This window comes from Microbispora sp. H10670 (assembly GCF_014161385.1).
In the GTDB taxonomy this organism is placed as follows: Bacteria; Actinomycetota; Actinomycetes; order Streptosporangiales; family Streptosporangiaceae; genus Microbispora; species Microbispora triticiradicis.
In genome coordinates this window covers 228,433-342,414 of sequence record NZ_JABBWW010000007.1, presented here as the reverse complement: position 1 = coordinate 342,414, position 113,982 = coordinate 228,433, and the positions used below count along the sequence as shown (strand labels likewise).

The 113,982-nt window shown below is 72.4% G+C and carries 99 protein-coding genes and 2 pseudogenes (2 of these 101 cut by a window edge); 55 read left to right on the top strand and 46 right to left on the bottom strand.

Features of this window, described 5'->3' with window-relative positions; translation table 11 throughout:
- On the bottom strand, positions 1-385 hold the 5' portion of the coding sequence (locus tag HHX33_RS13665) for an Lrp/AsnC family transcriptional regulator (RefSeq protein ID WP_111699293.1). The gene continues 89 nt to the left of window position 1, outside the view; only the first 385 of its 474 coding nucleotides appear in the window; its start codon is at positions 383-385; its stop codon lies off the left edge, out of view.
- 161 nt (positions 386-546) lie between these two features.
- On the opposite strand from HHX33_RS13665, the gene HHX33_RS13660 reads away from it, so the two are divergent.
- Entirely contained in the window at positions 547-1,407 is an 861-nt protein-coding gene (locus tag HHX33_RS13660; RefSeq protein ID WP_310741361.1) for a phenylalanine 4-monooxygenase, read from the top strand.
- Positions 1,408-1,422: 15 nt separating this feature from the next.
- Here HHX33_RS13660 and HHX33_RS13655 read toward each other — a convergent pair whose 3' ends face one another.
- The 4 genes from HHX33_RS13655 to HHX33_RS13640 form a co-directional block, all read right to left on the bottom strand.
- Positions 1,423-2,892, bottom strand: a complete 1,470-nt coding sequence (locus tag HHX33_RS13655; protein WP_182874895.1) for a phosphodiester glycosidase family protein — start codon at positions 2,890-2,892, stop codon at positions 1,423-1,425.
- A 174-nt stretch (positions 2,893-3,066) separates the two neighbouring features.
- Positions 3,067-3,282 (bottom strand): hypothetical protein, encoded by a 216-nt coding sequence (locus HHX33_RS13650; RefSeq protein WP_182874894.1) that lies wholly within the window; start codon positions 3,280-3,282, stop codon positions 3,067-3,069.
- Positions 3,283-3,441: 159 nt separating this feature from the next.
- Positions 3,442-5,112 (bottom strand): PucR family transcriptional regulator, encoded by a 1,671-nt coding sequence (locus tag HHX33_RS13645; protein WP_182874893.1) that lies wholly within the window; start codon positions 5,110-5,112, stop codon positions 3,442-3,444.
- A gap of 67 nt (positions 5,113-5,179) precedes the next feature.
- Positions 5,180-5,899, bottom strand: a complete 720-nt coding sequence (locus HHX33_RS13640; RefSeq protein WP_310741360.1) for a TetR/AcrR family transcriptional regulator C-terminal domain-containing protein — start codon at positions 5,897-5,899, stop codon at positions 5,180-5,182.
- Positions 5,900-5,982: 83 nt separating this feature from the next.
- Here HHX33_RS13640 and HHX33_RS13635 point away from each other — a divergent pair, with 83 nt between their 5' ends.
- From HHX33_RS13635 to HHX33_RS13615, 5 genes are all read left to right on the top strand, one after another.
- Positions 5,983-7,452, top strand: a complete 1,470-nt coding sequence (locus tag HHX33_RS13635) for an MFS transporter (protein WP_182874891.1) — start codon at positions 5,983-5,985, stop codon at positions 7,450-7,452.
- Positions 7,453-7,519: 67 nt separating this feature from the next.
- A complete protein-coding gene (locus tag HHX33_RS13630; RefSeq protein ID WP_182874890.1) occupies positions 7,520-8,815 on the top strand; it encodes an aspartate aminotransferase family protein in 1,296 nt (431 codons plus the stop codon).
- The gene (locus tag HHX33_RS13625; protein ID WP_182874889.1) at positions 8,802-10,295 is read left to right on the top strand and encodes a CoA-acylating methylmalonate-semialdehyde dehydrogenase; all 1,494 of its coding nucleotides are present in this window, start codon (positions 8,802-8,804) and stop codon (positions 10,293-10,295) included. Before HHX33_RS13630 ends, HHX33_RS13625 begins: the two co-directional genes overlap by 14 nt.
- 95 nt (positions 10,296-10,390) lie before the next feature.
- On the top strand, positions 10,391-11,569 hold the full coding sequence (locus HHX33_RS13620) for an extracellular solute-binding protein (protein WP_182874888.1): 1,179 nt from the start codon (positions 10,391-10,393) through the stop codon (positions 11,567-11,569).
- Between the two features lie 152 nt (positions 11,570-11,721).
- On the top strand, positions 11,722-13,050 hold the full coding sequence (locus HHX33_RS13615; RefSeq protein WP_182874887.1) for an FAD-binding oxidoreductase: 1,329 nt from the start codon (positions 11,722-11,724) through the stop codon (positions 13,048-13,050).
- 12 nt (positions 13,051-13,062) lie between these two features.
- On the opposite strand, the gene HHX33_RS13610 is transcribed toward HHX33_RS13615, so the two are convergent.
- Both HHX33_RS13610 and gabT read right to left on the bottom strand, forming a co-directional pair.
- Entirely contained in the window at positions 13,063-13,311 is a 249-nt protein-coding gene (locus HHX33_RS13610) for a hypothetical protein (protein WP_182874886.1), read from the bottom strand.
- A gap of 169 nt (positions 13,312-13,480) precedes the next feature.
- Positions 13,481-14,830 carry a 4-aminobutyrate--2-oxoglutarate transaminase gene (gene gabT / locus HHX33_RS13605; protein ID WP_111699307.1) on the bottom strand — a complete coding sequence of 450 codons (1,350 nt, stop codon included), beginning with the start codon at positions 14,828-14,830 and terminating at the stop codon, positions 13,481-13,483.
- Between the two features lie 105 nt (positions 14,831-14,935).
- On the opposite strand from gabT, the gene HHX33_RS13600 reads away from it, so the two are divergent.
- Positions 14,936-16,570 (top strand): PucR family transcriptional regulator, encoded by a 1,635-nt coding sequence (locus tag HHX33_RS13600; RefSeq protein WP_310741359.1) that lies wholly within the window; start codon positions 14,936-14,938, stop codon positions 16,568-16,570.
- A gap of 24 nt (positions 16,571-16,594) precedes the next feature.
- On the opposite strand, the gene HHX33_RS13595 is transcribed toward HHX33_RS13600, so the two are convergent.
- Positions 16,595-17,155: a TetR/AcrR family transcriptional regulator gene (locus tag HHX33_RS13595; RefSeq protein ID WP_259402408.1), complete on the bottom strand. Its 561-nt coding sequence runs from the start codon at positions 17,153-17,155 to the stop codon at positions 16,595-16,597.
- A 288-nt stretch (positions 17,156-17,443) separates the two neighbouring features.
- Between HHX33_RS13595 and HHX33_RS13590 the strand changes: the two genes are divergently transcribed.
- A complete protein-coding gene (locus HHX33_RS13590; protein ID WP_182874884.1) occupies positions 17,444-18,889 on the top strand; it encodes an aldehyde dehydrogenase family protein in 1,446 nt (481 codons plus the stop codon).
- Positions 18,890-18,958: 69 nt separating this feature from the next.
- Here the strand turns inward: HHX33_RS13590 and HHX33_RS13585 are convergent, their stop codons facing one another.
- On the bottom strand, positions 18,959-20,287 hold the full coding sequence (locus HHX33_RS13585; RefSeq protein WP_182874883.1) for a S41 family peptidase: 1,329 nt from the start codon (positions 20,285-20,287) through the stop codon (positions 18,959-18,961).
- Here HHX33_RS13585 and HHX33_RS37690 point away from each other — a divergent pair.
- Both HHX33_RS37690 and HHX33_RS34965 read left to right on the top strand, forming a co-directional pair.
- A pseudogene (locus HHX33_RS37690) lies at positions 20,190-20,783 on the top strand (winged helix-turn-helix domain-containing protein); the annotation flags it as partial. The gene HHX33_RS13585 and the pseudogene HHX33_RS37690 overlap by 98 nt on opposite strands.
- A 207-nt stretch (positions 20,784-20,990) precedes the next feature.
- Positions 20,991-22,007: a sensor histidine kinase gene (locus tag HHX33_RS34965; RefSeq protein ID WP_220501801.1), complete on the top strand. Its 1,017-nt coding sequence runs from the start codon at positions 20,991-20,993 to the stop codon at positions 22,005-22,007.
- Here the strand turns inward: HHX33_RS34965 and HHX33_RS13575 are convergent.
- Positions 22,004-22,570 (bottom strand): TetR/AcrR family transcriptional regulator, encoded by a 567-nt coding sequence (locus HHX33_RS13575; RefSeq protein WP_182874881.1) that lies wholly within the window; start codon positions 22,568-22,570, stop codon positions 22,004-22,006. The genes HHX33_RS34965 and HHX33_RS13575 overlap by 4 nt on opposite strands.
- 116 nt (positions 22,571-22,686) lie before the next feature.
- On the opposite strand from HHX33_RS13575, the gene HHX33_RS13570 reads away from it, so the two are divergent.
- From HHX33_RS13570 to ppk2, 4 genes are all read left to right on the top strand, one after another.
- Positions 22,687-23,730 (top strand): aldo/keto reductase, encoded by a 1,044-nt coding sequence (locus tag HHX33_RS13570; RefSeq protein ID WP_182874880.1) that lies wholly within the window; start codon positions 22,687-22,689, stop codon positions 23,728-23,730.
- A gap of 61 nt (positions 23,731-23,791) precedes the next feature.
- Positions 23,792-24,949, top strand: a complete 1,158-nt coding sequence (locus HHX33_RS13565) for an inorganic phosphate transporter (RefSeq protein ID WP_182874879.1) — start codon at positions 23,792-23,794, stop codon at positions 24,947-24,949.
- On the top strand, positions 24,946-25,194 hold the full coding sequence (locus tag HHX33_RS13560) for a hypothetical protein (protein ID WP_182874878.1): 249 nt from the start codon (positions 24,946-24,948) through the stop codon (positions 25,192-25,194). Before HHX33_RS13565 ends, HHX33_RS13560 begins: the two co-directional genes overlap by 4 nt.
- A gap of 12 nt (positions 25,195-25,206) precedes the next feature.
- Entirely contained in the window at positions 25,207-26,145 is a 939-nt protein-coding gene (gene ppk2 / locus HHX33_RS13555; protein ID WP_111701458.1) for a polyphosphate kinase 2, read from the top strand.
- 24 nt (positions 26,146-26,169) lie between these two features.
- On the opposite strand, the gene HHX33_RS13550 is transcribed toward ppk2, so the two are convergent.
- Together HHX33_RS13550 and HHX33_RS13545 are read right to left on the bottom strand one after the other, a co-directional pair.
- Positions 26,170-27,135 (bottom strand): hypothetical protein, encoded by a 966-nt coding sequence (locus HHX33_RS13550; RefSeq protein WP_310741358.1) that lies wholly within the window; start codon positions 27,133-27,135, stop codon positions 26,170-26,172.
- Positions 27,136-27,279: 144 nt separating this feature from the next.
- On the bottom strand, positions 27,280-28,389 hold the full coding sequence (locus HHX33_RS13545; protein ID WP_259402407.1) for a trypsin-like serine peptidase: 1,110 nt from the start codon (positions 28,387-28,389) through the stop codon (positions 27,280-27,282).
- A gap of 199 nt (positions 28,390-28,588) precedes the next feature.
- Between HHX33_RS13545 and dxr the strand changes: the two genes are divergently transcribed.
- Positions 28,589-29,776 (top strand): 1-deoxy-D-xylulose-5-phosphate reductoisomerase, encoded by a 1,188-nt coding sequence (gene dxr / locus HHX33_RS13540; protein ID WP_138463368.1) that lies wholly within the window; start codon positions 28,589-28,591, stop codon positions 29,774-29,776.
- Between the two features lie 60 nt (positions 29,777-29,836).
- Here the strand turns inward: dxr and HHX33_RS13535 are convergent, their stop codons facing one another.
- Complete coding sequence (locus HHX33_RS13535; protein ID WP_310741357.1) at positions 29,837-30,955, bottom strand: lytic polysaccharide monooxygenase auxiliary activity family 9 protein; 1,119 nt, start codon at positions 30,953-30,955, stop codon at positions 29,837-29,839.
- 371 nt (positions 30,956-31,326) lie between these two features.
- Here HHX33_RS13535 and ispG point away from each other — a divergent pair, with 371 nt between their 5' ends.
- The 3 genes from ispG (at position 31,327) to HHX33_RS13520 (ending at position 35,282) form a co-directional block, all read left to right on the top strand.
- The gene (gene ispG, locus HHX33_RS13530) at positions 31,327-32,493 is read left to right on the top strand and encodes a flavodoxin-dependent (E)-4-hydroxy-3-methylbut-2-enyl-diphosphate synthase (RefSeq protein ID WP_182874877.1); all 1,167 of its coding nucleotides are present in this window, start codon (positions 31,327-31,329) and stop codon (positions 32,491-32,493) included.
- Between the two features lie 131 nt (positions 32,494-32,624).
- Positions 32,625-34,382 carry an alpha/beta hydrolase gene (locus tag HHX33_RS13525; RefSeq protein WP_310741356.1) on the top strand — a complete coding sequence of 586 codons (1,758 nt, stop codon included), beginning with the start codon at positions 32,625-32,627 and terminating at the stop codon, positions 34,380-34,382.
- Positions 34,383-34,439: 57 nt separating this feature from the next.
- Positions 34,440-35,282, top strand: coding sequence for a GNAT family N-acetyltransferase (locus HHX33_RS13520; protein ID WP_117409836.1), 843 nt, complete (start codon positions 34,440-34,442; stop codon positions 35,280-35,282).
- Here the strand turns inward: HHX33_RS13520 and HHX33_RS13515 are convergent.
- From HHX33_RS13515 to HHX33_RS13500, 4 genes are all read right to left on the bottom strand, one after another.
- Complete coding sequence (locus tag HHX33_RS13515; protein WP_117409831.1) at positions 35,263-35,670, bottom strand: DUF3037 domain-containing protein; 408 nt, start codon at positions 35,668-35,670, stop codon at positions 35,263-35,265. The two genes, HHX33_RS13520 and HHX33_RS13515, sit on opposite strands and share 20 nt — an antisense overlap.
- Positions 35,667-36,491: a HipA family kinase gene (locus tag HHX33_RS13510; protein WP_182874876.1), complete on the bottom strand. Its 825-nt coding sequence runs from the start codon at positions 36,489-36,491 to the stop codon at positions 35,667-35,669. Before HHX33_RS13510 ends, HHX33_RS13515 begins: the two co-directional genes overlap by 4 nt.
- A gap of 87 nt (positions 36,492-36,578) precedes the next feature.
- Entirely contained in the window at positions 36,579-37,898 is a 1,320-nt protein-coding gene (locus HHX33_RS13505; RefSeq protein ID WP_117409829.1) for an alkyl sulfatase dimerization domain-containing protein, read from the bottom strand.
- 48 nt (positions 37,899-37,946) lie between these two features.
- Complete coding sequence (locus HHX33_RS13500) at positions 37,947-38,810, bottom strand: helix-turn-helix transcriptional regulator (RefSeq protein WP_182874875.1); 864 nt, start codon at positions 38,808-38,810, stop codon at positions 37,947-37,949.
- 182 nt (positions 38,811-38,992) lie between these two features.
- On the opposite strand from HHX33_RS13500, the gene HHX33_RS13495 reads away from it, so the two are divergent.
- A complete protein-coding gene (locus HHX33_RS13495) occupies positions 38,993-39,853 on the top strand; it encodes an SDR family NAD(P)-dependent oxidoreductase (RefSeq protein ID WP_117409827.1) in 861 nt (286 codons plus the stop codon).
- 72 nt (positions 39,854-39,925) lie between these two features.
- On the opposite strand, the gene HHX33_RS13490 is transcribed toward HHX33_RS13495, so the two are convergent.
- On the bottom strand, positions 39,926-42,532 hold the full coding sequence (locus HHX33_RS13490) for a helix-turn-helix transcriptional regulator (protein ID WP_182874874.1): 2,607 nt from the start codon (positions 42,530-42,532) through the stop codon (positions 39,926-39,928).
- A 485-nt stretch (positions 42,533-43,017) separates the two neighbouring features.
- Between HHX33_RS13490 and HHX33_RS13485 the strand changes: the two genes are divergently transcribed.
- Positions 43,018-45,273, top strand: coding sequence for an MMPL family transporter (locus HHX33_RS13485; RefSeq protein WP_182874873.1), 2,256 nt, complete (start codon positions 43,018-43,020; stop codon positions 45,271-45,273).
- Positions 45,274-45,318: 45 nt separating this feature from the next.
- Here the strand turns inward: HHX33_RS13485 and HHX33_RS13480 are convergent, their stop codons facing one another.
- The 4 genes from HHX33_RS13480 to HHX33_RS13465 all read right to left on the bottom strand — a co-directional run bounded on the left by HHX33_RS13480 (position 45,319) and on the right by HHX33_RS13465 (position 50,510).
- On the bottom strand, positions 45,319-46,656 hold the full coding sequence (locus HHX33_RS13480) for a cellulose binding domain-containing protein (RefSeq protein WP_182874872.1): 1,338 nt from the start codon (positions 46,654-46,656) through the stop codon (positions 45,319-45,321).
- Positions 46,657-46,981: 325 nt separating this feature from the next.
- The gene (locus HHX33_RS13475) at positions 46,982-49,003 is read right to left on the bottom strand and encodes a serine/threonine-protein kinase (protein ID WP_182874871.1); all 2,022 of its coding nucleotides are present in this window, start codon (positions 49,001-49,003) and stop codon (positions 46,982-46,984) included.
- 149 nt (positions 49,004-49,152) lie between these two features.
- Complete coding sequence (locus tag HHX33_RS13470) at positions 49,153-49,833, bottom strand: DNA alkylation repair protein (protein ID WP_182874870.1); 681 nt, start codon at positions 49,831-49,833, stop codon at positions 49,153-49,155.
- Positions 49,830-50,510 carry a TetR/AcrR family transcriptional regulator gene (locus HHX33_RS13465; RefSeq protein ID WP_182874869.1) on the bottom strand — a complete coding sequence of 227 codons (681 nt, stop codon included), beginning with the start codon at positions 50,508-50,510 and terminating at the stop codon, positions 49,830-49,832. The genes HHX33_RS13470 and HHX33_RS13465 overlap by 4 nt, the downstream gene beginning before the upstream one ends.
- An 87-nt stretch (positions 50,511-50,597) precedes the next feature.
- Here HHX33_RS13465 and HHX33_RS13460 point away from each other — a divergent pair, with 87 nt between their 5' ends.
- From HHX33_RS13460 to HHX33_RS13450, 3 genes are all read left to right on the top strand, one after another.
- A complete protein-coding gene (locus HHX33_RS13460) occupies positions 50,598-51,974 on the top strand; it encodes an alkaline phosphatase D family protein (protein ID WP_182874868.1) in 1,377 nt (458 codons plus the stop codon).
- 86 nt (positions 51,975-52,060) lie between these two features.
- Positions 52,061-53,596, top strand: a complete 1,536-nt coding sequence (locus HHX33_RS13455; RefSeq protein WP_182874867.1) for a glycoside hydrolase family 3 protein — start codon at positions 52,061-52,063, stop codon at positions 53,594-53,596.
- Positions 53,597-53,692: 96 nt separating this feature from the next.
- Positions 53,693-54,520 carry an ATP-grasp domain-containing protein gene (locus HHX33_RS13450; RefSeq protein WP_182874866.1) on the top strand — a complete coding sequence of 276 codons (828 nt, stop codon included), beginning with the start codon at positions 53,693-53,695 and terminating at the stop codon, positions 54,518-54,520.
- 43 nt (positions 54,521-54,563) lie between these two features.
- Here the strand turns inward: HHX33_RS13450 and HHX33_RS13445 are convergent, their stop codons facing one another.
- Positions 54,564-55,325 (bottom strand): SDR family oxidoreductase, encoded by a 762-nt coding sequence (locus HHX33_RS13445; protein WP_182874865.1) that lies wholly within the window; start codon positions 55,323-55,325, stop codon positions 54,564-54,566.
- Positions 55,326-55,524: 199 nt separating this feature from the next.
- Entirely contained in the window at positions 55,525-55,845 is a 321-nt protein-coding gene (locus tag HHX33_RS13440; protein ID WP_117410487.1) for a hypothetical protein, read from the bottom strand.
- Positions 55,846-55,981: 136 nt separating this feature from the next.
- Here HHX33_RS13440 and HHX33_RS13435 point away from each other — a divergent pair, with 136 nt between their 5' ends.
- From HHX33_RS13435 to HHX33_RS13425, 3 genes are all read left to right on the top strand, one after another.
- Positions 55,982-56,734 (top strand): GntR family transcriptional regulator, encoded by a 753-nt coding sequence (locus tag HHX33_RS13435; RefSeq protein WP_182874864.1) that lies wholly within the window; start codon positions 55,982-55,984, stop codon positions 56,732-56,734.
- A gap of 296 nt (positions 56,735-57,030) precedes the next feature.
- Entirely contained in the window at positions 57,031-57,756 is a 726-nt protein-coding gene (locus HHX33_RS13430) for a GNAT family N-acetyltransferase (RefSeq protein WP_182874863.1), read from the top strand.
- A gap of 51 nt (positions 57,757-57,807) precedes the next feature.
- Positions 57,808-58,488 (top strand): copper homeostasis protein CutC, encoded by a 681-nt coding sequence (locus tag HHX33_RS13425; protein ID WP_117410490.1) that lies wholly within the window; start codon positions 57,808-57,810, stop codon positions 58,486-58,488.
- A gap of 12 nt (positions 58,489-58,500) precedes the next feature.
- On the opposite strand, the gene HHX33_RS13420 is transcribed toward HHX33_RS13425, so the two are convergent.
- Both HHX33_RS13420 and HHX33_RS13415 read right to left on the bottom strand, forming a co-directional pair.
- The gene (locus tag HHX33_RS13420; RefSeq protein ID WP_182874862.1) at positions 58,501-60,087 is read right to left on the bottom strand and encodes an SAM-dependent methyltransferase; all 1,587 of its coding nucleotides are present in this window, start codon (positions 60,085-60,087) and stop codon (positions 58,501-58,503) included.
- Positions 60,088-60,179: 92 nt separating this feature from the next.
- Positions 60,180-61,361: a DUF6986 family protein gene (locus tag HHX33_RS13415; RefSeq protein WP_182874861.1), complete on the bottom strand. Its 1,182-nt coding sequence runs from the start codon at positions 61,359-61,361 to the stop codon at positions 60,180-60,182.
- A 390-nt stretch (positions 61,362-61,751) separates the two neighbouring features.
- Here HHX33_RS13415 and HHX33_RS13410 point away from each other — a divergent pair, with 390 nt between their 5' ends.
- Positions 61,752-62,000: a hypothetical protein gene (locus HHX33_RS13410; protein ID WP_182874860.1), complete on the top strand. Its 249-nt coding sequence runs from the start codon at positions 61,752-61,754 to the stop codon at positions 61,998-62,000.
- 31 nt (positions 62,001-62,031) lie between these two features.
- On the opposite strand, the gene HHX33_RS13405 is transcribed toward HHX33_RS13410, so the two are convergent.
- Positions 62,032-63,354, bottom strand: a complete 1,323-nt coding sequence (locus HHX33_RS13405; protein ID WP_182874859.1) for an FAD-dependent oxidoreductase — start codon at positions 63,352-63,354, stop codon at positions 62,032-62,034.
- 224 nt (positions 63,355-63,578) lie between these two features.
- Here HHX33_RS13405 and HHX33_RS13400 point away from each other — a divergent pair, with 224 nt between their 5' ends.
- Complete coding sequence (locus tag HHX33_RS13400; protein ID WP_259402406.1) at positions 63,579-64,064, top strand: hypothetical protein; 486 nt, start codon at positions 63,579-63,581, stop codon at positions 64,062-64,064.
- 175 nt (positions 64,065-64,239) lie between these two features.
- Positions 64,240-65,994 (top strand): proline--tRNA ligase, encoded by a 1,755-nt coding sequence (locus HHX33_RS13395; protein WP_182874858.1) that lies wholly within the window; start codon positions 64,240-64,242, stop codon positions 65,992-65,994.
- Positions 65,995-66,038: 44 nt separating this feature from the next.
- Here HHX33_RS13395 and HHX33_RS13390 read toward each other — a convergent pair whose 3' ends face one another.
- Positions 66,039-66,644, bottom strand: coding sequence for a ferritin-like domain-containing protein (locus HHX33_RS13390; protein WP_310741355.1), 606 nt, complete (start codon positions 66,642-66,644; stop codon positions 66,039-66,041).
- Entirely contained in the window at positions 66,637-67,167 is a 531-nt protein-coding gene (locus HHX33_RS13385) for a hypothetical protein (protein WP_182874856.1), read from the bottom strand. Before HHX33_RS13385 ends, HHX33_RS13390 begins: the two co-directional genes overlap by 8 nt.
- A gap of 160 nt (positions 67,168-67,327) precedes the next feature.
- Between HHX33_RS13385 and rimP the strand changes: the two genes are divergently transcribed.
- The 13 genes from rimP (at position 67,328) to dapB (ending at position 81,700) form a co-directional block, all read left to right on the top strand.
- Positions 67,328-67,888 carry a ribosome maturation factor RimP gene (gene rimP, locus HHX33_RS13380; RefSeq protein ID WP_182874855.1) on the top strand — a complete coding sequence of 187 codons (561 nt, stop codon included), beginning with the start codon at positions 67,328-67,330 and terminating at the stop codon, positions 67,886-67,888.
- 23 nt (positions 67,889-67,911) lie between these two features.
- Positions 67,912-68,901, top strand: coding sequence for a transcription termination factor NusA (gene nusA, locus HHX33_RS13375; protein WP_204287092.1), 990 nt, complete (start codon positions 67,912-67,914; stop codon positions 68,899-68,901).
- Positions 68,885-69,187 carry a YlxR family protein gene (locus HHX33_RS13370; RefSeq protein ID WP_117410499.1) on the top strand — a complete coding sequence of 101 codons (303 nt, stop codon included), beginning with the start codon at positions 68,885-68,887 and terminating at the stop codon, positions 69,185-69,187. The genes nusA and HHX33_RS13370 overlap by 17 nt, the downstream gene beginning before the upstream one ends.
- A gap of 187 nt (positions 69,188-69,374) precedes the next feature.
- Positions 69,375-72,497, top strand: coding sequence for a translation initiation factor IF-2 (infB, locus tag HHX33_RS13365; RefSeq protein ID WP_182874854.1), 3,123 nt, complete (start codon positions 69,375-69,377; stop codon positions 72,495-72,497).
- Positions 72,498-72,567: 70 nt separating this feature from the next.
- Positions 72,568-72,867 (top strand): DUF503 domain-containing protein, encoded by a 300-nt coding sequence (locus HHX33_RS13360; protein WP_182874853.1) that lies wholly within the window; start codon positions 72,568-72,570, stop codon positions 72,865-72,867.
- Positions 72,868-72,914: 47 nt separating this feature from the next.
- On the top strand, positions 72,915-73,409 hold the full coding sequence (rbfA, locus tag HHX33_RS13355) for a 30S ribosome-binding factor RbfA (protein ID WP_182874852.1): 495 nt from the start codon (positions 72,915-72,917) through the stop codon (positions 73,407-73,409).
- On the top strand, positions 73,406-74,419 hold the full coding sequence (locus HHX33_RS13350; RefSeq protein WP_182874851.1) for a DHH family phosphoesterase: 1,014 nt from the start codon (positions 73,406-73,408) through the stop codon (positions 74,417-74,419). Before rbfA ends, HHX33_RS13350 begins: the two co-directional genes overlap by 4 nt.
- A 9-nt stretch (positions 74,420-74,428) precedes the next feature.
- On the top strand, positions 74,429-75,316 hold the full coding sequence (gene truB, locus HHX33_RS13345; protein WP_182874850.1) for a tRNA pseudouridine(55) synthase TruB: 888 nt from the start codon (positions 74,429-74,431) through the stop codon (positions 75,314-75,316).
- A gap of 127 nt (positions 75,317-75,443) precedes the next feature.
- On the top strand, positions 75,444-76,388 hold the full coding sequence (locus tag HHX33_RS13340; RefSeq protein WP_182874918.1) for a bifunctional riboflavin kinase/FAD synthetase: 945 nt from the start codon (positions 75,444-75,446) through the stop codon (positions 76,386-76,388).
- 161 nt (positions 76,389-76,549) lie between these two features.
- A complete protein-coding gene (gene rpsO / locus HHX33_RS13335) occupies positions 76,550-76,819 on the top strand; it encodes a 30S ribosomal protein S15 (protein WP_111699759.1) in 270 nt (89 codons plus the stop codon).
- A 283-nt stretch (positions 76,820-77,102) separates the two neighbouring features.
- Positions 77,103-79,448, top strand: a complete 2,346-nt coding sequence (locus tag HHX33_RS13330) for a polyribonucleotide nucleotidyltransferase (protein ID WP_138461448.1) — start codon at positions 77,103-77,105, stop codon at positions 79,446-79,448.
- Positions 79,445-80,755: a M16 family metallopeptidase gene (locus tag HHX33_RS13325; protein ID WP_182874849.1), complete on the top strand. Its 1,311-nt coding sequence runs from the start codon at positions 79,445-79,447 to the stop codon at positions 80,753-80,755. The genes HHX33_RS13330 and HHX33_RS13325 overlap by 4 nt, the downstream gene beginning before the upstream one ends.
- A 207-nt stretch (positions 80,756-80,962) precedes the next feature.
- A complete protein-coding gene (dapB, locus tag HHX33_RS13320; protein ID WP_182874848.1) occupies positions 80,963-81,700 on the top strand; it encodes a 4-hydroxy-tetrahydrodipicolinate reductase in 738 nt (245 codons plus the stop codon).
- A gap of 48 nt (positions 81,701-81,748) precedes the next feature.
- Here dapB and HHX33_RS13315 read toward each other — a convergent pair whose 3' ends face one another.
- From HHX33_RS13315 to HHX33_RS13300, 4 genes are all read right to left on the bottom strand, one after another.
- On the bottom strand, positions 81,749-82,621 hold the full coding sequence (locus HHX33_RS13315; RefSeq protein WP_182874847.1) for a 1,4-dihydroxy-2-naphthoate polyprenyltransferase: 873 nt from the start codon (positions 82,619-82,621) through the stop codon (positions 81,749-81,751).
- A gap of 134 nt (positions 82,622-82,755) precedes the next feature.
- Entirely contained in the window at positions 82,756-83,358 is a 603-nt protein-coding gene (locus HHX33_RS13310) for a GNAT family N-acetyltransferase (protein ID WP_111699755.1), read from the bottom strand.
- Positions 83,359-83,396: 38 nt separating this feature from the next.
- Entirely contained in the window at positions 83,397-83,942 is a 546-nt protein-coding gene (locus HHX33_RS13305) for a CGNR zinc finger domain-containing protein (RefSeq protein WP_182874846.1), read from the bottom strand.
- Between the two features lie 245 nt (positions 83,943-84,187).
- Entirely contained in the window at positions 84,188-85,582 is a 1,395-nt protein-coding gene (locus HHX33_RS13300) for a PLP-dependent aminotransferase family protein (RefSeq protein WP_182874845.1), read from the bottom strand.
- Between HHX33_RS13300 and HHX33_RS13295 the strand changes: the two genes are divergently transcribed.
- Complete coding sequence (locus HHX33_RS13295) at positions 85,581-86,504, top strand: DMT family transporter (protein ID WP_182874844.1); 924 nt, start codon at positions 85,581-85,583, stop codon at positions 86,502-86,504. The two genes, HHX33_RS13300 and HHX33_RS13295, sit on opposite strands and share 2 nt — an antisense overlap.
- A 46-nt stretch (positions 86,505-86,550) precedes the next feature.
- On the opposite strand, the gene HHX33_RS13290 is transcribed toward HHX33_RS13295, so the two are convergent.
- Complete coding sequence (locus HHX33_RS13290; protein ID WP_182874843.1) at positions 86,551-87,516, bottom strand: quinone oxidoreductase family protein; 966 nt, start codon at positions 87,514-87,516, stop codon at positions 86,551-86,553.
- An 84-nt stretch (positions 87,517-87,600) separates the two neighbouring features.
- Between HHX33_RS13290 and HHX33_RS13285 the strand changes: the two genes are divergently transcribed.
- The 4 genes from HHX33_RS13285 to HHX33_RS37685 all read left to right on the top strand — a co-directional run bounded on the left by HHX33_RS13285 (position 87,601) and on the right by HHX33_RS37685 (position 90,758).
- Positions 87,601-88,188 carry a TetR/AcrR family transcriptional regulator gene (locus HHX33_RS13285; protein ID WP_182874842.1) on the top strand — a complete coding sequence of 196 codons (588 nt, stop codon included), beginning with the start codon at positions 87,601-87,603 and terminating at the stop codon, positions 88,186-88,188.
- 61 nt (positions 88,189-88,249) lie between these two features.
- Positions 88,250-88,735, top strand: coding sequence for a MarR family winged helix-turn-helix transcriptional regulator (locus HHX33_RS13280; RefSeq protein WP_111699749.1), 486 nt, complete (start codon positions 88,250-88,252; stop codon positions 88,733-88,735).
- A 77-nt stretch (positions 88,736-88,812) separates the two neighbouring features.
- The gene (locus HHX33_RS13275; RefSeq protein ID WP_182874841.1) at positions 88,813-90,243 is read left to right on the top strand and encodes an MFS transporter; all 1,431 of its coding nucleotides are present in this window, start codon (positions 88,813-88,815) and stop codon (positions 90,241-90,243) included.
- Between the two features lie 110 nt (positions 90,244-90,353).
- Positions 90,354-90,758, top strand: a complete 405-nt coding sequence (locus tag HHX33_RS37685; RefSeq protein ID WP_182874840.1) for a ClpX C4-type zinc finger protein — start codon at positions 90,354-90,356, stop codon at positions 90,756-90,758.
- Positions 90,759-90,993: 235 nt separating this feature from the next.
- Here HHX33_RS37685 and HHX33_RS13265 read toward each other — a convergent pair whose 3' ends face one another.
- Entirely contained in the window at positions 90,994-91,839 is an 846-nt protein-coding gene (locus HHX33_RS13265; protein WP_182874839.1) for an SDR family NAD(P)-dependent oxidoreductase, read from the bottom strand.
- A 125-nt stretch (positions 91,840-91,964) separates the two neighbouring features.
- Between HHX33_RS13265 and HHX33_RS13260 the strand changes: the two genes are divergently transcribed.
- Positions 91,965-92,900 carry an RNA polymerase sigma-70 factor gene (locus tag HHX33_RS13260; RefSeq protein ID WP_220501763.1) on the top strand — a complete coding sequence of 312 codons (936 nt, stop codon included), beginning with the start codon at positions 91,965-91,967 and terminating at the stop codon, positions 92,898-92,900.
- A gap of 81 nt (positions 92,901-92,981) precedes the next feature.
- Here the strand turns inward: HHX33_RS13260 and HHX33_RS13255 are convergent.
- A pseudogene (locus tag HHX33_RS13255) lies at positions 92,982-93,421 on the bottom strand (transposase family protein).
- An 867-nt stretch (positions 93,422-94,288) separates the two neighbouring features.
- On the opposite strand from HHX33_RS13255, the gene HHX33_RS13250 reads away from it, so the two are divergent.
- A complete protein-coding gene (locus tag HHX33_RS13250; protein ID WP_182874837.1) occupies positions 94,289-95,899 on the top strand; it encodes an HNH endonuclease signature motif containing protein in 1,611 nt (536 codons plus the stop codon).
- Positions 95,900-96,037: 138 nt separating this feature from the next.
- Positions 96,038-99,679: a WD40 repeat domain-containing serine/threonine protein kinase gene (locus HHX33_RS37185; protein WP_182874836.1), complete on the top strand. Its 3,642-nt coding sequence runs from the start codon at positions 96,038-96,040 to the stop codon at positions 99,677-99,679.
- On the opposite strand, the gene HHX33_RS13240 is transcribed toward HHX33_RS37185, so the two are convergent.
- The 8 genes from HHX33_RS13240 to HHX33_RS13205 all read right to left on the bottom strand — a co-directional run bounded on the left by HHX33_RS13240 (position 99,653) and on the right by HHX33_RS13205 (position 107,559).
- Complete coding sequence (locus tag HHX33_RS13240; protein WP_182874835.1) at positions 99,653-100,606, bottom strand: PDR/VanB family oxidoreductase; 954 nt, start codon at positions 100,604-100,606, stop codon at positions 99,653-99,655. The two genes, HHX33_RS37185 and HHX33_RS13240, sit on opposite strands and share 27 nt — an antisense overlap.
- 177 nt (positions 100,607-100,783) lie before the next feature.
- Positions 100,784-101,023, bottom strand: a complete 240-nt coding sequence (locus HHX33_RS13235; protein ID WP_182874834.1) for a hypothetical protein — start codon at positions 101,021-101,023, stop codon at positions 100,784-100,786.
- Positions 101,020-102,081: an aromatic ring-hydroxylating dioxygenase subunit alpha gene (locus HHX33_RS37180; protein ID WP_220501762.1), complete on the bottom strand. Its 1,062-nt coding sequence runs from the start codon at positions 102,079-102,081 to the stop codon at positions 101,020-101,022. Before HHX33_RS37180 ends, HHX33_RS13235 begins: the two co-directional genes overlap by 4 nt.
- Before the next feature lie 3 nt (positions 102,082-102,084).
- Positions 102,085-103,632 (bottom strand): acyl-CoA synthetase, encoded by a 1,548-nt coding sequence (locus tag HHX33_RS13225; RefSeq protein WP_182874833.1) that lies wholly within the window; start codon positions 103,630-103,632, stop codon positions 102,085-102,087.
- 45 nt (positions 103,633-103,677) lie between these two features.
- The gene (locus HHX33_RS13220) at positions 103,678-105,075 is read right to left on the bottom strand and encodes an MFS transporter (RefSeq protein ID WP_182874832.1); all 1,398 of its coding nucleotides are present in this window, start codon (positions 105,073-105,075) and stop codon (positions 103,678-103,680) included.
- Between the two features lie 212 nt (positions 105,076-105,287).
- Complete coding sequence (locus HHX33_RS13215; protein ID WP_182874831.1) at positions 105,288-105,746, bottom strand: MaoC family dehydratase; 459 nt, start codon at positions 105,744-105,746, stop codon at positions 105,288-105,290.
- The gene (locus HHX33_RS13210) at positions 105,743-106,627 is read right to left on the bottom strand and encodes an amidohydrolase family protein (RefSeq protein WP_111699739.1); all 885 of its coding nucleotides are present in this window, start codon (positions 106,625-106,627) and stop codon (positions 105,743-105,745) included. Before HHX33_RS13210 ends, HHX33_RS13215 begins: the two co-directional genes overlap by 4 nt.
- Positions 106,624-107,559: an SDR family oxidoreductase gene (locus tag HHX33_RS13205; RefSeq protein ID WP_182874830.1), complete on the bottom strand. Its 936-nt coding sequence runs from the start codon at positions 107,557-107,559 to the stop codon at positions 106,624-106,626. Before HHX33_RS13205 ends, HHX33_RS13210 begins: the two co-directional genes overlap by 4 nt.
- Positions 107,560-107,669: 110 nt before the next feature.
- On the opposite strand from HHX33_RS13205, the gene HHX33_RS13200 reads away from it, so the two are divergent.
- Positions 107,670-108,530 (top strand): PaaX family transcriptional regulator C-terminal domain-containing protein, encoded by an 861-nt coding sequence (locus HHX33_RS13200; RefSeq protein WP_310737932.1) that lies wholly within the window; start codon positions 107,670-107,672, stop codon positions 108,528-108,530.
- An 85-nt stretch (positions 108,531-108,615) separates the two neighbouring features.
- Here the strand turns inward: HHX33_RS13200 and HHX33_RS37175 are convergent, their stop codons facing one another.
- The gene (locus HHX33_RS37175) at positions 108,616-109,998 is read right to left on the bottom strand and encodes a PHB depolymerase family esterase (protein WP_182874829.1); all 1,383 of its coding nucleotides are present in this window, start codon (positions 109,996-109,998) and stop codon (positions 108,616-108,618) included.
- 258 nt (positions 109,999-110,256) lie between these two features.
- On the opposite strand from HHX33_RS37175, the gene HHX33_RS13190 reads away from it, so the two are divergent.
- The 4 genes from HHX33_RS13190 (at position 110,257) to HHX33_RS13180 (ending at position 112,470) form a co-directional block, all read left to right on the top strand.
- Positions 110,257-110,748, top strand: a complete 492-nt coding sequence (locus tag HHX33_RS13190; protein WP_310741354.1) for a MarR family winged helix-turn-helix transcriptional regulator — start codon at positions 110,257-110,259, stop codon at positions 110,746-110,748.
- 142 nt (positions 110,749-110,890) lie between these two features.
- The gene (locus HHX33_RS35910; protein WP_310741353.1) at positions 110,891-111,454 is read left to right on the top strand and encodes an AraC family transcriptional regulator; all 564 of its coding nucleotides are present in this window, start codon (positions 110,891-110,893) and stop codon (positions 111,452-111,454) included.
- Between the two features lie 39 nt (positions 111,455-111,493).
- Entirely contained in the window at positions 111,494-111,853 is a 360-nt protein-coding gene (locus tag HHX33_RS35905) for a helix-turn-helix domain-containing protein (protein ID WP_259402402.1), read from the top strand.
- A complete protein-coding gene (locus HHX33_RS13180; RefSeq protein ID WP_182874828.1) occupies positions 111,850-112,470 on the top strand; it encodes a DJ-1/PfpI family protein in 621 nt (206 codons plus the stop codon). The genes HHX33_RS35905 and HHX33_RS13180 overlap by 4 nt, the downstream gene beginning before the upstream one ends.
- Here HHX33_RS13180 and HHX33_RS13175 read toward each other — a convergent pair.
- Positions 112,463-113,982 carry the 3' portion of an LLM class flavin-dependent oxidoreductase gene (locus HHX33_RS13175; protein WP_182874827.1) on the bottom strand. The gene runs 757 nt beyond the window's last position, so the window shows 1,520 of its 2,277 coding nt (coding positions 758-2,277); its start codon lies off the right edge, out of view; the stop codon is at positions 112,463-112,465. The genes HHX33_RS13180 and HHX33_RS13175 overlap by 8 nt on opposite strands.

The window sequence follows — 113,982 nt, the reverse complement described above, 5'->3', positions numbered from 1 at the left end:
GCCGGACGGCCGGGGAGGCCAGGATCCGGGCGATGATCTCCTGTAGGTGCGGTGTGCTGTGGGCGACCACCCGGCACAGCAGATCGGCCTGCCCGCTCGTGCCGTACACCTCCAGGATCTCCGGGATCTCGGCGAGCGTGTGCACCGCCTCCGTCAGCCGGCCCTGTGCGATCTGCAGGGAGGCGAAGGCGAGGATGGGATAACCGATCTCCTCGGTCGCGATGGCTGGGCCGAAGTCCGTGATCACTCCACGCGCGGTCAGCTTCTCCACGCGCGCCTGCACGGTGCCCCGGGCCACGCCGAGCAGGCGGGCCAGTTCGGTGAGCCCGATGCGGGGATGAGCCCGCATGGTGGTCAGCAGCCGGCTGTCGAGCGCGTCGAGCATGCGCCGAGGGTACGCCCGGAGTGGGCGATTCGACCAGTGCGGCGGCGCGGGAACGATCATTTTTGGGCGATTCGCCCACTACAACTGGTCACTCTTGCCACTGCAAGGGTGACTTGCTGTCATATAGAAGTATGTTCGAGGAAGCGCAGTATTTCGCTCCGGTGGCGACGAAGGATGACGGTTCCGTCGTCGTCGAGCTGGCCACCAGCCACCCGGGGTTCGCGGACCAGGTTTACCGGGAGCGGCGCAACGCGATCGCGGCGCTGGCGCTCGGCCACACTCCCGGCGACCCGATTCCCGTCGCCGAGTACACCGACGAGGAGCACCACGTATGGGCGCTCGTCACCAAGGAACTGGCGGTCAAGCACCACAAGTACGCGGTGCGCGAGTTCCTCCGCGCGGCGGAGCGGCTCGGGCTGCCCGAGCACCGGATTCCGCAGCTTCAGGAGGTCAGCGACCTCCTCCATCCGCTCACCGGATTCCGCTACCTGCCTGCCGCCGGGCTGGTGCCGCTCCGTGAGTTCTACGGCGTGCTGGCCGACGGCCTGTTCCACTCCACGCAGTACATCCGGCACCACTCGGTGCCCTTCTACACGCCGGAACCGGACGTCATCCACGAGGTGATCGGCCACGGCAACACCCTCGCCTCGCCCCGGTTCGCGGAGCTGTACCGGGCCGCCGGGCGGGCGGCGCGGCGGATGGAGACCACCGAGGCGCTGGAGTTCGTCTCCAAGGTGTTCTGGTTCACGCTGGAGTTCGGCGTCATGCGGGAGGACGGCGAGCTCAGGGCGTACGGCGCGGGGCTGCTGAGCTCGTACGGCGAGATCGAGGAGTTCCGCGGGATGGACATCCGGCCGCTCGACCTCGCCGCGATGGGTACCACAAAGTACGACATCACCAAGTATCAGGAGGTGCTCTTCGAGGCGGCCTCGTTCGACCACCTCGAAGACACCGTCGGGGCGTTCTGGGACACCTGCGACGACGACGCCGTCACCCGCCTCCTGTCCGGGCGCCGGCCGTAAGGGCTCGTCCCACGCTCAGGGCGCGCCGACGATCAGCAGGGCGTCGCCGACCCCCCGCTCCACGCCGTCGGACGGGTGGTTGACGACCTTCTTGCCGATGACCATGGCGCTCGACCCGCCGCCGTCCAGGTTGATCGCGTCGCGCGCCCCGAGCCAGCGCATGAGCTCGGCCGCCTCGAAGAACGACGCGCCGATCGTGCCGCCGGGATCGCGGCCGTCCACGACCGCGATGACGAGCTTGCCGTTGCGGGTCACGCCGGCGAGCGTCCGGGGGTGACGGCGCAGGATCATGTTGGTGTTGGCCATGCCGTCCCGGCCTGGGGTGATCGTCGTCCTGCCCCCGCGGACCAGGCCCACCGCGCCGCCGATGATGTTCGTCTCCGGCGTCAGCGGGACGGCCTTCTTCGTCCGCAGGTCGGTGACCCGGGTCGAGACCTTGATCGTGGTCTCCTCGGTCACGTGCTCCGACAGCCAGTCGGCGCCCGCTCCGACGCCGTGCAGGACCCGCATGCCACGGGTGACCTTGCCGCCGGCGTCACGGATGGCCAGCACCTTGCCCGTCGCGTCGAGGACCGCCTCGATCCCGTCGTCCTTCGGGGTCTCCCGCCCGAGTTCCTCGGTGTAGAGGACGACCTCGTCCGGCTGCGGAACCCGGTTGAGGCCGGCCACCTGGACGGTCGCCCCATCGGCCGCGCGGGCGACCACGGAGGAGGACAACTCGGTGACCCGGGCCGTACGGCCCTTCAGGACCAGGCCGACGCGGCCGGGGACCGCCTCGCTGAGCAGTTTCCCGCCCACGACCGAGATGCCGGTGGGGTCGCCGCGGAAGGCGGGGAGCGTGTGGATGTCGAAGAATCCGCCGTTCACCGCCGCCACGGCCTTGGCGGCGGTGGCCATCGCCGAGACCTTCTCCCGTTTCGCGACGCTCGTGCCCACCGAGGACCGGTAGGAGCCGCGGAAGGTGCGGGGATCGACCACGATGACCCGCACGCTCCAGGGGCCGGTCGTGACGAACCCGTCGTCGCCCTGGAAGTCCACCTTCGTGTTCACGCCGGCGTCCTTGAGCTGCTTGACGACCTTGGCGGCCTCGGCTTTCTGGCTGAGCGGCCAGCCGCCGACGCGGACCATGTAGTAGTCGCCGGCGGGGAAGTCGGCCACCGCGGGCCGGGTGAACTTCACCACCGTGGGGGTGAACCCGGCGGCCTGCACGGCCTCGGCCTGGGCCTGCGCGTTGGACTCGGACATGAAGTCCTTGCCCGCCACGACGACGCTGACCGTGTACCCGTCCTTCGTGCTGCCGTGCCGGAGCGTGAAGTAGCTGATGCCGGGCCCGAGGCTCTTCGCCGCCGACTTCGGTATCCCGGGCGCGCCGAGGGGGAAGCTCGTCGTCGGCAGACCGGCGACGGGTTCGGCGGCTGCCGGGGCCGGAGGGATGGTCGTCGTCAGGGCCAGTACTGCGGCCCCGGCGATCAGGCGGCGTCTCATGCGGTTTACTCCCCATTGGTGATCCTTACGGGACCATCGTGGCGAGGCTGACGCCCGATGTGGAGGCGAACGCGCCAAAGGGCATCAAATTGCGACGTGAAGCCGCCGGAACCCTCCGAGAAAATCGGACTAAAGGAACATTAGGCCCGAAATCCGCGAATGCATCCGCCTGTGTCACGCGGGACCTCGGGAGGCGCGGGTGTCCATCTCCCGGGCCCGCTGGACGAACTCCTGCGCGGAGCGGGCCTCGATGTGGACGAGCAGCCCGTCGGGCCGCCGGAACATGCCCCAGTAGTGCGTGGTGGCCTGGCCCCACCAGATGGTCCAGCCGGGGAAACGCGCGGACAGGGCCCGTACCACCACGGCCGGGCTGATTCGGGGTTCGTTCATCGTGGGCACGCTTCGAGATAAGCACGATTCGCTGCGTGATCGCGAGTGCGCGAACAGTAGCGGATGCGAAGTCTTACACGCGGGACGACATACCTACGCTTCGGTTGTGGCATCTCCACGGGCAGTTGTCCACCGCGGGCCGGTGCGGCCGGATCGCGCTCAGCCGCCTTCGCGGCGGAAGGTCTCCAGGGCCAGCAGCGCGACGTGCAGCGACAGGCACGACTCGACGTCGTCGAGGTCGGTGTCGAGGACGCGCTCCAGCCGCCGCAGCCGGTCGTAGAAGGCGGGCCGGGACAGGTGGGCCCGCTGCGCGGCCACCGCCTTGTTGCGGCCCGAGTCGAGGTAGACGCGCAGGATCCTGGTCAGGTCGCCGTGCCGCTGCGCGTCGTGGGCGAGCAGGGCGCCGAGTTCGCGTTCGGCGAAGGTCTGGAGCCGCGCGTCGTCCCGCAGCAGGTGCAGCAGTCCGCGCAGCCGCAGATCGGGCAGGCGGTAGAACGGCCGCCCGTCGGGCTGGCGCACCGCGACCTCGGCGACCTGCTCGGCCTCCAGGAAGCTGCGCCGGACGTCCTTGATCGATTCCACGACGGAGCCGGCCGCGAGCACGAACGGGGTGACGAACCCGGCCCGCAGGCGCTCGGCCAGCGCGCCGAGCGCCGTCTCGGCGGGCGTACGGGGCGGCAGCGGCAGCAGCACCCCCACGCTGCTCTGGTCGAGCGCCCCCACCAGCGCGGGCAGCCTGGCCTCGCGGCAGGCGGCGGCGCCGGCCTCGGCCAGTTCGCCGAGCCTCGCCTGCTCACCCAGCGCGGTGCCGGCCGGGACCGTGCCGACCGGGACCGTGCTGACCGGGACTGTGCTGACCGGGGCCGGGCCGGCCGGGGAGGCCAGGCGGATGACGGCGCTCACCAGCCGGCGGCCGGTGAGCGGGACGCCGACGGCCCGGGCCCGCGCGGCGGCCTCGTCGGGGTCGGCGTAGGCGTGGGTGAGGATGCCGGTGAGTATCGTGCCGTGCGCCTGCCGCTCCAGGGATTCCTGGTGCCGCTCCAGCAGGCGGCTGAGCGCGAGGGTGGTCGCGGCGCGTTCGGCGAGCACGATGTCGCGGGGGCTGGGCGGGCCGTCGCACAGCAGGATGAGCCGTCCCCAGTCCTGGCCCCGGGCCCCGACCATCGTCACCAGCCATCCGGCGGCGGCGTCGTAGGCGGTCCGCTCGGACGGCATGACCGCGCGCGACCTGGCCTCCCAGTTGGCCAGTACGGTGCCGGTGTCGCCTCCGGCGGCGTCGCAGGCCAGCACCTGGTGGGCGAGGTTCTCCAACAACGCCGGGCGGCCGGAGAACCGGACGACCTGGTTCAGCACCTCCCCCGGGGATGCGCCCTCGACCGACAGCTCGGTGAAGACCTCGTGCAGCTGCTCCGAGGCCCGCAGCTCCTGGAGCTGGTCGTCGATGATCCGCGCGTGGACCGACTCGGTGATCTGCACGAAGGGCGTCTCGCGGGCCAGCGTGACGAGCGGCAGCCCGTGCTCCTCCGCGGCCCTGACCACCGCCCCCGGCAGCTCGCGGACGAACCGGCGGCCGAGTTCCACGATCAGGCCGGAGGCGCCCACCTCGGCCAGTTCGCCGACGTAGTCGGCCAGACTGCCGGGTTCTTCCGGCAGCGCCACCCCGGTCGTGAGGACGAGTTCGCCGCCGCGCAGCAGATGCGCGATGTCGTGGACCTCGCCGACGTGCACCCAGCGGACCCGGGTGTCGAGCCGGTCGCCGCCCGCCACCACCCGGGGTTTGCCGCGCCGCACCGTGTCCAGGGCGAGCACGTCGGCGACCGTGGGGAGCATGGTCCGAGGCTACCTGATCATTATGTAAGGATGACCCGCCCGAACATGACAGTATGCGGGCCCGGTGTCAGGAGCCGCCCGTCCTGTGCCTGTCCAGCCCGTCGAGCAGAGCGGTCAGCCCGAACTCGAAGGCGAGCCGGCGGGCGACGAGGGGGTCGTAGTCCATGTTGCTGTAGGCGCTGAAGCGCTCCAGCAGGTTGGGCCGGTCGGCCACGGCCTTCATCAGGACCGGCTCGACCGCGGCCTGGAGGTTCGCGACGCTCTGACCGGAGTTCTCCAGCGTGCCGAGGAAGGCGACCTCGGGAATCGTGGCGCCGAGCGTGTACGACACGACGGCCGTGCAGGCGTAGTCGACGTCGACGCCCTGGAAGCCCGCGCGGACGAACGCGCCCATCAGCCGGTCGGCGGCGGTGAGCGCGTTCGGCCCGAGCGCGGGAACCACCCCGATCAGGCCGGCGCTCCAGGGGTGGGCGAAGACCGCCCCCCGCATGCCGTACGCGAAGACTCTCGTGGTCTCCCGCCAGTCCGCGTCCTCCGGCAGCACCACGGCGGCGTAGACCTCGTCCATGACCAACTCGATCAGTTCGTCCTTGTTCGCCACGTGCCAGTAGAGGCTGGTCGCCCCCGCGCCCAGGCGGGCGCCCAGTTTGCGCATGCTGAGCGCGTCGAGGCCCTCGGCGTCGAGCAGCTCCACGGCCGCGCGGACGATCTGGTCGCGGCTGAGGCCCTGCTCGCGCGTTCCCCTGCGCTCGCGGGTCCAGACGGAGGAGAACGGCTTCGGTGACACGGCCCCACGATATTCCCTCGCACAGTGTTCGACGCCGTCGTACAGTGTGCGAAACAACTCGCACACTGTACGAGGAGACATACATGTCCCACCCCCGCCGATGGTGGATCCTCGGGGTCCTGTGCCTGAGCCTGCTGACTCTGGTCGTGGACAACACCGTGCTCAACCTCGCGATCCCGTCGCTCATGCGCGATCTCGGCGCCTCCCCGCAGGACGTGCAGTGGATCATCGACGCGTACGTACTGGTCTTCGCCGGGCTGCTGCTCACCGCGGGCAGCCTGTCCGACCGGTACGGCAGGCGGCGGATGCTCGTGATCGGCCTGGCGTTCTTCGGCGGAGCCTCGCTGGCCGCCACCCTGGCCACCGAGCCCTGGCAGCTCGTCGGGGCCCGCGCCCTCATGGGCGTCGGCGGCTCCTGCGTCATGCCGTCCACCCTGTCGATCCTGATCACCGTCTTCGACGAGAGCGAGCGGCGCAAGGCCATCGCGGTGTGGAGTTCTGTCGCCATGGTGGGCGTCGTCGCCGGTCCCACGCTCGGCGGGTTCCTGCTCCGGCACTACTACTGGGGATCGGTCTTCCTGCTCAACGTGCCGATCGCGATCCTGGCGATCGTCGCCGCCGTCACGCTCATGCCCGAGACGTACGGCGTCGCGCGGCGGGCGGACCCGCTCGGCGTGATCCTGTCCGTCGCGGGGATGGGCGGCCTGGTCTGGGCCGTCATCTCGGCGCCGGGAGGCCGACTCAACCCGGTGGTCGTCGTGGTCTCGGCGCTCGCCCTGGCGGCGTTCGTGCTGTGGGAGCGCCGCAACCCGCACCCGATGCTGCCGCTCGGCCTGTTCCGTGACCGCTCGTTCAGCGGCGCGTGCTTCTCCGTCGTGCTGCTGTCGTTCGGGGCGGGGGCGCTGATGCTGGCCCTCACGCAGTATCTGCAGTTCGTCCTCGGCTACGACCCGCTGACCGCCGGGTTCGCGCTGCTGCCGTACGTCGTGGCCGCGGCGCTCTTCAACGGCCTGGGCGCGGCGCTCGGCAAGAAGGTGAGCAACCGGACGCTGATCGTCGCGGGCCTTGTCGTGATGGCCGCCGGGTTCGCGCTGCTGTCCACGCTCACCGGCGGGTACGGCACGATGATCGCCGGTCTGCTGGTCATGGGGGCCGGCGGAGGACTGGCCGGCCCGGCGGCGTACGCCACGCTGATGGGCGCGGTGCCCCCCGACCACGCCGGGGTGGGCTCGGCGCTCAACGACACGGTGCAGCAGGTCGGCATGGCGCTGAGCGTGGCGGTGCTCGGCAGCGTGCTCGCCGCGGCCTACACCTCGGCCATGCCGGCATCGGCTCCGGCGGCGGCGCGCGAGTCGATCGGCGCCGCGGTGACCCTGGGCGATCCGTCGGTGGCCGCCGCCGGACGTGCGGCGTTCGTGTCGGCGATGTCCGCGGGATCGTGGGTCGGGGCGGGCTGCTCGCTCACGGCGGCCCTGGTCGCGCTGCTGGTCCTGCGCCGGAAGACCGCCGCTCCCGCCGCCGGCACGGAACCGGTGACGATTGGCACTGTGTAAGCGGATTCTGGTGTGTCCCGACAGGCTGACGGGTGAGTCTCCGCCCGTCAGCCGGGATACTCAGTACATGTCGGACCTTCTCGCGCGCCATCGCGCGGTCATGCCCAACTGGATGGCCCTCTACTACAACGAGCCCATCGAGATCGTCAGCGGCAAGGGGAACCGGGTCGTCGACGCGGACGGGAAGAGCTACCTCGACTTCTTCGCCGGGATCCTCACCAACATGATCGGGTACGACGTGCCCGAGGTGCGGGAGGCCGTCGAGCGACAGCTCGCCACCGGAGTCGTCCACACCTCGACGCTGTACCTCCTCCGGACCCAGGTCGAACTGGCTGAGAAGATCGCCCGCCTGTCGGGCATCCCGGACGCCAAGGTCTTCTTCACCAACTCCGGCACCGAGGCCAACGAGACGGCCCTGCTGCTGGCCACCTACGCCCGCGGCTCCGACCAGGTGCTCGCGATGCGGCAGAGCTACCACGGCCGGTCGTTCGGCGCGATCAGCGTCACCTCCAACCGCGCCTGGAAGAACAACTCGCTGTCGCCGCTCAACGTGCACTTCCTGCACGGCGCCGACCGCCACCTCACGCAGTTCCGCGGCATGTCGGACGCCGACTACATCGCCGCCTGCGTGGACGACCTGCGCCACGTGCTCGCCACCGCCGTCGCCGGGAACGTCGCCGCGCTGATCGCCGAGCCCGTCCAGGGCGTCGGCGGCTTCACCGCGGCCCCCGACGGGCTGTTCGCCGCGTACAAGGAGGTGCTCGACGAGGAGGGCATCCTGTTCGTCAGCGACGAGGTGCAGACCGGTTGGGGCCGTACGGGCTCGGCGTTCTTCGGCATCCAGAACCACGGCATGACGCCGGACATGATGACCTTCGCCAAGGGGCTCGGCAACGGCTTCGCGGTCGGCGGGGTCGTCGCGCGCGGCGACCTCATGGACGGCCTGCCCGCCATCGGGGTGTCGACCTTCGGCGGCAACCCGATCTCGATGGCGGCGGCCAACGCGACGCTCGACTACGTGCTCGACCACGATCTGCAGGCCAACGCGGCGCGCACCGGCGACATCCTGATCTCCGGGCTGCGCGAGGCGGCCGGGCGGCTGGCCGTCGTGGGCGACATCCGGGGCCGCGGCCTGATGTTCGCCGTCGACCTGGTCGACCCCGCCACCGGAGCGCCGGCCCCCGCGCTGGCCGCCCGCTTCATGGAGGAGACCAAGAAGCTCGGCCTGCTCGCCGGCAAGGGCGGCCTGTACGGGAGCACGCTGCGCATGGCCCCGCCGCTCACCCTCACCGAGGATGAGGCCCGCGAGGGCCTGGGCATCCTCGTCACCGCTCTGGAGACCGTCGACGATGAAGCACGTTGACCACTGGATCGGGGGCATCCTCACCGGCGAGGGCGCTCGTACGGCCCAGCTGTTCGACCCGGCGACGGGTGAGGTGAGCGGCCGGGTGGCGCTCGCCTCGGCCGAGGAGGTCGACGCGGCCGTGGACGCGGCCGCGCGGGCCTTCCCGGCCTGGCGGGACGCCTCGCTGGTCAAGCGCACGCAGGTGCTGTTCCGGTTCCGCGAGCTGATGGACGCGCACCGCGACGCACTGGCCGCGCTGATCACCGCCGAGCACGGCAAGGTCCACTCCGACGCGCTGGGCGAGGTGGCCCGCGGCCTGGAGGTCGTGGAGTTCGCCTGCGGCATTCCCCACCTGCTCAAGGGCGGCTACTCGGAGAACGTCTCGACCCGCGTCGACTCCTACTCGATCCGCCAGCCGCTAGGGGTGGTCGCCGGCATCACTCCGTTCAACTTCCCGGCGATGGTGCCGATGTGGATGTTCCCGGTGGCCATCGCCTGCGGGAACACGTTCGTGCTCAAGCCCTCGGAGCGCGACCCCTCGGCGTCGCTGCTCATCGCCGACCTCTGGCGGCGGGTGGGGCTGCCCGACGGCGTGTTCAACGTCGTCCAGGGCGACAAGGTCGCGGTCGACCGGCTGCTGGAGCACCCGGCCGTACGGGCGGTGTCGTTCGTCGGCTCCACACCGATCGCCAGGTACGTGTACGAGACCGGGACGGCCCACGGCAAGCGGGTGCAGGCCCTCGGGGGCGCCAAGAACCACATGCTCGTGCTGCCCGACGCCGATCTCGACCTGGTCGCCGACTCGGCCGTCTCGGCGGGCTTCGGCTCGGCGGGGGAGCGGTGCATGGCGATCTCCGTGGTGCTCGCCGTCGACCCGGTCGGCGACGCCCTGGTCGAGAAGATCGTGTCGCGGGTGCGCGACCTGACCGTCGGCCCGGGCACCGACCCCGAGTCGCAGATGGGCCCGCTGGTCACCGCGGCGCACCGCGACAAGGTGGAGTCGTACCTCGACCTCGGCGTCGAGGAGGGGGCCAAACTCGTGGTCGACGGCCGGGAGACCCCGGTGCGCGGGGACCGGGGGAACGGCTTCTGGCTCGGCCCCACCGTGCTCGACCACGTGCCGCCGAACTCCCGCGTGCACCGCGAGGAGATCTTCGGTCCGGTGCTGTCGATCGTGCGGGTCCGCTCGTACGAGGAGGGCCTGGAGCTGATCAACACCGGCGAGTACGGCAACGGCACGGCGATCTTCACCAACGACGGCGGCGCGGCCCGGCGCTTCCAGAACGAGGTGGAGGTCGGCATGGTCGGCATCAACGTGCCGATCCCGGTGCCGATGGCGTTCTACAGCTTCGGCGGCTGGAAGGCCTCGCTGTTCGGCGACACGCACGTGCACGGCACCGAGGGGGTCCACTTCTACACCCGGGGCAAGGTCGTCACCTCCCGGTGGCTCGACCCCTCCCACGGCGGGGTGAACCTCGGATTCCCCACCAACGCCTGAGATCCGCACGGTAGCGGCCACGCGGGGTGAGCGGGCCGTCCCGGGGGGCCGGGCCAGTAGGCTCGGGACGTCCGTCTCTTCCCTGGGGGTCGTGCGTGCGCCGTACACACGTGGCCGTGGCGGTGGTGTCCGCCGGGCTGCTCACCGCCTGCGGCAGCCGTTCCGCGCCGGGGACGGAGACGGTCACGCCGGGGGCCTCCGCGGCGGCCGCGTCGGCGACGGCCTCCAGCGGCCCCGGCCCGTCCGCCTCGGCCGCCACGCCCACACCCGCGGCCTCGCTCGGGCCGGGCGAGGGAACGGTCAGCGTGGTCGCGCTCGACGGGTACGCCGAGTGGGGCGGCGTCGATCCCAAGGTGAAGTGGATCGGCACGTTCGAGAAGGAGACGGGCTGCAAGGTCAGCCTCCGGATCTACGACCCCCGCCAGGAGGAGAAGCCGGGCGACTTCGCGCCGGCGTCCTTCGACGTGGTCTCCGCGACGCCAGAGGTGGGCGGCAGGCTGATGGCGGAGGGTAAGGCCGCTCCGCTCAACACCGCCCTGCTCGCGGGCTACGACAAGATCCCCAAGCGGCTGCGCACGCTGCCCTCGGTGACCCGTGGCGAGCAGGTGTACGGCGTGCCGTACGTCTGGGCGACCAACGAGGTCCTCTACGACTCCGGCAAGGTCCGCTCGGCCGGACCGGAGTCGTTGTTCGAGGACAAGGGGCCGGTGATGTTCCGCGACCGCCCGCTGTCGCTGGCGGACGCCGCGCTGGTGCTCAAGGAGCGCGGCGCCGACATCGAGGACCCGTTCGACCTCACCGACGAGCAGCTCGACGCCGCCGCCGCGCTGTTCCGCTCGGGCGACGAGGGCGGCCGTCTCTTCTGGCACGACCCCATCGAGGTCGTCCAGGCCTTCGCGACCGGGTCCGTGCGGCTCGCGCAGGCCACGCCGTACCACGCGGACGTGCTCAGCCACGGGCGCAAGCCCGTCAAGGTGGCGGGGGACCGGCCGGTGACCGGCTGGGCCGACGCCTGGATGCTGTCGGCGGACGCTCCCCACCCGTCCTGCGCGTACAAGTGGCTCGACTTCACCGCCTCGGCCGACGTGCAGCGGAAGGTGTCGGCCTGGATGGGCCTCGCCCCGGCCAACCCCGAGGCGTGCACCGGCGCGGCCCGCCGGATCTGCGCCGACTACGAGGTCGGAGAGCCCCGGGCGTTCAAGGACGTCTACTTCGCCGTGCGCCCGGAGGCGTACGACAAGTGGGTGGAGCGCTGGTCACGCATCGCGCCGTGACCCCCCGCGTACGCGGAGGGCTCTGAGGGCCCCGATTTTGTCGGTGGCGGCGGAAAGAATCGGCGTGTGGATGTCGGGGGCGCGAGCTCCGCTCCGGCTCCTCAGTGAGTGCCGCCCATGGCGGTCCCACCGAGACGAAGAAGGACACGACGATGACGCTCGCATATGCTCCCTCCCTCACCGGCGAGATCGTGCTGCCCGGTGACGAGGCGTACGAGACCCTGCGCCGGACCTCCGGCGGCACCGGCAGCCCCGCGTACATCGTGCGCTGCCGCGACGCGGAGGAGGTCGCGCAGGCCGTGCGGTTCGCGACGGAGGAGGGCCTGACGCTGTCGGTGCGCAGCGGCGGGCACCACGGCGCGGGGTTCGGCACCAACGACGGCGGGCTGGTCATCGACCTTGGGCTCATCGACGGTGTCGAGGTGTTCGGCGGCCTGGACGACATCGTGCGGATCGGCGCCGGTGCGCGCTGGGGCGAGGTGGCCCGCGCGCTCGCGCCGTACGGCCTGGCCGTCTCCTCGGGAGACACCGCGGCGGTGGGTGTCGGCGGGCTGATGCTCGGCGGCGGCATCGGCTGGATGGTGCGCAAGCACGGCCTGGCCCTGGACCATCTCGTCGCCGCGGAAGTGGTGACCGCCGACGGCCGGATCGTCCGGGCGAGCGTGACGGAGCACCCCGACCTGTTCTGGGCGATCCGCGGCGGCGGCGGCAACTTCGGCGTGGTGACCACGTTCGAGGTCGCCGCCACGCGGGAGCGGGAGGTGACCTTCGCCCGGATCGTCTATCCGGCGAGCCAGGCGGCCCGGGTGCTCAGGGGCTGGCGCGACGTCATGCGGTCGGCGGGCGACGAGCTCACGTCCACCGCGCAGCTGTCTCCCGCGTCCGGCGACGACGCCCCGCCCACGGTGGTGATCACCGCCTGCCAGGCCGGCGGCGACCACGACGCCGTGGAGCCTCTCACCCGGCTCGGCGACGCCCTCAGCGTGGAGGTCGCGGTCCAGCCGTACGCGGACCTGCTGGTGGAGACCCCGCCGGGACCGCGGCCGGCCTGGCACGCGCAGTTGCGCAACCGGTTCGCCCGGTCCTGCACCGACGAGCTGATCGACACGCTCGTGTCGCGCGTGGGCGGCATCCCGATGACGGTGGTGGAGTTGCGGGCCCTCGGCGGGGCGATGGGCCGCGTGCCGGCCGGGGCCACCGCCTTCGCCCACCGGGACGCCGAGGTCCTGCTGACCACGGTCGTGCTGGGCGGTCAGGCGGAGCACGCGCCGGTCCGGGAGAACCTCGAAGCCCTGTGGCGCGGGCTGGCCCCCCACACCGGCGGGGCGTACGGCAACTTCCTGAGCGAGCCGTCGAAGGACGACGTGGCCGCCGTCTACCCGGCCCGCACCCGCGAGCGGCTCGCGGCCGTCAAGCGCCTCTACGACCCCGCGAACCTGTTCGACCAGAACATCAACGTCGATCCGGAAGGGAGCCGCTGACACGTGTGATGGTCAGGACATGGCCGCCCGGGAGCGGCGGGGCAGCGGCACCTTGCCCTCGGGCGCGGGCAGCAGGGCCTCGGCGCAGTCGTCGCAGGCGTGTACGGGGGCGTTGTCGGGCAGCATCCCGACCTTGATCCGGGGGCGGGGCCACTTCTTGTGGCAGACGACACAGGCGTCGCCGTCGCGCTGCGTGGTGGTCAGACCGGCAGGGTCGAACGTCAGCATGAGCCGCTCGGCGCCGTTCGGGTTCCAGCTCATCAAAGTCCCCCCTCGATCGCCTATCGGAACCGTTATAACGCGGTTACCCTTCGTGATCGGCGCGAGTCGGGCCAAGTGATGGTTAAATCCAGGCATAACGCAAGCCGTACGACAACAAAAGGGACACCCTGGAGGATAACGGGTGCCCCTTTTGATCCGTTTGAAACGGCTAGTCGATGTTGAGCGCCTTCTCCAGGATGGAGAGGCCCTCCTCCAGCAGGTGGTCGGGGATGACCAGCGGCGGCAGGAAGCGCAGCACGTTGCCGTAGGTCCCGGCGGTGAGCGCGAGAAGTCCCTGCTCATGACACTTGCGCGCGATCTCGCCGGCCGGGTAGGGCTCCTTGGTCCCGGGGACCACGAGTTCGATCGCGATCATCGCGCCGCGCCCGCGCACGTCGCCGATGACGGGGTTGCGCTCCTGGATGGCCCGGAGACGGGGAAGCATGACCTCGCCGATGTGCCGGGCCCGCTCGACGAGCTTCTCCTCCTCGATGGTCTCCAGCACGCCCAGGGCCGCCTCACAGGCGAGGGGGTTGCCGCCGTACGTGCCGCCGAGCCCGCCGGTGTGGACGTGGTCGAGCAGGTCGGCCCTGCCGGTCACGGCCGCCAGCGGGAGGCCGCCGGCGATGCCCTTGGCGGTGCAGATGATGTCCGGGACGATGCCCTCGTCCTCGCAGGCGAACAGGTGGCCGGTCCGGGCGAAGCCCGTCTGGACCTCGTCGGCGATGAAGACGATGCCGTTGGCCCGGCAGTACTCCACGATCTTCGGCAGGAACCCGCGGGCCGGCTCGATGAACCCGCCCTCACCCGCGATCGGCTCGATGAGCACCGCCGCGACGTTCTCCGCGCCGACCTGCTTGTTGATCATGTCGATCGCCTGCGCCGCGGCCTCCTCGGCGCAGTTCTCCGGGCCGGTGGGCCAGCGGAACGGGTAGGCGAGCGGCACCCGGTACACCTCAGGCGCGAACGGGCCGAATCCGTGCTTGTACGGCATGCTCTTGGCCGTCAGCGACATCGTGAGCAGCGTGCGGCCGTGGTAGCCGTGGTCGAACACGACGACCGCCTGCCTGCCGGTGGCGTGCCGGGCGACCTTGACCGCGTTCTCGACGGCCTCCGCGCCGCTGTTCACCAGGAACGTGCGCTTGTCGTGGTCACCGGGGGTCAGGTCGTTGAGCTTCTCGCAGACCGCCACGTACGACTCGTACGGCGCGACCATGAAGCAGGTGTGGGTGAAGTCGGCGACCTGCTTGCGCACCCGCTCGACCACGCGCGGCGCGGCGTTGCCGACGTTGGTCACGGCGATGCCCGAGCCGAAGTCGATCAGGGAGTTGCCGTCCGCGTCGACGATCACACCGCCGCCCGCGTGGGTCACGAAGACGGGCAGGGTGGTGCCGATGCCCGGAGGCACGGCCGACTGCTTGCGTGCGAACAGTTCGCGGGACCGCGGGCCGGGGATCTCGGTGACGAGGCGGCGCTCCTGGGGGAGCTGCGGGCCGCCGTGCGTGGTCGCAGTGCTCATATCCGAGACGCTACGGCTACCGCCACCACCCGCCGATATGCCGCTATGTCAGAATGTAGGCGCGCTTTTAGCCGGTGCGCACAAGCCGCCGGGGGAGAGGGGGCCGTGGCACCCACGCTGCGCCGGATCACGGCGATCGTACCGCTCCACCTGGAGGTTCTGGCCGGGAGGAACGGGCTCGACCGTCCCGTGCGATGGGTCGCCGTGAGCGAACTGGAGGACCCCACCCCGTTCCTCGAAGGCGGGGAACTCGTGCTCACCACCGGCATGCGCCTGTCCGGCGCCGACGCGGGCCCGTACGTCTCCCGGCTCGTGGCCCGGGGCGTCACGGGGCTGGGGTTCGGCGTGGGGCTGAGTCACGACGTCGTCCCGCCGGGGTTCGCCGAGGCGGCCGAGTCCGCCGGGCTGCCGCTGGTCGAGGTGCCGAGGGACACCCCCTTCATCGCGATCGGCAAGGCCGTCAGCGACCTGCTGGCGGGGGAGCAGTACGAGGAGATCAGCCGCGCCTTCGCCGCGCAGGGCCGGCTGACCCGGGCCGCCCTGCGGCGCCGGGGGCCGGTGGCGGTGGTGGACCGGCTGGCCAGGGAGATCGGCGGCTGGGCGCTGCTGTTCGACCCCTCCGGCGCCGTACGGCACGCCGCCGACGCGACCGGCCGCGCAGGACCTGGCGGACAGGGACCCGGCGGACAGGGACCGGGTGGCGGGGGGCCCGGTGGACACGGGCCGGGTCAGGACGGCCCGGTGGAGGACTGGGCGCGGGAGACGGCCCGGTCGCTGGAGCCCGAGATCGCCCGGTTGCGGAGCGCGCCGTCCCCGGCGAGCCTCGCGCTGGCCACCCCGGACGAGCACGTCGTCGTCCAGCCGCTGGGCCGCCGGGGATTCTTCGCGGTGGGTTCCCCGCGGCCGTTCTCGCCCATCGCGCACACGGTCGTCAACGCGGCCGGGTCCCTGCTGACGCTCGCCCTGGAACAGGGCAGGGAGCAGCGGGCCGCCGCCGCGCAGGTGCGCGCCGCGGTGCTGCGGCTGCTGCTGGCCGGTGAGACCGGCGCCGCGGCGCGGACGCTGGCGGCCCTCGGCATGCGGCTGCCCGCCGAGCCGGTCACGGTCCTGGTCTGCCAGACCTCGGATCCGGACGCGCTGACCGAGGCGCTGAGCGGCGCGGCGCCCGCCTGTTTCACCGCTCCCTGGGAGGGCCTGCTCGTCGTCCCGGCTCCGGACGCGTACGCGGAGGAGGTCATCGCGCTGGCCGCACGCTACGGCCGGGTCGGCGCCGGCGCGCCCGGCGTGGACCTGTCATCGGGACAAGGCGTGCGGATCGGCCCGGGCGGCGCGGAGGCGGAGGCCGTGGGCGGCGCCGCACCCGCGGCCGGAGGCGGGCCCCGGCTGGATCTCGCCGTCGGGCTGGACCAGGCCCGCCGGGCGCTCGCCTCGGCCTCGCCGGTGGCACGGTTCACCGAACTCGCCGGTCAGGGGCTGCTGTCGCTGCTGGATCCGGACGCCGCGGCGTCGTTCGCCGCCGCGATCCTCGCGCCGCTGCGCGAGTACGGCTCCCGCGCCGACCTCGTCGAGTCGCTGCGTGCCTATCTGGCGAGCAACGGGCACTGGGACGCCGCCGCGCAGCGTCTCGGCGTGCACCGGCACACGCTGCGATACCGCATGAAGCGGGTGAGCGAGTTGCTCGGGCGCGACCTCGACGACCCCGCCGTACGCGCCGAACTCTGGATCGCGCTGAGCCTGTGACGGCGCGTGTCCGACCGTGGCGGGTCAGGCCTGGGGGCGGGCGATGAACGCGCGGATGGCCGCGGTCGTCACGATCTCGTAGGTCTTGCCGTCCGGCAGGTGCCCGGCACGTTCCAGACTGAGCGCGCCCTGCGCCGCCGCCCACAGCGTGTCGGCGACCTTCCGGGGCTGGGTCGGCACGAGGCGGCCGGCGGAGATGCAGTCGGCGATCACCCGGTCGACGATGTTGAGCGCGGCCCTCGCCAGGGTGCGGGCGCGCTCACTCGGCACGAACCCGGGGATGGCCCGCTCGAACATCAGGCTGTAGTAGCCGGGCTCGGACAGCGCGGCCTCGCGGTAGGCGGGACCCAGCAGGCTGAGGTGCTCCATCGGGTCGGCGCGGTGCGGCACGGCCTCCAGCCTGCGGCGGAACCGCTCGAAGCCCTCCAGGTAGAGCGCCTCGGCCAGGCCTTCCTTGCTGCCGAACATCGTGTAGATCAGCTGGGTGGAGCAGCCGGCCTCGGACGCGATCCTGCGTACGGTGAGGCTCTCCGGGCCCGCGGAGGCGAGCAGGTCGTTGGCGACATCGAGAAGGCGCGTGCGCAACTCGTCGTAATTGCTCCGATGGCCGCGTGCGTAGGCACCCTGAAGACCGAGCGGCGCCGGCGTACCCATCAGCGACGAGCCCTTCTGATTGTGGGGGTCCCGCGACAGACCCGGAAGATGACTTAACCATGCCGCTCGGCTTTCAAACCGCCGAGAAACAGAAAACATCATGAAATCGCCGCTCATCTGTGACATCTCGCCGGAGTTGTCCACGATGGCGCGCCGGAGAACGGCGATTGGCCTGTCCGGAGTAGAGCCGGGTCCCGTCAGCGGTCATAGCGTGAAGACATGGACGTGAGCCGCACTTCCGATCCCCGCCCCTTCTGGCTCGCCGGTCGTCCCGCCACGGGAGACGCCGAGCAGACCGTGACCAACCCGCACGACGGAAGGGTCGTCGGCGTCCATTCGGTCCCGACGCCCGACCAGGTCGAGCAGGCCGTCGCGGCCGCGCACGCGGTGCGCGGACAGGCCGCCGCGCTGCCCATCCACGTACGCGCCGAGGCGCTGGCCCACGTGGCCCGGCGGCTGAGCGAGCGCGCCGAGGAGATCGCCCAGCTGATCAGCGCCGAGAACGGCAAGCCGATCTTCTGGGCTCGGGGCGAGGTCGGCCGGGCCGTCTCCACCTTCCGCTTCGGCGCCGAGGAGGCCCGCCGGTTCAGCGGCGACGTGCAGCGGCTCGACACCGAGCCCGCGGCGCAGGGACGGCTCGCCTACGTCTCCCGGGTGCCGTACGGACCGGTGCTGGCGATCACGCCCTTCAACTTCCCGCTCAACCTGGTGGCGCACAAGGTCGCCCCCGCCATCGCCGTGGGCGCGCCGATCGTGGTCAAGCCCGCCCCCGCGACCCCGCTGTCGGCGCTCGTGCTCGGTGAGATCCTCGCCGAGACCGACCTGCCGGAGGGCGTGTTCTCCGTGCTGCCGGTCTCCAACGACCGGGCCGCCTCGCTGGTGGAGGACCCCCGCTTGCCGGTCGTCTCCTTCACCGGCTCGGGGCCGGTCGGCTACTCCATCCTGGACAGCGTGCCGCGCAAGCACGTCACGCTCGAACTCGGCGGCAACGCCGCCGCGGTCGTGCTCGCCGACGCCGACCTCGACTGGGCGGCGAGCCGGGTGGCGCTCTTCTCCAACTACCAGGCGGGCCAGAGCTGTATCGCGGTGCAGCGCGTGATCGTGGAGGACTCGGTCGCCGACGCCTTCACCGAGAAGCTGGTCGGCGCCGTCGGCGGCCTCGTGACCGGCGACCCGGCCGACGAGAAGACGCAGGTCGGTCCCCTCGTCAGCGAGGACGCCGCGATCCGCGTCGAGAAGTGGGTCGACGAGGCCGTGGCGGCCGGGGCACGCCTGCTGGCGGGCGGCACCCGCGACGGCGCGACCATCGCCCCCACCGTGCTGGCCGACGTCCCCGCCGGCGCGAAGGTCACCTGTGAGGAGGTCTTCGGGCCGGTCATGACCGTGCAGCGGGTGGCCTCCGTCGACGAGGCGTTCGCCCTGGTGAACGACTCCCGGTACGGCCTGCAGGCGGGGGTCTTCACCCGCAGCCTCGACGTCGCCTTCCGGGCCAACCGGGAGCTCGAGGTCGGCGGTGTCGTCATCGGCGACGTGCCGTCGTACCGGGCCGACCAGATGCCGTACGGCGGGGTGAAGGAGTCGGGCGTGGGCCGAGAGGGGCTGCGCTCGGCCATGGAGGACCTCACCTACGAGAAGGTCATGGTGCTCACCGGCCTCACGCTGTAGAACCACGCGTCCGAGGGGCCCGGGAGACCACCGTCTCCCGGGCCCTTCGTCATGGGAGACCCGGCGGCCTCAGAGGAGGCTCAGCGCCTTGGCGAGCCCGGGGTCGCGGCCTTTGGCCAGGTCGAGGGCCGTCATGGGCGCGTAGTGGTCGACGGGGACACCGACGGTGTCGATGATCTCCCGGGCCGGACCGAGGTGCCGGACCTTGGGCAGCAGCAGCACACTGCCGTCGTCGAGCAGGTACGGCTCGGACGGGCCGGAGACGACCCCCGCGGTGCGGGTCCCGACGAGGGCGCCCAGGCCGTTGTCCTTCACGGCCCCGCTGAAGTCCTCGCAGGCCGAGGCGCACGCGCGGTCGGTGAGCACGACCAGGCGCAGCCCGAGCAGCGGGACGGAGCCGTCGGTGCGGTTGGCCGTGCAGTCACCCTTCAGCGGGCAGAAGTAACTGGTCACCCTGCCGTGGGCGAACGCGCCGAGCAGCCGCGTCACCTCGCGCGGCGACCCGCCGCCGTTGCCGCGGAGGTCGAGGACCGCCGCCTTCGGCGTGCTCTTCAACGCGGCGACGACCTGGTCGGCCGCGCCCTGGAAGAACCCGGGCACCTTGACGTAGGTGACGCCGCCGGGGAGCGTCTTCGACGTCACCGCCCGCTTCTGCTCCTCGACGGGGCCCTCCATGAGCTTCACGGTCCGGACGCGTCCCGTCGTGGGCCGCTTCAGCGTGAGCCGCACGGTGCCGGAGGCGAACGTGTCGACGAGGCTCTGGTTCACCCTGTCCCCGATGAACGCCGGTATGCCGTCGACCTTCTCGATGATGTCGCCGGGCCGGATGCCGGCCCTCTCCGCCGGGCTGCCGGGCAGGACGCGGGTGACGAACAGCGGCGGCCGGGCGGCCGGGTCCAGCCGCCCGCCCTGCGCGGCCGACAGGCCGGCGATGCCCGTCCCCACCGGTCCGTCCTCCGACGGGGGAGTGATCCTGTCCACCCGGGCGTGGTTGTCGTGCGGTCCGGCGACCATGCCGGTGATCGCGGCCGCCAGGGCTCGTGTGTCCCCGGTGCCGAGCACCTCCGCGACGGCGGCCCAGTCGGCGTCACGGTCCCCGGTCAGGGCGGGCAGGCGGAGGCCCGGCGCGTCCGCCCCCCGCCGGACCAGGTCCTGGGTGTACGCGGCGAGGGCGTCCCGCAGCAGGATCTTCGAGTCCAGCACGGGCCCGCTGTAGTAGTTGTCCAGCACGCACTCGTACGCCTGCCGGAGCGTGTTCACCGTCGTCGGCGACGAGGACGCGGGCGGGGGTCCGGACGGCGTGGCGCAGCGTCCGCCGTCGGCGGCGGTCGCGGGGGACGACCCCGGAGCCAGGGCACAGGCCGTCAGCAGGACGGCGGAGCAGAACGTTCTGATCATGTCGTCAGCGTGGCCGGGAGTGGGTTTCAGGACCGTGAACGAGATCGTTGACGCCGCTGTTACCCCTCCTGCGGTACGAAGACCCCATGCGGGTTCTGGTGGCGGAGGACGAACGCGACCTCCGGGCCTCGGCATGGGCGCCGACGACTACCTGCCCAAGCCGTTCGACTTCGCCGAGCTGGTCGCGCGGGTGCGGGCGCTGGGGCGGCGCAGCAGGTCGCAGGTGCCGCCGGTGCTGACGCGGCACGGGATCACACTCGACACGCACCGCATCCAGGCGTCCCGGGACGGGCGGCACCTGCATCTGTCGCTCAAGGAGTTCGCCGTCCTGGAGACCCTGCTGCGGGCGGAGGGCGCGGTGGTGAGCGCCGAACGGCTGCTGGAGGAGGCGTGGGACGAGAACGTCGATCCGTTCACGACGGTGGTCAGGGTCGTGGTCAGCCGTCTGCGGGCGAAGCTGGGCGACCCGCCCTGCATCCAGACCATCCCCGGCGCCGACGTGTTTCCCGCTTCACCGTCGGGGCGCTCACACCCGCCGTCTTCCCTCGTCGCTCGTCCCTCGCTCCTCAGTCCAGACCGGCGGCGCGCCCCTCCGGCTCGCTCGCTACGTCTTGTGACGACGGTCCGGGTACGGCTCACGCTGATCTATTCCGGGCTGTTCCTGTTCACCTCCGTCGTGCTGCTGATCATCGTCAACACGCTGATGCGGCAGGCGCTGGACACGCGGATCGCGCGGTTCCCGCTGCCGCCCGAGCGGCCGCGTCCGGCTCCGGCCCCGCGCCTGGGCGAGCCGGAACCGCCGCCGCCGCTGTCCGAGCTGGTGCGGGACGTCATCCACTACCAGTGGGACGTGAGCGCGCTGACGATCGGGGTCCTGACCCTGGTGTCCGTGGTGGTGGGATGGGTGGTCGCGGGGCGCGTCCTGCGGCCGCTCCACCGGATCACCGCCACCGCGCAGCGGCTGTCGCTGTCCACCCTCCACGAGCGGATCGCCCTCACCGGGCCGAAGGACGAGCTGAAGGAACTGGCCGACACGTTCGACGCCATGCTCGACCGGCTGGAGCGCTCCGTCGAGGGGCAGCGCCGGTTCATCGCGAACGCGTCCCACGAACTGCGCACCCCGCTGGCCGTGCAGCGGACGGCGATCGAGGTCGGCCTGCCCGAGGACGTCGGGGAGATCCGCGCCAAGCTGCTGCTCCACAACCATCGCATGGAGCACCTCATCGACGCCCTCCTCGCCCTCGCGCAGGCCGGGCACGGCCTGCGCGAGCGGAGCCCGGTGGCGCTCGGCGAGATCGTCCGGTTCGCCCTGGCCGACGCGGGCGAGAACGGGCGGGGGCCGGCGGGCGTGACGGTGACCTCGCGGATCGCCCCCTTCGTCCTGTGGGGGGATCCGGTCCTGCTGAACCGGCTGGTGACCAACCTCGTCGACAACGCGCTGCGCTACAACCATTCCGGCGGGGCCGTGGACGTGACCCTCGCCGACGGCGTGCTGACGGTCCGCAACACGGGCCCGGAGGTGCCGAAGGAGCGGTTCCACGATCTCTTCGAGCCGTTCCGCCGGCTGCACACCACCCGGGAGCAGGGCGCGGGGCTGGGGCTGTCGATCGTCGCGTCCATCGCCCGCGCGCACGGAGCCGCCGTACGGGCGCGACCGGGGCCCGCAGGCGGCCTGGAGGTCACGGTGGCGTTCGCGCGGGACCCCCACGCGGGGACCTAGCCGCGGGGGCGGAGGCCGTCGAAGAGGAGGGCGAGCGCCCGGCCGAGCAGGTCGTCGCTCCACTGGTCGCGCTCGGCCGCCAGGCACGCCGCGGACAGCAGGGCCAGGAGCTCGGGCATGCGGAGGTCGGGCCGGACCGCGCCCGACTCCTGCGCGGCCAGCAGCAGTCGCTCGATCACGTTCCGCATGCCGCGGGCGGCCTCCGCCGTCCCCGCCTTGGGATCGGCCCCGGCCGCGGTCAGCAGGTCGGCCGGGGTCCTCCTCCGCCGCGCGCCGGCGACGACGCGCCCGAGGAACCCGAAGAAGGCCTCGCCCGCGTCGGCCGGCAGCGTCTCCGCCTCCGCCAGGAGCCGCAGCACGCCCTCGACGATCACCGCGTGGTAGAGGGCCTCCTGGTCGGGGAAGTGCCGGTAGATCGTCCCGAGCCCCACCCGCGCCTCATGGGCGACCGCGCGCATGGACGCGGACGTCCCGTCGCGGGCCAGGACGGTCTCGGCCGCCTCCAGGATCCGGGCCCGGTTGCGCCGCGCGTCGGCGCGCAGCGGTCTGGCGTCGCCGGTCATCGTCCTCCTCGCCTGTGCGGCCCGATGCCGCGTTGACAACCGGAACATTAGTTCCGTATGTTGCCGCGACATAATCGGAACGCCGGTTCCGGTTCTCGGGAACAAGGGGGAGCGCAGTGCGGCACACACAACTCGGTCGTTCGGGGCTCAAGGTCTCCACGGCGTGCCTCGGCACCATGAACTTCGGCATGAACGTCGGCACGCGACCCGGCATGAACCCCGGCTCGTCCGGCGGCTGCGACGAGACGGAGGCCGCCCGGATCGTCGACGCCTTCCTGGAGGCGGGCGGGAACGTCATCGACACCGCCGACGCCTACAACGGCGGCGAGTCCGAGCGCGTCGTCGGACGGGCCGTCCGGGGCAGGCGCGACTCCGTCGTGCTGGCCACCAAGGCGTTCCTGCCGCAAGGACCCGGGCCCAACGACCGCGGGCTGTCCCGGGCCCACCTGACCCGGGCGCTGGAGGGCAGCCTGCGCCGCCTCGGCACCGACCACGTGGACCTCTACCAGTGCCACCAGTGGGACGACTCCACTCCGATCGAGGAGACCATGGCGACCCTGGACGGGTTCGTGCGTTCGGGCAAGGTGCGTTACATCGGCTGCTCCAACTTCACGGCGGCGCAGATCGTGGAGTCGCAGTGGGCCGCGGAGCGGGCGGGCGGCACGCCGTTCGTGTCCCTCCAGCCGCAGTACTCCCTGCTGGCCCGGAGCATCGAGGCGGAGATCCTGCCCGTCTGCCGGCGGCACGGCCTCGGCACGCTGGTCTGGTCGCCTCTCGGCGGCGGCGTGCTGGCGGGCCGCTACCGGCGGGGCGAGGCCCCCGGACCCGGCACCCGGATGGCCCGGCTCAGGGCGTCGCCGATGCCCATGGCCCGCGCCTGGGCGGACGGCCTGCTCAACGAGCCCAACCTCGTGGTCGCCGAGCACGTCGCCGAGGCGGCCGCCGGACTGGGCGCCACACCGGCGGCGGTGGCGCTGGCCTGGGTGCGCCGGCGGCCGGGGGTCACCTCGGTCGTCGTCGGGCCCCGCACCCTGGACCAGCTGCGCGACAACCTCGCCGGGCTCGACCTCGACCTGCCGCCGGAGGTCGCCGCCCGCCTCGACGAGGTCTCCCGGCCCGCCCGCACCGCACCCGTCGACGGGACGCGGGCCGGGGAGTGAACGTCGCGAAAACATCGGCGGCGAAGGGATTGGCGCGCCTCCACGGGTGCAGTAGAGGGCCATGGACGCCAACACAGCGCTTCTCGCCGTCGTCGTCGTCACGGCGCTCGCGTTCGACTTCACGAACGGCTTCCACGACACCGCCAACGCGATGGCGACGTCCATCGCCACCGGTGCGCTGCCGCCGCGCGCGGCCGTCGCACTGTCCGCCGTGCTCAACTTCGCCGGCGCGTTCCTGTCGCTCAAGGTGGCCGCCACGATCGCGACCGGCATCGTCGACAGCGGCGCGATCACGCTGACCGTCGTCTTCGCCGGTCTCGTGGGCGGCCTGGCCTGGAACCTCGTGACCTGGTACTTCGGCATCCCCTCCAGTTCGTCGCACGCGCTGATCGGCGGCGTGGCGGGGGCGACGCTCATCGCCGTGGGCGCCTCCGCCGTCAAGGGCGCCGCGATCGTGTCGAAGGTGCTGATCCCCGCCGTCCTCGCACCGGTCTTCGCTGCCCTCGTGGCGACGGCCGGCGCCTTCCTCGTCCATCGGATCACCCGGGGGACGCCCGGGGGCGTGCGGGAGCGCGGCTTCCGCGTCGGCCAGCTCTGCTCGGCGTCCCTGGTGTCGCTCGCCCACGGCACCAACGACGCCCAGAAGACGATGGGAGTCATCACGCTGGCCCTCGTCGCCGACCACGCGATCGCCCCGGACGCGGGCACGCCGTTCTGGGTCATCCTCGCGTGCGCGGTGACGATCGCCCTGGGCACCTACACCGGCGGCTGGAGAGTGATCCGTACGCTGGGCAAGGGCCTCACCGAGATCGGGCCGCCGCAGGGATTCGCGGCGGAGGGCTCCTCGGCGGCGATCATCTTCGCCGCGACCCACTTCGGGCTTCCGCTCTCGACGACCCACGTGACCGGCGGCTCGGTGGTCGGCGCGGGGCTCGGCAGGCGGCTCGCCGGGGAGCGCGGCGAGGTGCGGTGGGGCCTCGCCGGCCGCATGGTCGTGGCCTGGCTGGTCACGCTCCCGGCCGCCGCGCTCGTGGGCGCGGCGGCGTGGCTGGGCGCCGACGCCATCGGCGGAGCCGGCGGCGCGGCCGTCGTGTTCGCCGTGATGCTGCTGCTGGCCGGCGGTCTCTACCTCGCCGCCCGGCGCGAGCCGGTGACCCACGCCAACGTCAACGCCGAGTGGACCGGGCGTCTCGTCCCAGTGAAGGAGCCGGTCGGATGAGCCAGTACATCGACTTCGCCGTGCTGTGGAAGGTGCTGCTCGCCGGGCTGCTGGGCGGCGCCGGGCTGGTCGCCGTCTACGCCCTCGGTCTCGCGGCTCTCGCCGCCGGTCGGGTGTACGACGCCCCCGATCGGGGCAGCGGGACGTCCGCGGCGCGGGCGGCCGGAACGGTCGTCGCCGTCGCCTGCTTCGGCCTCGTCCTGGCCGGGGCGTTGCTCGGCCTATACGTAATGCTGACCAAGTGAGCGGGGTCGGAGATGCCGGAAGCGTCGCAGGTCGCGAAGGATCACCCGGACGGCGTCGAGTTGCTGCGGCGCACGCCGGGACTGAAGGTGCTGGACGACGATGACGACGATCCCGTCCTCGTCCGCGCCGACGGCGGGCCGGTGGACACCTGGCGCGAGCACTACCCGTACGACCACCGCATCTCCCGGCAGGACTACGACCGGCAGAAGCGGCTGCTGCAGATCGAGCTGCTGAAGCTGCAGTACTGGCTGAAGGACACCGGCGGGCGCCTGGTCATCCTCTTCGAGGGACGGGACGCCGCCGGCAAGGGCGGCACGATCAAGCGGTTCATGGAGCACCTCAACCCCAGGGGCGCGACCGTGGTGGCGCTGGAGAAGCCCAGCGAGCGCGAGCGCGGCCAGTGGTACTTCCAGCGGTACGTCTCCCACCTGCCGGCCGCGGGGGAGATGGTGCTGTTCGACCGGTCCTGGTACAACCGGGCCGGGGTCGAGCGGGTCATGGGCTTCTGCTCCCCCGAGGAGTACATGGAGTTCATGTACCAGACGCCGCTGTTCGAGCGGATGCTCGTGCGCGACGGAATCCGCCTGGTCAAGCTGTGGTTCTCCGTCTCCAGGGCCGAGCAGCGCACCCGGTTCATCATCCGCCAGGTCGACCCCGTACGGCAGTGGAAGCTGTCGCCGATGGACATCGCCTCGCTGGACCTGTGGGACGAGTACACCCGGGCCAAGGAGGACATGTTCCTCAACACCGACACCGAGGACGCCCCCTGGACGATCATCAAGAGCAACGACAAGAAGCGCGGACGCCTGGAGGCGATGCGCTACGTCCTGTCCCTCTACGACTACGACGACAAGGACGTCTCGGTGGTGGGCGAGCCCGACCCCCTGATCGTCCGGTCCGCCGCCGACATCGTGGACGAGGACAACGCCGAGCCCCTGTCGCCCTTCTGACCGGTCCTCACGCGTCCCGCACGGTCAGGCCCGTTCGGCGCCGCGGAACAGGTCGCGTACGGCCGAGCCGAAGTAGGGGCCGTACATCGTGCGCTGGTCGTTGCTGTACTTGAAGCTGCTCACCGACGTCAGCGTGCCGCGGCCGGAACCGGGGTCGAAGCCGCTCAGCCAGGGCCCGCCGCTGGCCCCCGCCGTGAGGTCGCACCGCAGGCCCTGGTCGCGGGTCTGCCCCTGCGGGTCGCCGTGCGGCACCCCGGCGCAGTAGAGCAGGCGCTCCCCGTCGTACGGGGGGTCGGCGGGAAAACCGAACCCGTAGGTCCGCCGCCCCTGCGGCGCGTCGAAGCCCAGGGGCTGGCCGCCCACCACGTCGGTGAGGTGCCGGCCGTCCTGGTCGTCCACGGCGACCATCCCCACGTCGTAGTCGTCGTTTCCCGCGCGTGACCAGGGCCCCGCGACGAACATGCGCCGGGCCGGGAACGCGCCGTACGGCTGACGTCCCTGGTCGTATCCGGGGACGAAGGTCCAGTTCTCGGCCCAGGCTCCGGCGCCGTCCTTGACGCAGTGCCCGGCCGTGACGACCACGTCCCTGTTCGCGCTGCGCACGGCACTGGCCGAGCAGACGAAGTCCACGCCGTTCATGGTCAGGAAGACCCTTCCGGTGGTCCTCGTCACCGAACCGCCCGCCGCCCAGTGCGTGCCGCTCGTGGTCACCGGGGGCATCGCCGCCGCCTGCCGCGTCCTGGTCGTCCCGCCCGTCCCGCCGGTCGCCGGCACGCCGGTCCGCGGCGCCGGCCCGGGCGCGAGGACCGGCCCGGCCGGCGGCAGGGCGGTGATCTTCTGCAGGCCCGCCAGCAGCCCGATCGGGGCCGCCCGCGCCATCCGCTGCGGCGTCCAGTACGGCTCGGCGGCGTGGTCCGCCACGTGTTCCACGACGTCCGTCACGGGGTCCGGCACGGGGTCCGGCACAGGGTGGTTCACGGGGCGGTTCACGGAGTCGTCCGCGGGCGGGACCGCCGGTCCGGGGCCGCGGACGAGTCCTGCGGCGAGGAGGGGGACGGCAAGCAAGGGGAGGCTCGGAGTCATGGCTCCAGAGTGTGGACCACCATCGGTGCCCGCGTGGCTACTTTCCGTGAATCAGGACAGCCCCGTGTTCTGGGCGGTGTTGTAGACCGCCTCGGCCTCGGCGCCGAAGTACGGCCCGAACATCCAGGAGGGCGCGAAGTTGTACTTGAAGCTGTTCACCGAGTTGACCATGCCGCCGCCGGTGCTCTGGTTGAAGTTGACCAGCCACGGGCCGCCGCTGGAGCCTCCGGTCATGCCGCAGCTCAGCCCCTGGTCCTCCGAGGACAGGTAGTCGTCGAACGTGCGCCCGCTGCAGTAGACCAGCCTCGACCCGTCGTACGGCGCGCCGGCCGGGTACCCGAAGGCGTACGTCTGGCGTCCGCGCGGCTGGTTGAACGCGACGCCCTGGCCGCCGACGACCTCGGTGAGGCTCCTGCCGCCCTGGGGCGCCACGACGGCGGCGGCGATGTCGAAGTTCATGTTCTCGCCGGAGTTCCACTGGGAGGTGGTGAGCAGGGTGGTCGCGGGCCAGGTGCCGTCGGGCCGGTCGCCCTGGTCGTAGCCCGGCACGAACACCCAGTTGGCGTGGAACGCGCCGTTCAGCTTCACGCAGTGCCCCGCCGTGATCACGACGCTCTTGTTGGCGCTGGTGACGGCGGTGCCGGTGCAGGAGGCGTTCCGGCCGGCGTCCGATCCGGTCGTCACCGTGAAGAACACCCGGCCCGTGGTCCTCGCGATCGTCCCGCCCGCCGTCCAGGACGACCCGGAGGTCCGGGACGAGACGTACGCCGAGGACCCCGCCGCGGCGGCCTGCGTGGACGCGCTCGCGGCGGCGCTCGTGGGGGCGCTCGTGGGGGCGACGGCGGCGGGGCTCGCCCCGGACGCGTCGAGAAGGGCGGAGGCCGCGGCGGCGAAGTGCCGCGAGCCCGTGCCGGGTGCCTCCAGCGGCTCGGCGGCCTCCATCCGGGCGGTGGTCCAGAACTTCCGGACCGTCCGCTGCTCCGCCGCCGTGTCGGCCGCGTCGTGCACGGCGGGCCGCGGACCGGCGGCCGCCGTGGCGGTCCGCGCGGCTGTCGCCGCGGCGCCGGGCACGGCGGTTAAGGCGGCGAGGACCATGGCCCCCGCGATGGCCCCCGCAGCCGTGACAGTGGGGGCCGCGAGACGTCGTGCCGAGGGGTGCATGCCTACCTCCGTGTCGGGATGTCCTGACGCGGGAAGGTAGCGACGCCTCCGGCCGGATTTCTCACGATCCGCCTATACGGTTATGGGCAGATTCCGGCATAGATGTACTGGTTTCTCCGCCGCATCGGGTGTTCCGTACGGCGGAAGGGAAGGGCGACGCGGATGCCGTCGCGGTTGTCGTCTCGGCGACAATGAGGGAATGAGCTCCCAATCCTCGCCGCAGCCCCGGTCAGTCGTCGTACTGGGCTCTACCGGGTCCATCGGCACCCAGGCTCTCGACGTCGTCGCCCACGCGTCCGGACGGTTCCGGGTGACCGCGCTCGCGGCGGGCGGCGGGCGGGCCGACCTGCTCGCGCGGCAGGCGGCCGAGACGGGGGCGGAGACGGTGGCCGTCGCCGACCCGGCGGCCGTGCCCGCGCTGCGGGAGGCGCTCGCCGCCGCCGGGGCGCGCCCCCGCGTGCTGGCGGGCCCGGAGGGGGTCGCGGAGGTCGCCGCGTCGCCCTGCGACGTCGTGCTGAACGGCATCACCGGGGCGCTGGGGCTCACCTCCACCCTCGCGGCGCTGGAGGCGGGCCGGGTGCTCGCGCTGGCCAACAAGGAGTCGCTGATCGTGGGCGGCCCGCTGGTCAAGCGGCTGGCCGGGCCGGGGCGGCTGATCCCGGTCGACTCCGAGCACTCCGCGCTCGCCCAGTGCCTGTGGGCGGCCGGTCCCGGCGGAGCCGCTCCGGCGGCCGTACGGCGGCTGGTCGTGACGGCGAGCGGCGGCCCGTTCCGGGGCAGGAAGCGGGCCGAACTGACGGACGTGACGCCCGAGATGGCGCTCAACCACCCGACGTGGTCCATGGGCCCGGTCATCACCGTGAACTCCGCGACCCTGGTCAACAAGGGCCTGGAGGTGATCGAGGCCCACCTGCTGTTCGACATCGGGTTCGACCGGATCGAGGTGGTGGTCCATCCGCAGTCGATCATCCACTCGATGGTGGAGTTCGTGGACGGCTCGACGGTCGCGCAGGCGAGCCCGCCCGACATGCGGCTGCCGATCTCGCTCGCGCTGGCCTATCCCGAGCGGGTGCCCGGAGCGGCCCGGCCGGTCGACTGGTCCACCGCCTGCACCTGGACCTTCGAGCCACTCGACGACGAGGCGTTCCCCGCCGTCGCGCTGGCCCGGCACGTCGGCACGCTGGGCGGCACGGCCCCGGCGGTCTACAACGCCGCGAACGAGGTGTGCGTGGAGGCGTTCCTGAAGGGCGCCCTGCCGTTCCCCGGCATCGTGGACACCGTGGAACGCGTGGTGGCCGCCCACGACCCCGGCCCCGCGTCGTCCGTCGAGGAGGTCCTCGACGCCGACGCCTGGGCCAGGGCGCGGGCGGCCGAGCTCACGCGCTGAGCCCGTCCCTGGGACCGTGGCGCGACCCGGGTCAGGCGGGCCGCGCCGCGGTCGGGCGGGTCAGGCCGCCGAGCAGGTCAGCGACGGGGTGCCGCTGCTCGATCCGTTGGCCAGGAAGCCGAAGGTGGTCGAGGCGCCGGCGCCGAGGCTGCCGTTGTAGTTCACGTTCTGCACGCTGACGTTGCCGCCGGACTGGCTCAGCGTGCCGTTCCAGACCTGGGTGATCGTGCCACCGCTCGGCTGGGTCCATCTGACGGTCCAGCCGCCGATGGAGGAGGAGCCGGCCTTCACCGTCACCTCACCCTGGAAGCCGCCGCCCCACGAGCTGACGACCTTGTACGTCGCCGAGCAGCCGCCGGGGCCGCCGCTCGACGGGGACGTGGACGGGGACGCGGACGGGCTCACCGGCGGGGTCGGCGAGTTCTTGGGCGTGATGCTGGGCGAGGCCGACGGGGAGACGGGCGGGGTGGGGCTGCTGGTGCCGGTCTGGCCGACGCCGGTCACCTCGCCGTTGCCGCCGTCGAAGACGACGTCGGAGCAGCTGTAGAACGTCTCGTTGCTGTCCGAGCGCTGCCACACGGTGTAGATGATGTGGCGGCCGCTCTTACCCGAGGGCAGACGGGCGTCCCAGTAGTAGTGGCCGTCCTCGGTGCCCACCGAGCCGACGCTCGGCGGGTTGGTGACGCTGTCGAAGGGCGTCGACTCCAGGTCGCTCCACGCCAGCGCGCGGGTCGGGCTCCAGGAGTCCTTGGTGATGTACGACCGGAACGTGCCGGGGTGCGCCGCCCACTTGTTGTACTTGAACTGGATGGTCGCACCGGACGTCAGGTGGGTGACCGGCCAGTCGTTGCGGGCGAGGTCGAAACCGCTGAAGTCGTAGACGATCGCGCCGCCGCTGCACAGCTGCCCGTCCGGGATGAAGCCGGACATCCGGCCCGCGCCGTCCGAGCGCAGCACGGCGAACCAGTTGTACAGCGCGTTGGTCCCGCCCTTGGCGACCGCCGCCGCGCAGGCCGGGTTCTTCGGCTGGATGGCACCGCTCGAGGTGGTGCCGTCCTTCCAGCACAGGTAGGTGCGGCTGCCGGGGGTCATCGGGGCGCCGTGCGCGTTCGCGGGCGAGCTGAGGACGACGGCGGAGACGAGGGCGGACAGCGCGGCGACGATCACGCCGATCGTCACCTTCGATGGTGTTCTTCGTGGTCTTCCCACGGGCTACCCTTTCGCGTGGTCATGGCTGCCGCACTCGTGGTGCAGCACGGCACCGCCGACGGCGCGAGCACGTCGGCCCCGGGGGACAGCCTCTGACTAACCGACCTGATTGGTGGTGGTGCGAGAGCACTCGCGCTGTTCGGACTGTAGGTCGGCCTTGTGTCACCGCCCACCCCGGTCGGCGCGGCGTCGATCGTCCGTGCAGGTGGGACCGTTTTCATCGGCCGCCGGTCATGAAACCTTCATTCGTCGTGAAAAGGTTTCGGGCCACCCGACCTCGCGGCACTCCTTAGACTGGGAGGGCCCCCCATCGGGCATCGCCTATCAAACAAGGTGCAGAAATGTCTGTTGATCTCGGGATTCCCGCCGTACGGACCCGGCCGATCGCGAAGCGGCGGGTGTCGCGTCAGATCATGGTCGGGCCGGTCCCCGTCGGCGGGGACGCGCCGGTCTCGGTGCAGTCCATGACCACCACGCTGACCGCCGACGTCAACGCCACACTCCAGCAGATCGCCGAGCTCACCGCGGCCGGCTGCCAGATCGTCCGCGTCGCGGTGCCGTCCCAGGACGACGCGGACGCGCTGCCGGCGATCGCCAGGAAGTCGCAGATCCCGGTCATCGCCGACATCCACTTCCAGCCGAAGTACGTCTTCGCCGCCATCGAGGCCGGCTGCGCGGCGGTGCGGGTCAACCCGGGCAACATCAAGAAGTTCGACGACAAGGTCGGCGAGATCGCCCGCGCCGCCTCCGACGCCGGCGTGCCGATCAGGATCGGCGTCAACGCCGGGTCCCTCGACCCGCGCCTGCTGGCGAAGTACGGCAAGGCCACCCCCGAGGCGCTGGTGGAGTCGGCGCTGTGGGAGTGCTCGCTGTTCGAGGAGCACGGCTTCCGCGACATCAAGATCTCCGTCAAGCACAACGACCCCGTCGTGATGATCCAGGCCTACCGGCTGCTGGCCGAGCAGTGCGACTACCCGCTGCACCTGGGCGTGACCGAGGCGGGGCCGGCCTTCCAGGGCACGATCAAGTCGGCGGTGGCCTTCGGCGCGCTGCTGGCCGAGGGCATCGGCGACACCATCCGGGTGTCGCTGTCGGCGCCTCCGGTGGAGGAGGTCAAGGTCGGCGCCCAGATCCTGGAGTCGCTGGGCCTGCGCGAGCGCGGCCTGGAGATCGTCTCCTGTCCGTCCTGCGGACGCGCCCAGGTCGACGTCTACACCCTCGCCGAACAGGTCCAGGCCGGGCTGACCGGGCTCAAGGTGCCGCTGCGCGTGGCCGTGATGGGCTGCGTGGTGAACGGACCCGGCGAGGCCCGCGAGGCCGACCTCGGCGTCGCCTCGGGCAACGGCAAGGGCCAGATCTTCGTCAGGGGCGAGGTCATCAAGACCGTGCCCGAGTCGCAGATCGTCGAGACCCTGATCGAGGAGGCCCTGCGCCTGGCCGAGGAGATGGGCATCGATGTGGACCTCGACGACGACGAGGCCGGCGGCCCCGAGGTCGTCGTCCGCTGACCAATAGGCGGGTCGTTACAACAAGCAATACTCTGACTACACAATGGCAATGACCGGGTAGTACCGGGCGTAGCGCCGCGATCACACCGCGAGGCTTGCCTCTGCCGTACAGGAGCAGAGGAGCGTTGCCGGTGAAGCGGGTCGTTGGTGTGGTCGCGGGAGTGGCGGCTCTGGTCGCCGGGCTCGCCGTACCGGGAGGGACGGCGGCCCACGGCGCGACGCCGCGAGAGCGGCCGTGGGGGGATTACGGAGCCGGGCAGGGGGGCGAGCCCCGGCCCGACCACAGAGCCGACCACTGGGCCGGCCGCTGGGGGCCGCCGCAGCGGCCCCTGGAGTGGCGGCCCTGCCCCTCCCAGGACGCCCTCGGCGAGACGTCCTCCGGCGGCCTGCTGGACTCCGCCGCCTCCCGGACGTCGCGCGACGCGTCACGAGGGGGCGCGCGGCGGGAGCCCGCGCAGGAGTGCGCCACGCTCGACGTCCCGCTCGACTACTCCGAGCCGTACGGCCAGCGGATCTCGCTGGCGCTCAACCGCATCCGGGGCACGGTCTCCCGCGACGGCAACCACCTCGGCGTGCTGCTGGTCAACCCGGGCGGGCCGGGCGGCGAGGGCCTGAGCCTGGCCGGGTACGTGGCGGCCCGGCTGCCCGCGGACGTCGCCGCGCGGTTCGACGTCGTCGGCTTCGCCCCGCGCGGGGTGGCCCCCAGCAGGCCCGCGCTGTCGTGCGTCGACCCGGCGCGCTTCTTCGCCGCGCCCCGCCCCGACAACGTGCCGCGCGACGACGCCGACGAGCAGGTGCTGGCGGGCCGGGCCCGGCAGTACGCCGAGGGCTGCGGCAACCGCTGGGCCTGGTTCCTGCCCTACCTGACCACCGAGAACAACGCGCGGGACATGGACGCGATCCGGGCGGCCCTCGGCGAGGACAGGATCAGTTACCTGGGCTACTCGTACGGCACCTATCTGGGCGCCGTCTACGCCACCCTGTTCCCCCGCCGGGTGCGACGGCTCGTGCTGGACAGCGTCGTCGACCCCGATGTCGACTGGTACGACGCCAACATCGCCCAGGACCGCAGCTTCGACCGGCGCCACCGCGACTTCCTCGCGTGGCTGGCCGGGCACGACGACGTCTACCGGCTGGGCGCGAGCCAGGCCGCGGTCTCCTACGCCTGGTACGCCCTGCGCGCCCGTCTGCGGGACCGCCCGGCGGGCGGCGTCGTCGGCCCGAGCGAGCTCGACGACGTGTTCTCCAACGGCGCCTACACCGACCGGCTCTGGCCGTACCTCGCCGCCGCCTTCTCGGCCTACGTCCACCGGGGCGACCCCTCGATCCTGGTGCGGCTCTTCCACAGCGAGGCCGAGATCGACGCGGAGAAGGAGAACGCCTACGCCGTCTACCTCGGGGTGGAATGCCGCGACACGCCCTGGCCCCGGTCCTGGGCCCGCTGGCACGACGACACCCGGCGGCTGCACGCGGAGGCGCCGTTCATGGCCTGGCCCAACGCCGTCTACAACGCGCCGTGCGCCTTCTGGCCGGAGAAGGGCGGCACGCCGGTCAAGGTGGGCACCGCGCAGCTGCCGCCGATCCTGCTGATCCAGGCCCAGCGGGACGCCGCCACGCCCTACGAAGGGGCGCTGCGGATGCGCCGCCGGTTCCCGACCGCGCGGCTGGTCACCTCGGGCGGCGGCAACCACGGCGTGTCCCTCGCCGGGAACGCCTGTGTCGACCGGTACCTCGCCGCCTACCTGCGGGACGCGACGGCGCCGCCGCAGCGCAGGGGCGCGCGGGGAACCGGCGCGAGCTGCCCGGCCGACCCGTCGCCGAGGGCGGCGTCCGTGGACATGGCGACGGCGCCCGGCGCGGCCGCTCACGAATCCGCCGTACGGCGGTGAGGCCCGGGCGGGCCGATACATCCCAAACGTGAACCCTTCGCGTAGGCTGGGCCCGTGATGCTGCGCACATCGGCGTCGCGCGTGCTCGACGACGGTGATCGGGACGAGGTGCTGACGCTCCTCGACACCGATCCGGTCGCCAACGTGTTCGTAGCGGCCAGGGTCAGGGCCGTCGGCCTCAGCCCCTCGCGGCTGGGCGGCCAGATGTGGGGATACGGTCCGCGCGGCGGGCTGGTGTCCCTGTGCTACGCGGGGGCCAACCTGGTGCCCGTCAACGCCACCCGTGAGGCCGTGCACGCCTTCGCCGAACGGGCGCGCAGGCAGGGCCGCCGCTGCTCGTCCATCGTCGGCCCGGCCGCCGCCGTCGGACAACTCTGGGAGCGGCTCGAACCCCACTGGGGCGTCGCCCGCGCGATCCGGTCGGCCCAGCCGGTCATGGCCACGGGTTCCGCGCCCGCCGTCGAGCCGGACCCGCTCGTACGGCGGGTCCGCCCCGAGGAGTTCGGCATCCTGCTGCCCGCGTGCGTCGCGATGTTCACCGAGGAGGTGGGCGTCTCGCCGGACAACGGCGACGGCGGCGCGCTCTACCGGTCGAGGGTCGCCGAACTGATCCGCATCGGGCGTTCGTACGCCCGGATCGACGACGGCCAGGTGGTCTTCAAGGCGGAGATCGGCGCGGTCACGCCGCACGCCTGCCAGATCCAGGGCGTGTGGGTCCACCCGGACCTGCGCGGCCGGGGCCACGCCGTGGCGGGCATGGCCGCGGTGGTGGAGCAGGCGCTGAAGTACTTCGCCCCGGTCGTCACCCTCTACGTGAACGACTTCAACCTCCCGGCCAGGGCCGTCTACCGCAAGGTGGGCTTCCAGGAGGTCGACTCGTTCATGTCCGTGCTGTTCTGATCGCGGCCGGCGGCCTGACCAGCCGGGTCAGCAGGTGCTCCAGTTCGGCGGCCGGGTCGCCGGTCAGCCCGGCGTGCACCGGCCCGGTCTGCACGACCGTGCTGCGCGGCGCGGTGAGCCAGCGGAACCGGGCGCCGAGCGGCTCCCCGCACAACGGCCCCGCCTCCTCGCCGCAGGCCCGCTCGTACGCCGCCAGGGCCAGCCGCACGCCGGGGAGGTCCACCGGGGCGCCCAGCGCGAGCAGCCGGGACTCGTCCAGCTCGGCCCGCGCGCACAGATAGCCGCGTGGCTGGCAGTAGAGGATGACGCCCGCGTTGACCAGTTCGCCCCGCTCGACGCTCGGCACCACGCGGATCACCGCGTACTCGTAGACGTCCCGCCCGCTCATCGTCCGGCCTCCCGCGCGGCCCGCCAGAAGCCGCCGATCGTCGCGCCCCGCTCGCCGCGCGGGGCGGGGGCCTCGCCCGGGTCCGGCAGCCAGTCGCGCGGCCCGGCGACCCGGGCGAGCAGGTGCTCGGTGTAGGCCCGCCGTACGGCCTCCGCGTCAGCGAAGCCCGGCTCGTCCTCCAGCCACTCGTCCGGCACCAGCGCGGTCACCTCGTCGAGCAGCTCTCGGGTGACGCGCCCGGCGAGGTCGGCGTCGGCCTCGCCGAGCCGGGTCGCGAACGGCGCGAGCACGTGGTCGCGGCCGTCGAACCGGCGGCGGGGGTCGGCCGTCGGCCAGTTGTGGTGGAACCACAGGGCCGCGCCGTGGTCGATCAGCCACACCCCGCCGTGCCACACCAGCAGGTTGGGGTTGCGCCAGCTCCGGTCCACGTTGTGCACGAACGCGTCGAACCACAGCACCCGGGAGGCGAACCCGGCGTCGGGCTGCCAGGCGAGCGGGTCGAAGCCCAGCGCTCCGGGCAGGAAGTCGATCGCGAGGTTGTGCCCGGCGCTCGCGGTGAGCAGGTCCTGGATCTCCTCGTCGGGCTCACGGGCGCCGAGCTGGGGATCGACGTCGACGACCTTCAGCTCCGGCGTGGCGAAGCCCAGCCGCCGGGCGAGCTCGGCGCAGACGATCTCGGCGACGAGCACCCGCCTGCCCTGGCCCGCGCCGCGGAACTTCACGACGTAGGTGCCGAGGTCGTCGGCCTCGACGACGCCGGGCAGCGAGCCGCCCTCGCGCAGCGGCGCGACGTACCGCGTCGCCGTGATCTGTTCGAGCACGACAGGAAGGTTACCGGCAGGGCCGGCGGGCGCTCCCCTCCGGGCGCCCGCCGGCCGTCGTGACGGACGACGTCGTCGGTGCCGGCCTCAGTTGGCGACCGGCAGCCACCACACCCGGCCCTCGGTGACGTCGTGGTAGACGTCGAGGAGGTCCAGGCCGGTGATCTTGCTGCGTGACTCGGCGGCGGCCCAGGCGTAGACGCCGCGGGCGATGGTTCCGGGCTCCTGCTGCACTCGCAGCGCGTACACGAGGGCCCTGATCTCGTGGACCTGGTGGTCGTCGGGCTCGGCCTGCGCGGCGAGCTCGGCGAGCTGGCAGGCGAGGCGCAGGTCGCCGTCGGCCGCCGCGGAGACGGCACGCCCCGCGACCGACGCCGCGCCCGCGGACAGTTCGGCGACCGCGCGGGCGAACACCGCGTCCGGCGCGGGCTTGAGGTTGGCCGGGTTGCCGTCGTGCCAGCCGCCGTGCAGCCGCCAGATGTTGCGCACGATGAACTCGGGCTCGTCGTGGTGCTCCTGCAGGTAGACGCGTGCGGCGAGCGCGGGCGGCGGCTTTACCTCGTGCAGGATCTCGTCCAGCCGGGCGCCGGAGTTCATCAGGTCGAGCGTCTGCTCCACCAGGCTGTCGAGGTAGTCGGCGGTGTCGGCGAGCGCCCGGCGCACCCGGGCGGCGCCGCAGATCGGCAGGCCCCGGCCGGGGAGGAGCAGGTCCGCGTCGAGCGCGGCCATGGCGCGGAGGGCCACGGCCCACTCGTCGGGATAGCCCTGGACCCGCTGCGGGTCGCCCGCGCCCGGCACCGTCCAGCCGAACAGGTCCCCGGTCAGCAGCACCCCGCGCTCCGGCAGGAACGCCCAGGTGGCGTCGTCCGTGGCGCCGTGGGCGTGGGTGAGCATGAACGTGACGTCGCCCAGCGACAGCGACAGCCGGTCGCGGTAGGTCAGGTCGGGCAGCCGGTGCGGCAGCGGCCAGACCACCCGCGGGAACCCCTGCTCGCGCAGGTCGACGGTGGCGTTGTAGCCGGCCGTCCTGCCCTGCTGGGCGAGCCGGCGCACCAGCCCCTCCTGCGCCACCACCAGCGGCCGCGGGCCGGGTTCCGCGTCGAACTCCTCCAGGCCCGCCAGCCGGTCGGCCCTGCCGCGCGAGAAGATCGCGTACTTGAGCGGCTCGGCCGACCACTTCCTGATCGCTCGGTAGGACGGCGACGCCTCGTGGGCGTCACCCGTGTCGAAGAGAGCCAGCCCGTCCTCGCCCCGGACCACGTAGACGTTCCCGCACGCGGGCCACATCGCGACACCGTAGGCGATCTCCTGCACCCCGTCCCGGCGCAGATCGGAGACGGGCACGTCCTCGGGACGCACCGAACCACGCCAGACCGCGTCGGCGAACCGAAGGATCGGTGACTCCATGCTCCCGAGCCTGGCCCTCCGCGCGCGCGACGCCCAGTAGGGAGATCCCTAATGTCCGCGGCGAACCGCCAGGGTCTCGGCGGTCCAGCTCGCGAGAAGGTCCAGGGCGCGTTTCGAGGACGAGCCGGGTTCGGCAGTGTAGACGAAGAGCGTCGTCTCCGGGTCTCCGGGCAGGGAGAGGGTCTCGTACTCGACGGTCAGCTCGCCGACGAGAGGGTGCCGCAGGCGTTTGGAGCCGTGGGTGCGCTGGTGGACGCGGTGCTGCTCCCACCAGTGGGCGAACTCACGGCTGTGCTCGCGCAGGTCGGCGATGAGCGCGACGGTGGCCTGGTCGTCCGGGTCGCGGCCCGCGTCGAGCCGCAGGCTCTCGACCACGGCGCGTGCCTGGACCTCCCAGTCCACGAACAGCGATCGGGCGTCGTCGAGGAACATCCATCGCGCGTAGTTGCGCCGCCTCGGCGGCATCCGGTCGAAGTCCGTGAACAGCGCTTTCCCCATCGCGTTGGCGGCGAGCACGTCGGTGCGGCGGCCGAGGACGAGGGCGGGCTCGCCGTCGAGGGCGTCGAGGAGCTGGTAGAGCCCGGGGCGCACGCGCTGGACGCCGCGAGTTCGGCGCCGGACGGGGGCCGCGGTCATCCCCATGAGGTCGTGCAGATGCGCGCGTCCGGCGTCGTCGAGCCCTAGAGCACGGCCGATGGCCTCGACGACGGTCGTCGAGGGGATGATGCGCCGGCCCTGTTCGAGGCGTGCGTAGTAGTCGGTCGAGACTCCGGCCAGGAGAGCGACTTCCTCGCGGCGCAGGCCCGGGACGCGTCGCACGCGGCCGTCGGGGGGCAGGCCCGCCCGCGAGGGGTCGACCTGTCCACGGGCGCGTCTGAGGAAGTCGGCGAGCTCACGGTTGGTTCCGGCCACGGATCCAGTGTCCACGCTGCCGCGCGTTCCTGGGTGGTCCGGTGCGTCCTAGGTTGCCCGGTGCGCGGTTGCGCAGGGCGCGATATGGACGTCCACGGCGGGTCGCGGCGAAGGAAGCTGGTGCTGTGCCGGTCCTGGGGGCCTCCCGGCCGGCGCCACTCGCGACATTCGAGAGGATCACCATGAGCTTCCCAGCAGACCGGCCCGCCACGTGGTTCGTGACCGGCACATCCCGCGGCCTCGGCCTCGAACTGGTCAGGCAGATACTGGAGCGCGGAGACCAGGTCGCCGCGACGACGCGGTCACCGGAGCGGCTGCTCGCCGCCCTCGGCGGCGGGATCGAGATGTCGCGCCTTCTCCCGCTCACCGTCGACCTGCGTGACGAGGAGGCGGTCAGCCGGGCGGTCCGGGAGACCACCGGACGTTTCGGCGGCCTGGACGTCGTCGTCAACAACGCGGGCTACGGATTCCTGGCCGCGGTGGAGGAGACCGGGGACCGCGAGGTCCGCGACATGCTCGACGTCCAGGTCGTGGGCGTGTGGAACGTGCTGCGCGCCGCCCTGCCGATCCTCCGCGGGCAACGAGGTGGCCATATCGTCAACGTGTCCTCGATCCTGGGCCTGACCGCCGTCCCGGGCTGGGCCCTCTACTGCGCCGGGAAGTTCGCGCTGGAGGGGTTGAGCGAGGCGCTCGCCGCCGAGGTGGCGGAGTTCGGCGTCGAGGTCACCATCGTCGAGCCCGGCTACTTCCGCACCGATTTCCTCACCACGGACAGCCTCGTCCTGCCCGCGGAGACGACCGCGCACTACCCGGCCATCCGCGAGATGATCCTCGATCACCTGAAGCTCCAGGGCAGCCAGCTCGGCGACCCGGTCATGGGCGCTCGCGCGATCATCGGGCGGGTCCTGGCCGGGGAAGGCCCGCTGCGGCAGTTGCTCGGTTCGGACGCCCACTCCTACGCCGTGGCCAAGGTCGAGGCCCTGCGGGCGAACGTCGAGGCCACCGCTCTCAGCGCGCCCGCCACCGACTTCCCCGCCGCCTGATCACGGCCGGGTGTGCGGCATCTCGCCGGCGTCGTCCAGCCGCCGGGGACACGCCCGTGGCCAAGGGGCCGTTCAGAGCTCGCCGCGCGCGACGGCCAGGGCGAGCTCCACGCGGGACCGCAGCCCGGTCTTGGCGTAGACCCGGGTGAGGTACACCTCCACCGTCTTGCGGCTGTAGTGCAGCTCCTCGGCGATCTCGGGGTTGCTCAGGCCGCCCGCGACCAGTTCGATGACGCGGCGCTCGCCCGGGGTGAGGCGGCCCTCGGGTTCGGGGACCATCCCGGCCTCCCGCAGGCGGCGCCCGGACATCTCCGCCCACGGAGCCGCGCCGAGCCGGGTGAAGATGGTGTGCGCGCGGGGGAGCTGCGCCGGGTCGCCCAGCGCGCCGAGGATCAGCCGGGCGCGGGCCTCCTCGAACGGCAGGCCGTCGGCCCGGGCCCGCTCCAGCGCCGCGCCGGCCCGGGCGGGCTTGCGGAACGCCCAGCCCACCGCAAGGTCGGCGGCCAGCAGGGTCCGGGGGCTGCCGTTCGCCGACCGCTCGTCCAGCCGGGCGGCCGCCGCCCGGCAGGCCGCGTCGTCACCCGCCGATCCCGTGATGAACACCTGTACGGCGAGGGCCCGGTGCACCACGTCCGGCACGTCGCAGGCGAGCGCCCGGCCGAGCTCGCGCCGCGCCGCGGCGAGGTCGCCCCGGGCGTGCGCGAGGCGCGCGCGGAACGTGCAGCGCAGGCCGTCCTGCATGGCGCAGCCGGGCGGCGGCTCGGCGAGGACCCGCTCGGCCTCCTCCAGCCTGCCCTGGTCGAGCAGGATGTCGATCTCCATGTTGCGCAGCAGGGCGAGGTTCTCCAGCAGGCCCGCCTCGGCCAGCCCCCGGGCCGCGACCGCGATCTCCTGGAGCGCGCGGTCCCAGTCGCCGCCGAGCCGCCGGATGACCGCGACGGTCCGCACGTGCTGCCCGGCGATGTCGTGCCAGCCGAGCCCGCGGTGGATCTGCTCGGCCTGCTCCAGCACCTCGGCGGCGCGGGCACGCTGCCCGGCCGCCGCCAGCACGTGCGCCGCCGACTCCAGGGACGCGAGGCGGGCGCCGGGCGGCAGCGCGGCGGCGAAGGCGAGCAGCTCGTCGACCGCCCGCTGGGTCTCGGCCCAGTCGCCCCGCACCAGCGCGTGGATCGCCAGGCAGCCCACCGCGATCGCCCGGTCCTGCGGAGGGCAGTCGGCGACGCTCTCCCAGGCGCGGCGGGCGATGTCGCGGCTGGGGCGGCCCAGCTCCGCGCTGACCAGCGCCTGCTGGGCGAGCAGCGCCGAGGCGTCGTCGGCCTTCGGGATCTGGCGGCGGGCCACGTCGAGCGCCACCTCGTACCACCCCATGGCGTGCGCCGCGCCGACGGCGGTGTACGCGGCCTGGGTGCGGCGCCGCCCGGCGGGCAGCACGGCGAGGGCACGCTGGGCCGAGTTGAGCGCCAGCGCGGGCCGTGAGCCCTTCCAGTAGGCCAGGGCCTGCCTGGCCAGCAGCTCGCCCGGCTCGGGGGACAGCTCGACGGCCTTGCCGTACCAGTGCGCGGCCGACAGCGGCGCGGTCCAGCGGGTCAGGTCGGCCGCCCGCAGCACCGCCGGCAGGGCCCGCGCGGGCGGGCCGGCCTCGGCCATGTGCGTGGCCCACTCCAGCACGCGCCGAGTGCCGGTCAGCCCGTCGCCTTCGAGCATGTCGGCGATGCGGCGGTGCACGTCCCGCCGCCCCGCGGGGCCGAGGTCGTCGTACAGCGCCTCGGCGACCAGCGGGTGGGCCAGGGCGTAGCCGTCGCCGCTCCGGGCGACCACGCCGTCCCGCACCAGGGCCTCGAAGGCGCGTTCGGCCTGCTCCGGGCGCAGCCCGGCCAGCTCGGCGAGCGCCGCCAGGTCGGCGGCCTCCCTGGTTCGCGACAGCGCGGCCAGCACGCGGGCGAGGTCGCGGCCGCCCCGGTCGCGCTGGAACAGCCGGCTGAGGATCGCGCCGCGCCGGGCCCCCGGGTCCGCCGAGCGCACCGCGCCGCCCTGCACCAGCGTCAGCACCGCCTCCTGCGCGAACCACGGGTTGCCCCGGCTCACCGCGTGGATCCGCCGCAGGACGGCGTCGCTCGGCGTACGGCCGAGCAGCGTGGTGACCAGTTCCGCCACCTCGGGCATGGTCAGCGGCTGGAGCCGTACGGACAGGTCCACGTCGAGAGCGGGCGGATGCCGCGCGGCGCCGAGGATGGCGACGGAGTCGTGCCGGTGCGGCAGGGCCCGCAGCACGCTCAGCGTGTCGGCGTCGGCGAGGTGGATGTCGTCGATGGCGAGGAGAGTGGGGCCGGGCAGCGACTCCAGGAGCCGGGCGGCCATCGCGCCGGGCGCGGCGGCGGGCTCCCCGAGCGCCGCCTCGTCGATCGCCTCCAGCAGGTCGGACAGGACACCGGCCACCTCGCCGCGCAGCGAGCCCAGGGCGTCGACCAGGGGAGCGTAGGCCCGTCCGCCGTCCAGTTCCCGCGCCCGGCCGCGCAGCACGCGGAAGCCCTCCAGCCGCGCCGCCGCCTCGCCGAGCAGGCGGGTCTTCCCGATTCCGGGCTCGCCGACGATGAGGACGGTCCGGGGGGTGCTCGACAGGGCCGAGACCACCTGGCCGAGCGCGCCCGCGCGGCCCTCCCCGACGGCCGGTACGTCCACGGCTGGCCGTCACCCCCTTCACATCGGGTCCGCTGGTGTTCCTAGGACGCGGCATAAAGGTTGAACGTTCACACGAAATGTGACGCGCCCCGGCGGTGATCGCAAGGGGATATGGATATCAGAATTCGAACGCCGCGACGGCGGCGGCGGAGTCTGCCCGATCACCCGCGGGGGTGCGTCCGTGGGCGGGACCGCCCCTGACCGCGCCACACCCTGGGCGGCCCGGCGCGCACGCGGGTCACGGGGGAGGGATCGGCCCGGCGAGCCGCATGAAAAGTTCTTTTCCGAAACTCCGTGACCGCCTCGCCGGGAGACCCGGGCGGGGGGTCACCGGCCCCGCCGATGTCGCCGGCGGGTAACCGGACCACCACGGGCGCGTAGGGCGAAGGTGGCGTCCGCCCCCCGATCTCCTGCCTCTACCCTCGTACTGTACGGCCGTAGGGTACGGCCGTCGTGACGTGCTACCCGGGGACGGACGGTCGACGATGAGCGGGCTTCTTGGGCGGCTCGGCGAATGGTGCGCTCGGCACGGCCTGCTCGTGCTCGCGCTGTGGGTCCTCGCGGCGGGGCTGCTGACCGCGGGCACGGTGGTGTGGGGCCGGCCGGTCAACAACAACGTGGCGATCCCCGGCACCGACGCGCAGCGGGCGCACGAGCTCATGCGCGAGGGCTTCGGCCCCGGGTTCGACCCGGGCGGGACCGTGCAGCTCGTCCTGTACACCCCGAAGGGCACGCTGAACGAGAAGGCCCGCAAGAAGGCCGTCGAGCGGTCGATGGACGCCCTGCGGCGGACCCCGCACGTCGCCCAGGTGGAGACGCCGTACCGGGTGGGCGGCATGTCGCCGAGCCTGCGCATCGGCGTCATCACCGTGCGGCTGCGGGGACAGGACACCACGAAGATCGCGCAGACCTCCGAACAGCTCGCCGCGGCCGCCGCTCCGGCGGCCCGCGCGGGCATCGAGGTCGTCCCCTCCGACAGCTCCACTCCCGCCGACAAGCAGATCAAGACCGGCGTCAGCGAGGTCATCGGAGTCGTCTTCGCGCTGCTGGTGCTGCTGTTCGCCTTCGGCACGCTGGTCGCCGCGATCGTGCCGATCTTCACCGCGATCGTCAGCATCGGCGTCGGGCTCGGCCTCATCGGGCTGCTCGGCCACATCGTGGACGTGCCCTCGACGGCGTCCATCCTGGCCACGATGATCGGCCTCGGCGTCGGCATCGACTACGCCCTGTTCCTGCTGTCCCGGCACCGGGCGCTGCTGGCCCGGGGGGTCGCGGTGCACGAGGCGGTCCGGCGCACGGCCGCCTCGTCCGGCGGCGCCGTGCTGTTCGCCGGCGGCACGGTCGTGATCGCCCTGAGCGCGCTGATGCTCGCCGGGTTCCCGCTGCTGGCCACGCTCGGCTGGATCACCGGCGTCTCGGTCGTGTGCGCCGTGCTCACGTCGATCACGCTGGTCCCGGCGCTGCTCGGCATCCTCGGCCAGCGGATCAACGCGCTGCGGCTGCCGTTCTTCGGGCGCGCCGCCCGCCGGGACGGCCCGGCGACGGGCTGGACGAGGCTCGGCCTGTGGGTGGCGCGCCGTCCCTGGCGGGTGCTCGCCGTCACCGTCGTCGTGCTCGTGGCGCTCGCCGCACCGGCCGTCACGATGAAGCTGGGCCCCCTCGACGACGGGTACGGCGACAAGGGCACCTCGGCCCGGCGGGCGTACGAGCTGATCGAGGCCGGTTTCGGCCCGGGGGCCAACGCCGGGCTCATCGCGGTCGCAGAGACGGACGAGAGGATCGCGGACTCCACGCCGCCCGACCCGCTCGTCCAGGTGCTGCGGCAGCGGATCGAGCACATCGAGGGCGTCGCGTTCGTCGCCGCGCCGATGGTCAACGACGACGGCCGATCGGTGCTGTTCCAGGTCGTCCCCGACTACGCGCCGAGCGACCCGCGGGCCCTCGACGTGGTGAAGCGGGTGCGGGCCGTCCAGGTGCCGGGGGCGCGCCTGCACGTCGGCGGCGAGGTGGCCGGCATGGCCGACGCGGGCGACCGCATGATGAGCAGGACCCCGCTGGTCGTCGGCGTCGTCGTGCTGCTCAGCGCCCTGCTCCTGCTGCTGGCCTTCCGCGCGCCCCTGGTCGCGGTCAAGGCCGCGGTGATGAACCTCGTCTCCCTCGGAGCCGCCTTCGGCGCGCTGGCCGTGGTGTTCTCCCAGGGCCTGGGCAGCCGCGTGGTCGGCATGGACCCGCCGGTCTCGGCCGACGGGTCCTACCTCGCGACGCTGTTCTTCTCCGTGCCCATCGACACGTACGTGCCGCTCATGCTGTTCGCCGTGCTGTTCGGGCTGTCGATGGACTACGAGGTCTTCCTGCTGACCTCCGTACGGCAGGCCTACACGCGCAGCGGGGACAACCGCTCCGCGGTGGCCGAGGGGCTCGGGTCGACCGGCCGGGTCATCACCTCCGCGGCGCTGATCATGGTGGCGGTGTTCACCGCGTTCATCGCCTACCCCGATCCCCTCGTCAAGGTGTTCGGGGTCGGGCTCGCGGTGGCCATCGCGGTCGACGCCACCCTGATCCGGGGCTTCCTCGTGCCCGCCACGATGGTGCTGCTCGGCCGGCTCAACTGGTGGATCCCGCGCTGGCTCGACCGCCTGCTGCCGAACCTGTCGGTCGAGGGCCACGAGGAGGACGCTCCGCCCGCCGGGCCGGCGGAGCCCCTGCTCGTGGACGCCGGCCGGCACGCCCGGCGCCCCTGACCCCCTCGCCGGTTCCGGCGAGGGGGCGGGGCGGGGACGCCGGCGTCAGAAGTTCTTGCTGCGCACCGTCCACTGCGCCTTGGCCGCCAGGCCCGAGGAGCCGAGGATGTACGAGCGCGCCGTGGCGTTGCCGTTGAGGGTCATGTCCAGGAACTGGACCACGGCGGTCATGCCGTCGGTCATCTGCGAGCCGGTGATGAACCCGGTGTGCCCGGCCTGCGACTGCTCGGCCAGCACGGCCGGCACCCTGACCAGGTCGTAGTTGGCCCGGGTGTTGTCGTAGGCGATGTCGGAGGGCCCGCCGTCCAGGAACATCACCGGCGTGTGCAGCTTGGACAGCTCCGAGCGCGAGTAGCCGAACGAGCCGTCGGCGAACAACCCGCTGTCGAGGGAGACCACGCCGTCGACCCGCTGGTCCTGCCCGGCGATCAGCGCCTCGAGCCCTCCGCAGGAGTGCCCGGCGGTGGCCACCCGGGACAGGTCGAGACGCTGGTAGAGCGGCGAGCCGCTCCGGGCGTTCTCCCGCTCGGCCCAGCCGATCGCGTCGGTCAGCAGCGACGGGATCGGCGACCCGCTGTTCACCCCGTTCGGCGAGCCGTCGACCGACGCCGTGTCCACCACGACGAACCCGCGGGCCGCGATGAACGTCAGCGCCTGGACGACCTCGCTCCCGTTCGTGTGCGCGCAGGCCCCGTTGCCGAAGACCAGCACGGGCATCGTGCGCCCGACGGAGGAGGGGTTCGACGGGCGGAACACGGTGTAGCGGTTGGTGCCGTACGCCCCCTCACGCGTGACCGGGAAGTTGTTGTTGATCATCGGGCGGTCCGGCGGCGTGGCACTCGGCGTCGGGCTCGGGCTCGGGCTCTGCGAAGGGCTCTGCGAAGGGCTCTGCGAGGGGGTCTGGCTGGGAGTCTGGCTGGGAGTCTGACTGGGCGTGGCGGTGGGGGAGGCGACGCCGCCGGTGCAGGTCACGCCGTTGAGGGCGAAACTCGTAGGCTTCGGGTTCGAGCCGGTGAAGCTTCCGTTGAACCCGAAGGCGACGCTGCCGCCCGTGGGGATGGCGCCGTTGTAGGAGGCGTTGGTGACCGTCACCTGGGAGCCCGACTGGGTGTGGGTGCCGTTCCACAGCTGGGTGATGGTCTGCCCGGCGGGGAACGACCAGGTAAGCCGCCAGCCGTTGACCGGGTCGCCCAGGTTCTGGATGCCGACGCTCGCGCCGAAGCCGCCCGGCCATTCGCTGGTCACCGTGTAGGTGACCTGGCATCCGGCCGTCGCCGCCGACGCGACGTGGACGCCGGCCACCCCGGCGCCGGCCGTCAGCAGCGCGGCGACGGCGGCGGCCGTCAGGCTCGACCGCCGGCGAAAAGAGCTGTCATGTCGCACAGGCTTTTCCCATTCTCCGAGTGGTACGTTTCTCCGCTGCTGCGCGTACGCGCTGGTGGGGACCGCCGACGGCGGCACGAATGCCTCATGTGAGCGTTAACAACTCGGACCGCCGACGCCCCCGGAAGGTGGTCTGGTGCGCTGAGCGCGAGCCAACCCGGGCGGACCCGGACGCGTCAACGAGGCGGAGTGCCCGCCGTGCTCACACCGTGCTCAGGCCGCGCCTGTGAAGCGCCACTGACCTGGCGCTTCGCGAGCGCGGGCGGCGGAAGTCACCGGAACGGCGAGGGGCGGCCGGTGAATATTTCACCGGTCGGGGCGAAAATCAGTCAGCCGTCCAGGGTTCTCCGGCCTCCGCGTTCACGGGCGACTCGGGGCTCCGCGACACCCCCTGCTGTACCCCCTGTCGCGCCGTCGGCGGCGTGGTCTCCGGGGCCTGTGCCGCGGTCTGTGTCGCGCTCCGTGGCGTGTCCCGTGGGGTGTCCTGTGGCGTGTCCTTTGGCCCGTCCTGCGGCACGCCGGGGGTGCGCGGCCTGTCGGGGCTCTGCGGCGCTTCGGGAGTCTTCGGTGGATCGGGAGTCTTCGGCGCGTCGGGTGTTCTGGGCACACCGGGAGTTCCGGCCGGCACGGGGCTCTCGCGCGGGCTGGGGCTGTTGCCCGGGACGGCCGGAGACACATCGGGCTTGGGACACCGGGGACCGGCGACGGTCCTGGTCGCCACGCTCGTACCGGCGGCTCCCCGCGCGGCCGGGACCGTGGACACCTCGACCCTGCGATGCACGGTCGTCCCGCACGCGGGGGAGGGGAAGGGCTGCTGGAAACCCATCCGGTAGGAGGTGGCGCCCCGCAGCGCGATCGTCTGCGGCGGAGCGGCGACGAGCGCGGCGGGGGACGGCCCGGAGGCGAACCGCGCGGTGAGCAGCACCCGTCCCGTCGTGCTCGCCCGCACGTCGACCAGCACCGCCTGGCCGTCGAACGAGGTGATGCCGAGCCCGGTCACCCGCGGCGGGGCGGGGCTGGGAGACGGCGCACGGCTCGGGGACGGCGCCTGGCTCGGAGATCTCGTCGCGCCCATGTGGGAGGGGACGGGCCCCGCCGTCCCGGGCGCCGCCGAGGACCCGCCGCCGGTGCCCGCGCCGGTGTCGCCGTCCGTGCCGCCGTCCGTGTCGCCTCCGGACGCGCCGCCGACGTCCTCGGGAGTGGAGTCCGCGGGGCCGGGGCCGTACGACTCCGTGGCCCCGGGCGGAACCGGACCGGCCGTGTCCGGAGGCGGCGCGGCGGGAAGGCTGTGCGGCGGGGGCGGCGTGAGCAGGGTGCCCTGCGCGACCGGCATCTGCCGGTTGGCGGCGACCACCGCCGCGGTCACCACGGCCGCCAGCACGACCGCGCCGAGGGCGAAGCGCGGGGCGAAGCGGGTCAGCCGCTCGGCGAGCACGGTCCGGGCGAGCGACGTGGACACCTCGACCGGCACCGCCGGAGTGGCCAGGGGGAACGTCAGCGCGAGCAGGGTGGCCAGTTCCGCCAGGTGACGGCGGCCGCGCTGCTCCCAGTCGGGGCCGTAGGCCGAGGTGGCCGCCGTCTCCAGGTCGGCGACGAAGGCCCGGGCGGTCGGTGGCCGGTCGGCCGGGTTCTTGGCCATGCCCCGCACGACCAGGGCCCGCACCGGGGCCGGCACGTCACCGGCCGGGACGGGCGCGCTGCGGTGCAGCATTCGCAGCACCGCCATGTCCTGCGCGCGGTACGGCCTGTGCCCGGTCAGGCATTCGTAGAACACACAGGTGGCGGCGTAGACGTCGGTGGCCGGACCGGCGGGCCCGCCGTACCACTGCTCGGGCGCCATGTACGGCGGGGTGCCGGCGGGGGCCTCCGGCGTCCCGCTCGGCGTGGCGATGCCGAAGTCCGACAGCTTGCTCGCGCCGTCGGCCTGGACCAGCACGTTCTCCGGCTTGTAGTCCCGGTGGACGATGCCCGCGGCGTGCGCGGCCGACAGGCCCGCCAGCGAGCCCTTCAGCACGACCAGCGCGGCCTCGGGACTGGTCGAGCCGTGCTCGGCGAGGATCCTGCGCAGGGAGACGCCGTCGACGAGCTCCATGACGATCGCCGCGCCGTCGCGCGCCTCGACGTACTCGTACAGGCGCACGACGTTGGGGTCGTTCAGTTCCACCATGACCCGGGCCTCGTGCCGGAACCCGGCCAGGAAGTGCGGATCCCGGCGCAGTTCCTCGCGCAGATACTTGATCGCGACGTAGGCGCCGGTGGTCGTGTAGGTCGCCAGCACGACCCGCCCGGCGCCGCCCGCGCCGAGTTCCCGTACCTCCCGGTAGCCCGGTACCGACCAGGCCCTCATGACGCCCCCTTGAATCCGCCCTGACTCAAGGTCTCACCCGAAAGGGCGGTTGTCACCGGAGCAAAAACGTCACCTCCCGGATGTAATCCGGGGGACCGGGCGTGCCGTCGTCCGTACGGGGCGCTTCGGAGCCCCGGGCACCCGGGGCCTCAGGCGCCGGGGAGGTTCCGCAGCGCCTCGCGGCGGCTCAGCCCGCTGAGGCCACGGTGCTTCACGTAGCGGAGCACCTCCTGCGGGTTGGTCCTCGCGTACTCGCGCAGCGCCCAGCCGATGGCCTTGCGGGCGAAGAAGTCGGTGTCCGACAGGCTCGGCTCGATGCAGGCGTAGAGCAGGTGGACGTCGGTGCCGTCCTTGAAGGAGTTCTGGCACAGGATCGCGGCGCGCCGTTTCCACAGGTCGGCGTCGTGCGCCCACTCCAGCACCAGGCGGCGCATGCTCTCCGGGTACAACCGCAGCAGCGTGCCGATCCGGTGGATGGCGATGTCGTCCACGAAGTCCCACCAGGCCCCGGTGACGATCATCTCCTCGTACATCGGGATCGTGTACAGCGTCTGCCAGGACCGGTAGAACCGGTGCGCGGACAGTTCGATCGCGGCGTAGCGCTCCTCGCGGTACTCGGCGTCGCGCCACAGCGCCAGCACCGCCCTGCGCCACGCGGGCGCGCTGTCGAGCCGGTGCTCGGTGAAGAGCCGGCGCAGCAGGGCCCGCCGCGGCACGGCCGTGACCCCGAGGAACGGCATCTCCGACTTCATGTACGCCCGCATGGACAGGGCGCGCGCGGGGTCGGCGGCCTCCGTCAGCGCGAGGCGTACCGCCTTGTGCAGTGTCATGACGGCCGGCTCGCCCGCTCTCCGGTCGCGAGACCGTCGAACAGGAGCTTGACGAAGTGGTCGGCGAGGTGGTCGGTGTCGAGCCTGCCGCCGGGGCGGAACCAGCGCACGGTCACCCAGATGGTGTCGCGGATCATCCGGTAGGTCAGCTTGGGGTCGACGTCGTCGCGGAACTGGCCGGCGGCCTGACCGGCCCTGATCTGCTCCACCCACATGCGCTCCACCTCGTCCTCGGCGCGCAGCAGGTAGTCGAACCGGTCGCCGGGCAGCGAGCGCAGGTAGTTCCAGTCGTTCTGCATGACGGTGATGGCCGCCCGGTGCGGCTCCAGGGTGCCGAAGCCGATGCGGACCATCTCCGCCAGGACCGAGTGGGGATCGCCGCGGCGTTCCAGCACGGCCCGGTAACGGGTGATCAGATCGTCCAGGAAGGTGCGCAGCACCTCGTCGACGATCGTCTCCTTGGAGTCGAAGTGGTGGTAGAGGCTGCCGGAGAGGATGCCCGCCTCCAGCGCGATCTCCCGTACCGTGGTGGCCTGGAAGCCCTTGCGCGCGAACAACTCGGCGGCGAGTCTCACGAGGTGCTCGCGTCGTTCCGACGCCGGCCCGGCCCCGCCGCGCCTCGCCCTGACCGGCACGGCCGTGCCGCCGGAGTCCTTACGCTGGTTCACGGCTCCCATTATGGCCGTCGAGCAAGGGCTTGTTCGCAACTCTCGCCGCACGTGACCTCCCGGCATGACCGCCGCCGGTACGGCAGGATCGGGCACATGGCGAAATTGCAGTATCCGTTCACCTTGGGGGTGGCGTCGGGCGAGCCCTTATCCGACGGACTGATCCTCTGGACCCGGCTGGCTCCCGAGCCGCTGCATCCGACGCGGCCCGGCGGCATGCCGGACAAGCCGGTGACCGTGCGGTGGGAGATCGCCGAGGACGAGGCGTTCCGGAAGATCGTGCAGTCCGGCACCACGCCCGCGCAGCCCGACTGGGCGCACAGCGTGCACGTGCGGGTGGCCGGGCTGCGGCCCGGGGCCGACTACTTCTACCGGTTCTCCGCCGAGGGCCACGTGAGCCGTGTGGGCCGCACCAGGACCGCCCCCGCCGCGGGTTCGACCGGCCCCGTCCGCTTCTGCTTCGTCTCCTGCCAGCGTTACGAGCACGGTCACTTCACCGCGCTGGGCCATCTGGCCGCCGAACGGCCCGACCTGGTCCTCCACCTCGGCGACTACATCTACGAGTACGGCAAGCCGAAGAACCCCGGGCCCGGCCGCTGGGTGCGCCCGCTGGAGTCGGCGGCCGAGTGCACCACGCTCGCCGGGTACCGCAACCGCTACGCCCGCTACAAGCTGGACCCCGACCTGCAGGCCGCGCACGCCACCGCGCCGTGGCTCGCGATCCCCGACGACCACGAGGTCCGGGACAACTGGGCGGGCGCGCTGCCGGGTGACGGAAGCGCCTCCGCCGCCTTCCTCAAGCGCCGGGCCGCCGCGTTCAAGGCGTACTACGAGCACCAGCCGCTGCGGGTGCGCCCGTCCGGCGCGAGCCTGCAGAACCACCGCTGGCGGCCGTACGGGCGGGTGGCCGACTTCCTGCTCGCCGACACCCGGCAGTACCGCCAGGGACGCGACATGCTTGGCCCCGAGCAGGAGAAGTGGCTGCTGGAACGGCTGCGCGGCTCGACGGCCCGCTGGAAGGTGCTGGCGCAGGCGGTGTTCTTCTCCCAGCGCAGGTTCCCGCTCGAACCCGTCAGCGCCGACGCGTGGGACGGCTACCCCGACTCGCGCGCCCGCGTGCTGGCCGCCGCCCCGGACGGGCTGGTCGTGCTGAGCGGCGACGTGCACAGCGCGTACGCCTGCGACGTGCGCGCGGACTGGGCGGACCCGGCCTCCCGCGCGCTCGGCGCCGAGTTCGTCGGCCCCTCGGTGACGAGCATGCCGGGCATCACGGACGCGAGCAAGATCCTCGACATCAACCCCCACATCGCCTTCTTCGACAGCCGGCACGGATACGTGTCCTGCACGGCGGACATGACCGGTTTCCGGGCCGACTACCGCGCGGTCGCCTTCGTGGACCGGCCCGGCGCCCCGCTGACCACGATCGCGGGCTTCGAGGTGAGGGAGAACCGGCTGCACCGCACCGATCTCTGAGCCGCCGGGCACGTCCCGGGGCTGGCAAATAGGAAAGTTTCCTATTAGATTGCGGGCATGCCTGAGCGATGCCCTGTGGACGCAGCATGAAGCGAAGCCCTGACCTGCTCCGTCTGGCCGACACGGTCCTCCTGCCCGGCTTCGCCGGGACCACCGCCCCCGACTGGGTGCGGCGGCGGCTCGCGGGCGGCCTCGCCGGCGTCGTGCTGTTCTCGCGGAACGTGGACACCCCGGCCCAGCTCGCCGCCCTGACCTCGTCGCTGCGCGCGGAGAACCCCGACGTCGTGATCGGCATCGACGAGGAGGCGGGGGAGGTGACGCGGCTGGAGGCCCGCACGGGCAGCTCACGGCCCGGCAACTACGCCCTCGGCGTCGTGGACGACGTGGAGCTGACCGAGCAGGTGGCCCGGGACATCGGGCACGACCTGCGGCAGGCCGGGATCACCATCGACTTCGCCCCGGCCGCCGACGTCAACTCCAACCCGGACAACCCGGTCATCGGCCTACGCGCGTTCGGCGCCGCCCCGGGGCTCGTCGCGCGGCACACGGCCGCCTGGATCCGCGGGCTGCAGTCCACCGGCGTCGCCGCCTGCGCCAAGCACTTCCCCGGGCACGGCGACACGTCCGTGGACTCCCACCACGGGATCCCGCGGGTGACCGCCTCACGTGAGGAGCTGGCCGAGATCGAGCTGCTGCCGTTCCGGGTGGCGATCCGGGAGGGGGTGCGCTCCATCATGACCGGTCACCTGCTCGTGACGGCGTACGACGAGGAGCGGCCGGCCACCCTGAGCCCCCGCGTCCTCACCGGCCTGCTCAGGCGGGAGCTGGGCTTCGAGGGCCTGATCGTCACCGACGGCATCGAGATGGCCGCGGTCTCCGGCCGGTACGGCCTGGGCGGCGCGAGCGCGATGGCCGTGGCGGCGGGGGCCGACGCGGTCTGCGTGGGCGGCGAGAACGCCGACGAGGCGACGCACGCGCGCATCCGCGACGCGATCGCCGACGCCGTGACGGAGGGGTCGCTGACGGAGGAGCGGCTCGCCGACGCGGCGGCCCGGGTGCGCGCCCTGGCCGCCTGGCGGGCCGGGGCGGAGCCGGGGGACGCCGTGCCCGGCGAGGTCGGGCTGGCCGCCGCCCGCCGGGCGCTGCGGGTCACCCTGCGCGGGCCGGCCGGGACGCTGCCGCTGGCCGCGGCGCCCCATGTGGTGGAGCTCGCGCCGGAGACCAACCTCGCGATCGACAAGGGCATGCCGTGGGGCACGGGGGAGCCGCTGGGCAAGCTGCTGCCGGGCACCACGGTCACCCGCCTGCGCGAGGAGGACCTGCGCGCGGAGGACGTGCGCGCGGAGGACGGGCGCGGCGCGCGCGAGCCGGGCGACGGCGTCGCCGCCGCGATCCTGCGCCAGGCGGCCGAGCGGCCTCTCGTCGTCGTGGTCCGGGACGCCCACCGGCATCCCTGGCAGACGGATCTGCTGGAGCGCCTGCTGGCCGCCCGGCCCGACGGCGTCGTGGTCGAGATGGGGCTGCCGGGCCGTACGGACCTGGGGGCGGTCCACATCGCCACGCACGGCGCCGCCAGGGTCTGCGGCCAGGCGGCGGCCGAGGTCCTCGCCGGCCTCGGCTGAAGGCACCCGAGCGGGCGGTGGGGAAGGGCGGGCGGCGGCCCGGCGGTGTGACACGCGCCGTAGCATGGGCGCCGACGCATCGCGGATGGGAGCTTCATGAAGGTCGCCTACGTCACCGCCGACGATACGGTGAGCCGCCACGACGACGAGCGGGAGACCGCCCTCGCCGCCTGGCTCGGGGCCGGCATCGAGGGGGCGCCGGTGAACTGGCGCGACCCCCGTGCCGACTGGTCGGAGTTCGACGCGGTGGTCGTCCGCTCCGCCTGGGACTACATCGAGCGGCGCGACGAGTTCGTCGCCTGGGCCCATCGGGTGGAGCGGGTCACGCGGCTGTTCAACCCGGCGGCGGTGCTCGAATGGAACACCGACAAGACCTACCTGCGCACGCTCGGCGTGCCGACCGTGCCCACCTTCTGGCCCGAGCCGGGCGCCGGACTGCCCGAGTGGGACGAGTACGTCGTCAAGCCGGCCGTCTCGGCGGGGGCCCGCGACACGACCCGCACGGCTGATCGGGACGCCGCCGCCGCGCACGTGGCCCGGTTGCTCGACGAGGGCCGCACGGTCATGGTCCAGCCGTACCTCCCGTCCGTGGAACTGGAGGGGGAGCTGTCGCTGCTGTACTTCGGCGGCCGGTTCAGCCACGCCGTACGGCGGCATCCCATGCTCAGCGGCGTCGAGGCCACGACGGAGAACCGCGCCACCCTGCGCGATCCCGACGACGACCAGTTCGCGCTGGCCGAGCGGGTGCTGGCCGCCGTCCCGCCGGACCTGCTGTACGCCCGGGTGGACCTGGTCAGGATGCCGGACGGCGAGCCGGTGCTGATGGAGGTCGAGCTCACCGAGCCGTACCTGTTCCTGCGGGACGAGCTGGCCGCGCCGGACCTGTTCGCCGAGGCCCTCGCCGAGGCGCTCAAGGCGGGCTGACCCGCTGCCAGGGCCCGTGGTTGAGGCGAGGCGGGCCCGTGGTTCAGCCGTGCGTCGATATGCCGCCGTCCACCGGGATGACGGCCCCGGTGAGGTACGAGCCGGCCCTTGAGGCGAGGAAGACCGCCGCGCCCGCCATGTCGTCGGGCCGGCCGATCCGCCCCAGCGGCACGCCGCTCTCGATCGCGCCTCGCATCTCGGGGTCGTCGAGCGCGAAGGCCATCATCTTCGACTCGAACGGCCCGGGGGCGATCGCGTTGACGGTGATCGACTCCTTGGCCAGCCGATGCGCCAGGTGCCGGGTCAGCATGTGGACGCCCGCCTTCGCGGCCGAGTAGGCGTAGTTCTCCATGAACGGCACCCGCAGCCCGTCGACCGATCCGATGTTGATGACACGGGCGGGGTTGTCGGGCGAGGCGGCGGCGCGCAGCAGCGGCAGGAACCGGCGGGTGAGGAAGAAGACGCCCTTGACGTTGATGTCCCAGAGCTTGTCGAAGGCGTGCTCGGGATACTCCTCCAGGGGTGCGCCCCAGCTCGCCCCGGCGTTGTTGACGAGCACGTCGAGCCGGCTCTCCCGCTCCTCCACCGCCTGCGCCAGCGTCTCGACGCCCTCGGGGGTAGACAGGTCGGCCCGGACCGCCGGGCAGCCCAGCTCCGCGGCCGTGGCCTCCAGCTCGTCCCGCTTGCGGGAGGAGATGTAGACGGTGGCGCCCGCGTCGAGGAACCCGCGCGCGATCATCTTGCCGATTCCCCGGGAGCCGCCCGTCACGACGACCGTCTTGCCTTCCACCGAGAACAGAGTCATGAGGGAAGCGTACCGACCGGTCGGTTCCCGGCTGGTCCCGCGTGGCGGCGAAGTCGAGTCCGGCGGCGCGGGTCAACGGCGCGGGTCAACGGCGTCGGTTAACGGTGGCGCGTCCTGGCGGGCGTGGGGGACCCGCCAGGACGCGCTCCGCCCCGGCGCGAGGCCTCGACCCCGGCGAGGGTTGGGGTCGAGACCTCGTTCATTCGCACGGAGTCTCTGGGGAGAGGCCGTCGTCGTCCGGCCGCTCCGGCGTGCGGTGGTGCCGCATGATCAGGCGTGTCGCGCCGTCGGGGTCGTCGGAGGGATGCGTGATGAGGAAGTCATCCTCATGCCACACAAAAGACCCGTTCCTGCACCAGACCGTCAGGTCGGTGGATACCGACAGCACGGACATGCCGTTCCCGTTGCTCTGGTAGGTGTGGGTGAACCCCTGCCGGTGCAAGGCGTAGCGCAGCATCCGCGTCGCCTCGCAGGGGTCCCGCCAGGGCAAGTACGGCGTGCCCGCACGGACCGCTAGCACTTGCCCCACCTCCATTGGATGGATTTGTACCAACGTTTGGATAATGCGCGGCCCGGAGGGCTCCGGTCAAGGGGTTGTTTCCCGCTAGACCGAGATCCTCTAGATTTGTTGGAACAAAAGGGTGGATTGAGGAAAGATGGCACGATCGTCGCTCTATCAGCAGGTGGCCGCCGAGGTGCGCAGGGCCATCTACGCGGGCGAACTCGCGCCGGGGGACCAGATCCCGACCGAGACCGACCTCATGGAGGCGCACGGGGTCAGCCGCAACACCGTACGGCTGGCGCTGGGTGAGCTGGAGAACGAGGGTCTCATCCTGCGGATGCGCCGGCGTGGAACGTTCGTACGCGAGCGCCGTCCCCTCCTCATGCGGCCCCAGGACGAGTTCCTCGCGCACGACCAGGAAGAGCCGCGGTTCGACGCGTTCGTCCACGCCGTCCGGTCCGAGGGCCGTACGGCCGACCAGCGGATCGAAGTGTCGATCGTCGAACCGCCCGAGGACGTGGCGACCCGCCTCGCCCTCGCCGACGGCGCCCTGGCCGTGGTGCGCCGCCGTCTGCGGTTCGTCGACGCCCAGCCGTTCAACACGCTCGACTCGTACTTCCCCCTGGAGATCGTGGGGGGCTCCGAGATCGCCCGGCCGGGGGACATCACCCGCGGAGCCAACAGGGTGCTGGAGGAGCTCGGGCACCTGCAGATTCGCGTGGTCGACGACCTCTCGGCCCGCATGCCCACCTCCGACGAGTCGGCGCGGCTCCAGCTGGAGCCCGGCACCCCGGTCGTCGTCCACACCCGGGTCGGCTACGACGCCGACGACACCCCGGTCCGCGTCGCCGTGTCCGTGCTGCCCGCGGACAAACATCTGATCCGATACGAGCTGGAACGTCATTGACGAGGCCCCGGCGCCCGCTTCCCTGAGCGGGCGTCCCAGGCCGAGCCCTCCTCCGGGGGGCGCTCACCTCCTGTGCGCCGGCCCGTCCGGCCGCCGTGCCGATCCCCGTGCCGATCACTACCGTGCCGGTCCCCGTCCCGATCACTGTGCCGTCTCCCGGGGGCGCTCCCGCCGCTGGCCTCGCCGCACCCGCGCGCCCTAGCGAGGCCTCGCCGTCCCCGCGACGGACGCTGTACGGCGTCTCGCCGTCACTCTGAGTGATCAGATCCTTCCCCTCGGCACGAAAGGAATCAGGCATGCCTGCGAACACCCTGGATCTTGTTACGGAACTCACGCTGCGTCGCGCCACCCCCGCCGACCTTCCGGGGGTCCTCGTCCTGCTGGCCCGCACCGCCGGCTGGCTGAACGGTCTCGGCGTACGGCAGTGGCCCGCCGCGGGCTTCCCCGCCGAGCGCATCGCCCCGCTGATCGGCGAGGGGGTCATGTACCTGCTCGACGCCGGAGAGGACGCGGAGACCGTCGACGGCGCCGCCCGCGTGCCCGCCGCCACGATCGCGGTGGACGGCCACGCCGACGCGGAGTTCTGGACGCCGCGGGACCGGCCCGGCGACGCGCTGTACGTCCACAAACTGGCCGTGCACAGGTCCTTCTCGGGCCAGGGCCTGGGGGAGGCGCTGCTCGACTGGGCCGGTCTGCGGGCCGCCGTCCAGGGCCGGCCGTACCTGCGCCTCGACTGCGCGAAGGACAACGCCCGGCTGCAGGCGTACTACCGCGGAGCGGGCTTCCGGCACGTCCGCACCGTCGACCTGCCGCACCGCGCCTCAGGGGCGCTGTTCGAGCGGGACGCCTGCGCCGTGCTCTCCGGCTGGGACCGTTCCGAGCACGCCGAACCGGCACGGCCGGGGCAGCGGCGGCGGCCGGAGCGCCGCGTTCCGCTGGTGCCGGCCCCGCGCGGGGGCCACGGGACGCAGCAGTTGCGCGTTCTTGACATCACGGCACACAACGAGTTGATCGAGTGCTGAACAGGGCGGATGCCGTGAGGCGCCGCAAAGGGACCCGATACTGTTCACATCATGACGGGATCCCTCCTTGAAGTGATCGCGCTCGATCTGCGTGACGCCGTGGCCGCCGAGGAGGGTGGGGCGGACCGCCTGGAGGTCGTGTCCGACATGGGCTCGGGCGGGCTCACCCCCTCGGCGGACCTCGTCGCGGCCATCGCCCGCGAGTGCGGACTACCGCAGATGATCATGCTCCGCCGCGACGCCGGGTTCACGGTGAGCCCGGAGGAGCTCGACCGGCTGCGCCGCGACGTGAAGGAACTGACCGAGGCCGGCGCGGCGGGGTTCGTCTTCGGATTCCTCTCCGAGGACGGGTCCGTGGACGTGGAGGCGACCCAGGCGCTCATCCACGCCGTCTCGCCGCTGCCCTGGACCTTCCACCGCGCGGTGGACCACGCCGCCGACGTGCGGGCCGCATGGCGCGCCGTACGGCTGCTGCCGAACCTGGCGACCGTTCTCACGTCGGGGTCGCCCGAGGGCGTCGGCAGCGGCCTGCACGTCCTGCGGACCCGGGCGGAGGCGGGGGACGCCTCGCTCGTGCTCGCCGGCGGCGGCCTGCGCGAGGCGCACGTCCCGGCGCTGCTCGACTACGGCATCCGCGCCTTCCACGTGGGAGGCGCGGTGCGGGGCTCCTGGCAGGAGCCCGTCGACCCCAGCCGGGTCAGGCACTGGCGCCGCCTCGTGGACCGGCTCTGAAGCCAGGCGCCGTCAGGCGCGGCGGCGCGCGACCAGGACGGCGTCCCGGATCGTGATCTCGTGCCCCTCCGGGTCCTTCGCCGTGCGCGGCCGCGCCTCGGCGGCCGTCACCTCCCAGGCGGCCGGGTCGAGCGAGGCCGCGATCTCCTCGGCGGTGAACATCGCCTGCGGGAAGTGCGGCCGGTGGGGCACGGTCAGCAGGTCGAGCGGGTGGTGCCCGACGATCAGCAGGGTGCCTCCCGGCGCCACGGCGGCGGCCAGCCGGGCGTACAGCGCCCGCCGGGTCTCGCCCGGCAGGTGCATGTAGTGCGCCGACACCAGGTCGTACGTCCCCTCGGGGAGCGGATGGTCGCGCAGGTCCGCGTGGAGCCACTCGATGCGGGCCGCGACCTCGGGACCGGCGTCGGCGGCGTGGGCGGCGGCCCGCTTCAGCGCGGTGGCCGAGATGTCCGTCCCGGTGACCCGCCAGCCGCGCTCGGCGAGCCACACGGAGTCGGCTCCCTCGCCGCTGCCGACGTCGAGGGCCCGCCCCGGGGGCAGATCGGCCGCCTCGGCGACGAGTTGCGGGTTCGGGCGCCCGCTCCAGACGGCCGGCCGGGACCGGTAGCGCTCCTCCCAGGCGGCCTCCTCGAACATCGTGCCCATCTGATGCCGGTAGGCGTCGACCTCCTCCGCGGTCTCCTCGGCGACGAGGTCCATGTTGATCGCCGCGCCGGCGGCCAGGCCCGCCGCGGCGGCCATGATCACCTGTGCCATCACGTCGGCCGTGTTGCCCGCCACCCAGACGCCGGGCACGGCGGTGGCCCCGGTCGGCTCCGCGGGGATCCGGCTGCCGACCACCTGACCGCGGACCTCCACCTCCACCGGCGTGAGCCCGAGTGACCGCGCCACCTCGGCGCGGGCGGTGAACAGCGGCGCGACGACGACCGCGTCCAGCGCGATCACGTCGCCCGAGGTTAGGCGCACTCCGCTGATCGCGTCGCCGGTGACCTCCACCGCCGTGACCGGGCCGTCCGCGACAGCGATCCGGCGCGCCGCGAGCCGCTCGGCGTCCTCCTCCGTCAGCGGCACGGCGTGATGGTTCAGGAAGACCACGTCGTCGGTCCACTGCCGCCACAGGCAGGCCTGATGGACGGCGTGCGGCCCGGTGGCCAGCACCCCGATCCGCCGGTCGCGGACCTCCCAGCCGTGGCAGTAGGGGCAGTGCAGCACGTCGCGGCCCCACCGTCCGGCCAGACCGGGCACGTCCGGAAGCTCGTCCGCGAGCCCCGTCGCGAGCAGTAGCCGTCGCGCCCGGAGCGCACGCCCGTCGTCGAGCGTCACGAGGAAACGGCCGTCGTCCTCCCGCGCCGCCCTCGCCACGCGGCCGTCGGTGATCTCACCGCCGTACGCCTCGACCTCCGCGCGCCCGGCCGCCAGCAACTCGCCGGGCGGCGTGCCCTCCCTGCCGAGGTAGTTGTGCACATGTGAGGCCGGCGCGTTGCGCGGCCGCCCGTCGTCGACCACCAGCACCGGCCGTCTCGCCCGCGCCAGCGCCAGGGCGCCGCTGAGCCCGGCCGCGCCGCCGCCGATCACGATCACGTCATATGTCCCGTCCACCCGAATCTCCTCTCGCATCGCTCCGGTCACGATGCGACATGATCGGCGGGACCGCCAAACAACGTTGCCGATATGGCAAAGACGGGCGCGGCTCAGCCGAGGGCCTGGTCGGCCCGGGCCAGCGCGGCGGCCAGCGTCCGGACGGTGGCGGGCTCGTCCAGCACCCCGCCCGCCGCGGCCCGCCGCTCCTCCCACGCGTGCACCCGGTCGGCGTACTTCTCGTAGCAGGCGAGATGGAACGCGTAGACGGTCGTGAAGCGGCTGACGAGATGGGAGGGATGCATGTCCCAGCCCTGGTGGAAGCCGTGGGACAGCGAGTGCGCCACCAGCGCCGAGTGCCTGCGGAGCAGGGCGTGCACGTCGGCGGCCGAGTCCGAGGCCGGCGCCGCGGCGAGGGAGCCGTCCGACAGCTCGACGCCCGTGCCGGCGAGCGCGGTCCGCATGACGTGCCTGGCGTGATCGCACGCGGGATGGTCGAGCCGCTGCTCGTCCGGGGGCAGCCCGACCGCCGCGGTGTAGTCGAACACCCCGAAGTGCGCGGCCGCGAGCCGCCCGCCGAGCGACGGCACCAGGCCGGCCGACCGCTGCAGGAACAGCACGGTCTGCGGGGCCTCCACCTGCATCTCGAAGCGCAGCGTCCCGGAGGGCAGCGCCAGCGCGCGCTCCAGCGCCTCCAGGCAGCGGGCGAACTGCCGGAGGTAGTCCTCCATGAGGACCTTGGGGAACGTCACCGTGAACCCGTCCGGAAGCCGCCCGGCCCGCCGTACGACCTCGGTGAGGAAGCCGTCGAGCGTACGGACCGAGCGGTGCGGGTCGCCGTCGGCGAACGACTTCACCCGCAGCCCCCACCGGCGCGGCAGCGTGCCCGCGCGGTGCATCTCGGCGACCGCCGCGGCGGCGGACTCGGCGTGCCGGTCCTCCTCCTCCGGCGCGCGCACGCCGTACCCGTCCTCGAAGTCGATCCGCAGGTCCTCGATGGGCTCGTTGTGGAGCTTGCGGCGGACACGTTCGTGCACCGGCCGGGCCAGTTCGAGGTCCAGCCCGAACAGCGCGGCCAGCTCGCCCGGCGTGAACAGCAGCCGGTTGAGCAGGTCGGCGGCGGCGTGCCGCCATTCGTGGACGACCTCCGCCGTGACCCGGTCCGCCGGCACGTACACGGTGTGCACCGGCTGCCACGCCGGCTCCTGGCCCGCGGGGTAACGGGCGAGCTGGTCGCGGTAGACGCGGTCGAAGCCGTCGAGCAGCCCGTCCAGGCCGGTCAGCGTCGTCTCCATGGCGACGATCCTCGCAGAGTCCCGGCACGGGCGACTTCATCACGCAACGTCGCCACCTGGCGACGGAGAGTTGGGTATCCTCTTAATCGAACAAGCGAGCGAAAAAAGAAACGGCCCCCTGCCGGGGGCCGTAGAGCCCGGGGACGTAACCCCGGGCGCGGTGACACCATGTTAGGGCGTGATGGCGGTGCGCGACAACCCCGTTCCTCGATCCGTGCGCGTCGGGGTCTACGTGGATGGGTTCAACCTCTACTACGGGCTGCGTTCCCTGCGGGGCGAACGCTATCTCTGGCTCGATCTGCACGCGCTGGCGAGCCGGTTGCTGAAGCCCGGCCAGACGCCCTCGCCGCCGCGATCGTCGGCGACGTCGCGCTCGATCTCGGCGACGTCGTGCTGCTGCTGTCGGCCGACAGCGACCTGTGCGCGGCGATCGAGGCGGTGCGGTCGGTGGACGCCCGGCGGGGCGGCAAGACCCGGGTGGTCGTCGTGTTCCCGCCCGGACGCCGTTCTGACGGCCTGCGCCTGGCGAGCGACGCGTGGTTCCCCCTCGGGGAAGCGATCATCCGCCGGTCACAGCTGCCCGACCTCGTGCCCGGGCGCGACGGCGCCCGCTACCACCGGCCGGGGTACTGGAACTGACCTCGTCGGCTCCGCGCCGCCCGACGGGCGCTCAGGAGGGCGTTCCCCCGCGCGCGAGACGGCCGCAGGCGCCCAGCATGGCGTCCCTGCCCACCAGCTTCACCCGCTCGCCCCGCTTGAGGTTCTCCGCCAGCGCCGCCTCCGCGGCCTCGATCCCCAGCCAGTCCTCGTACGTCACCGGGCGCACGCCGCGCGCGGCGAGCAGGTCGTCCAGCCGGACCGTGGCGGTCCCCGGCGTCACCTCGGCGAGCAGGGTGCGCACGGTCTCCGCGGCGTCGGACTTGTTGGTCCCGATCACCCCGGTCGGTCCCCGCTTCAGCCAGCCCGCGACGTACTGCCGGTCGGTCACCTTCCCGGCGACGTTGGGCACCGTCATCGCCCGCGCGTCGAAGGGCACTCCGGGCAGCGCGACGCTCCGGTAGCCGACCGAGCGCATCACCATGTCCGCCGGGATCGTCTCGAACTCGCCGGTCCCGACGACCCGCCCGTCCTCCAGGCGGGTCCGCTCCAGCCGTACGCCCTCGACCCGGGAGACCCCGAGGATCTCCACCGGGCGCAGCCAGAAGCGCACCTCCAGACGGCGCGGCCGGTCGGCCGGCTCGCGCTCCGACCACGACCGCAGCACGTCCACGTTGCCCTTGACCTGCCGCGACAGGGCGGTCAGGTCGGCGGTCCCGATCTCGTGGGGGAAGGTCAGGACGTCGGCGTTCAGCAACTCGCCGAGCTCGCGCAGTTCCTTGAGGGTGAACTTGGCGTGTTCCGGGCCGCGCCGGCCGACCATGTGGATGCGCCTGACCCGCGAGGCGGCCAGCCGGTCGAGCACCTCCTCGGGCACGTCGGTGCCACGCAGTTCGTCGGCGGTCTTGGCCATGATCCGCACCACGTCCACGGCGACGTTGCCGACGCCGATGACGACGACGTCCTCGGCGTCCAGGGAGAAGGTGTCCGGCGGGACGTCGGGGTGGCCGCAGTACCAGTTGACGAAGTCGGTCGCGGCGACGCTGCCCGGCAGGTCCTCGCCGGGGATGCCGAGCTGCCTGTCGACCATCGCGCCGGTGCAGTAGACGACGGCGTCGTAGCAGGACAGCAGGTCGTCGGCCGACACGTCCGCGCCGAGTTCCACACCGCCGAGGAAGCGCACCCCGGGCGTCTCCAGGACGCGCCGGAGGTACCCGGCGATCGACTTGATCGACGTGTGGTCGGGCGCGACGCCGTACCGCACGAGCCCGTAGGGCGTCGGCAGGCGTTCGAGCACGTCCACCTCGACGGGGTCGTGCGACTGTTTGACCAGCGCCTCGGCCGTGTAGATCCCGGCCGGGCCCGACCCGACGATCGCGACGCGCAGTGTCACCATGGCCTCCCGGCAGCGGCGGCGTCTCTGTCTTTGATTCTTTATCATCGGCGGCGGCCGTGTCACCGGAACGCCATGCCGAGGCACCCGACTGCGATCCGTGTTGTGATGATTCGTGGGGTTGCGGCGACCCGGCGGCCGCGATCAGAGTGATGCCCGTGGGCTCTGGGGCTAAAAGACGGGGAAACCCGCGGACGAGACGGCCGGGCGGTGGGACCCTCCCTGACATGAGGGGACTGCGCGGGGGGCAGGACGAGCCCGGGGCCTCGCCGGCCACGGTCCGGGGGCCGCGGAACGATCCAGGCGACGGCCGCCGCTACGAGGCGCTGGGCCGGGTCATGGCCGCGCTGTCCGGCGAGGCGGAGACACTGGAGGCGTGCCGCGACCTCACCTGGTGGCGGACCACCGACCACTCCTGGCAGGTCGAGTGGCGCGACGGCCCGCAGGCGGCGGAGGTGGCGGCGCTGCTGGTCGAGCGGATCGGCGAGCCGGGCCCCGACGCCGCGCCGACCGCCCCGGCCGGTCCCGCGACCGCGTCGACAGCCGTGATCGACGTGATGGGGGTGACCTTCGTGCTGCGGGCGATCGACCCGTTCGGGATGGAACGGCTGCGGTCCAGGCCGGGCCTGTGGCGGCTGTCGGCGGTGCTGGACGGCCCGGCGGGCGCCGGGGAGCGGTCGCGCCAGCACTGGGAGGAACTTCTCGGCGGCTGAGCGGGGCGCGCGTGGAGGGGAGGCGGCGGGTGCCCCGAGTCGATAGCCTTGGAGCACATCGTCTTCGTCTCCCACGCCGTCGCCGGGGGTCCGCGAGGAGATCCGCGCCGGGGTCTCCGGCCGCGGCGATCCGGAGGAGGCGTGGCGGGAGACCTCTCACGAGCAAGGAGTAGCCGTGCTGCTGCGTATGTCGACCCTGTTCCTGCGCACCCTGCGTGAGGATCCGGCGGACGCGGAAGTGCCGAGCCACAAGCTGCTCGTCCGCGCCGGCTACGTCCGCCGGGTCGCGCCCGGCATCTACTCCTGGCTGCCCCTCGGCAAGATCGTGCTGGAGAACGTCGCCCGGGTGGTCCGCGAGGAGATGGACCGGATGGGCGCGCAGGAGGTGCTGTTCCCCGCGCTGCTGCCCCGCGACTACTACGAGCCCACGGGCCGCTGGACCGAGTACGGCGACACGCTGTTCCGCCTGAAGGACCGCAAGGGCGCCGACTACCTCCTCGGGCCGACCCACGAGGAGATGTTCACCGACATGGTCAAGGGGGAGTACTCCTCCTACAAGGACTATCCGGTGACGCTGTACCAGATCCAGACCAAGTACCGCGACGAGGCGCGTCCCCGGGCCGGCATCCTCCGGGGCCGCGAGTTCGTGATGAAGGACTCCTACTCCTTCGACCTCGACGACGACGGCCTGAAGCGGTCCTACGAGATGCACCGCGACGCCTACATCCGCATCTTCGACCGCCTCGGCATCGACTACCGGATCTGCTTCGCCATGTCGGGCGCGATGGGCGGATCGGCCTCGGAGGAGTTCCTCGCGCCCTGCGCCACCGGTGAGGACACCTTCGTGGCCTGCCACAACTGCGGGTACGCGGCCAACGCCGAGGCGGTCGTCACGCCCGCACCGCCCGCGGTGACGGCCGAGCAGCCGGCCATGGAGGTCCTCGACACGCCCGGCACGCCGACGATCGAGTCGCTGGTGACGTACGTCAACGAGCGGTACGGCCTGGGCGTCACCGCTGCGGACACGCTGAAGAACCTCGTCGTCAAGGTCCGCACGCCGGGCTCCGACGAGGTCAGGACCGTGATCGTCGGCGTCCCCGGCGACCGCGAGGTGGACTTCAAGCGCCTGGAGGCCGCGCTCGCGCCCGGTGTGCCGGAGATCTTCGAGGCCGAGGACTTCGCCCGCCACCCGGGCCTGGTGCGCGGCTACATCGGCCCGCAGGTGCTCGCGGACCTCGGGATCACCTACCTGGTCGACCCCCGCGTCGTCGCCGGCTCGGCCTGGGTGACCGGCGCCAACGAGCCGGGCAAGCACGCCGCGCACGTGGTCGTGGGCCGTGACTTCCAGCCCGACGGCACGATCGAGGCCGCCGAGGTGCGTGCGGGCGACTCCTGCCCCCGCTGCGCGCACCCGCTGTCCATCGACCGCGGCATCGAGATCGGCCACATCTTCCAGCTCGGCCGCAAGTACGCCGACGCGGCCCACCTCGACGCGCTCGGGCCGGACGGCAAGCCCATCCGCATCACCATGGGCTCGTACGGCGTCGGCGTGTCCCGGGCGGTGGCGGTGCTGGCCGAGCAGCGGCACGACGAGCTGGGCCTGGTGTGGCCCAGGGAGGTGGCCCCCGCCGACGTGCACATCGTGGGCACCGGCAAGGAGAACCAGATCGAGGTGGCCAGCGAGCTCGCCGAGAGCCTGGAGGCGCGGGGACTGCGCGTGCTGGTGGACGACCGTCAGGGCGTGTCGCCGGGCGTCAAGTTCAAGGACTCCGAGCTGCTGGGCGTGCCCACCGTCCTGATCGTCGGCCGTGGGCTGGCCCAGGGTGTGGTGGAGCTGCGCGACCGGGGCGCCGGGACCAAGGAGGAGATCCCGCTGGACCAGGCCGTCGACCGCGTCCTCGCCGCCTGCCTCCCCGCCTCTCCCGCGTGATCTTCCGGTAGCCGGTAGGGCCGGGCCCCGGCCCTACCGGGCGATCACGACCCGGAGGGAGTGGCGTCGGGGAGTTCTGCGTCGGGTTGCGCGGTGCCGCTTTGTGTGGTGTCGGTTTGGGTGGCGCCGGTCGGTTCGCCGCCGGGCGGCCCGGCTTGAGTGGGACCGGCGTCGCGGCCGGGCATGCCGGGGAAGGCGCCGATCTCCGGCTGCCAGCCGTACGCGCGCGTCGCGCCCTCCTGCGCCGCCAGCGCGGCCAGCCGCCGCAGGGCGGGGTCGCGGTCGGCGGCGAGCTCCAGATAGGCGGTGACGACCCGCTGCTCCACGAGCACCGCCAGGCGCACCGCGTCGGACGGCGTGCGTACCTCGAATGGGAGGCCGTAGGAGGGTCCCGGCTCGGTGGGCGTGCCGCCGCGCTGGGTCATGAGGCTGCGCAACTGGTCGCGCCGCGCCCGATGGGCGTCGAAGGCCGCCGTCGCCCGGGCGCGCAGCCCGCCCTTCGTCCGCCCGCCGACGACTCCGTAGGCGTACACGGCGGCGTACTCGGCGGACAGGGCCCGGCCGAGGGCGCCGACGGAGGGCTCCGCGGCCGGGCTCAGCGCCGAACTCACAGCCGGGCTCGCGACGGGCGGGGTCGCGGGTTCAGCCACGCAGCCTCCCCAGGGCGACGACATGGACGGCCTCGCAGGCGCCGATGCTGGCCAGAAGCTGGGCGAGGGCGGGCGAGGCCGTAGTGGTCTGCGCGGGACGCGCCGCCGCCGCGGTCCGTTCGGCGTCCCTCAGCGCTTCTACGGAGACCTCGGGCGATTCGGAGGGCGATCCGGACGGCGCTGAGACCGGTGATCCGGAGGACGACGGGGCCGGCGTCGTCGGAGCGTTCCCGGCGGGCAGCAGCGCGCGCAGCGCCCGCGCGTGAGCCGCGTGCCGCTGCCGGAACGGCTCCAGCGCGGCGGCCCGGCCGGGCAGGGCGGCGACCGCGCGCCCGTACAGCGACACCAGCCGCTCCTTGTCCGCGATCAGCTCGCCGATCAGCACGGTCTGCGGGTCCGGAGGGGGTGGCGCGGCGGGCTTTCCCGGGCCGCTCGAACAGCCTCCCGCGGCGGCCAGGCCCGCCGCGGCGGCGACGCCCAGCAACGCGCGTCTGGTCACGAGTGCCCCGCCGCCGTCCTCCACGAGACAGCATCGTACGGCGCGCCGCCCACTGGTCCCCGCCCGTGACCGTGATGATCGTGTGCGTGTCGGATCGTCGCCCGGGTGTGGCGCAGTTTCCACCTCCCGGTGTCGATAGGCTGTTGGCACATCGGGCGAGTTACACGGTCATAGGGAGGTCGGCATGGGCAGCGATGCTCGACGCGGCCGCCTGGTCGAACTGCTCGGCCCGGTGGTCGCCGCCGAAGGGTTCGACCTGGAGGACGTGACGGTCACGCCGGCGGGCCGCCGGCGGCTGGTGCGCGTGGTGGTGGACCGGGACGGCGGCGTGAGCCTGGACGACGTGGCCGACGTGAGCCAGTCCGTCTCCAAGCGGCTCGACGAGGTGGACGTGCTCGGCGGCAGCGCGTACGTCCTGGAGGTCACCTCCCCCGGCGTGGACCGGCCGCTCACCGAGCCGCGCCACTGGCGCCGGGCGCAGGGGCGGCTGGTGCGGGCGGAGCTGCGTGACGGCACCTCGGTGGAGGGCCGCGTGACCGGCGCGGACGAGTCCGGTGTGGAGCTGGACGGCGCGCGCGACATCGCCTACGGCGAGCTGGTGCGCGGCCGTGTGCAGGTCGAGTTCAACCGGCGCGACGCCGGTCTCGAAGACGAACTCGACGACGAACTTGATGACGAACGTGACGAGGACCTCGATGTCGACGAGGACATCGCCGACGCCGCCGGCACCGGCGACGAGGGCTAGGGGGGAGCCTTGTGGACATTGACATGAGCGTCCTGCGCAGTCTGGAGCGGGAGAAGGACATCTCCTTCGACCTGGTCGTCAAGGCGATCGAGGACGCGCTGCTGATCGCGTACTTCAGGACCGAGGGCGCGGCGCAGAAGGCGCGCGCCGAGCTGGACCGCGACACGGGCCACGTGGTGATCTGGGCGGCCGAGCTGGGCGAGAACGGCGACGTCGTGCGCGAGTACGACGACACCCCGTCCAACTTCAGCCGGATCGCCGCCACCACGGCCAAGCAGGTGATCCTGCAGCAGCTCAGGGATGCCGAAGACGAGATCAACTTCGGCGAGTTCGCGAGCCGCGAGGGCGAGCTGGTGGCGGGCGTCATCCAGCAGGGCAAGGATCCGCGGGTGGTGCTGGTCGACCTCGGCAAGATCGAGGCGATCCTCCCGCACAACGAGCAGGTCCCCGGTGAGGAGTACGCGCACGGCGAGCGCATCCGCTGCTACGTCGTCCAGGTGAAGAAGGGCCCGAAGGGCCCGTCGGTCACCCTGTCGCGCACCCACCCCAACCTGGTGAAGAAGCTCTTCGCGCTGGAGGTCCCGGAGATCGCCGACGGCACGGTGGAGATCGCGGCCATCGCCCGGGAGGCGGGACACCGCACCAAGATCGCCGTACGGTCGCGCAAGCCGGGCGTCAACGCCAAGGGCGCGTGCATCGGCCCGATGGGCTCGCGGGTGCGCAACGTGATGACGGAGCTGCACGGCGAGAAGATCGACATCATCGACTGGTCCGAGGATCCGGCCGAGTTCGTCGGGAATGCCCTGTCTCCCGCGCGTGTTTCCCGTGTCGAGGTGGTCGACGCCGACGGCCGCATGGCGCGCGTCATCGTGCCCGACTACCAGTTGTCCCTGGCCATCGGCAAGGAAGGGCAGAACGCCCGCCTCGCCAACCGGCTGACCGGCTGGCGGATCGACATCCGGCCGGACACCGAGCAGGCCCCTGCTGATCCCGCCGATGCGTCGGCGAGGTAAGCTGGAATACGGTTGCCGGGCAGTCCCGCTGAGAACGTGTGTGGGCTGCCGGGTTCGCACGGTAAAGTCCGAGTTGCTCCGCCTGGTCGTGGTCGAGGACGTCATCGTCCCCGACGTGCGAGGACGGCTCCCGGGACGTGGTGCCTCGATGCATCCGTCCCCGCGCTGTCTGGAGCTCGCCGAGCGTCGGCGGGCGTTCCCTCGCGCGTTTCGCGCGCAGGGGCCGCTTGACACGTCGCTCTTGCGGGATCACCTGGAGGGGTTGACGCCGGAGCGGTCCGGGTGAATGGTTACCGCTGGTCCCCGGTATCGGCTCCGGGAATCAGGGCACGACGTAATTGTCATGTAGGACGCCGAGTTGATGGGCGGAGTCAGATTGCTATGAGCGCCTGATGAGCACGCGGCGATGAGTACGTTCAGGTAGCGACGGTCCGGCGGCACTGCAAGCCTCCCGGGCCGAGTTAGGGAGTGCAGTGGCGAAGGTCCGGGTATACGAGCTCGCCAAGGAGTTCGGGGTCGAGAGCAAGGTCGTCATGGCCAAGCTCACTGAAATGGGCGAGTTCGTGAGGTCGGCGTCCTCGACGATAGAGGCGCCGGTCGTCCGCAAACTGACCGAGGCGTTCAAGGGTGACGCCTCCAGGGGCGGGGGTAGGCCCGCCCGTCCGGCGCAGCCGAAGCCTGCGCCCAGGCCGGCTTCAGAGAGCCAGGTCAACGGGGGCGCCCCGCAGGCGCCCGTTTCCCAGTCCGGCGACACGGTCGCGAGGCCGGGCCCGAAGCCGGGTCCGCGACCCGCTCCGCGTCCGGTTCCGATGCCGCACCCGCCGGTTTCCCAGCCGGAGGCGGCGCGCCCCGAGACGCGCCCCGAGGCGGCCCGTCCGCAGGGGCCCCGTCCGGACGTCTCGCGTCCCGCCGCCTCAGGTCCGGCATCAGGCCCGGCCTCAGGTCAGAGGCCGGGTGGCGCCGGAGCGCCCAAGCCGGGCCCGAGGCCCGCGCCGGCGCCGCGCCCGGGTGGCGCGCCCGCCGGTTCCGGTGCGCCGAGCGGCGGCGCCCCGCGTCCGGGTGGGCCCAAGCCTGGCCCGCGCGGCCCGCGTCCGGGCAACAACCCGTTCTCCTCGACCGCCAGCGGCATGGGCCAGCGTCCCGCGCGGCCCGGCGGCCGTGACGGCGGACGTCCCGACCGAGGCGACCGTCCCGACCGTGGAGACGGCGCTCCTCGTGAGCCGCGCCGTGACGGCGGCCGTGACGGCGCCATGCCGCGTCCGCCCGCCGCACGTTCCGGCGCTCCGGGCGCGGGTGGTCCGCGTCCCGGCCCCGGGGGTCCGCGTCCCGGTCCGGGCATGGGCGGTCCCCGCCCGGGTCCCGGCGCCGGCGGTCCGCGTCCCGGGGGTCCGCGTCCGAACCCGATGATGATGCCCCAGGGCCGTCCGGCCGGGCCGGGCGGCGGAGGCCCGCGTCCCGGTGGCGGCGGCGGTCGTCCCGGTCCCGGTGGCGGCGGTGGCCGTCCGGGTGGCGGCGGTGGCCGTCCGGGTGGCGGCGGCTTCGGTGGCCCGCGTCCCGGTGCCACGACCGGTCGTCCCGGCGGGCCGGGCGGTGGTCCCGGTGGCGGTGGTGGCGGCGGCGGCTTCGCCGGTCGTCCCGGTGGTGGCGGCGGCCGTGGCCGCGGCGGTGGCACGGCGGGCGCGTTCGGGCGTCCGGGAGGCCGTCCGACCCGTGGCCGCAAGTCCAAGCGCCAGAGGCGCCAGGAGTTCGACAACATGCAGGCCCCGGCGATCGGCGGCGTGCAGGTCACACGTGGCGGCGGACAGACGATCCGCCTGCCGCGGGGTGCGTCCCTGGCGGACTTCGCCGACCGGATCGGTGCGAACCCGGCCTCGCTCGTGCAGATCATGCTGCACCTCGGCGAGATGGTGACCGCGACCCAGTCGGTCAGCGAGGAGACGCTCCAGCTTCTGGGCGCCGAGCTGGACTACGACGTCCAGGTCGTCAGCCCGGAGGAGGAGGACCGCGAGCTCCTCGAGTCCTTCAAGATCGAGTTCGGTGAGGACGAGGGTGACGAGGGCGACCTCGCGCCGCGCCCGCCGGTCGTGACCGTCATGGGTCACGTCGACCACGGTAAGACGAAGCTGCTCGACGCGATCCGCCACACCAACGTGGTGGCCCGCGAGGCCGGCGGCATCACGCAGCACATCGGCGCCTACCAGGTGGGGACCACCCACGAGGGCGAGCCGCGGAAGATCACCTTCATCGACACCCCCGGTCACGAGGCGTTCACCGCCATGCGTGCCCGTGGTGCGCAGGCCACCGACATCGCGGTGCTGGTGGTCGCGGCCGACGACGGTGTGAAGCCGCAGACGATCGAGGCGCTGAACCACGCCCAGGCGGCGGACGTGCCGATCGTGGTGGCGGTCAACAAGATCGACAAGGAGGGCGCGGACCCGACCAAGGTGCGGGCCCAGCTCACCGAGTACGGCCTGGTGGCCGAGGAGTTCGGTGGTTCCACACTCTTCGTGGACATCTCCGCCAAGCAGGGCATCGGCATCGACGGCCTGCTGGAGGCGATCCTGCTGACCGCGGACGCCGAGCTCGACCTGCGGGCGAACCCGGACATGGACGCCCAGGGCCTGGCCATCGAGGCGCACCTCGACAAGGGCCGCGGCCCCGTGGCGACCGTGCTCGTGCAGCGCGGCACGCTGCGGGTGGGCGACTCGATCGTCTGTGGCGAGGCGTTCGGCCGCGTCCGGGCGATGCTGGACGACAACGGGGAGACGGTCGATGAGGCCGACCCCTCGCGTCCGGTCCTGGTCCTCGGTCTGACCGCCGTCCCGCGCGCGGGCGACAACTTCATCGTCGTCGGCGACGACCGGATGGCCCGTCAGATCGCCCAGCAGCGGGCGGCCCGGCAGCGCATCGCCGACATGGCCAGGTCCGGCCGCCGGCGTACTCTCGAGGAACTGTTCAAGGACCTCGAGAAGGGCCAGGTCGACGAGCTCAAGCTCATCATCAAGGGTGACGTCTCCGGTTCCGTCGAGGCCCTGGAGGACGCGCTGCTCAAGATCGACGTGGGCGAGGAGGTCAAGCTCCGCGTGCTGCACCGCGCCGTCGGTGCCATCACGGAGTACGACGTCAACCTCGCGATCGCCGACGACAACGCGGTCATCATCGGCTTCAACGTGCGGCCCGAGGTCCGGGCCCGCGACCTCGCCGAGCGCGAGGGCGTCGACATCCGGTACTACTCGGTCATCTACCAGGCGATCGAGGAGATCGAGGCGGCCCTCAAGGGCATGCTCAAGCCGGAGTTCGAAGAGGTCAGGACCGGCACGGCCGAGGTCCGCGAGGTCTTCAAGGTTCCGAAGATCGGCAACGTCGCCGGTTCGATCGTCCGTACGGGCGTGATCACCCGCAACAGCAAGGCACGGCTCATCCGCGACGGCGTCGTGGTGGCCGACAACCTCACCGTCTCGTCGCTGCGCCGCTTCAAGGACGACGCGACCGAGGTCCGCGAGGGCTTCGAGTGCGGTATCGGTGTCGGTTACAACGACATCAAGGTCGAGGACGTCATCGAGACGTTCGAGATGCAGGAGAAGCCGCGCGTCTGACGCATCGAGCCGCCGCCCCCGCACGTGTGCGGGGGCGGCGGTCGGTCGTCTTCACCGTGGTGAGACACACATGTTCATCGGTGCACTAACTCTTGACGTCCTGCTCGGCGACGTCCGCTCGCTGAAGCAGAAGCGCTCCGTGGTCCGGCCGATCATCGCCGAGATCCGGCGGCGTTTCCCCGCCGTCGCCGTGGCCGAGGCGGGGCATCTCGACCTGCACCGGCGCGCCGAGATCGGCGTGGCCGTGGTGTCGGAGTCGGCGGCCAACTGCGACGAGGTGCTGGACGCCTGTGAGCGGGTAGTCGCCCACCACCCCGAGATCGAGCTGCTGTCGGCGCGGCGGCGGCTCTTCAACGACCACGAGGAATAGACGGCCGGGCCCCCGCGTCAGCCGTACAGATACGAGGGAGCGTGAGCATGGACGCAGCGCGTGCCAGAAAGCTGGCCGACCGCATCCAGCAGGTGGTGGCGGAGATGCTGGAGCGGCGGATCAAGGATCCGCGGCTGGGGTTCGTGACGGTGACCGACACCCGGGTCACCGCGGACCTGAGCGACGCGACCGTCTACTACACGGTCTTCGGTTCTGAGGCGGAGCGGGCCGACTCGGCCGCCGCGCTGGAGAGCGCCAAGGGCATCATCCGCTCCGAGGTCGGCCGGCAGACCGGCCTCCGGCACACCCCCACCCTCTCGTTCGTGCACGACCCGCTCCCCGACAACGCCCGCCACATGGACGACCTGTTCGCGCTGGCCAGGGCCAAGGACGCCGAGGTCGCCAAGCAGGCCGAGAGCGCGCAGTTCGCCGGGGAGGCCGACCCCTACCGCTTCGAGGACGACCTCGACGCCGAGCCGGACGAGGCGGTCGAGGAGGGCGAGGAGGAGCCCAGCGACCGCGCGGGACGCCCCGCCCGGTGACCGCGACCGCGATCGGCGAGCCGGACTGGCGGCGGGCGGCCGACCTCGTCGAAGGCGCCGGCACACTGGCGCTGGCCTGCCACGTCTCCCCGGACGGGGACGCCCTGGGCTCGATGCTGGGCCTCGGGCTGGCGCTGGCGCGGTCGGGGAAGAAGGTCGTGGCGTCCTTCGGCGACCGGGTGTTCGAGGTGCCACGGCTGCTGCGGTTCCTGCCCGGGCAGGACCTGCTCGTGGAGCCCGCGGCCTACCCCGCCGAGCCGGAGCTGATGATCACTTTCGACGCGTCCACGATGGAGCGGCTGGGCCTGCTCGCGCCGCACGCGGGCAAGGCCGGCGAACTGCTCGTGATCGACCACCACGTGTCGAACACCAGGTTCGGGACGGTCCACCTGGTGGATCCTTCGGCGGCCTCCACCACGATGGTGGCCGAGGAACTGATCCACCGGCTCGGGCTGCCGGTGGACCGATCCGTCGCCACCTGCCTGTACGCGGGACTGGTGACCGACACCGGCTCGTTCCGGCACTCCGTCACCACGCCGGCCGCCCACGCCATGGCGGGCCGGCTGCTGGAGACCGGGCTCCGCCCGGAGGAGCTCGCCAGGGAGCTGTGGGACCGGTCGCCGTACGCGTACCTGCCGGTGCTGGGCGCGGCGCTCGGACGGGCCAGGCTGGAGCCGGACGCCGCGGGCGGCCACGGGCTGGTGTGGACCTACGTGACCCGCGCCGACCGCGCCGCCCAGGGCCTGCCGTACGACGAGGTGGAGGGCGTGATCGACGTCGTGCGCCGGGTCGACGAGGCGGAGGTCGCCGTCGTGCTCAAGGAGGACGACGCCGGCGGCTGGAACGTCTCGACGCGGTCCAAGGGCGTGGTCGACGTGGCCCGCGCCTGTGCCGCCCTCGGCGGCGGCGGGCACGCGCGGGCCGCGGGGTTCTCCTCGGCGCTGGCCGTGGCGGACACGATGGCCGCGCTGCGCCCCCTCCTCATCCCGCCCTCTCCTCACCTCGCATAGGACTGTGCCGTGACAAGAAGGACCCCGCCGCCGAGCGGGCTGATCATCGTGGACAAGCCCTCGGACTGGACGTCCCACGACGTCGTGGGCAAGATGCGCGGCATCGCCGGCACCCGCAAGGTCGGCCACGCCGGCACGCTCGACCCGATGGCGACCGGCGTGCTGGTCATCGGCGTGGAGAAGGCGACCCGCCTCCTCGGGCACCTCGCGCTGACCGAGAAGGTGTACGAGGCGACGATCCGCCTCGGGGCCTCGACCAACACCGACGACGCCGAGGGCGAGGTGACCGCCACCACTCCCGCCGGCCACGTGACCGACGAGGACCTCCGTGCGGGCGTCGCCGCGCTCACGGGCGAGATCATGCAGGTGCCGCCGCAGGTGAGCGCCATCAAGGTGGACGGGGAGCGGGCCTACAAGCGGGCCCGGGCGGGGGAGGAGGTCGCCCTGGCCGCCCGGCCGGTCACGGTGCGCGCCTTCGGGATCGGGGAGATCAGGCGGACCCCGGAGACGGTGGACCTGGACGCGGTCGTCACGTGTTCCAGCGGCACCTACATCCGGGCGCTGGCCCGCGACCTCGGCGCGTCGCTCGGCGTCGGCGGCCACCTCACCCGGCTGCGCCGCACCCGGGTCGGCCCGTACGGCATCGAGTCGGCCCGCACGATCGAGGACCTGGCCCGCGAGTGCGTGATCATGCCGATGGCCGACGCGGTGGCGGCGGCCTTCCCCCGGCGGGACGTGGCGGAGGAGGAGGCGCGGCTGGTCGCGCACGGCGGGCGGCTGCGCGCGGCGGGTCTCGGGCCGGGCCCGGTCGGCGTGTTCGGGCCGGACGGCGCGCTGCTGGCGCTGGCCGAGGAGCGTGACGGGGCGGCCCGGCCTTTGGTGGTCTTCGTCTCCTGAGACCGGGGCTGGTTCCCGCGCGGCCGCCCGGGCATGGCAGGCTGTCTACTGCGCGCGAGGGCGTCCGGGAGGGCGATCCGGGCCGCCTCGCCGGAGGCGGGGCACATGGATGCGAAGCGAGGTCGAGGTGCAGAGCTGGCACGGGCTGGACGAGGTCCCGCAGGACTGGGGCAGGTCCGTCGTCACCATCGGCGTGTTCGACGGTGTCCATCTCGGTCACCAGCGCATGGTGACGCGAACGGTCGGCATGGCCGGTGAGCTCGGGCTGCCGGCGGTGGCCGTGACCTTCGACCCGCATCCGGAGGAGGTCGTCCGGCCGGGTCACCAGCCGCCGCGCCTCACCACCACCCCCCGCCGGGTCGACCTGCTCTTCTCGCTCGGCGTCGACGCGGTGTGCGTGCTGCCGTTCACGCTGGAGTTCTCCCGCATGACGCCGGACGAGTTCGTGCAGACCGCCCTGGTCGACCGCCTGCACGCGGCCGGTGTCGTGGTGGGGGAGAACTTCCGCTTCGGTCACAAGGCGGCGGGCGACCTGGAGACGCTGCGCACGCTGGGGGAGAAGTACGACTTCACGGCCGAGGGGGTGCCGCTCGTCAGCGACGGCGAGGCCATCTCCTCCACCCGGATCCGCGAGCGGCTCTCCACCGGTGACGTCGCGGGCGCGGCGGCCCTGCTCGGCCGCCCCCACCGGGTGGAGGGCGTGGTGGTCCGCGGCCACCAGCGGGGCCGCGCGCTCGGCTTCCCGACCGCCAACGTCGAGTCGCCGCAGCAGACCGCCGTCCCCGCCGAGGGCGTCTACGCCGGGTGGCTGGAGTGCTTCCAGTCCCCCTCGCCGTACGAGGGGGAGCGCTGGCCCGCAGCGATCTCGATCGGGACCAATCCCACCTTCGACGGGGTGGAGCGCACGGTCGAGGCGTACGCGCTGGACCGCGACGACCTCGACCTGTACGGCGCGCACGTAGCGGTGGACTTCGGCGAGCGGCTGCGCGACACGCTCAGGTTCGACTCGATCGAGGCGCTGATCGAGCAGATGCACCAGGACACGGCACGGGCCCGCGCGTTCACGTCGTGACGCACCGCGACGGAGTGCCGCCGGCACCTGGTAGGGTTGTATGTCAGCCATGTTCGGGTGGTGTTCTCCACCCCGGCTGTCTGTCACGGCGACTGTAGGCACGCACGGTCGTTCGCGGGCTTGAAGTGTCGCGCGTGCCATCTCACCAGAACGGAGAAGCAGTGTCGCTCGACGCCGCTACCACCAAGACCATCATCAGCGAGTACGGCACCACCGAGGGTGACACCGGGTCCCCGGAGGTTCAGATCGCGCTTCTCAGCAGGCGGATCAGCGACCTGACCGAGCACCTGAAGACCCACAAGCACGACCACCACAGCCGTCGTGGTCTGCTCCTGCTGGTCGGCCGGCGCCGCCGGCTGCTGAAGTACCTGCAGGCCAAGGACATCACCCGCTACCGCTCCCTGATTGAGCGGCTGGGCCTTCGCCGATAAGGTGAGGAAGGAGCGGCGATTCCTCGCCGCTCCTTTTCCATAACCAGGCCACAATGGCCTGAGCGAGACAACTGAAGAGCCGAGACACAGTGCCCCGCGTCCGCAAGCAAGCCGCAGCGCGATCCCGCGGCGTGAGAGGGCCGGTCCTCGGTAGTGGCCCCCGGTCGGCACGGCGACAGCCGTGCGGACGGACCGGGCGCTTCGATCGAAGACCGGCACTGCACCTGAACGGGGAGCCCGGCAACCGAGACGCGGGAGACCGATCCGAAGAAGGAGGTCCCCCGTGGAGGGTGTCCACAGCACGGAGGCCGTTATCGACAACGGCCCCTTCGGCACGCGTACGATCAGGTTCGAGACCGGCCGGCTGGCCCGGCAGGCCGCCGGCAGCGCGGTCGCGTACCTGGACGACGAGACCATGATCCTGTCCGCGACCACCGCGTCCAAGCATCCCAAGGAGAACCTGGACTTCTTCCCGCTCACCGTCGACGTCGAGGAGCGGATGTACGCGGCGGGCCGCATCCCCGGCTCGTTCTTCCGCCGGGAGGGCAGGCCGTCGGAGGACGCGATCCTCACCTGCCGCCTCATCGACCGGCCGCTGCGCCCGTCGTTCGTCAAGGGCCTGCGCAACGAGATCCAGGTCGTCGCGACGATCATGGCTCTGCACCCCGACCACCTGTACGACGTGGTCGCGATCAACGCGGCGAGCATGTCGACGCAGCTCGCCGGGCTGCCGTTCTCGGGCCCGATCGGCGGCGTGCGGGTCGCGCTCATCGACGGCCAGTGGGTGGCGTTCCCGACCCACGTCGAGCTTGAGCGTGCCACGTTCGACATGGTCGTCGCCGGCCGCACGCTCGCCGACGGCGACGTGGCGATCATGATGGTCGAGGCCGAGTCGACCCGCGACACGCTGAAGCTGGTCGCCGAGGGCGCGGTCGCCCCGACCGAGGAGGTCGTGGCCCAGGGCCTGGAGGCCGCCAAGCCGTTCATCAAGGTGCTCTGCGACGCGCAGTCCAAGCTGGCCGAGGTCGCCGCCAAGGAGACCGCCGAGTATCCGATCTTCCTCGACTACCAGGACGACGCCCTGGAGGCCGTGACCGCCGCCGTGAAGAGCGAGCTGGCCTCGGCGCTGACGATCGCCGGCAAGCAGGAGCGCGAGCTGGAGATCGACCGGGTCAAGCAGCTCGCGGCCGAGAAGCTGCTGCCCGACTTCGAGGGCCGCGAGAAGGAGATCGGCGCGGCGTTCCGGTCGCTGACCAAGAAGCTCATGCGCGAGCGGGTCATCAGCGAGGGCGTCCGCATCGACGGCCGCGGGCCCAAGGACATCCGGCAGCTCAACGCCGAGGTCCACGTCGTGCCGCGGGTGCACGGCTCGGCCCTGTTCGAGCGCGGCGAGACCCAGATCCTGGGCATCACCACGCTGAACATGCTGCGCATGGAGCAGATGATCGACACGCTCAATCCCGAGCGGACCAAGCGCTACATGCACAACTACAACTTCCCGCCGTACTCCACGGGTGAGACGGGCCGCGTCGGCTCGCCGAAGCGCCGCGAGATCGGTCACGGCGCGCTGGCCGAGCGGGCGCTGATCCCCGTGCTGCCCACGCGCGAGGAGTTCCCGTACGCGATCCGGCAGGTGTCGGAGGCGGTCGGGTCGAACGGCTCGACCTCGATGGGGTCGGTCTGCGCCTCCACGATGGCGCTCCTCGACGCGGGCGTCCCGCTCAAGGAGATGGTCGCGGGCATCGCGATGGGTCTCATCGGCGAGGGCGAGAACTTCGTCACCCTGACCGACATCCTCGGCGCCGAGGACGCGATGGGCGACATGGACTTCAAGGTCGCCGGCACCAAGGACCTGATCACCGCGCTCCAGCTCGACACGAAGCTGGACGGCATCCCGGCCCACGTGCTCGCCGCCGCGCTGAAGCAGGCGAGGGGTGCCCGGCTGGCGATCCTCGACGTGATGCAGGAGGCCATCGACGCCCCGGCGGAGATGAACCCGACCGCGCCGCGGATCATCACGATCAAGGTCCCGGTCGACAAGATCGGCGAGGTCATCGGCCCCAAGGGCAAGATGATCAACCAGATCCAGGACGACACGGGCGCCGAGATCACCATCGAGGACGACGGCACGATCTACATCGGCGCCACCGACGGCCCGTCCGCCGAGGCCGCCCGCACGCTGATCAACGGCATCGCGAACCCGCACATGCCGGAGGTCGGCGAGCGCTACCTGGGCACGGTCGTCAAGATCGCCGCGTTCGGCGCGTTCGTCTCGCTGCTCCCGGGCAAGGACGGCCTGCTGCACGTCTCGCAGATCCGCAAGCTGCACGGCGGCCGGCGGATCGAGAACGTCGAGGACGTCATGAACGTCGGCGAGAAGATCCAGGTCGAGATCGCCGAGATCGACTCGCGCGGCAAGCTCTCGCTGGTCCCGGTCGAGGTGGTCGAGAAGGAGGCGGCCGAGAAGGCCGCCCGTGCCGAGAACGGCGCCGCGGAGGACGGCGGAGCCGAGGAGACCGGCGCCCCGGCCGCCGAGGCCGCCGCCGCGCCGCAGGAGGAGGAGCAGCCGCGGACGCCGCGCCGCAGCCGCAGCCGCACCCGCGGTGGGCGGGACGAGCGCAACTCGTGACGACCGAGACGCTGTTTCCGGGCAAGGAGGGTGCGGGGGTCGTCCGCCGCACCGTCCTGCCCGGCGGCCTGCGGGTCGTGACGGAGACGATGCCGACCGTGCGCAGTGTCGCGGTCGGCATGTGGGTGGGCATCGGCTCGCGTGACGAGGCCCCCGAGCACATGGGGGCCACCCACTTCCTGGAGCACCTGCTCTTCAAGGGCACGCCCACCCGGGACGCCATGGAGATCTCGGCGTCCATCGAGGGCATCGGCGGTGAGATCAACGCGTTCACCGCCAAGGAGTACACCTGCTACTACGCCCGGGTGCTCGACGAGGACCTGCCGCTGGCGATCGACGTGCTCGCCGACGTGGTGACCTCCTCGCTGGTCACCGAGGAGGACGTGGAGTCGGAGCGCGGCGTGATCCTGGAGGAGATCGCCATGCACGACGACGATCCCTCCGACGTGGTGCACGAGCAGTTCTCCACCGAGTTGTACGGCGACACGCCGATCGGCCGTCCGATCCTCGGCAACGAGGACTCGATCAACGCGCTCACCCGTGACCGCATCCACGAGTACTACCAGCGGTTCTACGTCCCGCCCCGCACCGTGGTGTCGGTGGCGGGCAACGTCGACCACGAGCGGGTGGTCGCGCTGGTCGCGGCGGCCTACGAGCGGGCGGGCGCGTTGGGCGGCTCCGCCGCGCCGGCGCAGCCGCGCATCGGCGGGCCCGGCGTGGACGTCCGGAGCGGCGTCCGGGTGCTCGACCGGCCCACCGAGCAGGCCAACCTGGTCCTCGGCATGACCGCGGTCTCCCGCAACGACGACCGGCGCTTCGCCCTCGGCGTCCTGAACGCGGCGCTCGGCGGCGGCATGTCGTCGCGCCTGTTCCAGGAGATCCGGGAGAAGCGCGGCCTGGCCTACAGCGCCTACAGCTACACCTCCCAGTACGCCGACACCGGCCAGTTCGGGATCTACGTGGGCTGCCTGCCCTCGAAGATCGACGATGTGCTGAAGATCTGCCGCGACGAGCTGGGCCGGGTCCTGACCGAGGGCATCTCGCCCGAGGAGATCGCCCGCGGCAAGGGCCAGATGCGGGGCGGGCTGGTGCTCGGCCTCGAGGACACCGGGTCGCGCATGTCCAGGATCGGCAAGAGCGAGCTCGTCTACGAGCGGCTCATGACGGTGGACGAGGTGCTGGGGCACATCGAGGCGGTCACCCCCGAGGAGATCGCCGCGGTCGCCCAGGACGTCCTCAACCGTCCGCTGACGCTCGCCGTCATCGGGCCGTACGCGGACAAGGACTTCGGCTCCGCCATCGCCTGAGCGCGTCGTGAGGCCGTCGTAAGCCTGTCGCGAGCCCGCGTCGCGGGCTGTGGAGGCCGCGTGTGGTGCACCTCGCACCGCACGCGGCCTTCTGCGTTCCCGTGCGCACTTCCCCTGGCCGCACTTCCCATCCACGCTCCCCGCCCGTGCCTCCCGTCCGTGCCTCCCCTCCGCCGTCACGGCCGCCGGGCGCTATAGCCTTGGCGCGTGATTAAGGTCGGTGTTCTGGGCGCCCGAGGGCGCGTGGGTGTGGAAGTGTGCAAGGCCGTGACCGCGGCCGACGACCTGGAGCTCGTGGCGGAGGTCGACAAGGACGACAAGCTCGACGCGCTGAGCGGCGCGGAGGTGGTGGTGGACTTCACCCACCCGGGCGTCGTCATGGACAACCTCGAATGGTGCATCTCCCGCGGCATCCACACGGTCGTCGGCACGACCGGGTTCGACGAGGGGCGGCTGGAGACCGTGCGCGGCTGGCTGGCCGCCAATCCGGGGACGAACTCGCTCATCGCCCCCAATTTCGGCATCGCCGCCGTGCTGATGATGCACTTCGCCGCGCAGGCGGCCAAGCACTTCGAGTCGGTCGAGATCGTCGAGCTGCACCACCCGCACAAGGCCGACGCGCCCTCCGGCACCGCCCGCCGTACGGCCGAACTGGTGGCGCGGGCGCGGCGTGAGGCGGGTCTCGCTCCCTCTCCCGACGCGACCTCCACCGCGCTGGAGGGCGCCCGGGGCGCGACCGTGGACGACGTCCACGTGCACGCGGTGCGGCTCGCGGGACTCATCGCGCACCAGGAGATCATCTTCGGCGGCGAGGGGGAGACCCTCACGATCCGTCACGACTCGATGAGCCGCGCCTCGTTCACGCCCGGCGTCCTGCTGGGCGTACGGCGGGTGGGGGGCCTCGACGGCCTCACCGTGGGCCTGGAGCACCTCCTCGACCTGTAGCTGCGCCGTACCCGGCGGGCAGGGTGGTCCCCTGCCCGCCGCAGGCGGTCAGAACAGGGCCAGGCCGAGGGCGAACAGCGCGCCGAAGACGAGTTGCAGGCGGCCGGTCTGCTGCAGGGTCGCGATGAGGGCGGGGCCCGTCGCGCCCGAGCGGACCGTCCTGACGGGGGTCACCACGAGGGGGAGCGCGAGCACGGTCAGCGCGGCGAAGGGCCGCACCGGCACCAGGGCGAGCGCGCACACGAACGGCAGCACCAGGGCCGCCGCGTAGGCCAGCCGGGTCCGGGTGTCGCCCAGCACCACCGCCAGCGTGCGCTTGCCGGACGGCCCGTCGGTCACGATGTCGCGCAGGTTGTTGACCACGAGGAGCGCGCAGGCGAGCAGCCCCACGGGCACCGCCGCGGCCAGCGACAGCCAGGTCAGGTGCTCCACCTGCACGTACGTCGTGCCGGCCACGGCCACGAGGCCGAAGAAGACGAAGACCGAGAGCTCGCCGAGCGCGCGGTAGCCGTACGGGCGGGATCCACCCGTGTAGAACCAGGCAGCCAGGATGGACGCGAGGCCGACCAGCAGCAACCACCAGGCGCGGGTGACGACCACCAGCACCAGCCCCGCGACGGCGGCGGCGAGGAAACAGGCCAGGGCGGCGGCGAGCACCCGCTTCGGCGCCGCGACGCCCGAGCCGACCAGCCGCAGCGGTCCCACCCGGTCCTTGTCGGTGCCCTTGACGCCGTCGCTGTAGTCGTTCGCGTAGTTGACGCCGACCTGCAGCGCCAGTGCGACGAACAGGGCGAGCAGGGCCCGCCACCAGACCGCGCCGTCCTGTGCGACCGCGACGCCGGTGCCGACGGCGACCGGGACGACGGCGGCAGGCAGCGTGCGGGGGCGTGCGCCCGCTAACCATTGAGCTGGGGTGGCCACGTGACTCCCTTTTCCTACCTCTGCGTAGCCGGTGAAGGCGTCACCAGTCTGGCCAATCCCCTGCGGAGTGCCGACAGCGGGGTTGGCGGACGGGACGGGCGGCGGCGGGAGGCGGGCGAAGTTGACGCGAGTGGTCAGCTGATGTCGGTGGTCAGGCGGATCATCCGGATCGGGCGGCCCATGTCGAGCACGCGCTCGGCCTCGTCCTCGCCCCAGCCGGCCGACTCCAGGAAGCCGAGCATCTGGTGGTTGTCGGCGAAGACCCAGGTCACGACCGTGCTGTAGCCGTCCTCGCGGAGATGGTCCACGGTGGCGTTGAGGAGTCTGCTGCCGTGCCCGCGCCTGATGTGGTTGGGGTCGACGAGCAGCGTCATCAACTCGGCCGTCGTGGCCGGATGAAGGTCGGGATCCTCGGCGGGTCCGTGCGAAGCCAGCCCCACGACCCGGTCGGAGGCACGCTGCGCCGCGGTCGCCAGAATCCCGCCGGGCCCGAGCGCGGTGAACGCGTCGGTGTCGGGCACCACCCGCTCGACGGCGACGAGCAGGCGGTGACGCGGCGTGGGCGGCGAGAGGATCGCCTCCTCCCACTGGCGGCGCCACATCTTCTCCGCCGCCGGACCCGTCATGTGCTCCAGCGGGACCGGTGGCAGGAAGTCGCGGTAGACCGCTCTCCACGCCCGGATCTGGGTGCTGGTCACCGCGTCGACGTCCTCGAGGCGGGCAGCTCTCACACCCATTCGGCGGGCTCCTTTCTTAGCGTGTAACACCGTACTGGTCAGGAGGGCCTCGCCGTGCCGTCCGCCTGGCGTCGTGCCCGATATGCCCGGGTTTTTGTGCGGTTTCCGCAGACGCGCATGGAGCACCAGGAGCGAGACCGGTTTTTCGAGGAGTCGATGAACGCCCACTGGCACGTGCTCTCGGCGCAGACCTTGAGCCGTGACCAGGTGCCGTCGGCGTGGGCCGCCGGGATCTGCGCGGCGAGCCGCGCCAGGCCGCCCGCGACTCCGGACGCCACCGGCTCCAGCGTGGGTGCGCCCCCCGAGAGCGTCACGCGCACCGGAAGACCGGCCAGCGCCGCCTCCAGGCTCTCCGGCCCGTCGTACGGACCTCCGTCGTGGTTGCGGCGCAACGCGGCGCGCAGTCCTTCGCGCAGGTGGGCGGCGACCGCGAGGTCCTCGTCGGAGGCCCGGTCGCCGTCGCCGGTCAGCCCGCGTTCGCGCAGCCAGACGGACAGGTCGGCCGGCGATGCCAGCTCGTCGGCGTCTCCCTCGACGTCGTAGGTGTTAACGAAGTCGCGGAGCAGCTCCGCCGGGCCCGTCATGATCGATCACCCCTCGTGACCACTGTACGACAGTCGGAGGTCGCGAAATACCAACACCTCCATAAGCGTTACACTGGTGTCTACAATTCCGGTCGAGGAGGATCCCATGCGCATCAGCTACCTGGCCTACCTGGCGCTGCGGAACAAGGAGCGCCGCGAGCGCCTGTCGCGTGACGCGCGCGAGCCCCGGCCGGACCGCCGGGGCCGGTGACGCCGGTGTCGTCCGTGTCACCCTGTCACCCGTGTCACTGTGGGAGGACGGCGGCGAGGCGGCGCACGCCCTCGTCGAGTTCGGCCGGGCTGGCGGGGGCGGTGTGGGTCAGCCGCAGCCGCGGGCCGGGAGGCTCGGCGGGGTAGTAGATCCGTCCCGGGCTCACCAGAACGCCGTTCGCCTGCGCTGCCTCGGTCGTCGCGGCCTCGTCCGTGCCGGGCGGGAGCCGTACCCACACGTGCAGGCCGCCGGGGGGCACCAGATGCACCTCGGCGGCGGGCGCGTGCCGGGCGAGCCCGGCGAGCAGCGCGGCCTGCCGTACGCCGATCTCCTGGTGGACCACGCCGAGGTGGCGGCGCCAGGCGGGGGAGGCGAGGAACTCCAGCGCCGTCTCCTGCAGCGGCCGGGCGACGAAGAACGACTCCACCACCTGCGAGGCCCGCAGCCGGTGCGCGGCGGGTCCCCGCGCGACCAGCGCCGCCACCCGCAGGCTCGGTGAGGTGATCTTGCTCAGCGACAGGACGTGCACCACCGTCCCGTGCGTGTCCATGGCGGCCATGGGCGGCGGGACGGGACCGGTCGCCAGATAACGCGCGTAGTCGTCCTCGACGACGAAGGCGCCCGCGGCCCGGGCCACGGCCAAAACCTGTTCCCTGCGCTCGTGGCCGAGGGTCGCGCCGGTGGGGTTGTGCAGCGACGGCTGGCAGTAGAACACCCGCGCCCCGGTCATGGCGAAGGCCTCCGCCAGCAGGTCGGGCCGTACTCCCTCGCCGTCGAGCGGCACGGCCGTGGCCCGCAGCCCGGCCGCCCGCGCCGCCGCGAGCGCGCCCGGGTAGGTGGGGGTCTCCACCAGGACCGGCGAGCCCGGCGCGGCGAGCGCCCGGAACGCGTGCGTGAGCGCCGACTGGCCGCCGCTGACGACGAGCACGTCGTTCGGGGTGACCGTGCCGCCGACCTCCGCGGCGAACCACCGGCGCAGCTCAGGCAGGCCGTTCACGGGCGGCATCGCCCACGTCTCCGGACGGCGTACGGCTCTCGCCGCGGCGGCGGCCAGGGCCCGCGCCGGGCGCAGCCCGGGGTTCAGGTAGCCGCCGGTGAGCGGCACGACGCCCTCGGCCGGCTGGGCCAGCAGGCCGGCCACCGCCGAGTCGTCGACGACCCGGTCGCCGAGCGCCACCGTCTGCCAGGACGAGTCGGGCGCCTCCGCGACGGTGTGCCGGGCCGGGGCGACGAACACCCCCGCCCCGGGCCGGGTGACCACCCGTCCCTCCGCCGCGAGCTGGGCGATGGCCCGGGAGACGGTCACCGGGCCGACGCCGTGGCGGCGCATGATCTCCCTGCTCGGCGGCAGCCGCTCGCCCGGCCGCGACCGTTCCGTCTCCGTACGGAGGATCGCGGCGAGACGGACGATACTGCTATCGTCATTCATGAAATATAACGATAGCGCTATCGTTGTCCGGCCGATAGCGGCCACTCGGCAGGGAAACTGGCGGGGCAGTCTGCTCGCGGGGTTGGGTGTCCTGTCGTTCTCGGGGTCCTTGCCGGCGACCGTGTTCGCGATGCGGGGGTTCGACCCGTACCTCGTCGCGGTCGGGCGGGCCGTGGTCGCGGCGCTCGCCGCGGTGATCTGCCTCAAGGCCGCCGGTGCGCCTCTTCTGCCGCCCCGCGCGCACCTGCGGCCGTACGCGCTGATCGTGCTGGGCGTCGTGCTGGGTTTCCCGCTGTTCAGCGGCCTGGCGCTGAACAGCGGGGCGAGCACGGCCCACTCGGCGGTGGTCATCGGCCTGCTCCCGGCGGCCACGGCCGTGTTCGCGGTGCTGCGGGCCGGGGAGCGGCCGAGGCCGCTCTTCTGGGCCGCCTGCGCGGCCGGCGCGCTGTCGATCACCGTGTTCACCCTGACGCGGGGGACCGGCCGCCTCGCCGGGGCCGACGTGCTGCTCGTGCTCGCCCTGCTGTCGGCCGCCGTCGGCTACACGGAGGGCGGCAGGCTGGCGCGGGAGACGCCCGGCTGGCGGGTCATCTCGTACGCCCTCGTGCTCGCGGCCCCGGTCACCGTCCCCGTGACGGTCGTGCTGGCGGTGACCACGCCGGCGGCGCCCTCGGCCGAGTCGCTGGCCGGCTTCGCGTACGTCGCGCTGGTGTCGATGTTCCTCGGGTTCATCCCCTGGTACGCCGGGCTCGCGAGGGGCGGGATCGCCCGCGCCGGGCAGATCCAGCTCGCGCAGCCGCTGCTCAACCTGGTGTGGGCCTGGCTGCTGCTGAACGAGGAGATCGGTGCCGCGACCGTCACGGCGGCCCTGGCCGTGCTCGTGTGCGTCGCCGCCACACAGGCCGGCCGCCGCGCCTCGTGAGCCGGGCTCTGGCGCTGTGTTCACGGCGCTGTGTTCACGGCGCTGTTCACGGTACGAGGACGACCTTGCCCACGGCGGTCCTCGCCTCGATGCGCCGGTGGGCCTCGGCGGCGTCGGCCAGCGGCAGCACCGAGTCGACCTGGGGGCGCAGCCCGCCCCGGGCCGCCAGGTCCAGCACCTCCGCGCGGGCGGCCAGCACGCGGGGGAGCCACCCCTCCGGTCCGCCGCAGCCGACGAGGGTCAGGCCGCGCTGCAGCAGGTCCATCGGTGTGAAGGCCGGCGGGCCGCCGAGGAGGCCGTACAGCAGCATGCGCCCGGTGCCCGGGGTCATCGCGTCGAGTACCCGCCCGGCGGACGCGCCGCCGAGCGACTCGAAGACGACGTCGACCGTGCCGCCCGCCTCCCGCAGCCGCTCGGTCCAGCCGGAATCGGTGTGGTCGAAGACGTCGTCGGCGCCGAGCTCCCTGGCACGCTCACATTTGGCGGCGCCGCCCGCCGTGGCCAGGACGCGGGCGGCGCCCATGGGCCGGGCAAGCTGCGCGAGGTAGCCCCCGACGCCCCCGCCCGCCACCTCGGCCAGGACCGTTTCCGTTCCGGTGAGGCCGGCCGTACGCAGGAGGGTCGTCGCCAGGGCGCCCTGGACGGCGACCGCCACCGCGTCCGCCGAGGTCAGGGAGTCCGGCACGGGAACGAGGGCGTCGGCGGCGGCCGTGACGTACTCCGCGTACGTGCCTTCGCCGGTCGCATTCATGATCGCGACCCGGCGGCCGACGAGGCCGCCGTCCACCCCTGCGCCGGCCTCGGCGACGACGCCCGCCGCTTCGAAGCCGAAGGTCGAGGGGAGCGGACGGGGCATGGGGAAGAGCCCCGAACGCATGGCGGTCTCGTAGTAGGTCACGCCCACGGCCTCCGTGCGGACGAGCACCTGTCCCGGACCCGGCGCCGGAGTGGGCACCTCCTCCAGCGTGAGGACCTCGGGGCCCCCGGTCTTGTGCATCACGATCGCGCGCATGAGCGCTCCTAACTGGACCATTGGTCAAGTTCTGTCGCCGCTACTATACGGACCACAGGTCCAGTTGTCACCAGGGGGTCCCGGATGGGCGAGCAGCGCGCGGAACGCGCCGACGCGGCGCGGAACCGGCGTGCGATCCTCAGGGCCGCGGAGGAACTGCTGCGCCGTCACGCTCCGGACGAGGTGTCGATCGAGCGGATCGCCGCCGCGGCGGGCGTCGGCAAGGGCACCGTCTTCCACCGCTTCGGCAGCAGGGTCGGCCTGATGCGCGCGTTGATGGAGGAGCGAGTGCGGACCTTCGGGGAGGCCGTCGCCGGAGGTCCTCCTCCACTGGGTCCCGGTGCGCCGTCCCGCGACCGTCTGGTCGCCTTCCTCGACGCGGTGGTCGTGCTCGCCGCCCGCAACGGGAGGCTGATCACGGCGCACGACCACGCGCTGGCGACCCGGCGGCACGCCGAGGGGCGCCTCACGGACAACCCCGTCTATCTGTCCTGGCACGCGCACGTCATGTCGCTGGTCGCCGAGGCCCGGCCCGATCTCGACGCCGATCTCGTCGCCCACGTCCTCGTCGGCTCGCTGCACAACGAGGGGGTCGCGCGACTGCTCCTGGCCGGGGAGGTCGAGCGGGTCGCCGCCGGGATGCGGGCGATGGCGGAGTCCCTCCTGCGGTGACGCCGCCCTCCTGGATCTCTTGGAGATAATCCCGAACCGGACGAATTGGTAGCCTGGGCGCATGACCGCACTGGCGCCCTCCCGGACCGAACCCGATCTGTCCTTCCTGCTCGACCACACGGGCCACGTGCTGAGGACGCGGATGGCGGCGGCGCTGGCGGAGATCGGGCTGACCGCGCGCATGCACTGCGTGCTCGTCCACGCGTTGCAGGAGGAGCGCACACAGATCCAGCTCGCCGAGATCGGCGACATGGACAAGACCACGATGGTGGTCACCATCGACGCCCTGGAGAAGGCCGGCCTCGCCGAACGCCGGCCTTCGAGCGCGGACCGGCGGGCCAGGATCGTCGCGGTCACGGACAAGGGCGCGCAGGTGGCGAAGCGGAGTCAGGAGATCGTCGACGAAGTGCACCGGGCCGCCATCGAGTCGTTGCCGAAGGAGGAGGCTGAGGTGCTCGTCCGGGCGCTGAACCACCTGGCCACGGGGCACCTGGCCACTCCGGCGGAGGCGCCCCAGGCCGTGCGCCGGGCGCGCCAGCGAGGATGATCGGTCTCCGGTAGATAGTCTGCAACAAAACTATCTGCTACGGTCCTTCCTGTTCCCTCATGAACAGGAGGCGACCGATGTCGCGCATATCCCCCTCCCGTCGGCTGGCGCTCGGTGTGCTGTCCACCGCGATGCTGATGACGATCCTCGACGGCAGCATCGTCACCGTGGCCCTGCCCGCGATCCAGCGCGATCTCGGTTTCGCGCCCGCCGAGCTGAGCTGGACGGTCAACGCCTACCTCATCGCGTACGGCGGGTTGCTCCTGCTGGCCGGACGCCTGGGCGACCTCCTCGGCCGCAGGGCGGTGTTCCTGGCCGGCAACGTGGTCTTCACCATCGCGTCCCTGCTCGCCGGGGTGGCGGTAAACCCGGCGACGCTGATCGGCGCCCGGTTCCTGCAGGGCGTCGGCAGCGCCATGGCCACCGCGGTCGTGCTGGGCATTCTGGTGACGACCTTCACGGACCCGGGGGAGCGGGCCAAGGCCTTCGGGGTGTTCGGCTTCACCGGCGCCGTCGGAGCGTCACTGGGCGCGGTGCTTGGCGGCGTCCTCACGGACGCCCTCGGCTGGCACTACATCTTCCTGATCAACATTCCGATCGGTGTGGTCACCGTCGTGCTGGCCGTCCGGGCGCTGCCGGCGGAACGGGGGCCCGGCCTGTCGGGCGGAGCCGACGCCCTCGGCGCCCTGCTGGTCACGGCCGGGCTCATGCTGGGCATCTACGCCGTGGTCCAGATCGAGCGGTACGGCGTGCGCGTCCTGTGGTTCGGCGTGGCGTCCCTCGTGTCGCTGGCCGCCTTCCTCGTCCGTCAGGCGACCGCCCGCACTCCGCTCATGCCGCTGCGGGTCCTCCGCTCTCGTGCCGTCGCCGGGGCGAACCTGGTGCAGGTCCTGGCGCTGGGCGCCATGTTCGCCTTCCAGGTCGTGGTCGCGCTGTTCATGCAGCAGGTGCTGCGGTACGGCGCGCTCGGCACGGGCCTGGCCATGCTTCCAGCGGCGGTGTCCATCGCGGTGGTGTCCCTGTTCGTCTACCCCCGGCTGACCATGCGCTTCGGCGCGCGTACCGTCCTGCTGGCGGGTCTGGCGCTGCTGATCGGCGCGATGGGCTGGCTCGCCCGCGTTCCCCTCGACGCCCGCTACGTGACCGACCTGCTCCCGGTGATGGTGCTCATCATGGGCGGCGGCCTCGTGCTCCCGGCGCTGACCGCGCTCGGCATGTCCGGGGCCCGCGCCGACGACGCGGGTCTGGTCTCGGGACTGTTCAACACGACTCAGCAGATCGGGATGGCGACCGGCGTCGCGGTGCTTTCCACGCTGGCCGCGTCGCGGACGGAGGGCCTGCTCGCCGACGGGGCGAGCGGGGCGGTGGCGCTGACCGGGGGTTACCGGCTGGCCTTCACCGTGTCCTTCGGCCTGCTGATCGCCGCCTTCGCGGTCGGGCTCCTCGTCCTGCGGCGGCCTCGGGCGGACGTCGGGCACGATGCGGCGCTCCAGCCCGAGCGGGCGTGACCACCGTTTCGACCGGCTGGTACGGGAGGGCCTTGTCAGGCGACTCCTGACGGCGTAGTCTCGCGATCACTCGTCAGGGACTGCCTGACAACAAATGCTGGGAGGACGACGTGCCGGCACCTTCTCCTTCGGAACAGGACATTCGCTGCTCGTTCTGCTCGAAGTCGAAGACCGAGGTGAACAAGATGGTCGCCGGTCCCGGCGTCTACATCTGCGACGGGTGCGTGGGGCTCTGCGGCGAGATCATCGCGGCCGAGTTCGCCAAGTCGGCCCAGTCGGCCGAGGCGGCTCAGTCGGCCGAGGCGGCCCCGGAGATCCCGTACGCCGAGAGCATGACCGACGAGCAGATCCTGGAGTTCCTCCCGCGTATCGCGGCCGTGGGCGCGCAGGTGGAGGACAACCTGCGGGTCTGGGTTCAGCGACTGCGCGACCGGGGCGTCACCTGGGCCAGGATCGGCGCCGCCCTCGGCATGACCCGCCAGTCCGCCTGGGAGAGGTTCTCCGGGGAGGAATGACACGCCACCGCCGGGCCGACTGTCGCCCTCGTGCCCGTTGTCTTCACAAGGAACCGCGCCAAATGAGCGCTTTTCATCCTGAGGAGCGGCCTTAGATGAGCTGCAGGACAAGGATGCGCCCACGTGGGAGCAGGCCCCAACTCCGTCAGGACGATCCGGCTCACCGGCCGAGCGGCGCCCAGGTGGCCTGAGCGACCTGGGCGCCGCTCGCCGGTTGCGCGGCCTCTCACCTGAGTCAGCGGGCTTCGAGGTTGCCGTGTGCCTCGATTGAGAGGTCCTGCCAGTCGGCCCAGGTCTTGAGCCGGTCGGCGTAGGCCCGCTCGATCAGTGGGCGGAAGCCCTTGCCGAACAGCACCCGCACCGGCGGGTTGGCGGAGTCCACGAGCTTCAGCAGTGCCTGTGCCGCGGCGGCCGGGTCGCCTGCGGGCATCTTCCCTGTCATCGCCCCGAGGTGCTGACGGAGACCGTCGTAGGCCGGGTCGGGCTTGGCCATGTGGCCGTTGGCGAGCGGGTCGGGGTTGTTGCCGTCCCGGGTGGCGAAGCCGCCGGGCTCGATGATGGTCACCTTGACGCCGAACTCGGCGACCTCGCCGGCGAGCGCCTCGTTCAGGCCCTCCAGGGCCCACTTGGAGGCGTGGTACGCGCCGCCGAGCGGCATCGCGATGACCCCGGCGGCCGAGGAAAGCTGGATGATGTGCCCCGAGCGCTGCTCGCGCAGGTACGGCAGCGCGGCCTGGACCACCCACACCGCGCCGAACAGATTGGTCTCGAGCTGGTCGCGCAGTTCCTGTTCTGTGAGTTCTTCGACCGCGCCGATCTGGGCGTAGCCGGCGTTGTTCACGATGACGTCGAGCCGGCCGAAGTGCTCCTTGGCGCGTTTCACGCTCTCGAAGACGGTGGCCCTGTCGGTCACGTCCATTTCCAGTGGAAGCACCGCGTCTCCATAGGTGTCGGCCAGCGCCCGCAGGCTCGCGGTGTTCCGGGCGGTGGCAGCGACCTTGTCGCCGCGCGCCAGGGCGGCCTCCACGAAGTTGCGGCCCAGGCCGCGGGACGAGCCGGTGACGAACCAAACCTTCTGCATGGTGTGCTCCTTGTTGCCGCTTTCAGCCGTTGCAACCCCCTGGACGAGATAGCCCGGCAGAGATGTGAGATCGCCCGAGTGTGATCTGCGACACCATGTCACCTTTATCCTGAGTGGTGATATCAATGGTCGGCGTGACTCGCGTCGAGGACTTCCAGGAACTGAGGCCGCTGCTTTTCGCGATCGCCTACCGCATCCTGGGCAGCGTGAGCGAGGCCGAGGACGCCGTCCAGGAGGCCTGGCTGCGCTACGAAGGTTCCCCGGCCCAGCCCGAGTCACCCAAGGCCTTCCTGTCGGCCACGGTGACGCGGATCTCGATCGACGTGCTGCGCTCGGCCCGCGTCCGGCGCGAGGCTTACGTCGGGCCATGGTTCCCCGAACCGCTGCTGACCGACCCCTACCAGGACCCGGAGCGGTCGGCGGAGCTGTCCGATTCGTTGTCGATGGCGGCGCTGATCCTGCTGGAGCGGCTCAGCCCGCTCGAGCGTGCGGTCTTCGTGCTCCGCGAGGTGTTCGCCTTCAGCTACCGGGAGATCGCCGCCGCGGTGGAGCGGTCGGAGGCGGCCTGCCGCCAGCTCGCGGTGCAGGCACGCCGTCACATGGACGCGGGCCGGCCCCGCTTCGAGGCGGATCGCCGGGCCCGCGAGCAGCTCGCCGGGCGGTTCTTCCATGCGATGAGGGAGGGGGACGTCGCAGGGCTGCAGGAACTGCTGGCCGCCGACGTCCAGCTGGTCAACGACGGCGCCGGCAAGATCGGGAGTACGATCCCCCTCTTCGGCGTCGCGAAGGTCGCCCGGGTGCTGTCCGTCGCCATTCCGCCGTTCGCCCAGATCGGCGCGGTGCTGGAGGCGCACGAGGTGAACGGCCAGCCGGGTGCGATCATCCGCGACCGAGACGGCCACATCTTCAACGTCTGGACGCTCGACATCCTGGACGGACGCATCCAGACCATCCGCTCGATCGTCAATCCCGACAAGCTCGCTCACCTAGGCCCCGTCGCCGACGCCCACGCGGTCATCCGCGAGAAGAAGCAGACCCGCCGCGACCAGCAGACGCCATGATGGGCGGCACGCGGGTCGGCCGGGCGGAGTCCCGTTAAGGCGCTCGATGGCGACTGGCAGGTCAACTCGGATATCGCAATCTCAGCTGGTCCATTGAGCCCTTCTCAATCCTGAGTAGGGGTCGGCTTCGACGGCGTGCAGGACGAGGATGGCCTGCACGATCGCGGTGGCCCGGCGAGGACAGCAGCGGAGCTTGGCCAGGACCTTCCACGTCTTCAGAGTCGCGATGGCGCGTTCGCCGAGGGCTCGGATGCGGGCGTGGGCACGGTTGACGTCCTTCTGCCCGCGTGACAGTCGCGGCCGGTGCCAGTGGCGCTTGAACGGGGTGCGGACCGTGCCACCTGCGCGGGCGGGTGTAAGTGTCGCCGTTGCGCAGGTGGGCCAGCACCAGTAAGGCCTGTTGCCCGGGGTCCAGGCGCCGCCACCGGCTGCGGTGTTCGGTGCGGTGGGCGCGGATGAGTTCGGACAGACGGGCAAGGGTGCGGTTCGACAGGAGGAATCGCGGCAGGGTAAGACAGCATCGAGGCTCCCGGTTGGGGCATCGGATCTTGGTCGACTGCTGTCTTGCCGGAAACCTCACCTCACACCCGACCCCGCTCTTCCACGCCCCTCCTGACCAGCGCCATCAGGATGAAAATGGCTCAATAATGCGCTTTGCTTCGTAAAGGGGCTCGACTCGCAATCGTCGCGTTTCGTCATGTCGAGCCCTGGTTTGATCGCGTTCTCGGCAGTCGAGGCATTCGCCGGATTTCGGGGGCACGCCCGGCATGCCGAAGTTGGTCCATGACAGTCGGTAGGTGCGCGGCAGGGGAAACCGCAGCGGTGGTCCCGCCAGAACGCAGGGCCGCCGCCAGAACGGCAGGGCCGCCGCTCCCCGGCCGAGAGGCATGCGGGTCACGCCCTTTGGGGCGCGGTATTTCTGCGTGCCTGTGACTCCAGCAAATCGCTGCGCGGAGGTGCTCACGGTGTAGTGATGTGAAACAATTCATACAGGCTTTCGAATCGGCGGGGGAGGTGTCATGGACTTGTTTGATGATGATCCTGCGCACCTTCCTCGTTCGAACGATACTGGCGATGGCGACTGGTGGGAGCGGCTCATTTCCGGCTCGTCCCTCTGGTCCACCGAGGATTCACTGGCCCGCGAATATGTGCCGATTGTCGATCCCGATGCGCGAAAGCACGATGCTCCTCCGGGTGGTGCGTCGGACAGTGCCTCTGGCGCTGGCCGGGGTGATGCGGACCGCGATCGGGATGCCGACGGTGCGCCTGGTGGTGCGTCGGACGATGCCTTCGGCGGTGTCTTTGGTGGTGCTTGTGGCGGTGGGTCGTCGTCGTGGGTGGCGGTGGCGGCGGTTGGTGAGGCGGCGCGGGCAGTCGCGTTGGTGCCGGTGCCTGAGTCGGCGGAGGTGTGTCTGGCCGAGGCTGAGGAGTTGCTGGCGGCTCGCGATCGGATCACCTCGGCGTTGGCCGCCCGGGTGGGGCGGGTGCATCGGTCCGGGGAGGCGAGGAACCATGGGCACGCCTCCACCCGGTTGTGGCTGCGCTCTGTTGGGGGGATGACGATCCCGGGTGCGGGCCGGTTGGTGACGATGGGCATGGAGTTGGGTCGTCTGTCGCGGGTGCGTGAGCGGTTCGCCGAGGGCAGCCTGGCGGAGGGGATCGTGGAGGCGATCTGCACGGCCACCGCGGGGTTGACCGACGAGCAGGCGACCACCGCTGAGGCGATTTTGCTGGAGTTGGCGGGTTCGGCGGGGGCGGCGGAGGTGGCCAAGGCGGGGCGGTATCTGCGGGCGGTGCTGGACCCCGACGGCCACGAAAGCGATGAGCAGGCCGATTTCGACCGCCGGTTCTTCCGGGTGCGGCGGCGCAGGAACGGCGGGCTGGAGGGAGAGTTCTACCTCCCGGTCGAAGCCGCCGCGCGGTTGCAGCAAATGCTCGACGTCTACGCCAAGCCCAAGGCCGAGGGCGACGACCGCACCCCGAGCGTGCGGAACGCGGATGCGTTCATCGCGTTCCTGGAGAACAAGATCGCGACTGAGCTTCTGGTGCTGGTCACCGCCGAATCACTCCCCGACGACCCCATCAGCAACCCTTCAGCCACCGGCCCCGGCCCTGCTCCCGGCTCGTTCGGCACTGGCCCCTCAGACATCGGCCCTGAGGACGACCCCAGCCCCGATCCCGGCTGGTCGAGCAACGGTACTGGTCCCTGGGCTGATGCCTGCGCCACTGACGAATTCGGCATCGACGCCAATGCCGCATGCGCCGACACAACCGGCGCCGACGCGATCGACGTCGATGACCCCGAGGGCCCCGACGGAGAGCACTCGGCCGGCGAGCGGCCGGAGGGAGACTACCGGCATGCCTCCACGCCGAGTGAGGCACCGCACGGGGTGCCGAGGGCGGGTTGCAACGACCGACCGGAGGCGGAAGCCGACGGCTCGCCCACGGCAGAGCGCGACGGCCCACCGGGCGCAGGACGCAACGGTCCGCCTCGGGCAGGGTGGGACGGCCCGGGAGACAGCGCCCGGTGGGGAGGTGACGCCTGGCCTGGAGCGAGGGTCAACAGTCCGCCGGGGGTGTGGTTGCGGGGGTTGCCGGGGCTGATCCTGGCGACCGGGCACCTGCTGCCCGTCTCCAGCGTGCACCGGCTGGCCCGCACCAGCACCCTGGTGCGGATCGTGATGGACGCCGGTGGGCAGGTGCTGGACATGGGCCGCAAGGTGCGCCTGGCGACCCCGGCTCAGCGGCGGGCGGTCTTCGCCCGGTATGCGACCTGCTGGGTGGACGGCTGCCCGCTGCCCGCCACGATGTGCCAGATCGACCACGCCGAGGACTGGTGCAGCGGCGGGCCGACCGACCTCAAGCTGCTGGGGCCGGCGTGCCAGTTCCACAACCGCGACCGCTACCGCCATCCCGCCCGCTACACCCGCCGCAAGATCGGAGCCGACCGCTGGGCCTTCACCTACCGCAACCCCCGCACCACCCGGAGACGCCTATGACGTCGGACCTCATCAACGCTGACATGCGGCAACGGGAGAGCCGCTCGCCGACCGCGCCCGCGATCGCGCGCAGTTCCGGGTGCGTGAACCTCCAGACCGTCGGCGGCATCAAATGACCGAGGGATGGGGGATGCGCGTATGGCGTTGGCGGCGCCGCTGCTGCCGGAGGATCCGGAGCGGCTGGGCGGATACTGGCTGGCGGGCCGGCTCGGGGCGGGCGGCCAGGGGGTGGTGTACGAGGCGTACGACTCCGGGGGAAGCCGCGTCGCGGTGAAGGTGCTGCACGGTGAGGCTGCCCGCGACCAGGAGTTACGCGGCCGGTTCGGGCGGGAGGCGACGGCGGCCCGGAGGGTGGCGTCCTTCTGCACCGCCCGGGTGCTCGACGCACAGCTGGACGGCGGTCAGCCGTACATCGTGAGCGAGTACGTGGAGGGGCCGAGCCTGCGCCGGGCCGTGCGTCAGGAGGGCCGCCGGTTCGCCGGGGACGACCTGCACCGGCTGGCCACCGGAGTGGCCACCGCCCTGGCCGCGATCCACGACGCGGGTGTGATCCACCGCGATCTGAAACCCGACAACGTGCTCCTCGGGCCGGACGGGCCGCGAGTGATCGACTTCGGCGTGGCCCGGACGCTGGAGATGTCGCTGACGGCGAGCGGCTTGGTGGCCGGAACGCCTACTTACATGGCGCCGGAGGTGTTCACGGGACGGCGGGCCGGCACTCCCGCCGACGTGTTCGCCTGGGGCGGCGTCGTCGTGTTCGCCGCCACCGGGGCCGACCCGTTCGAGGCGGAGAGCCTCGGCGGTGTCATGCACCGCGTCCTGTCCGTCGACCCCGATCTGACCCTGCTCCCCGAGCCGCTGCGCCCGCTGGTGGCCGCCGCGCTGCGCAAGGACCCGGCAGAGCGCCCGACGGCCCGCGACCTGCTGATCGCCCTGGTCAGCGGGTTCCGCGGCTTCCAGGGTGACCTGCTGGCCCTGGGCAGCGCCGAGGCGGGGCTGCTGGGCCGGGACGGCGATCGCGAGCCCGGCCTGGGCGTGCTCGCCGAGGAGGTGTACGCCGGGCTTGGGCCGCCCGCACAGGCCATCGTCCCGGACATGCTGCTGCGGATGATCGCCGTGGACGAGCATGGAGACGAGAGCACACGCCGGGTGAACCGTGCGGAACTGCTGGAGGGCCGTCCGGCGGAGGAGAGGGCCGCCGTCGAACAGGTGCTCGCGGCCCTGGCCCAGGCCGGGCTGCTGGCCGGGGCGGGCGGCTTGGTCACGCTGGCCAGCCCGGCACTGCCGAAGGCCTGGCCCCGCCTGCGCGCGTGGGTCGACGAGGAACGCGACGGCCTGCGCGGCCACGTGGAACTCGCCGCGGCGGCCCATCGCTGGCGCGGGGACGGCCGGAAGGACGCCGACCTGCTCCAGGGCGCCCGGCTCGACGCGGCCCTCGCCTGGGCGGCGGGCGGGCGCCGCCTCCTCGTCCTGAACGCTCTGGAGCGCGACTATCTCGCCGCCGGGTCGGCCCTGGTCAGGAGGCGTGCCAACCAGCGCAGGCTGCTCACGCTGGTCCTGGCCGTGCTGCTCGTGCTGTCGGTCGCGGGCGGCGGGCTGTCGGTGTACCAGGGCCGCCGGATCGCCGGGCAGCGCGATCAGGCGACCGGTCGGCAGGTCGCCTCCCTGGCGGGGACGCTGCGCACGACCGATCCGGGCATCGCGATGCTGCTGACGGTCGCCGGCTGGCGCCTGGCCCCCGGCGCCGACACCCGCTCGGCCCTGACGACGTCCCTCTACCAGCTCGAGACCGCCGTCTTCCAGGACCCTCAGGCGACCGGCACCACGCTCCGCGCACTCAGCGGCGACGGCCGCGTCCTGGCGAGCGTCAGCGCCGACGGCGTGCGCCTCTACGACGTACGCACCGGCCGGAGGACCGGCGGCTTGGCTGACACCGACATAGACGCCGGTGAGCTGCTGCAGAGTGTCGCGCTGAGCCCGACCGGCCGTTATCTCGCAGCGGCGCTCGGCGCGAAGGTGGTCGTGTGGGACGCCCGCACCGGAAAGCGGATACGCGAGTACGACCCGCAGGCCGGCGACCCCGCCAAGCCTGAGGACCGCCGGTCGATCGTGGACTTCCTTCTGGAGTTCGGCGACGACGACGCGACCCTCGTCGTGCACGAGGGCCAGGGCCTGTTCCTCTGGAACATCGGCACCGGCCGCGTCCTTCCCCACTGGGAACTCGGCCACGCGGCCGTCGCGTCCTCGGGACGGCTCGCGGCGTATGCCGTGGAGGGGGGCGAGCCCGGCATCCACCTCCGGCGGCTGCCCGCCGGGACCGAGGACGCCCGGTTCCGCGCGGCCTGCCCCGGCGCCCCGGTCTCCCTGGCCTTCAGCCCGGACGGCCGCACGCTGGCCTGCCAGAGCGGCAGGTCGATCACACTCGTCGACACGGCGACGGCGCGGCGCCTGCCCGGGGAGCTGACGGCGGCAGGACCGGTGAACCTGGACCTCGTGAGCATGCCCGTGCTGCGGTACGGCCCGGACGGCCAGTTGCTGGCCTCGTTCGCCGACAACCGGATCCAGGTGTGGCGGGTCGCCGACCGCCACCTGCTGCTGGACTACCGGCTCGACGGAGCGGCCTCGGACGTCCGGTTCGACTCCGACGGGCGTTCGCTCAGGTATCTGGTCGACCAGTCGGTCGTCACCGTGGACCTCGGGCAGCGCCTGGCGGGCGGCGGGCTTCCCGGGAAGCCGGACGCCGCGACGCTCAGCCCGGACGGGCGCCTGCTGGCCGTCCGGATGAGCGAGACCGGTCCGGTGCGGCTGTGGGACGTCCGCGGGCGGCGTTTTCTCGGGGAACCCCTCCGGGAGCCGGAGCCCGGCCTCGAGCCCGCCGGCTCCGATCCGCCGCGGTTCAGCCGCGACGCCCGTCTCCTGCTCACCGGCGACGGCACGCGGGGGTACACGGTGTGGGGCGTCGCCGCCCGTAGGGTGCTGCGCACCATCACGGCGACGAAGGACCTGCGACTCGAGTCGGCGGCGCTGAGCCCGGACGGCCGCACGCTCGTGGCCGAGATGACCCCCCGGGTGATCCGGTCGGCGAGTCAGGAGGACGAGCGCTGGATGCGGTTGTGGGACGTTCTCACCGGCGCGGTGCGCACGACCGTGCGCCTCGCCGCGCCCGCCGGGCCGTACGTCTTCTCCCCGGACGGGCGCTACATGGCGCCTACGAACCCGGGGCTCGGCCGGTTCGTCGACGCCGCCTCGGCCAGGCCGTTCGGCGGGAACTACGATCTGTCCTCCCAGGGCGGCTCCACCTTCGGCGAGCTCGCGTTCGCGCCCGATGGGCGACTGATGGCGCTGGGCGACGGTATGGGCAGGATCGCGCTGTGGAGCACCCGGGGCCCGGCGCCGCGGCCGCCGGTGCTGCACGGCGTCCTGGAGCCGGTCGGCGCGATGGCCTTCGCGCCGGACGGGCGGGTCCTCGCCACCGGCGGCGAGGAGGGCACCGTGCAGCTCTGGGATGTCGTCGCCGGGCGCCGTCTCGGCCCCGCGGTCGATCTGTACGGGAGCGAGATTCTGAGCCTCGCGTTCAGCCCCGACGGCACCACCCTGTACGCCGCCGACCGATCCGGGGGCGTGCACGACTATCCGGTGGCCCCGGAGCGGATCGCTGCACGGGTGTGCGCCCGGGTGGGGCACACCCTCCCGGAGCGGGACTGGCGGACGTATCTTCCCGACGTGCCCTACCGCGACGTCTGCCGAGCAGCCTCACAGTTCGAGGACGAGGCGGGGTGAGCGGGCCCGCGACACGCAGATGAACATGACGTCGCCGGCCGCGCGCTCCTCCTCGGTGAGGAGGCTGTCGCGATGGTCCGGCACGCCGTCCAGCACCACCGTCTCGCAGGTGCCGCAGGTCCCCTCGCGGCAGGAGGACAGCACGGCGACGCCCGCCTCCTCGACCACCTCCAGGATCGAGCGGTCCTCCGGCACGGTCAGCGTCGTGCCGGACAGGGCCAGTTCGACCTCGAACGCCGTGGCTTCGCCGCCGTCCGTGGTCGCGGGGGTGAACCGCTCGACGCGCAACGCGCCCTTCGGCCAGGACGCGCAGCGCTCCTCCGCCGCCCTCAGCAGTGGTTCCGGTCCACAGCAGTAGACCAGGGCGCCGGGAAGGGGGACGCCGAGCAGCCCGTCCAGGTCGAGCAGGCCCGTCTCGTCCTGCGGACACAGTTCGACCCGGTCCGGATGGTCCCGTACGAGCCGGTCGGCGAAGGCCATCGAGGCCCGGGTGCGCCCGCCGTACACCAGCCGCCAGTCCGTACGGCGACGCGTGGCCTCGGCGATCATCGGGAGGAGCGGGGTGATGCCGATCCCGCCGGCCACGAACAGGTAGCGGGGTGACTCGGCGAGGCCGAAGTGGTTGCGCGGGCCGCGCACCCGGACCGTGTCGCCCTCGGCGAGCAGGTCGTGCACATGGGCGGAGCCGCCGCGCCCGACCGGCTCCCGCAGCACCGCCACCTCGAAGGCGCGGTCGTCGCCGGGGTCGCCGCACAGCGAGTACTGCCTGACCAGGCCCGGAGCGAGCAGCAGGTCGACGTGCGCGCCCGGCGTCCAGGAGGGCAGCGGGCCGCCGTCGGGCCGGGCGAGGCGCAGGAGGACGACCCCCTTGGCGACGGGCGTCTTGCCCGTCACCTTCAGGTCGAGCTCCGGTTCCGTCAGGGGCATGGCGCGCGGGTCCTCCTGTGGGTGAACGCGATGTGTGAATGTACGCGGTGTGTGAATGTACGCGGTGTGTGAATGAACGCGGTGTGTGAATGAACGCCGTGGATGAGTGCGCGTGTGGTGGACGCACGCGGAGGGCGGCCCCCGAAGGCGCCCTCCGCCGTGAGCCCGGGCACACGCTCAGACGAGCGCGGCGGCCGGGGCGGGGGAGTTCTCCGCTCCCACCGGCCGGGCCCGGTGTCCTTCCGGATGGCCGAGCAGCCAGTCCCACAGGACCACGGGATCGTCGAACTCCCGTTCCGCGCCGCAGAAGCAGGTGGCCTGCAGCCGGTCGGTCCCCGGCACCCAGCGGATGCGGTGGACGGTGCGGCCGGCACTGCCGGTGCGGCCCGTCCGCGCGCCGGGTTCGCCCGGGCTCATCGGGCGGCGGCCCGCGAGGAGGCGGAGCCGGCCATCCGGGCGAGCAGGCGCCGGGCGGCCAGGCCGCCGGTGTCGATGTTCACCGACAGCTCCTGGTAGCGGTCCGGCTCGGCGGCGATCACCTGTTCCAGGGTGTTCAGCGCGGTCACGTCCTGCAGGACCACCGTACGGTTGCTCTCCCGGAGGAAGTCCGAGACCTTCTCGTCGTCGAGGGCGAAGTCCCGCGCGACGGCCCAGAAGTCGTAGGTGCTGCCGTCCGTCGACGGGGTGATCGCGTAGACGACCTCGACGTGGAAGGCGTGCGGGTCCGTGCCGTCGGCGGCGGGCGGCGGCGACCCGACGGGGGCGACCCGGCTGTGCAGAAGGTAGAGGCACGGCGGGTGATACTCGATGTCCTGCCACCGGGTGATCCGGCCCTTGATGCCGGTCGACTCGGCGTAGAACGGCGGGCAGGCCGCGTCGTCCATGTGCCGGCTGACGTAGACGACGCCCTCGTCCTCGTCGACCTCGGTCGTGATCGGGGTCTCGGCCACCTCGGGCGTGCCGATGTACCCGCCGTGCAGGTAGGTCTCGTGGGACAGGTCCAGGAGGTTGTCCACGAGCAGGCCGTACCGCGCGTTCAGCGGCTCCATGCCGCACACCGTGGCGTACTCGGGCGAGACCAGCCAGGGCGCCCGCGGCGGCAGGGTGTCGCCCGGCTCGCGGTCGCCGATCCACACCCAGACGAACGAGTCCTGCTCCACCACGGGGTAGGTGCGAAGCCGTGCCGTACGCGGGATGCGCTGCTGCGCGGGCACGGCGACGCAGACGCCGTCAGGGCCGTAGGTGAAGCCGTGGTAGCCGCAGACCACCCGGTCGCCGTCGAGGTGACTGGGCGCCTCGGACAGCGGGAACCTGCGGTGCACGCAGCGGTCGGCCATCGCCACCGCCCGCCCGTCCTCGGTGCGCCAGAGCAGGATCGGCTCGTTCAGGATGGTACGGCCGAGCTGCCGCCTGCCCACCTCGTGGCCGTAGGCGGCGACGTACCACTGGTCGCGCGCGAATTCCGTGACGATCACTGGTCACTCCTCTGTGCCTGCCTCGGTGCCGGCGGCGAGGGGCCGCCCGCGCAGGTCGGGTTTGCGGATCTTTCCGGAGCCGGTCTTCGGCAGGGCGCCGACGATGTCGAAGTAGACGGGGATCTTGTACTTGGCGAGCCGGGAGAGGAGGAACTCCCGCAGGTCGCCGGGGGTGACGGCGGCCCCGGCGCGGAGGACGACGAAGGCCCGGCCGACCTCCCCCCACCGCTGGTCGGGCACGCCGACCACGGCGGCCTCCGCCACGGCGGCATGCTCGAACAGCACGTTCTCGACCTCGGCCGGGTAGACGTTCTCCCCGCCGGAGATGTACATGTCCTTCACGCGGTCGACGATGTGGAGGTGGCCCTCGTCGTCCAGGACGCCGATGTCGCCCGAGTGGAACCAGCCGCCCTCGGTGAGCGCGGCGGCGGTCGCCTCCGGGTTCCGCCAGTAGCCCGGGGTGACGTTCGGCCCCTGGACGAGCACCTCGCCCGGCTCGCCCACCGCCGCGGGCGTCAGGTCGGGCCGCACCACCCGCACGTTGGCGAAGAACACCGGCACCCCGGCGGAGCCGACCTTGCGCTCGCTCTCGCCCGCCTCCAGGAAGGTCGCGCCCGGTGAGGTCTCGGTCAGCCCGTAGCCCTGGCAGAAGGTCAGGCCCCGCTCCTGGTAGGCGCGGATCAACGCGACCGGGATCGCCGCTCCGCCGGACATCAGCGTACGCAGCGAGGACAGGTCGGCCTGGGCCCACCGTGGCGACCTGGCGAACGCGGCGAACATCGCGGTGACGCCGAACATCCAGGTGACGCGGTGCTTCTCGATCAGGTCGTAGCACTGGTCGACGTCCCACGACGGCATGATCACGGAGGTGCCGCCCTTGAGGAAGGTCGGCAGCAGCGTCTGGTTCAGCGCCGCCACGTGGAAGAGCGGCGCGCTGACCAGGGTCACCTCGGTGCTCGCCACGTCGACGCCGATCATCATGTGGAAGCAGTTCCACACGAGGTTGGCGTGGCTGAGCATGGCGCCCTTGGGCCGTCCCGTGGTGCCGGAGGTGTAGAGGATCAGGGCCACGTCGTCGAGCGCCACCGGGATGTCGATCGGGGTGGGGTCGCCCTGCGACAGCCAGCTTTCGAACTCCGTCTCGCCGGGCGCGGGCGACCCCAGCGCCACGACCGTACGGAGGCCCGGCAGGGCGGGCAGAGCGCGGACGACCGCCGAGCACTCCGGGGCGTAGACGAGGAGGGAGGCGCCCGAGTCGGTCAGCATGTAGGCGATCTCGGGCGCCGTCAGGCGGAAGTTCAGCGGGACGAAGATCCCGCCGAGCAGGTGCGTCGCGAACAGGATCTCGGCGAAGGCGACGTGGTTGTGGCCGAGGTAGGCGACCCGGTCACCGGCCCGCACCCCGGCGTCGCGCAGCCGGGACGCGAGCCGCGTCGTCCGTTCGTGCACCTCCGAGTAGCTGACCGACCGGTCCGCGAAGACGAACGCGGTGCGGTTCGGGCTCATCTGGGCCCGGCGGGCGGGCCAGCCTCCCAGTCCGGCGTTCCGCATCGGTGGCAACCCCTTTGTCGGAGGAGCAGAGTGTCAGGGACGGCGTCAGGCCGAGGACGGCTTGGCCGCGCCGGGCATGTCGCCGGAGGCGGGCGCGACCACCGCGACCGAGGTCAGGTCCTGACCCCTGGTCTCGCGCAGGGCCAGTACGCAGAGCACGGTCAGCAGGCAGGACGCGGCGATGATCATGGAGGTCGTCGTGGTCCCGCCGCCGCCGGACGACGCGTCGAGCTGGGCGAACAGCAACGGAGCCAGCCCGGCGCCGAGCCCGGCGATCTGGTAGCCGAGGGAGGCTCCGGTGTAGCGGCTCCTGGTGGCGAACAGTTCCGTGTACAGGGCCGCGAGCGGGCCGAACATCAGCGGGTGCAGGATCGACTGGCCCAGCACGAGCGCGAGGGTGAGCACGGCCGTGCTGCCGCTGTTCACCATCGGGAAGAGGACGAATCCGAACACCGCCATCAGCAGCGCTCCAGTCAGCACGACGGGACGGCGCCCGACGCGGTCCGACAGCGCCGCGCATCCCACGATACCCACGACGGCCAGCGCGGACGAGAGCGTGAGGCCGTTGAGCACGGCCTGCCGGGGGAAGCCGGCCCGCACGCCGTACGCGATGAGATAGGTGGTGAGCGTGCCCTGGGCCACGAAGGCGGACAGCCCGACGCCCACCGCGAGCAGCAGCGTCTTCGGGTGGTTGCGGAGCACGTCGAACAGTGGTGCCTTCCGGCGCCGCGCGGCCGGGGTCCAGGCGGCCTCGTTCCTGGCGGCCGCGTCTCTTGCGGCCTCGAAGACCGGGGTCTCGGTGACCCGCAGCCGGACGAACAGGCCGACCGCCAGCAGGACGATGCTGAGCAGGAACGGCACCCGCCAGCCCCAGCTCAGGAACGCCTGCTCGCTCATGACCGCGCCGGTGCCGGTGAGCACGGCGGTGGACAGCACCATGCCGGACGGGGCGCCGGCGTTGGTGAAACTCGCCCACAGGCCGCGGCGGCTGGTCGCGTGCTCGGCGGACATGAGCACCGCGCCACCCCATTCGCCGCCGACGGCGATGCCCTGCAGGATCCGCAGCAGGACGAGCGTGATGGGCGCGAGGGAGCCGATCTGGTCGTAGGTCGGCAGCAGGCCGATCAGGAAGCTGGCGACGCCCATGAGCGTCATGGTCAGCACCAGCATGCGCTTGCGGCCGAGGCGGTCGCCGAAGTGGCCGAAGAGCACGCCGCCGAGCGGCCTGGCGAGGTAGCCGGTGGCGAACGTGCCGAAGCTGGCGACCGTCGCGGCGAGCGGGTCGAGGGAGGAGAAGAAGACCTTGTTGAAGATCACGGCCGAGGCCGTGGCGTACAGCAGGAAGTCGTAGTACTCGATGACGCTCCCGATGAAGCTGGAGCTCACCGCGCGTCGGAGTTGGGTCTGGCTGGGCTGGGTCTGGCTGGGGGGTGTCTCTGGCATGACCGAGCTCCTCGTCCGGGGAGCGAGCTGTGTCGCTTTCTTGTCCGGAGGTTAGGCAGATCGATAACGGAGGTCAATACTTTGCCAAATATTGGCCAGGGGGCCGGGGAGGGGTGTCTCTCCGGCCTGCCGGAACGCTCGCGGCGCCCTCCCGCGCCCGTCTTTCGGCACGCCGAAACGCGCCGTACGGCACGCGGGATCAGGCAGGGAGATCAGGCGTAGTGCCGGTAGACGGCGCGGGCGACGCAGGCGGGCTTGGCCGATCCCTCCACCTCCACGGTGAAGTCGAGCAGCATCTGGACGCCGTTGCCGGGGACCTCCTCCACCGACACCACGGTGGCGGCGAGGCGGATCCTGGCGCCCACCCTGACCGGACTGGGGAATCGGACCTTCTCCAGGCCGTAGTTGACGCTCATCGTCACGCCACGGATGTCGAGCAGTTCGTTGAACAGCGGGATGACCAGCGACAGGGTCAGATACCCGTGCGCGATCGGGGCGCCGAACGGGCCCTTGGCGGCCCGCTCGGGATCGACGTGGATCCACTGGTGGTCGCCGGTGGCGTCGGCGAAGGTGTTCACCCGGTCCTGGGTGATCTCCATCCACCCGCTGTGGCCGAGGTCCTTGCCGGCGAGCGCGGTGATCTCGTCGAGCCCGTGGGCCGTTGTCGTCATGGCTGTCGCGTCCCTTTCTGCCCGCCGAGCCCGAGCAGGCGTGCGGCGTTGTCCTTGAGGATCTTCGGGCGGACCTCCGGCTTGATCTCCAGCTTGTCGAAGTCGGCGAGCCAGCGGTCCGGGGTGATCACCGGGTAGTCGGACCCGAACAGCACCTTGTCCTTGAGCAGCGTGTTCGCGTACCGCACGAGCTGCGGCGGGAAGTACTTGGGCGACCATCCGGACAGGTCGATGTGGACGTACGGCTTGTGCGTGGCGACCGCGAGCGCCTCGTCCTGCCAGGGGAAGGACGGGTGGGCGAGGATGATCCGCAGCTCGGGGAAGTCCACGGCGACGTCGTCCACCAGCATGGGGTTGGAGTGCTTCAGCCGGATGCCGCCCCCGCCCGGGACGCCCGCGCCGATGCCGGTCTGCCCGGTGTGGAACAGCGCGATCGCGCCGAGCTCCTCGATCACCTCGTAGAGGGGATAGGCCATGCGGTCGTCGGGGGAGAAGCCCTGGATGCTCGGATGGAACTTGAACCCGCGCACGCCGTACTCCTCCACGAGGCGGCGCGCCTCGCGGACACCGGCCCGGCCCTTCCACGGATCCACACTGGCGAAGGGGATCAGCACGTCGGGGTGCGCGGCGCAGCTCTCGGCGACCTCCTCGTTGGAGATGCGGGGGTGCCCGGTCGCGTGCTCGGCGTCGACGGTGAACACCACCGCCGCCATCTTCCGCTCGCGGTAGTAGGCGGCCATCTCCGGGATCGTCGGCCGCGGATGTTCCTTGAAGTATTTCTCGGACGCGCCGAACAGCTCCGCGCTCAGCGAGGCGTGCCCGCCGGCCGACACCTCGGCGTGCGTGTGCACGTCGATCGCGACCAGCTCCTCGACGTTCACGAGCCTCCCTTCGGCGCGGGCGGCGCGTCCGGCACGTTCGGCGCGGGAATGCCGTACGTCTCGGGTTCGGCGCCGACGCCCTCCGGCCACGCGGCGGCGATGGCGTCGGCCGACCAGCCGCCGTAGGTGTACGCCACGGACTTCTCGCCCGGGTGGGACCAGAGCGCGAGCCGGTCGCCGCCGATGCCGATGGCCTGGCCCGTCACGTCCGCGGAGGCGTCCGAGGCGAGGAAGACGACCAGCGGGGCGACGTCCTCGACCGTGCCCATGCCCTCGCCCTGGCGCAGCCATGCGGGGAACGGCCGGCCGGTCCGCTCCGCCTCCTCGATGATCGGGGCGAACGCCGGGATCGTCCGGGTCATCTCGGTGGCCGCGACCGGCACGATCGCGTTGACGGTGATGTTCGCCCTGGCCAGCTCCAACGCCCAGGTGCGGGCCATCGCGACGACGCCGGCCTTGGCCGCGGCGTAGTTCGTCTGGCCGAAGTTGCCCCGCTGGCCCGCCGGGGAGGAGACGAGGATGAGGCGGCCGCCGGTCCCCTGCTCCCGCATCCGGACCGCCGCCGCGCGGGCGCAGGTGAACGTGCCGCGCAGGTGTACGCCGATCACCGCGTCGAAGTCGTCGTCCGACATCTTCCACAGCACCCGGTCGCGCAGGATGCCGGCGTTGGTGACCATCACGTCGAGCCGGCCGAACTCCTTGACGGCCGTGTCGACCAGCCGGTCGGCGACCTCCGCGGAGCCGACCGGGGCGGCGACCAGGGCCGCCCTGCCTCCCTTCGCGGTGATCTCGTCCACGACGCGTGCCGCGGAGTCGCCGTCCACGTCGTTCACGACGACCGCCGCGCCGGCCGCCGCCAGCGCCTCGGCGTACGCGCGCCCGAGGCCCCGGCCCGCGCCGGTGACGACGGCCACCTTGCCCGACAGATCCATGTGCTCCACCTCTCGATTGGGGGCAGCGTGACGCCGTCTCGAATCTATGGCAGTTATGTGACCATCGTCAAAGATTTGCCTTCTATGGGGAACCGTCTACGCTTTCTGCTGTGAGCACCGGCGACCACGACCAGACGGCGGGTTCCATGCGCCCCCAGTCGTTGATGTTCAGCTTTCTCGGGATCTACGCGCTCGACCGCCGCACCGCCATCTACTCGGGCAGCGTCATCGACGTGTTCGCCCGTCTCGGGGTCTCCGAGGAAGCCGTACGGTCGACACTCGCGCGCATGGTGAAGCGGAACCTGCTGGAACGGCACCGGCGGGGACGCAAGATGTACTTCGCGCTCACCCCGCACGCCGCGGAGGTGCTGGAGGACGGGCGCAGGCGGGTGTGGGAGACCGGGGCGGTGAACCGCGACTGGGACGGCACCTGGACCGTGGTCGGGTTCTCGCTGCCGGACAGCCGGCGCAGCACCCGGCACGACCTGCGGTCCCGGCTCGTCTGGGGTGGGTTCGGCCTGCTGCAGAGCGGGCTGTGGATCGCGCCGGGCGCCAAGGACGTCACCGAGCTCCTCGCCTCCCTGGACCACGCCTCCCCTGACAACGCCTCCCTCGACTTGGCCGACCACGTCACCGTGCTGACCGCCCGGGCCTTCAAGCCGACCGAGGCGGCCGACCTGGTCCGGAAGGCCTTCGACATCGAGCAGATCGCCGCCCGCTACCGGGCGTTCCTCACCCGGTGGGACGCCTCCCCGCCCCTGCCGGAGGAGCCGGACGACCTCGCCCGGCAGTTGCTGCTGCACACCGACTGGCTGCAGCTCGTCCGGCAGGATCCGCACCTGCCGGCCGAGCACCTGCCGGGGGACTGGCCCGCGATCCGGGCCGAGCAGGTCTTCCAGACGCTCGCCCGCGACTACCAGCAGCGGGCCGCCGAGACGGCCGCCGCCGTGCTGGACACCCTCGCCCTCTGACGTACGAGCTGACGTCAGAGCTGACGTACGAGAGACGTGACGGGTGGTGCGTGCCCGGGACGGGCACGCACCTGGGGTCCGATCGTCATCCGTTGGCGCAGGCCGTGCCGTTGAGCGTGAAGCGGGCCGGCGCGGTGTTGGTCCCGCTGTAGGTGCCCTGGAAGCCGAAGCTGGTGCTGCCTCCGGCGGGGATCGCGGCGTTGTAGGAGACGTTGCGCGCGGTCACCTGCGTGCCGGACTGGGTCACCGTGGCGTTCCAGGCGTTGGTGACCTGCTGGTTGCCCGGCCAGCTCCAGGTGACCGTCCAGCCGTTGATCGCGGCGCCCGTGTTGGTGACCGTGACGTCCGCCGTGAACCCGTTGTTCCAGGTGTTGGGCCGGTAGCTGACCCGGCACGCGCCGGTCTGCGGGTCCGACGGCGTCACGGAGGGGGTGACAGACGGCGTTACGGACGGGGTCGAGCTCGGGGTCGAGCTCGGGGTCGAGCTGGGCGTCCTGCTGGGGCTCTGGCTCGGGCTCTGACTGGGGCTCTGGCTCGGGCTCTGGCTGGTGCCCGTGAGGCCGAAGAACTGGATGGCGACGGCGGCCATCCCGCCCGCCGGGAGGCTGTGACCCGCGCCCTGGATGGTGTAGGCCTCGACCCGCACCGTGCCGGAGGAGTCGGCGTAGCGGCGGCGGCTCCAGCCCGACTGCGGGGTGTCCGTGCTGGTCGGCGTCTGGCTAAGGCCGTTGACGTTGGTCCACTGCTTGATCTCCTCCTCCAGCTCCGAGTAGGCGACGACGTTGTCGTTGGTGCCGTGCCAGAGCTGCATCCGCGGCCACGGCCCCCGGTAGCTCGGGTTCGCGTTGCGCACGGCGTCGCCCCACTGCTGCGCGGTCTTGCCGACGCACGGCGCGGAGTTGCCGCCCGGGCTGTACGCCGCCTCGTTCGGGAAGCAGGTGAACGGCACGCCCATGAAGGCCGCGCCCGCCTTGAAGACCTCCGGGTAGAGGCCGAGCATGGCGTTGGTCATCATGGCGCCCGAGGAGCTGCCGGTCGCGAACACCCGGTTCGGGTCGCCGTGGTACTGCTGCTCGACGTAGGTGATCATCGACATGAGCGACACCGGGTCGGTCTGGCCGCCGCGCACCTTCGACGCGTCGGACCAGTTGTCGAAGCAGTTGCTCTTCTTCGAGGCCGACGGGTAGATGACGATGTAGCCGTACCGGTCGGCCAGCGACGCGAACTCGCTCGACGAGTAGAAGCCCGGCCCGGAGCCGCCGCACGGATGCATGGCCAGCACGATCGCCGGGTTCGACTGCACCGTGTTCGGCACGTACACGTGCATCCGCAGGTTGCCGGGGTTGGCGCCGAAGTTGGTCACCTCGGTCAGCGTGGCCGCGGCGGCCGACTGCGCGGACACCAGGGTCACGGCGGCGTACAGCACCGCGGCACAGACACCGGCGAGTACCGCGAGTAATCGCTTCATTCGCTCCTCCTCTGCTGGACGTGCGGAGGTCCCGCTTTCCGGCGCGCCTTTTCCGGAAGCGCCGTGCGTCGGCAAGAACATGACGTCAGCCGGTATATGAGGAGGTCCGGCCGATGGTCAAGACGTGGCCGGAACGGCCATGATCGCCGTTTCCCGGGGAAAGCCGGTTTGCGCTGCATATCAAGCACTTTGCTATCAAGTCACTTGATATGGGGATGCGAAACTTACATCCGGAAGGCCGCGAGGTATCGTCGTCCGGTGATCGCCTCCCGCATCCCTCCGGCCGCCCCGCAGAGCGCTCCGGCGCCCCGTCTGAGCTACCTGGTGTTCCGACTGGAGCGTCGCATCCGGGCCCACCTGGACGACTCGCTCGCCCGGCACGGCGTCACCACGACGGAGTACATGGCGCTCAGCGAGCTTCGTACGCGTGACGGACTGTCGTCGGCGGAGCTGGCCCGCATCGCCTTCGTCACACCGCAGGCGATGAACCTGGTCATCCGCGACCTCGAACGGCGGGGGCTGATCCGCCGCGACCCGCACCCGGCCGGCGGACGGGTGCTGTGCGCCCGCCTCACCTCCGAGGGCGTGTCGGTGCTGCAGCGGTGCGACGGATCGCTCGACGAGATCGAGACGGTCATGCTCGCCAAGGTCGACAGCACGATGCGCGGCACCCTCAGGGAGGGCCTGACCCTGTGCGCCCGGGCGCTGCGCCCCGACGCCCACCTGGACGCTCACCTCGACAATCACTGAGACCTACCGGCTTGCGCCCGGTGCCGGGAGCGGGCCGGCCCGATGGCGTAATGTGCAACATCCGTGTCGTTGACGCCATGACGCGCTGCCCGGAAGCATCGAAGGCATGCAGCGACAAGCGGTCCGGCGTGTGGTCCGACGTGTGGTCACAGTGGTCTTCGACGGCTTCCAGATGTTCGATCTGGCCGGGCCGGCGGACGTCTTCGCGACCGCGAACCTGCTCGCCCGCGAGGGGGGTTACCGCGTCGAGGTGACGGCCGTGCGCGCCGGGGCCGTACCGGCCCAGAACGGGATCGTGACGCTCGCGGAGACCGCGATCGGCGAGGTCGCGGGCCCGATCGACACGCTGCTCGTCGTCGGCGGGCTGTCGGTGCCGGAGCATCTGGACGACCGGGAGCTGATCGGCGGCGTCGCCCGGCTGGCCGCCGGGGCGCGCCGGGTCGCCTCCGTCTGCAACGGGAGCTTCCTCCTCGCGGAGGCCGGGCTGCTGGGCGGCAGGCGCGCGACCACCCACTGGCTGGTGGCCGGCGAGCTGGCCGACCGCTATCCGGACGTCGAGGTGGACGCCGACCCGATCTACATCCGCGACGGGCACGTGTGGACCTCGGCCGGGGTCAGCTCGGGAGTCGACCTCGCCCTCGCGCTCGTCGCCGACGACCACGGCCACAGGCTCGCCCGGAACGTGGCCCGGGGGCTCGTCGTCTAACTGCACCGGCCGGGCGGGCAGAGCCAGTTCAGCGCCCCCATGCGGGCCGCCGTCCCAAGAGCCGAGCCGCTGCGCGAGATCCAGGCGTTCATCGACGCCCACCCCGCCGAGGACCTCAGTGTGCCCGCGCTCGCCCGGCGGGCGGGGATGAGCGAACGTCACTTCTCCCGCGTCTTCACCGAGCAGACCGGGGTCTCACCCGGCAGGTACGTCGAACGCAGCAGGGCCGACGCGGCCCGGCGGCTGCTGGAGACGACCGCCCACCCCCTGGACAGGGTCGCCAGGGAGACGGGACTCGGCGCTCCCGAGACCCTCTACCGCGTCTTCCGCCGCCACTGGCGCGTCTCACCCGGCGACTACCGCCGCCGGTTCCGATCGAAGGAGACCAGCAGATCATGAACATCGCGATCCCCCTCTATCCGAGGTTCACCGCGCTCGACGCCGTCGGGCCGTACACGGTGCTGGCCTTCGCGCCCGGCTGCACGGTCACGTTCGTCGCGGCCGCGCCGGGGCCGGTGCTCGACGACCGGGGGAGCCTGAGCCTCGCGGCCACCGCGTCGTACGCCGACCTGCCCGCGCCGGACGTGATCGTCGTGCCGGGAGGACCCGGGACGATCGAGGCGCTGTCCGACTCCGCGCTGCTGGGCTGGATCGCGCGGGCGCACGAGCGGACGCGGTGGACCACCTCGGTGTGCAGCGGCTCGTTCCTGCTGGGCGCGGCCGGACTGCTGACGGGCCGGAAGGCCACCTCCCACTGGGGGTGGCTCGACCAGCTCGCCGGGTTCGGCGCCGAGCCGGTCGGCGAGCGCGTGGTGACCGACGGGAAGATCGTGACGGCGGCCGGCGTCTCGTCGGGCATCGACATGGCCCTCACCCTGCTGGCCGCGATGCGCGACGAGGAGACGGCGCAGTCCGTGCAGCTCGCCATCGAGTACGACCCGCGGCCCCCGTTCGACGCGGGCAGCCCGAAGACCGCCCCGGCCGGCCTGGCCGAGAAGGCCATGGCCCTCATCTGACGTCATCCGCCGGTTCGACGGGGAAGTTCGCGCGGAACACGTTGTCCGGGTCGTAGGCGCGTTTGACCTGCCGCAGCCGGGCGAGGCCGGCCTCGCCGAACGCGTCGAGCAGCCGTTCGGGCCGGGTGTCGGTGTCGAAGGACAGGTAGAGGCCGTCGGTGTACGGCGCGACCTCGGCGTCCCACGCCGCGTCAAGGGCCGGCTGCGCGGCGCCCATGGCGGTGAGCAGGAAGTTCTGGTGCCGGTGCGGGTATGCGGTCGCGTCGGGGGCCAGGTCGTGCGCGGCCCCACCGGTGGCGCGTATCTGCATGAAGTAGGACGACCGGGAGCTCGCGATCCGCTCGAAGGCGCGGCTCACGCCACCGTCGAGGTGGGTGACCAGGCCGGAGCGTACGGCGGGGTCTCCACCGCCCGTGTGGTGCCTCTCGGTCGGCTGAACCACCCCGGAGTAGGGCAGCAGGTACCCCTGGTGCCCCAGCAGCGGGCCGGCCTCGGCGAGCCGCTCGAGTTCGCTCACCGCGGCCGTGGTGTCCGCGCCGGCGTAGACGGTCATGAGCTGGGCGACGGCGTCCTGGCCGCGGCGCGCCGGTGAGAGGACGAGGAAGCTCGTCAGCTCACGTGGCGCCTTCTCCATCGCCGCGCCCCAGCGTTCGAGGAGCCCCACCGTGTCGCGGGCGTCCAGGGTCATCTGGGAGAAGACGACGTCGCCGAGCTCCATCGCCTCGATCTCGACCCAGGTGACCACGCCGAGGTTGCCCCCGGCGCCGCGCAGGCCCCAGAACAGGTCGGGGTTCTCCTCCCGCGAGGCGTGCAGCACCCGCCCGTCGGCGGTCACGACCTCCGCGGCGACGACGTGGTCGATGGTCAGGCCGAAGCGGCGCCCGAGCAGGCCGATGCCACCCGTGGTGGCGAGGCCGCCCACGCCGACGCCGCCGAAGTCGCCCGAGCTGATCGCCCATCTGTGCGGCACCAGAGCCTCGGCCACCTCGCCCCAGGTGGCGCCCGCGCCCAGCCGCACCCGGCGCGTGGCCGGGTCGACGACCTCGACGGTGTCGAGCGCGCCGAGGTCGAGGACGATGCCGCCGTCGTTCGTGGAACGGCCGCTGATCCCGTGCCCGCCGGAGCGTACGCCGAGCGGCACGTCCTGGGACCTGGCGTACGCGAGCCCCTCGACGATCTGGCCGGCCGTCCGGGGACGCAGCACCAGGCCGGGTGACCCCGCGCGCAGGTAGTTGTGCCGCACCGACTCGTAGGCGCGGTCGCCGGGCTCCACGGCGTCGGCCGCGAGGCTCGACGGGACCTTGTCGTAGTCGATCCCGTCGCGGCGCAGCGCGATCGCGGCGGCTCCGCGGCGGGCGGCCGCGGGGACCGTGCCGGTGGCGGCTCGCTCGCGCGCCACCCCGTCCCGTACGGCGGGGGCGATCTCCTGGCCGTAGACCTGGATGAGCCGAGGGTCGTCGGAGCCGAGGACGAACGTGCCGATGCCGTCCTCCAGCGCCAGAGCGGTCAGCT

What these genes read in the sequence shown, in the direction of transcription:
- HHX33_RS13275 (WP_182874841.1), top strand. Translation starts at nt 88,813, where the DNA reads ATGTCGCGCATATCCCCCTCCCGTCGGCTGGCGCTCGGTGTGCTGTCC.
- HHX33_RS13225 (WP_182874833.1), bottom strand. Translation starts at nt 103,632, where the DNA reads ATGCGGAACGCCGGACTGGGAGGCTGGCCCGCCCGCCGGGCCCAGATG.
- rimP (WP_182874855.1), top strand. Translation starts at nt 67,328, where the DNA reads ATGGGCAGCGATGCTCGACGCGGCCGCCTGGTCGAACTGCTCGGCCCG.
- HHX33_RS13645 (WP_182874893.1), bottom strand. Translation starts at nt 5,112, where the DNA reads ATGCTCCCCACGGTCGCCGACGTGCTCGCCCTGGACACGGTGCGGCGC.
- dxr (WP_138463368.1), top strand. Translation starts at nt 28,589, where the DNA reads ATGAGCTCCCAATCCTCGCCGCAGCCCCGGTCAGTCGTCGTACTGGGC.
- HHX33_RS13310 (WP_111699755.1), bottom strand. Translation starts at nt 83,358, where the DNA reads ATGGGTGTGAGAGCTGCCCGCCTCGAGGACGTCGACGCGGTGACCAGC.
- HHX33_RS13560 (WP_182874878.1), top strand. Translation starts at nt 24,946, where the DNA reads ATGAGCCAGTACATCGACTTCGCCGTGCTGTGGAAGGTGCTGCTCGCC.
- HHX33_RS13625 (WP_182874889.1), top strand. Translation starts at nt 8,802, where the DNA reads ATGAAGCACGTTGACCACTGGATCGGGGGCATCCTCACCGGCGAGGGC.
- HHX33_RS13300 (WP_182874845.1), bottom strand. Translation starts at nt 85,582, where the DNA reads ATGAATGACGATAGCAGTATCGTCCGTCTCGCCGCGATCCTCCGTACG.
- HHX33_RS13295 (WP_182874844.1), top strand. Translation starts at nt 85,581, where the DNA reads ATGAAATATAACGATAGCGCTATCGTTGTCCGGCCGATAGCGGCCACT.
- HHX33_RS13585 (WP_182874883.1), bottom strand. Translation starts at nt 20,287, where the DNA reads ATGATCAGAACGTTCTGCTCCGCCGTCCTGCTGACGGCCTGTGCCCTG.
- HHX33_RS13515 (WP_117409831.1), bottom strand. Translation starts at nt 35,670, where the DNA reads ATGAGCGGGCGGGACGTCTACGAGTACGCGGTGATCCGCGTGGTGCCG.
- ispG (WP_182874877.1), top strand. Translation starts at nt 31,327, where the DNA reads ATGTCTGTTGATCTCGGGATTCCCGCCGTACGGACCCGGCCGATCGCG.
- HHX33_RS13360 (WP_182874853.1), top strand. Translation starts at nt 72,568, where the DNA reads ATGTTCATCGGTGCACTAACTCTTGACGTCCTGCTCGGCGACGTCCGC.
- HHX33_RS37185 (WP_182874836.1), top strand. Translation starts at nt 96,038, where the DNA reads ATGGCGTTGGCGGCGCCGCTGCTGCCGGAGGATCCGGAGCGGCTGGGC.
- HHX33_RS13455 (WP_182874867.1), top strand. Translation starts at nt 52,061, where the DNA reads ATGAAGCGAAGCCCTGACCTGCTCCGTCTGGCCGACACGGTCCTCCTG.
- nusA (WP_204287092.1), top strand. Translation starts at nt 67,912, where the DNA reads ATGAGCGTCCTGCGCAGTCTGGAGCGGGAGAAGGACATCTCCTTCGAC.
- HHX33_RS13495 (WP_117409827.1), top strand. Translation starts at nt 38,993, where the DNA reads ATGAGCTTCCCAGCAGACCGGCCCGCCACGTGGTTCGTGACCGGCACA.
- HHX33_RS13450 (WP_182874866.1), top strand. Translation starts at nt 53,693, where the DNA reads ATGAAGGTCGCCTACGTCACCGCCGACGATACGGTGAGCCGCCACGAC.
- HHX33_RS13445 (WP_182874865.1), bottom strand. Translation starts at nt 55,325, where the DNA reads ATGACTCTGTTCTCGGTGGAAGGCAAGACGGTCGTCGTGACGGGCGGC.
- HHX33_RS13520 (WP_117409836.1), top strand. Translation starts at nt 34,440, where the DNA reads ATGCTGCGCACATCGGCGTCGCGCGTGCTCGACGACGGTGATCGGGAC.
- HHX33_RS13460 (WP_182874868.1), top strand. Translation starts at nt 50,598, where the DNA reads ATGGCGAAATTGCAGTATCCGTTCACCTTGGGGGTGGCGTCGGGCGAG.
- HHX33_RS13305 (WP_182874846.1), bottom strand. Translation starts at nt 83,942, where the DNA reads ATGACGGGCCCGGCGGAGCTGCTCCGCGACTTCGTTAACACCTACGAC.
- HHX33_RS13630 (WP_182874890.1), top strand. Translation starts at nt 7,520, where the DNA reads ATGTCGGACCTTCTCGCGCGCCATCGCGCGGTCATGCCCAACTGGATG.
- HHX33_RS13465 (WP_182874869.1), bottom strand. Translation starts at nt 50,510, where the DNA reads ATGGGAGCCGTGAACCAGCGTAAGGACTCCGGCGGCACGGCCGTGCCG.
- HHX33_RS13180 (WP_182874828.1), top strand. Translation starts at nt 111,850, where the DNA reads ATGAACATCGCGATCCCCCTCTATCCGAGGTTCACCGCGCTCGACGCC.
- gabT (WP_111699307.1), bottom strand. Translation starts at nt 14,830, where the DNA reads ATGAGCACTGCGACCACGCACGGCGGCCCGCAGCTCCCCCAGGAGCGC.
- rbfA (WP_182874852.1), top strand. Translation starts at nt 72,915, where the DNA reads ATGGACGCAGCGCGTGCCAGAAAGCTGGCCGACCGCATCCAGCAGGTG.
- HHX33_RS13635 (WP_182874891.1), top strand. Translation starts at nt 5,983, where the DNA reads ATGTCCCACCCCCGCCGATGGTGGATCCTCGGGGTCCTGTGCCTGAGC.
- HHX33_RS13260 (WP_220501763.1), top strand. Translation starts at nt 91,965, where the DNA reads ATGGTCGGCGTGACTCGCGTCGAGGACTTCCAGGAACTGAGGCCGCTG.
- HHX33_RS13240 (WP_182874835.1), bottom strand. Translation starts at nt 100,606, where the DNA reads ATGCCCCTGACGGAACCGGAGCTCGACCTGAAGGTGACGGGCAAGACG.
- HHX33_RS13475 (WP_182874871.1), bottom strand. Translation starts at nt 49,003, where the DNA reads ATGAGGGCCTGGTCGGTACCGGGCTACCGGGAGGTACGGGAACTCGGC.
- HHX33_RS13545 (WP_259402407.1), bottom strand. Translation starts at nt 28,389, where the DNA reads ATGCACCCCTCGGCACGACGTCTCGCGGCCCCCACTGTCACGGCTGCG.
- HHX33_RS13435 (WP_182874864.1), top strand. Translation starts at nt 55,982, where the DNA reads ATGGCACGATCGTCGCTCTATCAGCAGGTGGCCGCCGAGGTGCGCAGG.
- HHX33_RS13565 (WP_182874879.1), top strand. Translation starts at nt 23,792, where the DNA reads ATGGACGCCAACACAGCGCTTCTCGCCGTCGTCGTCGTCACGGCGCTC.
- HHX33_RS37175 (WP_182874829.1), bottom strand. Translation starts at nt 109,998, where the DNA reads ATGAAGCGATTACTCGCGGTACTCGCCGGTGTCTGTGCCGCGGTGCTG.
- HHX33_RS13505 (WP_117409829.1), bottom strand. Translation starts at nt 37,898, where the DNA reads ATGGAGTCACCGATCCTTCGGTTCGCCGACGCGGTCTGGCGTGGTTCG.
- HHX33_RS13650 (WP_182874894.1), bottom strand. Translation starts at nt 3,282, where the DNA reads ATGAACGAACCCCGAATCAGCCCGGCCGTGGTGGTACGGGCCCTGTCC.
- HHX33_RS13430 (WP_182874863.1), top strand. Translation starts at nt 57,031, where the DNA reads ATGCCTGCGAACACCCTGGATCTTGTTACGGAACTCACGCTGCGTCGC.
- HHX33_RS13370 (WP_117410499.1), top strand. Translation starts at nt 68,885, where the DNA reads ATGCGTCGGCGAGGTAAGCTGGAATACGGTTGCCGGGCAGTCCCGCTG.
- HHX33_RS13235 (WP_182874834.1), bottom strand. Translation starts at nt 101,023, where the DNA reads ATGAGCCCGGGCGAACCCGGCGCGCGGACGGGCCGCACCGGCAGTGCC.
- HHX33_RS13615 (WP_182874887.1), top strand. Translation starts at nt 11,722, where the DNA reads ATGACGCTCGCATATGCTCCCTCCCTCACCGGCGAGATCGTGCTGCCC.
- HHX33_RS34965 (WP_220501801.1), top strand. Translation starts at nt 20,991, where the DNA reads ATGCGGCAGGCGCTGGACACGCGGATCGCGCGGTTCCCGCTGCCGCCC.
- HHX33_RS13485 (WP_182874873.1), top strand. Translation starts at nt 43,018, where the DNA reads ATGAGCGGGCTTCTTGGGCGGCTCGGCGAATGGTGCGCTCGGCACGGC.
- HHX33_RS13610 (WP_182874886.1), bottom strand. Translation starts at nt 13,311, where the DNA reads ATGAGCTGGAACCCGAACGGCGCCGAGCGGCTCATGCTGACGTTCGAC.
- HHX33_RS13205 (WP_182874830.1), bottom strand. Translation starts at nt 107,559, where the DNA reads ATGGATCTGTCGGGCAAGGTGGCCGTCGTCACCGGCGCGGGCCGGGGC.
- HHX33_RS13280 (WP_111699749.1), top strand. Translation starts at nt 88,250, where the DNA reads ATGACCGCACTGGCGCCCTCCCGGACCGAACCCGATCTGTCCTTCCTG.
- HHX33_RS13575 (WP_182874881.1), bottom strand. Translation starts at nt 22,570, where the DNA reads ATGACCGGCGACGCCAGACCGCTGCGCGCCGACGCGCGGCGCAACCGG.
- HHX33_RS13220 (WP_182874832.1), bottom strand. Translation starts at nt 105,075, where the DNA reads ATGCCAGAGACACCCCCCAGCCAGACCCAGCCCAGCCAGACCCAACTC.
- HHX33_RS13415 (WP_182874861.1), bottom strand. Translation starts at nt 61,361, where the DNA reads ATGGAGACGACGCTGACCGGCCTGGACGGGCTGCTCGACGGCTTCGAC.
- HHX33_RS13215 (WP_182874831.1), bottom strand. Translation starts at nt 105,746, where the DNA reads ATGACGACAACGGCCCACGGGCTCGACGAGATCACCGCGCTCGCCGGC.
- HHX33_RS13265 (WP_182874839.1), bottom strand. Translation starts at nt 91,839, where the DNA reads ATGCAGAAGGTTTGGTTCGTCACCGGCTCGTCCCGCGGCCTGGGCCGC.
- HHX33_RS13470 (WP_182874870.1), bottom strand. Translation starts at nt 49,833, where the DNA reads ATGACACTGCACAAGGCGGTACGCCTCGCGCTGACGGAGGCCGCCGAC.
- HHX33_RS35905 (WP_259402402.1), top strand. Translation starts at nt 111,494, where the DNA reads ATGCGGGCCGCCGTCCCAAGAGCCGAGCCGCTGCGCGAGATCCAGGCG.
- HHX33_RS13285 (WP_182874842.1), top strand. Translation starts at nt 87,601, where the DNA reads ATGGGCGAGCAGCGCGCGGAACGCGCCGACGCGGCGCGGAACCGGCGT.
- HHX33_RS13400 (WP_259402406.1), top strand. Translation starts at nt 63,579, where the DNA reads ATGAGGGGACTGCGCGGGGGGCAGGACGAGCCCGGGGCCTCGCCGGCC.
- HHX33_RS13590 (WP_182874884.1), top strand. Translation starts at nt 17,444, where the DNA reads ATGGACGTGAGCCGCACTTCCGATCCCCGCCCCTTCTGGCTCGCCGGT.
- ppk2 (WP_111701458.1), top strand. Translation starts at nt 25,207, where the DNA reads ATGCCGGAAGCGTCGCAGGTCGCGAAGGATCACCCGGACGGCGTCGAG.
- HHX33_RS13655 (WP_182874895.1), bottom strand. Translation starts at nt 2,892, where the DNA reads ATGAGACGCCGCCTGATCGCCGGGGCCGCAGTACTGGCCCTGACGACG.
- HHX33_RS13405 (WP_182874859.1), bottom strand. Translation starts at nt 63,354, where the DNA reads ATGGTGACACTGCGCGTCGCGATCGTCGGGTCGGGCCCGGCCGGGATC.
- HHX33_RS13425 (WP_117410490.1), top strand. Translation starts at nt 57,808, where the DNA reads ATGACGGGATCCCTCCTTGAAGTGATCGCGCTCGATCTGCGTGACGCC.
- HHX33_RS13290 (WP_182874843.1), bottom strand. Translation starts at nt 87,516, where the DNA reads ATGCGCGCGATCGTGATGCACAAGACCGGGGGCCCCGAGGTCCTCACG.